General features: G+C 72.0%; 77 protein-coding genes and 2 pseudogenes. 28 read left to right on the forward strand and 51 right to left on the reverse strand.

What is annotated here, in order from left to right:
• Positions 1–179: 179 nt before the first annotated feature.
• The 3 genes from ACZ61E_RS09815 to ACZ61E_RS09825 form a co-directional block, all read right to left on the reverse strand.
• Positions 180–2,027: an outer membrane protein assembly factor BamB family protein gene (locus ACZ61E_RS09815; RefSeq protein ID WP_469699032.1), complete on the reverse strand. Its 1,848-nt coding sequence runs from the start codon at positions 2,025–2,027 to the stop codon at positions 180–182.
• A gap of 64 nt (positions 2,028–2,091) precedes the next feature.
• Positions 2,092–3,885: an outer membrane protein assembly factor BamB family protein gene (locus ACZ61E_RS09820; RefSeq protein WP_469699033.1), complete on the reverse strand. Its 1,794-nt coding sequence runs from the start codon at positions 3,883–3,885 to the stop codon at positions 2,092–2,094.
• Positions 3,886–4,141: 256 nt separating this feature from the next.
• A complete protein-coding gene (locus tag ACZ61E_RS09825; RefSeq protein WP_469699034.1) occupies positions 4,142–5,965 on the reverse strand; it encodes an ABC-F family ATP-binding cassette domain-containing protein in 1,824 nt (607 codons plus the stop codon).
• 416 nt (positions 5,966–6,381) lie between these two features.
• Here ACZ61E_RS09825 and ACZ61E_RS09830 point away from each other — a divergent pair, with 416 nt between their 5' ends.
• Complete coding sequence (locus ACZ61E_RS09830) at positions 6,382–7,530, forward strand: PQQ-dependent sugar dehydrogenase (RefSeq protein WP_469699035.1); 1,149 nt, start codon at positions 6,382–6,384, stop codon at positions 7,528–7,530.
• Positions 7,531–7,785: 255 nt separating this feature from the next.
• On the opposite strand, the gene ACZ61E_RS09835 is transcribed toward ACZ61E_RS09830, so the two are convergent.
• On the reverse strand, positions 7,786–8,232 hold the full coding sequence (locus ACZ61E_RS09835) for an ATP-binding protein (RefSeq protein WP_469699036.1): 447 nt from the start codon (positions 8,230–8,232) through the stop codon (positions 7,786–7,788).
• Between the two features lie 218 nt (positions 8,233–8,450).
• On the opposite strand from ACZ61E_RS09835, the gene ACZ61E_RS09840 reads away from it, so the two are divergent.
• The 5 genes from ACZ61E_RS09840 (at position 8,451) to ACZ61E_RS09860 (ending at position 11,163) form a co-directional block, all read left to right on the forward strand.
• A complete protein-coding gene (locus tag ACZ61E_RS09840) occupies positions 8,451–9,305 on the forward strand; it encodes a helix-turn-helix domain-containing protein (RefSeq protein WP_469699037.1) in 855 nt (284 codons plus the stop codon).
• 11 nt (positions 9,306–9,316) lie between these two features.
• Positions 9,317–9,517, forward strand: coding sequence for a DUF397 domain-containing protein (locus ACZ61E_RS09845; protein ID WP_469699038.1), 201 nt, complete (start codon positions 9,317–9,319; stop codon positions 9,515–9,517).
• A gap of 255 nt (positions 9,518–9,772) precedes the next feature.
• A complete protein-coding gene (locus ACZ61E_RS09850) occupies positions 9,773–10,153 on the forward strand; it encodes a hypothetical protein (RefSeq protein WP_469699039.1) in 381 nt (126 codons plus the stop codon).
• A 45-nt stretch (positions 10,154–10,198) separates the two neighbouring features.
• Complete coding sequence (locus tag ACZ61E_RS09855) at positions 10,199–10,399, forward strand: DUF397 domain-containing protein (RefSeq protein WP_469699040.1); 201 nt, start codon at positions 10,199–10,201, stop codon at positions 10,397–10,399.
• Between the two features lie 149 nt (positions 10,400–10,548).
• Positions 10,549–11,163 carry a DinB family protein gene (locus tag ACZ61E_RS09860; protein WP_469699041.1) on the forward strand — a complete coding sequence of 205 codons (615 nt, stop codon included), beginning with the start codon at positions 10,549–10,551 and terminating at the stop codon, positions 11,161–11,163.
• Positions 11,164–11,214: 51 nt separating this feature from the next.
• On the opposite strand, the gene ACZ61E_RS09865 is transcribed toward ACZ61E_RS09860, so the two are convergent.
• The 3 genes from ACZ61E_RS09865 to ACZ61E_RS09875 all read right to left on the reverse strand — a co-directional run bounded on the left by ACZ61E_RS09865 (position 11,215) and on the right by ACZ61E_RS09875 (position 14,576).
• The gene (locus ACZ61E_RS09865) at positions 11,215–12,723 is read right to left on the reverse strand and encodes a DUF4246 domain-containing protein (RefSeq protein ID WP_469699042.1); all 1,509 of its coding nucleotides are present in this window, start codon (positions 12,721–12,723) and stop codon (positions 11,215–11,217) included.
• Positions 12,724–12,808: 85 nt separating this feature from the next.
• Positions 12,809–13,522 (reverse strand): alpha/beta fold hydrolase, encoded by a 714-nt coding sequence (locus ACZ61E_RS09870; RefSeq protein ID WP_469699043.1) that lies wholly within the window; start codon positions 13,520–13,522, stop codon positions 12,809–12,811.
• 58 nt (positions 13,523–13,580) lie between these two features.
• Positions 13,581–14,576 carry an MBL fold metallo-hydrolase gene (locus tag ACZ61E_RS09875; RefSeq protein ID WP_469699044.1) on the reverse strand — a complete coding sequence of 332 codons (996 nt, stop codon included), beginning with the start codon at positions 14,574–14,576 and terminating at the stop codon, positions 13,581–13,583.
• Positions 14,577–14,724: 148 nt separating this feature from the next.
• Here ACZ61E_RS09875 and ACZ61E_RS09880 point away from each other — a divergent pair, with 148 nt between their 5' ends.
• Together ACZ61E_RS09880 and ACZ61E_RS09885 are read left to right on the forward strand one after the other, a co-directional pair.
• On the forward strand, positions 14,725–15,720 hold the full coding sequence (locus tag ACZ61E_RS09880) for a LysR family transcriptional regulator (RefSeq protein ID WP_469699045.1): 996 nt from the start codon (positions 14,725–14,727) through the stop codon (positions 15,718–15,720).
• Positions 15,717–16,649 carry a serine hydrolase gene (locus ACZ61E_RS09885; protein ID WP_469699046.1) on the forward strand — a complete coding sequence of 311 codons (933 nt, stop codon included), beginning with the start codon at positions 15,717–15,719 and terminating at the stop codon, positions 16,647–16,649. The genes ACZ61E_RS09880 and ACZ61E_RS09885 overlap by 4 nt, the downstream gene beginning before the upstream one ends.
• A gap of 218 nt (positions 16,650–16,867) precedes the next feature.
• Here the strand turns inward: ACZ61E_RS09885 and ACZ61E_RS09890 are convergent, their stop codons facing one another.
• The 7 genes from ACZ61E_RS09890 to rsmI all read right to left on the reverse strand — a co-directional run bounded on the left by ACZ61E_RS09890 (position 16,868) and on the right by rsmI (position 23,506).
• Positions 16,868–17,680, reverse strand: coding sequence for a hypothetical protein (locus tag ACZ61E_RS09890; protein WP_469699047.1), 813 nt, complete (start codon positions 17,678–17,680; stop codon positions 16,868–16,870).
• On the reverse strand, positions 17,680–18,666 hold the full coding sequence (locus tag ACZ61E_RS09895) for a 4-(cytidine 5'-diphospho)-2-C-methyl-D-erythritol kinase (RefSeq protein WP_469699125.1): 987 nt from the start codon (positions 18,664–18,666) through the stop codon (positions 17,680–17,682). Before ACZ61E_RS09895 ends, ACZ61E_RS09890 begins: the two co-directional genes overlap by 1 nt.
• A gap of 26 nt (positions 18,667–18,692) precedes the next feature.
• On the reverse strand, positions 18,693–19,601 hold the full coding sequence (gene rsmA, locus ACZ61E_RS09900) for a 16S rRNA (adenine(1518)-N(6)/adenine(1519)-N(6))-dimethyltransferase RsmA (protein WP_469699048.1): 909 nt from the start codon (positions 19,599–19,601) through the stop codon (positions 18,693–18,695).
• Positions 19,598–20,809, reverse strand: a complete 1,212-nt coding sequence (locus ACZ61E_RS09905; RefSeq protein ID WP_469699049.1) for a ubiquitin-like domain-containing protein — start codon at positions 20,807–20,809, stop codon at positions 19,598–19,600. The genes rsmA and ACZ61E_RS09905 overlap by 4 nt, the downstream gene beginning before the upstream one ends.
• A 214-nt stretch (positions 20,810–21,023) precedes the next feature.
• Positions 21,024–21,926 carry a TatD family hydrolase gene (locus ACZ61E_RS09910; RefSeq protein ID WP_469699050.1) on the reverse strand — a complete coding sequence of 301 codons (903 nt, stop codon included), beginning with the start codon at positions 21,924–21,926 and terminating at the stop codon, positions 21,024–21,026.
• A 53-nt stretch (positions 21,927–21,979) separates the two neighbouring features.
• Entirely contained in the window at positions 21,980–22,462 is a 483-nt protein-coding gene (locus ACZ61E_RS09915; protein WP_469699051.1) for a hypothetical protein, read from the reverse strand.
• A gap of 129 nt (positions 22,463–22,591) precedes the next feature.
• Positions 22,592–23,506: a 16S rRNA (cytidine(1402)-2'-O)-methyltransferase gene (gene rsmI, locus ACZ61E_RS09920; RefSeq protein ID WP_469699052.1), complete on the reverse strand. Its 915-nt coding sequence runs from the start codon at positions 23,504–23,506 to the stop codon at positions 22,592–22,594.
• A gap of 120 nt (positions 23,507–23,626) precedes the next feature.
• On the opposite strand from rsmI, the gene ACZ61E_RS09925 reads away from it, so the two are divergent.
• A complete protein-coding gene (locus ACZ61E_RS09925; RefSeq protein WP_469699053.1) occupies positions 23,627–25,348 on the forward strand; it encodes a dolichyl-phosphate-mannose--protein mannosyltransferase in 1,722 nt (573 codons plus the stop codon).
• Positions 25,339–25,923 carry a hypothetical protein gene (locus ACZ61E_RS09930; RefSeq protein ID WP_469699054.1) on the forward strand — a complete coding sequence of 195 codons (585 nt, stop codon included), beginning with the start codon at positions 25,339–25,341 and terminating at the stop codon, positions 25,921–25,923. The genes ACZ61E_RS09925 and ACZ61E_RS09930 overlap by 10 nt, the downstream gene beginning before the upstream one ends.
• A gap of 28 nt (positions 25,924–25,951) precedes the next feature.
• Here ACZ61E_RS09930 and ACZ61E_RS09935 read toward each other — a convergent pair whose 3' ends face one another.
• The 4 genes from ACZ61E_RS09935 to ACZ61E_RS09950 all read right to left on the reverse strand — a co-directional run bounded on the left by ACZ61E_RS09935 (position 25,952) and on the right by ACZ61E_RS09950 (position 31,188).
• Positions 25,952–28,858 (reverse strand): AfsR/SARP family transcriptional regulator, encoded by a 2,907-nt coding sequence (locus ACZ61E_RS09935; protein WP_469699055.1) that lies wholly within the window; start codon positions 28,856–28,858, stop codon positions 25,952–25,954.
• Between the two features lie 216 nt (positions 28,859–29,074).
• Positions 29,075–29,461 carry a hypothetical protein gene (locus ACZ61E_RS09940; protein ID WP_469699056.1) on the reverse strand — a complete coding sequence of 129 codons (387 nt, stop codon included), beginning with the start codon at positions 29,459–29,461 and terminating at the stop codon, positions 29,075–29,077.
• A gap of 179 nt (positions 29,462–29,640) precedes the next feature.
• Complete coding sequence (locus ACZ61E_RS09945) at positions 29,641–30,006, reverse strand: SH3 domain-containing protein (RefSeq protein ID WP_469699057.1); 366 nt, start codon at positions 30,004–30,006, stop codon at positions 29,641–29,643.
• Between the two features lie 192 nt (positions 30,007–30,198).
• Complete coding sequence (locus ACZ61E_RS09950; RefSeq protein ID WP_469699058.1) at positions 30,199–31,188, reverse strand: ArsR/SmtB family transcription factor; 990 nt, start codon at positions 31,186–31,188, stop codon at positions 30,199–30,201.
• 374 nt (positions 31,189–31,562) lie between these two features.
• Between ACZ61E_RS09950 and ACZ61E_RS09955 the strand changes: the two genes are divergently transcribed.
• Positions 31,563–32,558, forward strand: coding sequence for an aldo/keto reductase (locus ACZ61E_RS09955; RefSeq protein WP_469699059.1), 996 nt, complete (start codon positions 31,563–31,565; stop codon positions 32,556–32,558).
• Here ACZ61E_RS09955 and ACZ61E_RS09960 read toward each other — a convergent pair.
• The 7 genes from ACZ61E_RS09960 to ACZ61E_RS09990 form a co-directional block, all read right to left on the reverse strand.
• Entirely contained in the window at positions 32,548–33,984 is a 1,437-nt protein-coding gene (locus ACZ61E_RS09960) for a xylulokinase (RefSeq protein ID WP_469699060.1), read from the reverse strand. The genes ACZ61E_RS09955 and ACZ61E_RS09960 overlap by 11 nt on opposite strands.
• A complete protein-coding gene (locus ACZ61E_RS09965; protein ID WP_469699061.1) occupies positions 33,981–34,697 on the reverse strand; it encodes a GntR family transcriptional regulator in 717 nt (238 codons plus the stop codon). Before ACZ61E_RS09965 ends, ACZ61E_RS09960 begins: the two co-directional genes overlap by 4 nt.
• Before the next feature lie 2 nt (positions 34,698–34,699).
• Complete coding sequence (locus tag ACZ61E_RS09970) at positions 34,700–35,944, reverse strand: CaiB/BaiF CoA transferase family protein (RefSeq protein ID WP_469699062.1); 1,245 nt, start codon at positions 35,942–35,944, stop codon at positions 34,700–34,702.
• A gap of 37 nt (positions 35,945–35,981) precedes the next feature.
• Positions 35,982–37,673, reverse strand: a complete 1,692-nt coding sequence (locus tag ACZ61E_RS09975) for a thiamine pyrophosphate-binding protein (RefSeq protein WP_469699063.1) — start codon at positions 37,671–37,673, stop codon at positions 35,982–35,984.
• A 73-nt stretch (positions 37,674–37,746) separates the two neighbouring features.
• Positions 37,747–38,754: a hypothetical protein gene (locus ACZ61E_RS09980; RefSeq protein WP_469699064.1), complete on the reverse strand. Its 1,008-nt coding sequence runs from the start codon at positions 38,752–38,754 to the stop codon at positions 37,747–37,749.
• Positions 38,751–40,118 carry an MFS transporter gene (locus ACZ61E_RS09985; RefSeq protein ID WP_469699065.1) on the reverse strand — a complete coding sequence of 456 codons (1,368 nt, stop codon included), beginning with the start codon at positions 40,116–40,118 and terminating at the stop codon, positions 38,751–38,753. Before ACZ61E_RS09985 ends, ACZ61E_RS09980 begins: the two co-directional genes overlap by 4 nt.
• 65 nt (positions 40,119–40,183) lie before the next feature.
• A complete protein-coding gene (locus ACZ61E_RS09990) occupies positions 40,184–41,146 on the reverse strand; it encodes a MaoC/PaaZ C-terminal domain-containing protein (RefSeq protein ID WP_469699066.1) in 963 nt (320 codons plus the stop codon).
• 300 nt (positions 41,147–41,446) lie between these two features.
• Between ACZ61E_RS09990 and ACZ61E_RS09995 the strand changes: the two genes are divergently transcribed.
• Positions 41,447–43,069: a penicillin-binding transpeptidase domain-containing protein gene (locus tag ACZ61E_RS09995; protein WP_469699067.1), complete on the forward strand. Its 1,623-nt coding sequence runs from the start codon at positions 41,447–41,449 to the stop codon at positions 43,067–43,069.
• A gap of 76 nt (positions 43,070–43,145) precedes the next feature.
• On the opposite strand, the gene ACZ61E_RS10000 is transcribed toward ACZ61E_RS09995, so the two are convergent.
• On the reverse strand, positions 43,146–43,607 hold the full coding sequence (locus tag ACZ61E_RS10000; RefSeq protein WP_469699068.1) for a VOC family protein: 462 nt from the start codon (positions 43,605–43,607) through the stop codon (positions 43,146–43,148).
• A 100-nt stretch (positions 43,608–43,707) separates the two neighbouring features.
• Between ACZ61E_RS10000 and ACZ61E_RS10005 the strand changes: the two genes are divergently transcribed.
• From ACZ61E_RS10005 to ACZ61E_RS10020, 4 genes are read left to right on the forward strand one after another with little or no spacing between them, the layout of a single operon-like run.
• Positions 43,708–44,706, forward strand: a complete 999-nt coding sequence (locus tag ACZ61E_RS10005; protein ID WP_469699069.1) for a helix-turn-helix transcriptional regulator — start codon at positions 43,708–43,710, stop codon at positions 44,704–44,706.
• A gap of 58 nt (positions 44,707–44,764) precedes the next feature.
• Positions 44,765–45,280: a YbaK/EbsC family protein gene (locus ACZ61E_RS10010; RefSeq protein WP_469699070.1), complete on the forward strand. Its 516-nt coding sequence runs from the start codon at positions 44,765–44,767 to the stop codon at positions 45,278–45,280.
• Positions 45,277–46,128, forward strand: coding sequence for an EamA family transporter (locus tag ACZ61E_RS10015; protein ID WP_469699071.1), 852 nt, complete (start codon positions 45,277–45,279; stop codon positions 46,126–46,128). The genes ACZ61E_RS10010 and ACZ61E_RS10015 overlap by 4 nt, the downstream gene beginning before the upstream one ends.
• 19 nt (positions 46,129–46,147) lie before the next feature.
• The gene (locus ACZ61E_RS10020) at positions 46,148–46,558 is read left to right on the forward strand and encodes an ankyrin repeat domain-containing protein (RefSeq protein ID WP_469699072.1); all 411 of its coding nucleotides are present in this window, start codon (positions 46,148–46,150) and stop codon (positions 46,556–46,558) included.
• On the opposite strand, the gene ACZ61E_RS10025 is transcribed toward ACZ61E_RS10020, so the two are convergent.
• Together ACZ61E_RS10025 and ACZ61E_RS10030 are read right to left on the reverse strand one after the other, a co-directional pair.
• Complete coding sequence (locus tag ACZ61E_RS10025) at positions 46,487–46,834, reverse strand: hypothetical protein (protein WP_469699073.1); 348 nt, start codon at positions 46,832–46,834, stop codon at positions 46,487–46,489. The two genes, ACZ61E_RS10020 and ACZ61E_RS10025, sit on opposite strands and share 72 nt — an antisense overlap.
• Before the next feature lie 118 nt (positions 46,835–46,952).
• Positions 46,953–47,648 carry a YqeB family protein gene (locus tag ACZ61E_RS10030; protein WP_469699074.1) on the reverse strand — a complete coding sequence of 232 codons (696 nt, stop codon included), beginning with the start codon at positions 47,646–47,648 and terminating at the stop codon, positions 46,953–46,955.
• 228 nt (positions 47,649–47,876) lie between these two features.
• Between ACZ61E_RS10030 and ACZ61E_RS10035 the strand changes: the two genes are divergently transcribed.
• Entirely contained in the window at positions 47,877–48,926 is a 1,050-nt protein-coding gene (locus ACZ61E_RS10035) for an aldo/keto reductase (protein WP_469699075.1), read from the forward strand.
• Between the two features lie 124 nt (positions 48,927–49,050).
• On the opposite strand, the gene ACZ61E_RS10040 is transcribed toward ACZ61E_RS10035, so the two are convergent.
• Positions 49,051–50,421: an NAD(P)/FAD-dependent oxidoreductase gene (locus tag ACZ61E_RS10040; protein ID WP_469699076.1), complete on the reverse strand. Its 1,371-nt coding sequence runs from the start codon at positions 50,419–50,421 to the stop codon at positions 49,051–49,053.
• Positions 50,422–50,803: 382 nt separating this feature from the next.
• Here ACZ61E_RS10040 and ACZ61E_RS10045 point away from each other — a divergent pair.
• The 3 genes and pseudogenes from ACZ61E_RS10045 to ACZ61E_RS10055 all read left to right on the forward strand — a co-directional run.
• Positions 50,804–51,412 (forward strand): annotated as a pseudogene (locus tag ACZ61E_RS10045) (lyase family protein); the annotation flags it as partial.
• A 447-nt stretch (positions 51,413–51,859) separates the two neighbouring features.
• Positions 51,860–52,678, forward strand: a pseudogene (locus ACZ61E_RS10050) (lyase family protein); the annotation flags it as partial.
• Between the two features lie 71 nt (positions 52,679–52,749).
• Positions 52,750–54,309 carry an MFS transporter gene (locus tag ACZ61E_RS10055; RefSeq protein ID WP_469699077.1) on the forward strand — a complete coding sequence of 520 codons (1,560 nt, stop codon included), beginning with the start codon at positions 52,750–52,752 and terminating at the stop codon, positions 54,307–54,309.
• Positions 54,310–54,313: 4 nt separating this feature from the next.
• On the opposite strand, the gene ACZ61E_RS10060 is transcribed toward ACZ61E_RS10055, so the two are convergent.
• The 7 genes from ACZ61E_RS10060 to ACZ61E_RS10090 form a co-directional block, all read right to left on the reverse strand.
• Positions 54,314–55,282 (reverse strand): phosphotransferase family protein, encoded by a 969-nt coding sequence (locus ACZ61E_RS10060; protein ID WP_469699078.1) that lies wholly within the window; start codon positions 55,280–55,282, stop codon positions 54,314–54,316.
• A gap of 46 nt (positions 55,283–55,328) precedes the next feature.
• Positions 55,329–56,141, reverse strand: a complete 813-nt coding sequence (locus ACZ61E_RS10065; RefSeq protein WP_469699079.1) for an alpha/beta fold hydrolase — start codon at positions 56,139–56,141, stop codon at positions 55,329–55,331.
• A gap of 216 nt (positions 56,142–56,357) precedes the next feature.
• Positions 56,358–57,125: an SDR family NAD(P)-dependent oxidoreductase gene (locus tag ACZ61E_RS10070; protein WP_469699080.1), complete on the reverse strand. Its 768-nt coding sequence runs from the start codon at positions 57,123–57,125 to the stop codon at positions 56,358–56,360.
• A gap of 7 nt (positions 57,126–57,132) precedes the next feature.
• Positions 57,133–58,335: a serine hydrolase domain-containing protein gene (locus ACZ61E_RS10075; protein ID WP_469699081.1), complete on the reverse strand. Its 1,203-nt coding sequence runs from the start codon at positions 58,333–58,335 to the stop codon at positions 57,133–57,135.
• A gap of 53 nt (positions 58,336–58,388) precedes the next feature.
• A complete protein-coding gene (locus ACZ61E_RS10080; RefSeq protein ID WP_469699082.1) occupies positions 58,389–59,174 on the reverse strand; it encodes an energy-coupling factor ABC transporter ATP-binding protein in 786 nt (261 codons plus the stop codon).
• Entirely contained in the window at positions 59,171–59,932 is a 762-nt protein-coding gene (gene cbiQ / locus ACZ61E_RS10085) for a cobalt ECF transporter T component CbiQ (protein ID WP_469699083.1), read from the reverse strand. Before cbiQ ends, ACZ61E_RS10080 begins: the two co-directional genes overlap by 4 nt.
• Before the next feature lies 1 nt (position 59,933).
• Positions 59,934–61,055 (reverse strand): energy-coupling factor ABC transporter permease, encoded by a 1,122-nt coding sequence (locus ACZ61E_RS10090; protein WP_469699084.1) that lies wholly within the window; start codon positions 61,053–61,055, stop codon positions 59,934–59,936.
• Between the two features lie 239 nt (positions 61,056–61,294).
• Between ACZ61E_RS10090 and ACZ61E_RS10095 the strand changes: the two genes are divergently transcribed.
• Entirely contained in the window at positions 61,295–61,708 is a 414-nt protein-coding gene (locus ACZ61E_RS10095) for an SsgA family sporulation/cell division regulator (RefSeq protein ID WP_078076838.1), read from the forward strand.
• Positions 61,709–61,738: 30 nt separating this feature from the next.
• Here the strand turns inward: ACZ61E_RS10095 and ACZ61E_RS10100 are convergent, their stop codons facing one another.
• Together ACZ61E_RS10100 and ACZ61E_RS10105 are read right to left on the reverse strand one after the other, a co-directional pair.
• Positions 61,739–63,991, reverse strand: a complete 2,253-nt coding sequence (locus tag ACZ61E_RS10100) for an MMPL family transporter (RefSeq protein WP_469699085.1) — start codon at positions 63,989–63,991, stop codon at positions 61,739–61,741.
• Positions 63,992–64,141: 150 nt separating this feature from the next.
• Complete coding sequence (locus tag ACZ61E_RS10105; protein WP_469699086.1) at positions 64,142–64,714, reverse strand: TetR/AcrR family transcriptional regulator; 573 nt, start codon at positions 64,712–64,714, stop codon at positions 64,142–64,144.
• Positions 64,715–64,924: 210 nt separating this feature from the next.
• Here ACZ61E_RS10105 and ACZ61E_RS10110 point away from each other — a divergent pair, with 210 nt between their 5' ends.
• Positions 64,925–68,314 (forward strand): S41 family peptidase, encoded by a 3,390-nt coding sequence (locus ACZ61E_RS10110; protein ID WP_469699087.1) that lies wholly within the window; start codon positions 64,925–64,927, stop codon positions 68,312–68,314.
• Positions 68,315–68,394: 80 nt separating this feature from the next.
• Here the strand turns inward: ACZ61E_RS10110 and ACZ61E_RS10115 are convergent, their stop codons facing one another.
• The 4 genes from ACZ61E_RS10115 to ACZ61E_RS10130 all read right to left on the reverse strand — a co-directional run bounded on the left by ACZ61E_RS10115 (position 68,395) and on the right by ACZ61E_RS10130 (position 71,978).
• Positions 68,395–68,589, reverse strand: coding sequence for a hypothetical protein (locus ACZ61E_RS10115; protein WP_469699088.1), 195 nt, complete (start codon positions 68,587–68,589; stop codon positions 68,395–68,397).
• A gap of 91 nt (positions 68,590–68,680) precedes the next feature.
• Positions 68,681–69,562, reverse strand: coding sequence for an SDR family oxidoreductase (locus ACZ61E_RS10120; RefSeq protein ID WP_469699089.1), 882 nt, complete (start codon positions 69,560–69,562; stop codon positions 68,681–68,683).
• A complete protein-coding gene (locus tag ACZ61E_RS10125; protein WP_469699090.1) occupies positions 69,559–70,476 on the reverse strand; it encodes an alpha/beta fold hydrolase in 918 nt (305 codons plus the stop codon). The genes ACZ61E_RS10120 and ACZ61E_RS10125 overlap by 4 nt, the downstream gene beginning before the upstream one ends.
• On the reverse strand, positions 70,473–71,978 hold the full coding sequence (locus tag ACZ61E_RS10130; protein ID WP_469699091.1) for a flavin-containing monooxygenase: 1,506 nt from the start codon (positions 71,976–71,978) through the stop codon (positions 70,473–70,475). The genes ACZ61E_RS10125 and ACZ61E_RS10130 overlap by 4 nt, the downstream gene beginning before the upstream one ends.
• Positions 71,979–72,129: 151 nt before the next feature.
• On the opposite strand from ACZ61E_RS10130, the gene ACZ61E_RS10135 reads away from it, so the two are divergent.
• Positions 72,130–72,780 carry a MerR family transcriptional regulator gene (locus ACZ61E_RS10135; protein ID WP_469699092.1) on the forward strand — a complete coding sequence of 217 codons (651 nt, stop codon included), beginning with the start codon at positions 72,130–72,132 and terminating at the stop codon, positions 72,778–72,780.
• Positions 72,781–72,786: 6 nt separating this feature from the next.
• Here ACZ61E_RS10135 and ACZ61E_RS10140 read toward each other — a convergent pair whose 3' ends face one another.
• The gene (locus ACZ61E_RS10140) at positions 72,787–73,587 is read right to left on the reverse strand and encodes an exodeoxyribonuclease III (protein WP_469699093.1); all 801 of its coding nucleotides are present in this window, start codon (positions 73,585–73,587) and stop codon (positions 72,787–72,789) included.
• A 40-nt stretch (positions 73,588–73,627) separates the two neighbouring features.
• On the opposite strand from ACZ61E_RS10140, the gene ACZ61E_RS10145 reads away from it, so the two are divergent.
• Positions 73,628–74,107, forward strand: a complete 480-nt coding sequence (locus tag ACZ61E_RS10145) for a GNAT family N-acetyltransferase (protein ID WP_469699126.1) — start codon at positions 73,628–73,630, stop codon at positions 74,105–74,107.
• A gap of 74 nt (positions 74,108–74,181) precedes the next feature.
• On the opposite strand, the gene ACZ61E_RS10150 is transcribed toward ACZ61E_RS10145, so the two are convergent.
• Together ACZ61E_RS10150 and ACZ61E_RS10155 are read right to left on the reverse strand one after the other, a co-directional pair.
• On the reverse strand, positions 74,182–74,589 hold the full coding sequence (locus ACZ61E_RS10150; protein WP_469699094.1) for a rodlin: 408 nt from the start codon (positions 74,587–74,589) through the stop codon (positions 74,182–74,184).
• Between the two features lie 184 nt (positions 74,590–74,773).
• Positions 74,774–75,184 carry a rodlin gene (locus ACZ61E_RS10155; protein WP_469699095.1) on the reverse strand — a complete coding sequence of 137 codons (411 nt, stop codon included), beginning with the start codon at positions 75,182–75,184 and terminating at the stop codon, positions 74,774–74,776.
• Positions 75,185–75,403: 219 nt separating this feature from the next.
• Here ACZ61E_RS10155 and ACZ61E_RS10160 point away from each other — a divergent pair, with 219 nt between their 5' ends.
• The 3 genes from ACZ61E_RS10160 to ACZ61E_RS10170 all read left to right on the forward strand — a co-directional run bounded on the left by ACZ61E_RS10160 (position 75,404) and on the right by ACZ61E_RS10170 (position 77,447).
• Positions 75,404–75,817, forward strand: a complete 414-nt coding sequence (locus ACZ61E_RS10160; RefSeq protein ID WP_469699096.1) for a rodlin — start codon at positions 75,404–75,406, stop codon at positions 75,815–75,817.
• Positions 75,818–76,094: 277 nt separating this feature from the next.
• The gene (locus ACZ61E_RS10165) at positions 76,095–76,328 is read left to right on the forward strand and encodes a chaplin (RefSeq protein WP_469699097.1); all 234 of its coding nucleotides are present in this window, start codon (positions 76,095–76,097) and stop codon (positions 76,326–76,328) included.
• A gap of 198 nt (positions 76,329–76,526) precedes the next feature.
• Positions 76,527–77,447 (forward strand): chaplin, encoded by a 921-nt coding sequence (locus tag ACZ61E_RS10170; protein ID WP_469699098.1) that lies wholly within the window; start codon positions 76,527–76,529, stop codon positions 77,445–77,447.
• Positions 77,448–77,503: 56 nt separating this feature from the next.
• Here ACZ61E_RS10170 and ACZ61E_RS10175 read toward each other — a convergent pair whose 3' ends face one another.
• A complete protein-coding gene (locus ACZ61E_RS10175; protein WP_469699099.1) occupies positions 77,504–78,805 on the reverse strand; it encodes an FAD-dependent oxidoreductase in 1,302 nt (433 codons plus the stop codon).
• Positions 78,806–79,045: 240 nt separating this feature from the next.
• Here ACZ61E_RS10175 and ACZ61E_RS10180 point away from each other — a divergent pair, with 240 nt between their 5' ends.
• Positions 79,046–80,251 (forward strand): glycoside hydrolase family 26 protein, encoded by a 1,206-nt coding sequence (locus ACZ61E_RS10180; RefSeq protein ID WP_469699100.1) that lies wholly within the window; start codon positions 79,046–79,048, stop codon positions 80,249–80,251.
• Positions 80,252–80,287: 36 nt separating this feature from the next.
• Here ACZ61E_RS10180 and ACZ61E_RS10185 read toward each other — a convergent pair whose 3' ends face one another.
• From ACZ61E_RS10185 to murJ, 5 genes are all read right to left on the reverse strand, one after another.
• Entirely contained in the window at positions 80,288–81,544 is a 1,257-nt protein-coding gene (locus ACZ61E_RS10185) for a GNAT family N-acetyltransferase (RefSeq protein WP_469699101.1), read from the reverse strand.
• A complete protein-coding gene (locus tag ACZ61E_RS10190; RefSeq protein ID WP_469699102.1) occupies positions 81,544–82,209 on the reverse strand; it encodes a YveK family protein in 666 nt (221 codons plus the stop codon). Before ACZ61E_RS10190 ends, ACZ61E_RS10185 begins: the two co-directional genes overlap by 1 nt.
• A 7-nt stretch (positions 82,210–82,216) precedes the next feature.
• Positions 82,217–83,401: a glycosyltransferase gene (locus ACZ61E_RS10195; protein WP_469699103.1), complete on the reverse strand. Its 1,185-nt coding sequence runs from the start codon at positions 83,399–83,401 to the stop codon at positions 82,217–82,219.
• On the reverse strand, positions 83,398–84,198 hold the full coding sequence (locus ACZ61E_RS10200) for a polysaccharide deacetylase family protein (RefSeq protein WP_469699104.1): 801 nt from the start codon (positions 84,196–84,198) through the stop codon (positions 83,398–83,400). Before ACZ61E_RS10200 ends, ACZ61E_RS10195 begins: the two co-directional genes overlap by 4 nt.
• A partial coding sequence (gene murJ / locus ACZ61E_RS10205) for a murein biosynthesis integral membrane protein MurJ (RefSeq protein WP_469699105.1) occupies positions 84,188–86,187 on the reverse strand: 2,000 nt, incomplete at its 5' end. The genes ACZ61E_RS10200 and murJ, both read right to left, overlap by 11 nt.

An 86,187-nucleotide genomic window follows, 5' to 3' on the forward strand; every position in this document is an offset into this window, starting at 1 on the left:
CAACCCACACGTTCGGCCGGGACCCCGCGCCCCCACACGGGTAAAAAGCCTCCCACTTGTCAAGTCCGCCACGTTCAGGCACGAACGCGCCCGCCGGACGGGCCGCGGTCGCGGCCCGTCCGGCGATCGGGGACATCTGGTCCACGGGGCGCACCCGGTGAACTCGGCGGCTCGCCCCGTCAGTTCGTGGTGAACGCCACCACGAGGTACTCCTTGCGGTCCTTGCTGTACTCGCTCGGCTTGCTGATCAGCGTCTCCGAGGTGTACATCCGGCCGCCGCCGAAGCGGATCTCCGCGCCGTCGAGCGAGAAGCTGGTCTCCGCCTCACGGACGGACTCCTCGGACGGGTTCTCCATGAGAACCGTCTCCTTGAAGGTGCCGCCGTCGATGGAGACGATCTGTCCGCCCTTGTCGTACGGGGGCCACTTGTACGCGATGATGTTCGACCCGTCCATGCGCAGCGGGTACATCGCGTAGCGCTCGCCCGCGTCGGCCCGGTCGGTCGTGGCCTTGCCGGTCGCGAGGTCGAAGGAGACGATCTCGTTGGTCTGGCCGTACTCGTCGCCGGTGCCCTCGTGCTCCTCGGTCGGCACGTAGATCCTGTCGTTTCCGACGGCGAGCTTGGTGCACTGCTCGACCTCGGTGGAACCGCACCGGCCCGCGTACTTGTCCGCGTCCACGGGGATCTTGGCGCGCAGCTTGCCGGTCTTCTCGTCGATGGAGAAGAAGTCCGAGATGCCGCTGCCGTCACCGGCGGTGTCGCCCACGTCGGCCGCGACGACCAGTGGCTTGGTGGAGACGACGGAGACGTACTCGACGCCCGCGGGCATCTTGAACTTGGAGATCGGCGTGCCGTCGGTCGGCTTGACGGTCTCGATCGTCACCGTCGGGTCGTCGTACGAGCCGCACTTGCGGGCCGCGACGAGGGCGGGGCCGCCGCCGTAGCCCATGTCGTAGCAGCCCTCGGCGTTGACGTCGGGCTTCCACAGGTTGTCGCCGGTGGTGAGGTCGAAGGCGGCGCCGCCGTCGGTGCCGCCGACCGCGACGGTCTTGCCGCTGAGGGTGACCTCCCGGAAGGCGGCCTTGTCGTCACCGGAGTTGCCGCCCGTGACCGACTCGGTCCACAGCAGCGCGCCCTTGTCGAGGTCGATCGCGCCGACCTCGGTGCAGGAGACGTACTTCTCCTTGGCGGTCGGCTTGCTCGCGGCGAAGACGACGGCGGTCTTGTTGTCCTCGGTGGCGTGGCGCGAGGCCGCGCAGACCTGGCCGGGCAGCGGGATGGTCCAGAGCTGCTTGCCCGTGTCCGCCTCGTAGCCGACGATCTGGTTCACACCGGTCTTGACGTACGCCTTGTCGGTGAGCCACGAGCCGGACACGTCGGTGATGTCGCCGACCTTGGGCTGCGGAAGCTGGAAGGCGACCTTCGACTTGTTGTTCGCCGGGGGCTTCTCCGTACCGCCGCCGAGGGACTTCTCGTTCCCGCCCTCCTTGTCACCGCCCTTGGTGTCGGACGTCTTGGCCTGGTCGTCCTTGTCGTCGCCGCTGGAGGCGAAGTACACGCCACCGCCGACGATCAGGACGACGGCGACGACCGCGGCGATGATGATCTGCGCCTGTGTGCTGACCTTCTTGCCGCCGGGGGCACCCGGCCCGCCGGGGGCGCCGGGTCCGCCCGGACCCGGCTGGTTGTACGGCTGGCCCGGCTGCTGCGGGTAGCCGTACGGGGACTGCCCCTGCTGGGGGTAGCCGTACTGCGGCTGACCCATGGGCTGCGTCGGCGGCTGCTGCGGGTACTGGCCGCCCTGCTGCGGGTAGCCGTACTGCGGCTGACCGGGCTGCTGGGCCGGCTGCTGGCCCGGGGCCGTCTGCGGATAGCCGTAGCCGGGCTGCTCGGGCGGCGGCGTCGGCGCGCCGAATCCGCCGGGGGGCGGCTCGGTCGGTGCGCCGAAGCCCCCGGCCGGCGGCTCCTGCGGCTTGCCGAACCCTCCCTGCGGGGGCTCGTTGGGCGGCTGGGGTGGCTGGGTCATGGCGTGCTTACCTCGAAAGGGGTGAGTATGCGTACGGAGCGGAGTCGGAGAGACACGGAGTGTGTCACTTGCCGAAGGCCATCATGGTCTTCGTCTCCATCTCGGCCTTGTCGTCACTGGCGCTGACCCGGCCGCTGGTCACGTAGAACCGCCCGCCCACGTAGTCCAGTTGGCTGTCGTAGAACGAGCTCTCGATCTGGGCGGTGGACTGCGGGTTCTTGAGCAGCACCTTCGGGGCGCCGCCGGTGGGCGCCAGGGTCGCGACGGCGCCGCCCTTGTCGTACGACGGCTCGAAGTAGAGGAGCACGTTCGCGCCCTCCATCCGCAGCGGCGTCATGACGCGCTCGGCCGGGGCCTTGGCGCGCCACTTGGCCTTGCCGGTGTCGAGGCTGAAGGCGATGACCTCGTTGGTGCCGGACGAGCCGGTCTCGCTGGGCTGCGTCGCCATGTAGAACGTGCTCGCGTCGGCGGCGACACCGGTGCAGCCGTCCAGGTTGGCGCCGAAGACGATGAAGCCGCCGCCGCACTTGGGCTGGAACTTGTCCTTGCCGCCGTCGATCTGGGAGCGCACGGTGCCGTTGTCGTTGAGCGCGACGATGGCCCAGGACTTCTTGTCGGGCTCCGTCAGCGACAGGACGATCGGATCACTCGAATAGACCTTGTCGAGTTCCCAGTTGGTCTTGAGCTTGTAGGTCCACTTGGCCTTGCCGGTGACCGGGTCGAGCTCCTGGACCTGGTTCTGCTGCTTGCCCACGGCGCCGCCGGGGCACGACTCGGCGGCGATCATCCTGGGGCCGCTGGAGATCGCGTCGGGCTGGCACTCGCCGGCCACCTCGTCGAAGAGCACCTTGCCGTCGCTCATCCGGAAGGCGTTGGCGTGCCCGGTGCGTGCGGCGGTGACGGTGTCGCCGTTGATGGCGAGGGTGATGTCGGAGAGGAAGTCGAAGTTGCCCTGCTGCTTGAGCGTCTGCTTCCAGCCGCCCTTGCCGGTCTTGAGGTCGACCTGCTGGAGTACGGCGCAGTCGGACTTCTCCGAGACACCGTCCTTGATCCCGAGGACGATCTTGCCGTCGGCCGTGGCCACCGTGGGCGCCGCGCACATCTCGGCGGGCAGGGTGAGGCTCCACTTCTGCTTGCCGTCCGCGGCGCCGTACCCGACGACCTTCTTGTACATGGCCTTGACGACGATGTCGCCGGCGAACCACGGGCCGTACACGTCGGCGCCGTTCTTCGGCAGGTCGACGTCGTTCTTCTGGAGCCACAGGATCTTCGACTCGCCGTCCTTGCGGCCGGCGTTGAGGTCGTCCTGCGCCTCGCGTCCGCCGCCGGTGCCGTCACCGGTGTCGGGCTCGTCGTCGGAGCCCTTGCCATCGGGCTTGGTGTCGTCGTCCTTCTTGCTGACCTTGCTCTTGCCGCCGTCGTCGTCACCGCTGACGAGGAACCAGGTGCCGCCGCCGATGACGAGCAGACCCGCGACCGCCGCGGCGATCACGACGCCGGGCTTCTTCTTGAAGAAGTTGCCGCCGCCGTTCCCGCCGGGGGGCGGGGTGGGCGCGCCGGGGTACTGCTGGGGCGGGTAACCGCCGCCACCGCCGTACGGGTTGGCCTGCTGGCCGTACGGTCCCGGCTGGTTGTAGGGGCCGGGCTGGCCGTACGGACCGGGCTGGCCCGACTGCGAGCCGTACGGGCCGGGCTGGTTGTACGGTCCGGGCTGGGCCGGCGGCTGGCCGGGGACGGGCGGCGTCTGCGGATAGCCGTAGCCGGGCTGCGCCTGCGGCGGCCCCTGCGGATATCCGTATCCCGGCTGCTGGCCCGGCTGCTGGCCCGGCGGCGGTGGCTGGCTGGGCGGCTGGGTCATCAGCGCTTCCCCCTTGTCGTACGGTCCTTCGTCCGGTCGGTCTCCCCCGCTGTTCCGGCGGCGGGAGGGCCGGCTGTCGAAAGTCGGCCGTGCCGGCGGAACGGAGCGATCCGGGCTTGGGAATCCGCAGTGTCACGTCAGTCGAGCGGGCCTTCTTTGTATCACTCGCACCCTTGTACGGGACGGGCCGGTCCTCCCCTGTTCCCAAGGGAGAACCGGCCCGTGATGCGGTTGTTACGAGGCCTGTGCGGGACCTCTACGCGTCCTCGGCGAGCTCCAGCCAGCGCATCTCCAACTCATCGCGCTGCGCGGTGAGTTCACGCAACTCGCTGTCGAGTTCGGCCACCTTGTCGAAGTCTGTTGCGCTTTCGGCGATCTGTCCGTGAAGGGCGCTCTCGCGCGTGGACATCTTGTCGAGCTGCCGCTCGATCCGCTGGAGTTCCTTCTTCGCGGCGCGGTTGTCCTTCGCGGACGCGGCGGGAGCGGCCGTCGTGGCCGGCGCCCCGGACCCGGCACCGGAGCGCGCCGCGGCGGGCGCCGACTCCACTGCTTTGCGGCGCCGTTCCAGGTACTCGTCGATACCGCGCGGGAGATGGCGCAGGGCGGCGTCGCCGAGGAGCGCGTACACCTTGTCCGTCGTGCGCTCGATGAAGAACCGGTCGTGGCTGATGACGACCATCGAGCCCGGCCAGCCGTCGAGGAGGTCTTCGAGCTGGGTGAGCGTCTCGATGTCGAGGTCGTTCGTCGGCTCGTCGAGGAACAGCACGTTGGGCTCGTCCATCAGCAGCCGCAGGATCTGGAGCCGGCGCCGCTCGCCGCCGGAGAGATCGCCGACGGGCGTCCACTGCTTGTCCTTGCCGAAGCCGAACTGCTCGCAGAGCTGCCCGGCGGTCATCTCCCGCCCCTTGCCGAGATCGACCCGGTCGCGCACCTGCTGAACGGCTTCCAGCACCCGCAGGGTGGGCCGCAGTTCACCGACCTCCTGCGAGAGGTACGCCAGCTTGACGGTCCGCCCGACGATCACCTTCCCGGCCTCGGGCTGGACGTCCCCCTGGGTACGGGCCGCGTCCGCGAGCGCGCGCAGCAGCGAGGTCTTGCCCGCGCCGTTGACGCCGACGAGGCCGACCCGGTCGCCGGGGCCGAGCTGCCACGTCAGATGCCTGAGCAGCACCTTGGGCCCGGCCTGGACGGTCACGTCCTCCAAGTCGAAGACGGTCTTGCCGAGCCGGGCGTTGGCGAACTTCATCAGCGCCGAGTTGTCGCGGGGCGGCGGCACGTCCGCGATCAGCTCGTTGGCAGCCTCGATGCGGTAGCGCGGCTTCGAGGTACGGGCCGGCGGGCCGCGCCGCAGCCACGCCAGCTCCTTGCGCACCAGGTTCTGCCGCTTGGACTCCTCGGTGGCGGCGATGCGCTCGCGCTCGGCGCGGGCGAAGACGTAGTCGGAGTAGCCGCCCTCGTACTCGTGCACCGCACCGCGCTGGACGTCCCACATCCGCGTACAGACCTGGTCCAGGAACCACCGGTCGTGGGTCACGACGACGAGCGCGGAACGGCGCTCGCGCAGATGCCGGGCGAGCCAGGAGATGCCCTCGACGTCGAGGTGGTTGGTGGGCTCGTCGAGGACGATCACGTCCTGCTCGGCGATGAGCAGCTTGGCGAGCGCGATACGGCGCCGCTCGCCACCGGACAGCGGCCCGATGACCGTGTCGAGCCCCTGCGGGAACCCGGCCATGTCGAGCCCGCCGAACAGCCCGGTGAGGACGTCCCGGATCTTGGCGTTCCCGGCCCACTCGTGATCGGCGAGGTCCCCGATCACCTCGTGCCGCACGGTGGCGGCGGGGTCGAGCGAGTCGTGCTGCGTGAGCACGCCGAGCCTGAGCCCGCCGCTGTGCGTGACCCGCCCGGTGTCGGCCTCCTCCAGCTTGGCGAGCATCCGGATGAGGGTGGTCTTCCCGTCCCCGTTCCGCCCGACGACACCGATCCGGTCCCCTTCGGACACCCCGAGGGAGACCCCGTCGAGCAGCGCCCGGGTGCCGTACACCTTGGTGACTGCCTCGACATTGACCAGATTGACGGCCATTTCACTCCTGTACGGACGGCTGGATCGACGTCCCAGGGTAGTCGGAGCGAGGGGTGGGGTGCGGGGGCGGTCCGCCCCCCGCGGCAGGCGGGGCCCGGCGCCGGTAATTCGGACAGAGGCGAACAGGACGGAGCATTGGTCTAGGCCAACCACCCGTGTCTCTGTATTCTCATGCGTGCCCGGCAGCACTCGATCAACCGGGCCCCCGTTCGACCGCCCCTGCCCGCTCATGTGGCGGGGCGCGCACACCCTCCCCCGTAGCTCCCGGTGGCACGGGAGGTACCCCCGCGTCATCGGCCGGTACGACCGGTCCCACTCCCTCCGCCACCTCGCGATCGAACTCACCAGCCCCGCTCGCCGATCCGGCCCGACCGACACGGTTTCCCCGATCGACAGGACACCCCCAAGGAGTCACGGTGAAATTTCGCACCAGAAGCTCGGCGATCATCGGCACCATCTCCCTCCTCGCCTCCCTCGCACTGACCACGGCCTCCGCCGACGAGCCGCGCGGGCCGCGGCCGGCGGCCGACGTGAAGCTCACGGAAGTGGCCAAGGCCCAGAACCCCATCGCGGGCGCCGCCGGCCCCCGCGGCACGGTCTGGATCGCCGAACGCGCGGGCACCGTACGGGTCCTGACGGAGAACGGGCTCAGCAGGCCCGTCCTCGACATCTCCGCCGAGACCACCACCGACGGCGAACGCGGCCTGCTCGGCGTCGCGTTCGACAAGCGTCTCGCGCACTTCTACATCTCCTACACGGACCTCGAAGGCACCAGCACCATCGACGAGATCGCCCTGCGCAACGGCAAGCTCCAGCCGCAGACCCGGCGCACCGTCTTCACCCAGACGCAGCCGTACGAGAACCACAACGGCGGCGACATCAAGTTCGGCCCCGACGGCTACCTCTACATCGCGCTCGGCGACGGCGGCGCGGGCGGCGACCCGCACGGCAACGGGCAGAAGCTCGACACCCTGCTCGGCAAGATCCTGCGGATCGACCCGGCGGGCGGCAGGCACAGCGGCAAGCCCTACACGATCCCGCGGAACAACCCGTTCGTGAACGACCCGAACGCGAAGGACGAGATCTGGGCGTACGGGCTCCGCAACCCCTGGCGCTTCTCCTTCGACGCCGGCACGGGCGACCTGCTGATCGCCGACGTCGGCCAGAGCGACTGGGAGGAGATCGACTGGGCCCCGGCCAGGAGCAGGGGCGGCGAGAACTACGGCTGGGCCTCCATGGAGGGCACCCACCCCTTCCGGGGCGGCACCGAGCCGGCGAACCACACGCGGCCGGTCTTCGAGTACGACCGCACCGGACTCGGCTGCGCGGTCACCGGCGGCTACGTCTACCGCGGCGACGCGATCCCGGCCCTCAGAGGCCAGTACCTCTACAGCGACTACTGCGACGGCACGGTCCGCACCCTGAAGCTGAAGAACGGCAAGGTGACCGGCCAGAGCGACCTCGGCGTCACCAACGGCGAGGTCATCTCCTTCGTGCAGGACGGCGACGGCGAGCTGTACGTACTCGCCATCGGCGGCAGCGTGTCGCGTATCGACCCCGCGTAACCGGAACGGTTCCGGGCCCGGTGCGACGTCCGGCACCGGGCCCGGCCGCGTCGTATCTTCGGCGACGCCGACGAGATGCGCGCCGGAGCCGCCGTCCGCGTCCGGCCGAAGCGACGTACGGCGTACGCCCACTCCTCCGAGTCCGGTCACACGCGGTCCGCCTCGCGGTGCCGGATCCTCGCCCGGCACACACCAGCCCGGCGGCGAGGGCGCCGAGGCCGCCGGCGGCGAGGACGAAGTCCCACGCGAGGCGCGTCACGCGGCGCACCGGCGGGCGAGGGTGAACCAGACGGCCTTGTACGTGGGCGAGCAACCGCCGTAGATGGTGAGCCCCCAGGCGCGGGCAAGGCTCTCGACGAGCCGGAGCCCCTGCCCGCCCTCCTGTACGACCCCGGCCTGCGACTCCCCGCCCGGCACGGGCAGGACCCAGGGGTTGTCGTCACGGACGTACACGGTCGCCTGCCTCCGGTTGACAACGGCCTCGACCCGGATCTGCCGGGTCCGGGTGTGCCGATGGGCGTTGGTGACCAACTCGCTGACGCAGAGCCGGGCGTCGTCCACGAGGGGGGCGTACCCGCTGACATCGAGCAGCGAGGCGACGAACTCCCGCGCGAGGCGCGGCGCGTGGTCGGCGCTGGGCACGGTCAGCCGGTAGCTTTCGCCGCCGTGGTGGGGGGTGGGGGTGGGGGTCACGGGTGGCATGTCGGGGTCTCCCTGTGCCGGGCCGGGTGCGCGCAGCTCGCCATGCGTGGCAATGGCCGCCGAAACGGCTGCACTTCGGTCTTACTGACGTGCGACGCGATGCTCCGGATACCATAGGGGGCATATATGCCACTAGGCAAGTTGGCCACTGGTGCTGGAGCAAGTGGACCGGTGACAGCGATCCGCGCGAGAATGCGCAACGGACAGGAGAAGGTGACATGCCACCGAGGGACAACCCGACCGCACGACAGGCCCGCCTTGGTGGGGAGTTGCGGAAGCTTCGCGACCGTGCGGGAAGGACCGCCCGCGAGGCCGCCGGTCTCATTTCGACCGATCAGGCCAAGATCAGCCACATGGAGGCGGGTCGGATCGGGGTCAGCGAAGAACGCATTCGCAAGCTGGCCGCGTTTTACGCTTGCGACGACACACCTCTGATCGAGGCCCTGTGCGACATCGCCCGAGAGCATCGCGGCCAGTACTGGTGGGACGAGTACCGGGGCATCCTGACGCCCGGCTTTCTGGACATCGCCGAACTCGAGCACCATGCGATTCACTTGGCATGCCTGCAACCGACCACCGTCCCGGGCGTCTTGCAGACGGAGCCTTACGCGCGGACGCTGTTCGCCGGCGTTCTGCCGAAACTACCCGATGACGAGTTGCAGGCCCGGGTCGAGCACCGCATGAGACGCCAGACGATCTTCGATCGCGACAAGCCCCCGGCCTTCGAGACCCTCATTCATGAAGCCGCGCTTCGCATGCGGGTCGGCGGCCGGGCGATCGCGCGCGAACAGCTCGAACATCTCCTTGAGGCGTCCGAACGCCCGGGAGTGACACTGCGGGTGATTCCGTTCACCAGCGAAGACTTCATCGAGATGAGCCAGACCGTGCTGTACGCAGGCGGGCCGGTCGCCCAACTCGATACCGTTCACATCGACGCCCCCTTCGGTGGCCGCTTCACGGACGCCGCCGCCGATCTCAACAGATATCGGATGCTGCTCGACTCTGCCGAGCGGGCTTCCCTTGAGCCCGACGAGTCGCGCAGTTTCATCCATCACATCGCTCGAGAATTGTGAGACGCATAGGCATGAGCCCAGAGATCACGTGGCAGAAGTCGTCATTCTCGGGCGGCGGAGGTGAGCAATGCGTCGAGATCGCCGAGCACAACGGCGCCATCCTCCTTCGCGAGAGTGACGACCCGAACGTAGTTACCACCACCAGCCGGGACAAGTTCGCGGCGTTCATCGCCGGCGTCAAGGCCGGCGAGTTCGACCACTTCGCCAACTGACCCGGCTCGACCTGCGGTTGAAGCCCCTCCGTCCATGCGACGGAGGGGCTTTCGGCATCAGACTGAAAAACATGCTCCGGTGCACACTTGCCACCAGGCCGCGCGTGACGCTACGGTCACTGCGCGTCGCCTGGACACGGCCACCTCGGCAAGGCCGTGCTCAGGGGTGACGCCGCAAGGGTCGCCCCTGCCCGCCCGCTCCTCATGCCGGCGGCTGGGCAGGGGTGATCGCGCCATCCGCCGGAAGGCCCACCCATGCACCAGCCCGCAGCCTCGCCATGCCCGGAGACCGAAATCCGCTACTGGTGGGAGCACGTCGCGTACCGTTCGCTCACCGCTGCGGGCTCGGAGATCGACAAGATCGAGCGCCACTCCGCCCGCACCCCCGCCGAGGCAATCCGCCAGATCCGGCATTCCGTCCGCGCCCTCGTCGCCACGCTCTCACCCGAAGAGCGCCAACGCGCCCTCGGTTGGGCCGAGGGCGGCGGCTGTGTGGGAGCCGTCGCCGCCCTGCACCGGGGCGAACCGTGCGGGTTCTCACTCAGCCACCCCAGCGCCTGGCTGGAGTGGACGGTGCACCCGTACTACGCGTTCCACACCCCCGCGGCGCGCCGGCTCCCCCTCGTACCGCGCTGAACGCAACCGGCGCACCACAACACTCACAGAAAGCGAGCCACCGTCATGACCAGCCCCATCACCTGGCAGAAGTCCTCGTTCTCGGGCTCCGACGCCGAGATCAAGTGCGTCGAACTGGCCCACGTGGACGGCCGGATCCTCCTCCGGGAGAGCGACGCGCCGGACACGGTCGTCACCACCGACCGGGACAAGCTGCGCGCCTTCCTCCTCGGGGTGAAGGCCGGCGAGTTCGACCACCTGGTCTGACCCGCCCGGCGGAACCACATGAGCAGGGCCGGACCCGGACCACACCGCACCGCACCGCACCGCACCGCGGTAGCCGGTTCGGCCCTCCCACCTGAACCAACCCGGCCGGCCCGGCCGGGTTGTCGGTGCCGGGTGGGAGACTGCCCGGCATGATCGAACCCAACGCGACGGCAGAACCGCTGAAGGCGGACCTTCTCCAGTACCTCCAGTCCGCCCGTGACGCCCTGCTGTGGAAGCTCGACGGCCTCTCGGAGTACGACGCCCGCCGCCCCCTGACACCCACCGGGACCAATCTGCTGGGGCTGATCAAGCATGTCGCCTCGGTGGAGATCGGCTACTTCGGCGAGACGTTCGGACGGCCGTTCTTCGACGCGGGGCGGGTGCCCGTCTGGCACACGGACGACGCCGAGGCCAACGCGGACATGTGGGCCACCGCCGAGGAGTCGCGCGACGAGATCGTGGGGCTGTACCGGCGGGCGTGGGAACACACCGGGGCCACGGTCGCCGCTCTGCCGCTCGACGCGACCGGCCGGGTCGCGTGGTGGCCCGAGGACCGGAACGAGGTCACGCTGCACCGCATCCTGGTCCATGTGATCGCCGACACCACCCGGCACGCGGGGCACGCCGACATCGTGCGCGAACTCGTCGACGGGACGGTGGGGATGCGGAAGGGCAACGACAACATGCCTCCCGGCGACCGGGCCTGGTGGTCGGCCTACCGGGACCGGGTGGAGGAGACGGCCCGGAGGGCCGGGAACGGCTGAGCCCGGCCGGGGCGGCGGACGGACGTGCCGCCCACCGCCCCGCCTCAGTGCTCAGTGTTCGCAGAGGGAGAATTCCCGTTCGTAGAGCTGCTCGTTGTGCTCGTCGACGAAGAACTTGCGTTCCCGCATGAGCTGTTCGCGGTACTCCTGGGCCTGTTCGAGCGTCATGGTCGAGGTGTCGGACCAGGGCTGCTGCGGCGGCACGTCGGAGGTCGAGACGATCGTCTCCGACGGGTCGACCAGGAAGAACGCGAGGATCTTGCGATGCCCCGGGCGGGTGGGGTCCGCGAGGCGGAACGAACCGACGCGGTGCTGGAGGATGTTCGGGAACGCCAGGCAGCGGCCGGCCGGGGTCGTGGCCGATCCCAGCGTCTGGTTCAGCGCGTCCTCGTCCTCCAGGCCGTAGACGTCGCGCAGACCGTTGTCGTCGTTCTGTTCGTACTCCGGGTCGTCGAGTGCCGCGCGGAAGCTCAGCGTGCTCTCGGTGATGTTCTCGCTGTCCCAGTAGTAGATACCGGTCGAGACGATCCGCTCGTTCATCATCCCTTCGACGTGCCAGGAACCGCCGGCGTACTCGGGCTTCTCCGGCGTGAGATGAATGGTGGCGAGCTTGACGATGACCTGGAGGCGCCGGCCGCGCAGGTCGACCCGGTCGGAGTCGCCCAGTGGCTCGGGCGGGGTGAAGACCGGGGCGTCCGGGACGACCGGACGGCGGTTCTCCCACCAGTCGTCCGTGGCCACCTCCCACGCGCGGACGGCTTCCAGGTAGACCGCGTCGTCGTCGTAGGAGGACTTGTCCGGATGCCGCGGCTTCGAGTCGTACCACCCGTAGGGGTCCGCCTCGATCCGCGGGGGCCGTGGGCGGCGCAGATCGGTGAGCACGTTCTCCAGCAGCGGGCGCATGCGCGCGAACAGCTCCGGCAGGACGGCGGCCAGTTCACGGTGGGTCTCGGGGTGGACGTTGTTGACGTACGAACGGAAGGCGACGGCACCGTCGTCGCTCACGTCGACGTCCGTGGGCAGCCACTGGAACTTCTCGGAGAACTCGTGCTTCGAGTACCGGTCCGTCGGATTCCGCCAGGCCCGCTCGTGATCCCCGGATGCCTCTCTCACCAGGCAGAACAGTGAGGGATGAACCAGATCCAGCACCTGCCCGTCCGAGCCGGGGTGCCAGTCCCGCGCCGCTTCGGGGACCTCTTCCAGCACCCGGACCGCCTCGCGCAGCCGGGACCGGAGGCCGTCGTCGACCAGGGTGTCCGACTGCCACACCCCGTCGACGGCGGAGACCTCGACACCGGTTCGTCCGTCCCGCAGCCCGGCGTAGTGCCGGAGTTCGGCGAGCACGTAACGGACCTGCGCTTCCGTGAGGCCCTGGCCGGCCGCTTCCCGCGACCATCTGGCGGCGATCCCGGCATCGTTCATCTTGTCGAACCACCGCGCCTTGGCCCGGATGTGAGAGCTGCACCGCATCATCTCCAGTTCCCGCAGCGTCCGCGGTGTCGCGAACGATATGGAACGGGAGGAGTGAAAGGGCAGCGGGAAAGCAGACAGGCCGGTCAATTCTCTCGGTCCTCCGAGTCGGTGTGCGGTGGCGGGAAGACTACTTCAGCGGACTGACACTCAAGTCCCTTGCGGAGCACCGGAGTCAGAGGTCGAGCAGGATCCGGGACAGCTCGTGCGGCTGCGAGAACATCGGCCAGTGGCCCGTGTTCATCTCCACCAGGCGCCAGTGCGGGCTGCTGAGCAGTTCGGTGACCTCGGGGCTCGGCTCGGGCCAGTCCAGCAGGCATTTGATGTACGTCGCCGGGAGCCCGGCCAGTGGTCGTTCCAGCCCGGCCCGGTCGGTCAGGGTGGCGCCCGGGTGCGGAGTGGCACCGGCGACGAAGTGGGTGATCCGCTCGTCCGTCAGGCCCTGGCCCGCGCACTCGGCCGCGGTCGGCGGCGGCCAGAAGCCGCCGCTCGCGGCGATCGCCGCCTCCACCGCCGCCCGGCCGTCCGGCCAGCCGGAGACGAACGACTCGCCGTCCACCGGCACGTTCGAGTCGACGAACACCACACGGGACAGCCGGTCGCCGATGCGCTCGGCGGCCAGGCCGGCCGGAATGCCCGAGTAGCTGTGGCCGACCAGCACGACATCGCGCAGGTCCAGCCGCTCGACCGTCCCCACGATGTCCCGGACGTGGGTCTCCAGCCCGACGGGTCCTTCCGGCTCCCCGTCCCGCTTCTCCTGTGCCCGCTCGGCGAGGCCGGACAGCGTCAGCGCGTGCGCCTCGTGCCCGGCGGCGCGCAGCTCGGGCACCACCTCGTCCCACGCCCATGAACCGAGCCACGCGCCTGCCACCAGTACGAATCGAGTCATGCCCGGAATCTAACGCGGGGGTCTGACAACCGGCCCCCGGACATGACCGTCCGCGCCGTCAGAGACTCAGCGTCTCCAGGTGGTCCAATTTCACGAACCGCGCCTTCGGGCTCGCCTCGCGCACGGCGTCGCGCAGCGCGCCGAGCCCGCCCCAGTCCACCGCGGGCTCGTCCAGCGGCTCGTCGAAGTCGTCCCAGTGCGTCGGTACGACGTAGGCGGGGTGCCCCAGCAGTTCGAGCAGCCGGGGTACGTAGCCGGGCACGTTGGCCCCGCCCGGCTGGATCATCACGAGATCCGCGCGTATCCCTTCGAGGTCGTGCTCGCTGAAGTTGGACGACCCGAAGTTGACGATGTCGAAGCCGTTGACGCTGATCACGTACGACAGGCTGCCACCCTCGACCAGGTCCGCGATCGTCTCCGGGGGCTTCGGCACCTGCCCAGGCCGGGTGCCGGCGAACGCGACGCGGGGGTGCTCGCCGCCCATGGAGTGCAGCGACCGTACGACCTGCACGGAGTAGCCCTTGTACTGAAGGCGCTCGCCGCCCGACACCACCGACAGCTGCTTCTCCGGGGCGCCCATCGCGCGCATGGTGTTCACATGGCTCTCGGTGCCGAAGACCGTGGCGCCGGTGGTCCCCGCGAGGTGCGGGACGTCGGTCATGTGGTCGTAGTGCCCGTGCGTGACCAGGATCTGGTCGGCGCGCAGCCCGTACCTGTCGATCACCCCGGTGTCGACCTCGATCGGCGTCTCCGGGGCCGCGCCGGCCTCGGAGTAGGTGCCGGTCCAGAAGCGGGTGAGCCAGGGGTCGATCAGGACGGTGGCGGCCGTGTCACCGGCGCCGATCCGGATCTCCCAGCCGTTGTTGCCGAGCCAGCGCAGCCGCAGATCACCGGGCGGCGCCGCCCGGTCGGCGGAGGGGCGCGCCGACGGGCCGGCGCTCGCGCTGCCGGCGGCCGTCGCGGCCACCCCGGCACCGACCGCCGCCGAGGCGCCCAGCAGCCCCCGCCGGGTCATGAGGTTCGATCGCTTGCTCTCGGTCCTGCCCTTGTTCATCGCGCGTCAGTGCCCTTCGTCGTACGGCCGGCTCCCCCGGAGGGAGCGGCCGGTGTGGCGAACAGGACGGGATCACAGCACGCGCACGGCGGCCCGGTCCAAGACCCTGACCTCCCGCGACTCATATCGAGCCCGATATCGTCGCAGCGTGGACCTGTTGCGACAGCTGCGTCACTTCACCGTGGTGGGCGAGGAACTGCACTTCGGCCGGGCGGCCGAACGCCTCGGCATGGCGCAGCCGCCGCTGAGCCAGCGCATCCGCGAACTGGAGCGGGAGCTGGGCGCGGAACTCTTCGACCGCTCACGCCGGCAGGTGCGGCTGACCCCGGCCGGCGCGGTCCTCCTCGACGAGGCCCGTGAGCTGCTCGCCGGTGTGGCGCGGATGCGGGAGCGGGTGGGCAGGGCGGGGCGCGGCGAGTACGGCACGCTGCGGGTGGGGGTGCCGCCGGAGCTGCCGGGCAGCGTACTGGGGGCCGTACTGACCGAGTTCGCCGCGCTGGCGCCCGAAGTCCGCCTGGAGCTGCGGGAGTTCACCACGGCCGAGCAGCTGGAGCTGCTGGCCGGGCACGGTCTGGACGCGGGGCTCGTCCACCATCCGCTCGATCCGGCCGCCGGTCTGGACAGCGGCCCCGTGATCGAACCTCCGCTGGGGGTGGTGCTGCCGCGCGTCCCGCCGCTCGCCGGAGAGCCGGCCTCCGGCGGTGACATCACACTCGCAGAGCTGGCGGGCCGGGCACTGGTCACGCATCCGCGCGAGGCGGCGCCCGCGCTGTACGACGCGACGCTCGCGGCCTGCCGTGACGAGGGCTTCCATCCGGTGCGGGTGTCGGCGGCGCGCAGCCCCGAGGTGATGCTCGGTCTGGTCATCGCCGGGCACGGGGTCGCCTTCAGCCATCCGGCGATCGCGCGGAAGGAACCACGGGTTGTCTGGCGTCCGCTGGCGCTCCGCGCGCCGCTGTGGCGGCTGGTCTTCGCCTGGCCGGCGCGGGCTCCGCACCCGGCGGTGGGTCCGCTGGTACGGGCGGCGACCGGGATTCTGCGCGGGCACGAGGGCGGCGCCCTGGCTTCGTCCGGACCGGGTGCCGGGCCCGCTCCCCGGCCCTGGAACGCGGTGTACGAGCGGTCATGGGACGAGCGGTCGTGAACGGAACGGACATCACACACATCGACGCGCTCCCCCCCAGGTTCGAACTCCTCGGCGCCCGGCTGTGGTTGCACGCCCGCTGCGTCGACTGCGGGCGCGCGGCCGGCCACGCGGAGGACGAGCCCGTGGTGCTGGCCTCCGTCGTCAAGGTGCTGCTGGTGCTGGAGTTCTTCCGGCAGGCCGCCGCCGGGCAGCTCGATCCGGCCGAACGGGCCGTCGTACGCGCGGCGAACCGGCTCGGCGGTACGGGAACGGCCGGCTTCCACGACGACGTGGAGCTGAGCCTGCGCGATCTCGCGCTCATGACGATGTCCGTGAGCGACAACACCGCCGCCGATCTTCTCTTCCGCCGCGTCGGCCTCGACACGGTACAGGCCCTGGCCCGTCAACTCGGCCTGGAGCGGGCGCAGGTGACGGGCGCCCCGCGCGAGGTGCTGGAGACGATGCTGGAGGACCTGGGGGCGGCCGACGCGGACACGTTCGCGTCGGCGTTCGCCGCGCTGCCCGCCGAGGAGGTCCACCGGCTGCGCGCCCTGGACCCGGCGCGTACGACGAGCGCGACTCCGCGTGAGATGACCCGGCTGCTGAGCCTGGTGTGGAACGACCGGGCGGGGGCGGCGGCAGCCTGCGCGGGCGTCCGCGACCTCATGGCGCAGCAGGTGAACGGCGCCCGGCTGGGCGCCGCGTTCGACCGCTTCACGACGGTGGCGGCGAAGAGCGGCACGCTGCCGGGCGTACGCAACGAGATCGGCGTCGTCACCCACCCCGACGGCGCGCGCCACGCGGTCGCCGTCTTCACCCGCGCCGCCTCCCTCTCCACCCGCCGCCCGGACCTCGACACGGCGATCGGCGCGGCGGCGCGTGAGGCGGTGGAGAGGCTGCGGGGATGCTGCGAACGGGCGGACCTGCCGAGCCCGCCCGGCGACTGACGACGAACCACCTGCCGGGCGGCCCCGGCGAACCAGCCGGCGTGACATCCGCCGGGTCCACACGGAACCACCAGGAGTCCGCGTTGACCGCCGTACCGCGAGTCGATCCCACCGAACTGCGCGTCGGCCCCACCCCCGCCGGGCACCCCGGCCCCGATCTGCGTCCCTGGCGCGGCGGCGAGTGAGCGAGGTGCGGGGGGGGGGAGGTCGGGGACGGCTCAGGAGTCGTCGTCCGGGCTCGCAGGGACCGCCGTGAGTACCGTTCCGGCGTGTGCCCGGCCGAAGCGGCACAGCTCCGGGAAGTCGAAGATCACGGCCGCTCCGCCGTCCATCTCGCGAAGGTCGGCCAGAGCCCCGTCGTCGGGGAGCGCGGCGGCCGCGGACCGGATGACCGGGTCCGGGCTCGTCCGTGCCTCGACGGCGGGGATCGTGGGAACCCTGGGCGCGCTCCGGTGGGGCTCCGTCCAGGTCTCCGTGAAGGCGGAGTCGAACGCGTGCGGGTCTCCCCCGGCGTCCGCCAGGGCTTCGCGCAGGCAGCCGGCCGTGCGGTGCAGCCAGGCGTGCGGTGAACTGTCCAGCCGCGTCGTGTCGTTGTCGTCCCAGAAGATGAACACCGGCCCCCAGGCACCGGTTTCACGGTCGACGTCCACATAGGTGAAGCCGCCGCCCGAGTCGAGACGGACGAAGCGGTGGGTGCCGGGGCCGCCGGCCTGCTCCACGTACCAGCTGCCGTCCCCGCCCATGGGGTGGGTGCCTTCGTTGAGCGAGGCGTCGAAGTCGATCTCCGAGAAGAGGAAGGCGCCGTCGTCCTTCCGGCGGCCGAAGGCGATCCGGATGCCGCCAACTGCGCGCAGCAGTACGCGGATCTCTTCCGGCACCGGCGCGGCCCACGCGTCCATCCGGGCGTCGGAGAGGCCGGGGCGGAGCTGCACGAGCCCGCCGGAGCCCTCCGCGATCTCCCGGAGCAGCGCGATCAGCGGCTCGGTGGCGATGGCGGTGCCGGCGGCGGTGCCGGAGTCCGAACCGGCCATCAGGACACCACCCGCGCCCCGGCGGCCGGTGACGAGGTCAGCCGTGCCGTACGGCAGTCGCCCGACGACAGCAGGGCCTCGGCCACCGTCCGCGCCGACTCCTCGTCCTTCGTCAGGAACGCGGTCGTCGGGCCCGAGCCCGAGACCAGGGCCGCCAGCGCGCCCGCCGCCGTGCCCGTGGCGAGGGTCGTCGCGAGGGACGGGCGCAGAGAGAGGGCGGCCGGCTGGAGGTCGTTGGTCAGGGTGGCGGCCAGGGCCGTCGCGTCGCCCGTGCTCAGGGCCGCGAGCAGGGCGGGGTCGGCGGCGGGGGGCGGGACGTCGGCGCCCGCGGTGAGGCGGTCGAACTCCGCGTACACCGCCGGGGTCGACAGCCCGCCGTCGGCGACCGCGAACACCCAGTGGAACGTGCCGCCGACGTCCAGGCGCGTCAGCCGCTCCCCGCGCCCGACGCCGAGCGCCGCCCCGCCCAGCAGGCTGAACGGCACATCGCTGCCCAACTCGGCGCAGATGGCGAGCAGTTCGGCCTCGGACGAGCCCAGCGACCAGAGCGCGTCACAGGCGAGCAGTGCTCCGGCGCCGTCCGCGCTGCCGCCCGCCATGCCGCCCGCGACGGGGATGTCCTTGTCGATGTGGATATGGACGCGCGGCTCGATCCCGTGGCATTCGGCGAGCGCGATCGCCGCACGCGCCGCGAGGTTCGTGGTGTCCAGCGGGACCTGGTGGGCGTCCGGGCCGGCGCAGGTGACGCGCAGTTCGTCGGCCGGGGTCACCGTGATCTCGTCATGGAGACCGACCGCGAGGAAGACGTTGGCGAGGTCGTGGAAGCCGTCGGGGCGCGCGGCGCCCACCGCGAGCTGGACGTTGACCTTGGCCGGTACGCGTACGGTCACCGCCTTCCCGTTCCCGGCTCGCACCCCGGCAGCCGCCCCCGCACCGCTCACGTCCGTGCCCTCCACGCCCGTCCCCCCCACGTCCGCGCCCCGCATGGCCGCCCCTGTCACTTCGGCGCCGTTCACGCCCCCGCCCCCTTCGACTCCGCGATCCGTGCGAACTCCTCCACCGTCAGCGACTCGCCGCGTGCCCGCGGCGAGATCCCCGCCGCGACCAGCGCCGCCTCCGCCGCCGGCGCCGATCCGGCCCAGCCCGCGAGCGCCGCCCGCAGCGTCTTGCGGCGCTGTGCGAAGGCCGCGTCCACGACCGCGAAGACCTCGGTCCGCGACGCGGTCGTCGTGAGCGGTTCGGCGCGCCTGACGAGCGAGACGAGCCCGGAGTCGACGTTCGGCGCGGGCCAGAACACGTTACGGCCGATGGCACCGGCGCGCTTGACCCGCGCGTACCAGTTCGCCTTCACCGACGGCACGCCGTACACCTTGTTGCCCGGCGTCGCCGCGAGCCGGTCCGCGACCTCCGCCTGGACCATGATCAGGGTGCGTTCGATCGTCGGGAAGTGCTCCAGCATGTGGAGCAGGACGGGCACGGCGACGTTGTACGGAAGGTTCGCCACCAGCGCCGTGGGTGCCGGGCCCGGCAGCTCGCGCACCTGCATCGCGTCCGAGTGGACGAGGGAGAAGTCTCCGGCGCGGGCAGGCGTCCGGGCCTCGATGGTGCGCGGCAGGGCGGCGGCGAGGACGTCGTCGATCTCGACGGCCGTCACATGACCGGCCGCCTCCAGCAGCGCCAGTGTCAGCGAGCCGAGCCCGGGGCCCACCTCCACCACCACGTCGTCGGGCCGTACGTCCGCGGTGCGGACGATCCGGCGCACGGTGTTGGCGTCGATGACGAAGTTCTGGCCGCGCTGCTTCGTGGGGCGCACACCCAGGGCGGCGGCCAGCTCGCGGATGTCCGCGGGGCCGAGGAGGGCGTCGGAGACATCGGGGGCGTCAGGGACGCCCGAGGCGTCGGGGGGCTCTGTGGTGCTCACCCGTGCAGCCTACGGCCGCAGTGCGGCCACGGACTCGCCCCCCTTCGCACATAGAGCTTCTTCGCCCGGTACGTCTGCTCACCGGCCGACGCGTCCTGCGGGCGTCCGCTGCCGCCGAGGGAGCGCCAGGTGCCGGAGTCGAACTGGTAGAGCCCGCCGTACGTCCCCGAGGGGTCGACCGCGTCCGGCCGCCCGCCCGACTCGCAGGCGGCGAGGGCGGCCCAGTCGAGGCCGTCGGCGCCCGCGACGGAGGACGGGCGCCGCTTCGTACCGAACCTGACCCGCTCGGTGACGGGCGCGCGGACGATCTTCTCGGCGACTCTGCGCGGCTTCCCCTCGACGCCGTTGACGGCGCGCACCGCGTAGGTGAGGCGGCGCGTCCCCGGTTCGCCCCGGACGGTGACGATCCGGGTGCCGGTGAGGATCGAGGCGTCCGGGGTGCGTTCGACGTCGTACGGGATCGCCTCCTCGCGCACGATCTCGTCGGTGGTGATACGCATCACGGTGATGGTCTGACCGTCGCGCGGGAAGCTGTCGGGGCGCGCCGAGGTGGTGTCCTCGCCGTGCAGGGTGATCCCGGCGCCGGCCAGGGCGTCGCGTACGGTCGCGGCGGTCGTACGGACGGTGTGCTCGCGCCCGTCGGCCATGAACGTCACGGTGCGCTCCGTCAGGACGTCCAGGGCCAGACCGCCGCGGGGGATCGCGGAGGAGCGCGAGACGGAGAGGAACGCGCCCTGCGCGCGTACGCCGAGCTGACGCAGCGCGCCGTCGACCGTGTCGGCGGTCGTCCAGATCTGCCGGCGCCGGCCGTCGACGGTGAGCATGACGGGGCGGCCGTGGCGGACCACCACCGCGTCGCCGTTGGCGAGTTCGGCACCGCGGCCGGGGGCGACGAGATCGTGCGGGCCGATCTTCACGCCCTCGTCGGCGAGGAGTTCGTCCACGTCGTCGGCGAAGGTGTGGAGCGTGCGCGGGGCGCCGTCGACGCGGAGTTCGACCTCCTTGTCGTTGGCGACGAACGCCGACGTGCCGCCGGCCAGGAAGGCGACGACGAGGGCCTGCGGGACGAGACGGCGGCGGGAGGCCCGGCCGGGCCCGTACCCCGTCCCCGTCCCCTTCCCCTGCCCTTGAACCTGCCCCTGGCCGTGGCCCTGGCCGTGCTCGTGCTCGTGCCGTCCGGCACGCTGACTGCTCTGCGCATTGGTCACGACGCTCGACGCTCCACAAGTCGGTCCGGGCCCCCGATGCCCGGCGGACACTAGCGGAGCGGCGGTCACTCTCCAAAGCAGCACGACTACCAGGGGTGACTATTCGAGTCCCCGTCGTACCCGCCGGGAGACACCGGGAGACACCCAGAGACACCGGGACGCACCGAGCGCGCCGGAGCGCGCCGCCGGGCGGGAGCGAACGGGACCGGCCGCGTCAGTACCCGAAAGCGCGTGCCGTGTTGGCCGAAATCGCCGCCGCCATCTCGTCCTCACCGATTCCGCGCACCTCGGCCATCGCGCGCACCGTGACCGGAATCAGATAGGGCGCATTGGGCCGTCCACGGTACGGAACAGGCGTCAGAAATGGCGCGTCCGTCTCGACAAGAACGAGTTCGGGCGGGGCGACCGCCAGCGCCTCGCGCAGCGGACGCGCGTTCTTGAACGTCACATTTCCCGCGAAGGACATGAAGTAGCCCGCAGCGGCGCAGATTTCGGCCATTTCCGCGTCGCCCGAATAGCAGTGGAAAACGGTCCGTTCCGGAGCGCCCTCGTCGGCGAGAACGCGCAACACGTCACCGTGCGCGTCGCGGTCGTGGATGACGAGTGCCTTTCCGTGCCGTTTGGCGATCTCGATGTGCGCGCGGAACGAGCGTTCCTGCGCGGCCATGCCCTCCGGCCCCGTTCGGAAGAAGTCGAGCCCCGTCTCGCCGACGGCCTTCACCTGGGGAAGAGCGGCCAGCCGGTCGATCTCGGCGAGCGCGTCGTCGAGGGCGGCGTCCCCGCCCGCCTCGCGCGCGCCCTGGCGCGACCAGCCGTCGGGGTCCCCGTGGACGATGCGCGGCGCCTCGTTGGGATGCAGCGCGACCGCCGCGTGCACGGACTCGTGCGCGGCGGCGGTGTCGGCCGCCCAGCGGGACCCCTTCACGTCGCAACCCACCTGGACGACGACCGGCACTCCTACGGAGGCCGCCTTGGCGAGCGCGTCCTCGACGGTGCCGCTCTGCATGTCCAGGTGGGTGTGCGAATCCGCGACCGGCACCCGGAGCGGTTCCGGGGCCGGCGGCGCTTCCTCGGCGCGGGCGGCGCCTCTCGTGCTGTTGGCGCTCTTGGGGCTCATGGTCCCGATCGTACGAGGACCGCGCCCGCGGGGCGGACCCCAGGTGCGGACGCCTACTTGCGGTGGAAGGGGTGCAGAAGATCGGAGAGGTGCCAGTGGTGGTCGGCCTTCGCCCGTGCCCCCTCGGCCACCGCGCCGACGGCGGCCCCGCCCGCCTCGTCCGTCACCGGCACCGGCTTGCCGGGCCCGGACTCGGGCTCGCGCGCCGGCTTCCGGGTCCTGCGCGCCTTGGGCTCCCTCGGCGTTCTGGGCGCCTTGACGGCGTTGCGCTGCTGGTTCATCAGGGAGTACGCGTGCACCGAGGACACCTGTCCCGAGCGCATGATGCGCACGACATGGTGTCCGCAGTTGAGACAGGTGGGACTCGACAGCGGCGAAGGCACCCGCAGTCCGTCCGCCTTGTAGACGACGTATTGATGACCCGAGGCGTCCGTGTGGTGCTCTATGTCGTATGCCTGCTCCCAGCCGTGACCGCACCGCATGCAGCAGAACGCGTATGCCTCGTGGGCGACGGCGTTGCCCGTTGTCTCACTCATGCCGGCTCCTCTCCACTCGATCCAGTGGACGCCCATTCGGGCGGGAGCGCATCAGCGCTGTCGAATTAATGGCAGGCTCTTGGCCTCCTCATGCCGAAAGGGCTCGGCACGCGGTCTGCGCTTTGCCTTTCAAGATAGTCCTTTACCCTCACGGGGGCTTGTCGCGGCCGCATTCTTTGCCGCCACGACGGCATCGAACACGTCGCGTTTGGGCACCCCCGCCTCCGCGGCGACCGCGGCGATGGCCTCTTTGCGCCGCTCCCCCGCCTCCTCCCGCACCCGTACCCTGCGCACCAGTTCCCCGGGGTCCGTCACGGGCTCGCTCTCCGGGGCCCCCTCCACGACGACGGTGATCTCGCCCCGTACGCCTTCGGCCGCCCATTCGGCGAGTTCACCGAGGGGGCCGCGCTTGACCTCCTCGTACGTCTTCGTCAGCTCGCGGCAGACGGCGGCCCGGCGCCCGGGGCCGAAGACCTCGGCCATCGCCGTGAGGGTGTCGTCGAGCCGGTGCGGTGCCTCGAAGTAGACGAGGGTGCGGCGCTCGCCGGCGACCTCACGCAGCTTGCCCAGCCGCTCTCCCGTCCTGCGGGGCAGGAACCCCTCGAAGCAGAAGCGGTCGACGGGCAGCCCGGAGAGTGCCAGCGCGGTCAGCACGGCGGACGGGCCGGGCACCGCGGTCACCTTGACGCCGCGCTCGACGGCCGCCGCCACGAGCCGGTAGCCGGGGTCGGAGACGGACGGCATCCCCGCGTCGGTGACGAGCAGCACACGGGCGCCGCCGGCCAGCGCCTCGACGAGCTCCGGCGTACGGGCGCTCTCGTTGCCCTCGAAGTACGACACCACCCGGCCCGTCGTCCGCACCCCGAGCGCCTGGGTGAGCCTGCGCAGCCGCCGGGTGTCCTCGGCGGCGACGACGTCCGCGGTCGCCAGCTCGGAGGCGAGGCGCGGCGGGGCGTCGGAGGTGTCGCCGATGGGGGTCCCGGCGAGGACGAGGACGCCGGTCGGGGCTGCGGGGGCCGTTCCCCGGGAGGGCTCAGTAGTCACGTACGCCATCCTCGCAGGGCGGCGCCGGGGCCCGTCCCCGGCGCCGCCCGCACCCCGGCCGCACGCCGTGTCCGCCACCGTGTGCCCACGTCACACAGTCGCGTTCCCTACGATGGCGCGGTGACCAGTACTGCGCCAGAAGCCCTCCAGGGTCGGGACGCCGAGGACAGACCGCCGTCATGGCCCCAGCGGCTGCGGCGGTTCGGCTATGCGCCGAGACCGGTGACCGGGCTGCGCGAGCGCCTGGTGCCGCCGTACACGGAGCCGTCCGAGCGCCTGTGGATCGTGCTCGGCGTGCGGCCCCTGCTCGCCGACCGGCTGACCCGCTGGTCCGCCTGGCTCGGTCCGCTGCTGGTGGCGCTGGTCGCGGGGCTGATGCGGTTCTGGCAGCTGGGCAGCCCCAAGGCGGTGATATTCGACGAGACGTACTACGCGAAGGACTCGTGGGCGCTCGTCAAGCAGGGCTACGAGGCGAGCTGGCCCAAGGACGTCGACAAGCTGATCCTGGCCGACCCCTCGCAGGTCCCGGTGCCGGCCGACCCCGGGTACGTGGTGCACCCGCCGGTGGGCAAGTGGATCATCGGGCTCGGCGAGCTGATGTTCGGCTTCGACCCGTTCGGCTGGCGCTTCATGGTGGCCGTCCTCGGCACGCTCTCCGTACTGATGCTGTGCCGCATCGGCCGCCGGCTGTTCCGTTCGACGTTCCTGGGCTGTCTGGCGGGCGGGCTGCTCGCGGTGGACGGCCTGCACTTCGTGATGAGCCGCACGGCGCTGCTCGACCTGGTGCTGATGTTCTTCGTGCTGGCCGCGTTCGGCTGTCTGCTGCTCGACAGGGACTGGGCGCGACGGCGGTTCGCGGCGGCGCTGCCGGTGGACGCGGAGGGGGTGCTGCGGCCGGACGCGGACATCGCGGAGGGCCTGCGGCTCGGCTGGCGGCCGTGGCGCCTCACGGCCGGTCTGATGCTGGGGCTCGCCTTCGCGACGAAGTGGAACGGCCTCTACATCCTGGCCGCTTTCGGTCTGCTCACCGTGCTGTGGGACGTGGGCGCGCGGCGCACCGCGGGCGCCGTGAACCCCTGGTCGGCCGTGCTCAGGCGCGACCTGCTGCCGGCCTTCGTCTCCACCGTCCCGGTCGCGATCGGCACCTACGTGGCCTCGTGGACCGGCTGGATCGTCACCGGCAAGGGCTACTTCCGGGACTGGGCCGCCACCCAGGGCCAGGGCGGGATGTGGTCCTGGCTGCCGGACTGGCTGCGCAGCCTGTGGCACTACGAGACCGAGGTCTACAGCTTCCACGTCAATCTGACCTCCGGCCACACCTACCAGTCCAACCCCTGGAGCTGGATCGTCCTGGGCCGCCCCGTCTCGTACTTCTACGAGGACCCCAGGGGCGGCACGGAGGGCTGTACGGCGGCCCCGGCGGACAAGTGCGCCCAGGAGGTCCTGGCGATCGGCACGCCCCTGCTCTGGTGGGCGGCGTGCTTCGCGATCCTGTACGTCCTGTGGCGCTGGCTCTTCCGCCGCGACTGGCGCGCGGGCGCCGTCGCGTGCGCGATCGCGGCGGGCTGGGTGCCGTGGTTCTTCTACCAGGAACGCACGATCTTCCTCTTCTACGCGGTGGTCTTCGTGCCGTTCCTCTGTCTGGCGGTGTCGATGATGATCGGCGCGATGCTGGGCCCGGCGGGCTCGGACGAGAGACGCCGGACGATCGGCGCGGTGGGGGCGGGAGTGCTGGTGCTGCTGATCGTCTGGAACTTCATCTACTTCTGGCCGATCTTCACGGGCCAGACGATCCCCATCGGGGAGTGGCAGGACCGGATGTGGTTCGACACATGGGTGTAGCGGTGGACGGCACCGGGGCGCCGGCCGGTGCGGCTCCCGCCGACGGTCCCGGCGCCGGCGGGGAGCCGCCCGCGACCGTGCGTGTCGCCGGGACCGTGCTGAGCAGGGTGGAGAGCCCCCCGTCACTGGCCTGCTGGAGCGGCTGCTTCCGCGAGCCGGCGGACGCGGCCGAGGCCGGGCTGAGTCTGGTCGTCCAGCCGGCCGCCGCGCCGGACGAGGCCACTCTCCGGCTGGCGCACGAGGTCGTGAACGGCTTCCACGGCTTCGTCGGCCAGGCTCTGGAGTACTGCCGCACCCGATTGCGGGAACCCCACTTCGGACTCACGGCGGAGGAACTGCTCTGGCTGGACCACCCGGAGCTGACGCTGGGGGTTCCCGAGGCGATCGTGTGGGCCGACCGGACCTGGGCCATTCGCTTCGCGGAGAGCAGACTGCGGCTCGCGGACCCCTACGGAGTCCTCGTGACGTTCGACGGAACGGGGCCGGTCGAGGTCGAGGGGCTCGACGACGAGGACGACACCGAAACCGATCTCGACCGCGACCTCGACGACGGGGACCCGGCCGACCGGGGATGAGCCGGTCGGCGCGCCGGCGGGCGTGCGCTCACGCCGGGCGGGGGCGGGTGATGGCGTTCAGTTTGGAACGGAGTTCGGCGGCCTCCGGATGGTCGAGATCGCCCAGGATGTCGAGAGCCTGTCGCCAGGACTCGCGGGCCTTGCCCTCCTCGGTGTTCTCCAGGTACGCGGTGCCGAGATTGCCGAGGGTGTGGGCCTGGCCGAACCGGTTGCCGATCTCGGCATGGGTCCTGATCGCCCGGCGGTAGTTATCGACGGCGACGTCGTGCTGCCGCAGACGGCGGTACACGGTGCCGAGAACGTCGAGTGCGAAGCCCTCCCCCCACCGGTCGCCCTCGGTGCGCAGGACGGGCAGTGCCCTGCGCAGGCAGGCGACGGCGTCGTCGAATCGGTCCAGCCGCTCGTAGGAGTCACCGAGGTTGGCCCAGAGGTTTCCCTCCCGCCCCCAGTCCATGCCGTGCACGCGGTAGAGGGCCAGTGCCCGGCGGCAGTACTCGACCGACCTGTCCGGGCGGCCGTGGTGACGGTAGGCGTAGCCCAGGTTGGTCATCGCCTCGGCCAGGGAGTGCGTGTCGCCGAGTGTCCGGTTGATCGCCATCGCCTCGCGGAAGTGCTCGATCGCCTCCTCGTACCGGTGCATCTCCGCCAGCGCGCACGCCACGTCGCTGATGCTCCGCGCCTCGCCCGCGCGGTCGTGGGAGAGCCGGGCGGCGCTCAACGCGCACCGGGCGGTGTCCAGCCAGTCGTGCAGATGGCTGCGCAGATAGAAGAAGCCCCACAGGCTGGCGGCCAGCCGCCAGGCGATGGCCGTCCGGCCGGTGGCGGCGGCGTGGTGGACAGCGGCGACGAGGTTGGAGCGTTCGCTCTCGCACCAGGTGACGGCCTGTTCGCAGGAGCCGAAGTCGAGGGGCCGGCACGAGGCGGGCAGGGGGTTGAGCGGGTAGCGCTGACGGCCCGGGGTGAAGTGCGGGCATGTGGCGTCCGTGGTGTGCAGATACCACATCAGCAGCCGCCCGACGGCGTGCTCACGCTCCTGCGCGGGCTCCTCGGCCGACAGCCGTTCCGTGGCGTAGACGCGCAGCAGGTCGTGCAGACCGTAACGGCCGGGTGCGTGCTCCATGAGGAGGTGGGCCCGCGTGAGTTCGGCGAGCAGGCCGTCGGTGCGCCGGACTTCGAGTCCGGCCAGGGCTGCCGCGGCGGGCCCGGAGATGTCGGGCCCGGTGTGCGGGCCGAGCAGCCGGAACAGGCGCGCGGACTGCGCGGACAGTGATCGGTACGACCAGGAGAAGACGGCCCGCGCGTCGGTGCTGAGATCCCCGCCGTCGAAGGCGTCGAGACTTCCCTGACTGGCGCGCAGTTCCCCGGCGACGGCGCTGAGCGGGAACCCGGGGCGGGCGGCGGCGCGAGCGGTGGTGATGGCCAGGGCCAGTGGAAGCCGGGCACACCGGGTGACGATCTCCTCCACCGCTTCCGGTTCGGCGGCCACCCGGTCCTCGCCCAGCCGGTTGACCAGCAGGTCCTGGGCTTCGAGCCGGGTCAGGAGATCCAGGACATGGAGGTGGGCGCCCTCGGCCGCCACGAGCCCGGTGAGCCGGTCGCGGCTGGTGATCACCGCGAGGCAGCCGGGGGAGCCGGGCAGCAGAGGCCGGACCTGATCCGCGTCGCAGGCGTTGTCCAGCACCACCAGTACCCGCCGCCCGGCGAGCAGACTGCGGTAGAGACCCACCCGGGCCTGGAGGTCCGCCGGGACGCCCTGGGCCGGCACGCCGAGCGCTTCGAGGAAACCCCGCAGCGCCTCGTCGGGCGTCACCGCCGTACCCGAAGGACCGAAGCCCCGCAGATTCACGTGCAACTGGCCGTCCGGGAACCGGTGGGCCACGCGGTGGGCCCAGTGGACCGCCAGCGCCGTCTTGCCCACTCCCGCCGTTCCCGACACCGCCGACACCGCCGCCGGACCTTCGACAGCGGGGGCGAGGACCGCGTCCAGCCCGGCCAGTTCCCGCTGCCGACCGGTGAATCCCCGTGCTTCCAGGGGCAGTTGCGCCGGCACCGCACCGCCCGTGGCGGCCGGGGCCGCCAGGTGGGCCGCGGCCCCGGCACCGGTCGCGGCACCGGCACCGGCACCGGTCGCGGCACCGGCACCGGTCGCCGTCGCGGGGAGAACGGATTCGCCGCGCAGGATCGCCTGGTACACCCGCTGGGTCTCGGCGGCCGGATCCGTACCCAGCTCCTCGGCCAGCCGCTCTCGCAGGGCGGCGTAGCGGGTCAGCGACTCCGAGGCGCGCCCCGTGGCATGCAGTGCCCGCATCAGGGTCACCGTGAGCGGTTCCACCAGCGGGTGTTCGGCGACCAGACCGGTCAGCCGTCCGATCACGGGGGTGGCGTTTCCCGTCCGGGCCTCCGCGTCCGCCCAGGCGAGCACCGCTTCGATGTACCGCTGCTCCCAGCTCCGCCGGGTCCGCTCCGCCCAGGCACCGGGCACGCCCGCCAGCGGTTCCCCCCGCCACAGCCCGATCGCCTCGGTCAGCAGCGCCACTCGTTCGGCGTCCGACCCGCCCGTGCTCCGGGCCCGGTCGACCAGGTCCTGGAACCGGTGGACGTCCACCCGGCCGGGTGCGACGTCCAGCAGATAGCCGCCGCGCCCGCGCCGCAGCCGGGGCGCGTCGGCCGGGATGCCGTCGCCGGCGGGGAGCGGCCCGGCGGTGGCCGCCAGGATCCGACGGATCCGGGAGACGTACGTGTAGAGCGAGGCGCGCACCCGGGCCGGCACCTCCTCGCCCCAGACCCGGTCGATCAAGGTCTCCGCCGGCACCCAGCGGCCCACGTCCACCAGCAGGGCCGACAGCACCGTGCGCTGCCTGGGCGGGCCCGGGTCCACGGCGGTGCGGCCCGGCCCCCGCAACCCGACCGTTCCCAACAGCAGGAAATCCGGCATCCGCTTCCCCCGAAGTCACGGGACACCGTCCGAGGACGGAGCCCCCGCCCCACGTGCCCCCCGGCACGCGAAGTTCCAGTGAATCAGGGAATGGACGGGGCGTCGCCCGGTTTCACGGCGCCGTGCGGAGTACCGGGTTCCACGACTCGGGGCCGGTCCTCACGAGGGGCTCCCGGAACCGGTCCGGTCCCGGGAGCCCCTCGTGGGCCGGCCCGGTCAGGGCTGGAGCGTGATCGAGTTGATCGGGGTCATGTTCTTGTTGATGTAGTCGCCGGCCTGGAGATTGCCCTCGCACCGCGTGCCGTTGTACCCGAGGCAGGTCGACATGGTCGCCCTGTCGTCCTGGTTGTTGTAGATGCGCCACGTCCCGGTCACGTTGGAGAGGTTGTAGTACCCGTAGTTGTAGTAACTGAAGACGGGCTTGTCACCGTTCCAGCCCGCGCCCGGGTAGAGGCACACGTAGCCGGAGTCGCAACCGTGCGACTTGGCCGCCGCGGACTGCGTGGTGTCCCCGACCGGGGCGGCGGAGGCCGAGGTCACCAGGCCGGCACCGGCCAGGGCCAGGGACGAGAAGGTGACGAGGACCGCTTTGCGGAAGGACATGGTTCCCCCTGTGTGTTGGGTGGGGCCGCGCGGTGGACTGCGTGCTCGCCGGTGGTCGGTCTTGTCCAACCGCGCCGGCCCGTTGACCTGTTCACACGATGCGCCGGGGGTGTGGGCGGGAATCTCGCGAAAACCTTGCCTCCCCGGTCACGCGGTGGGGGCCCGGTGCGTGCCTGCCCCTACTGGGGGCAGGGGACCCGGCTGCCGTTGTCCCTCAGCAGATCGTCACGCATCCACCCCGCGAAACCGGTGCTGAGGTTGCGCGCGTAGCTCCACGTGAGACCGTCCTGGCCGACCGTGTAGCAGTGGTAGTTGATGGTGTGGCTGAGATGTGCCAGTCCCCGGCTGGCGCAGGAGGTGCTGGAGCCGGTCCGCATGTTGACCCCGTTGGCCTTTCCGGTGCCCTGGGCGGGGTCGAGGTCGGGCGGGGTGCCCCCGCACGGGTAATGGGCGGGGGCCGCCGACGCGGGGGCGGCCAGCGCGAACGGGCTCACGAACGCGGCTGCCAGGGCGAGCGGCAGGAACTTGACGGCGAGTGACCTCACGGTCTTCTTCTCCTTCGTCGGTCGGACAGGGGTGGACTGACGTGCCGCCGATACGGGCCGGCCGGGCGGATCCGTACGAACACGCCCGGCCGTCGAGGCCCTTCGGCCACCCGTACTGTGCTGAGATCCGCCGGTCGGCGACAAGCCGTTAAGCCCTGCCTTAAAGGCCGGGCCCCGCTCCCCCTCCGCGCCTCACCCGTCGGCCGCCCCGTGACCGCTCCCGGCCCTCAGCAGCGCCAGCCCCAGGGGCGTGACGACGTGCAGCACGGCCCTGCCCCGGCGACTGGTGCTGATGAGGCCGGCGTGGCGGAGCACCGTCGCGTGCTGACTGGCGGCCGCGGCCGAGACGTCGAGACGGCGGGCCAGCTCCGTCGTCGTGGCGCCCTCCGCCGTGATCCGCAGCGCCGCGGCCCGCGTACGGCCGAGCAGCGCCTCCACGTTCCGGCCCGGAGAGGTCCCCCGCCCGGCCTCCCCGGCACCGGCACCGGCACCGGCACCGGCACCGGCCAGCGGCTCGCGGAGGGCCGGCACGGTCAGCCGGGGCGGCTGGGCGGGGTCGTGCGGATCCCACAGGAAGCTCACCGCGCGCGGGGAGAAGACGGTGGGCGTGATGATCAGCCCCCGACCCTGGAGGTGCACCTCGGTCCGGCGCGGATACGGGGCCTCCAGCACCGGCGGACGCCAGCGGACCAGCGGTGGGCACAGGGAGCGCAGCAGAAGATCCACGCCGCCCTCCAGCACGAGGCCGGCGTAGCGCGAGGACAGCGCGACCAGGTCGGTCCGCCCGGTGTGCCAGTACGGCTCCACGGCGAGTCGGTGGCAGGCTCGCACGGCGTCGGCCAGTTCCCGCCGCGCCTCGCGGTCCCCCTCGGCCACCCTCCTGGCCCACGGCAGGTGTCCGGGCCGGAATTCGACGCCTTCGAACTCGCGTCGGAGCTGGGACACGGGCACGTGCAGCAGGTTGTCCACCGCGTGCTCCAGGGAGGGCACCTCACCCATCAGGGCCAGCAGGTCGAGCCCGGGGCCGCGTAACGGCAGCAGCGAGGTCAGCGGTCGGGTGTCCGCCGGCATCCGGCCGGCGACGGCCGACCGCCACGAGCCGAAGCGGGTGTCGTCCCGGGGCCCCCTCAGCAGTTCGAGGCTGTAGTAGGTCTCCGCCGCCGCTCCGATCGTCGCGGCCACGCGGGTCCGCGTGACGTCCTCCCCCGTGAAGTGGATACGTAACACACCGCTCCCCCGCAGCACCGATGAACCCTGTCCCAGCACCCCGAGCATGCCCGGACCGGCCCGCGCCACGCGCTTCGCGGCACCGCACCGTCCGCCGCGCCCGCGGGGAGGGTTCTTGACTTCGCGTGCGCTCGAAGTTCTGGCGTCCGGAGCGTCCGTACGGATGCCGGGACACCGGAACGCCGGGATGCCGGAACGCCACCGCGGCCGTCTCATGAGAGATGGCCGGTCCGCGGACCGGATCGGGGCGGCCGGGGAACGACGGGCGCCGCCCGGACCTCACGGACGCCCTCCGGGGCGGCACCGCACTCACGTCGAAGGGCCACACGATGAAACAGCGCGCACGCACACTCCGCGACCTGTCGGTCTCACCGCTCGGTCTCGGCTGCATGGGGATGTCCGCCTTCTACGGCACGGCCGACGAGGCCGAGGGCATCAGGACGATCCAGCGTGCTCGGGAACTGGGCGTGACCTTCCTGGACAGTGCCCAGATGTACGGGCCGCTCACCAACGAGTCGCTGGTCGGCCGCGCGGTGAAGGGGCATCGCGACGAGTACGTGATCGCCACGAAGTTCAACAACCGGATGGACGACGCCGTCCCCGGCGACCCGGGCACGGTCGGCCGGCAGGACGGTTCGGCGGAGCACGTCCGCAGCTCGATCGAGGGTTCCCTGAAGCGGCTGGGCACCGACCACGTGGACCTGTACTACCAGCACCGCGTCGATCCGCGGGTGCCGATCGAGGAGACGGTCGGGGCGATGGCCGGTCTGGTCGCCGAGGGAAAGGTGCGCCACATCGGCCTGAGCGAGGCGAGCGCGGAGACGATCCGGCGCGCCCACGCCGTGCACCCGGTCACGGCGGTGCAGACGGAGTACTCGCTGTGGAGCCGGGACCCGGAGGCCGAGGTCCTGCCCGTCTGCCGTGAGCTGGGCATCGGGTTCGTGCCGTACTCGCCGCTGGGCCGCGGATTCCTCGCGGGCAGGTTCTCCTCCCCGGAGGAGCTCGACGAGGACGACTTCCGGCGCGGCGGTCCGCGCTTCACCGGCGACAACCTCACCGCGAACCTGCGGCTCGCGGAGAAGGTGAAGGAGATCGCCTCCGAGAAGGGCGTCACGCCCGCTCAGTTCGCCCTCGCGTGGGTGCTGGCGCAGGGCGACGACCTGGTCCCGATTCCGGGCACCAAGCGCCGCGCCTACCTCGAACAGAACGTCGGCGCGCTGGACGTCGAGCTGACGGCCGACGATCTCGCCCGCGTCGACGCCGAAGTCCCCGAGGCCGCCGGACAGCGCTACGACGAGGCGGGCATGTCCGCCGTCAACCGGTAGCACCCGACGCGGTCGGCAGTTCGTCCGTCGCGTCGCGCAGTTCCAGCCAGCGGGTGTGCAGTCGCTCGTAGCGCGCCGCCCGCCCCGCGTCGGGGTCGACCCGGCGCGGGGTGCCGATCAGGCGGGCGCGGATCGCGTCCAGGTCGGTGTCCAGGCCGGAGCCGATGAACGCGAGCGCGGCGGCGCCGAGCAGGGTCACATCGGGCTCCGGGGAGATCAGGAGCGGCCGGGCGAGGATGTCGGCGCGCAGCCGGGCCACATGGGCGCTGCGCGACGAGCCGCCGGCCAGCGCGACCGGCAGACCGCCCGAGGGATCGAGGCGGTCCATCCCCTCGCGCACCGTGAAGGCCGCCGCCTCCTGGGCGGCCCGGAGCAGACAGGCGGCGTCGTGGTCGGGGCGCTGGCCGAGCACCGCCCCGCGGGTGCCGGAGCGCCAGGTCGGGAAGCGCGCGCCCGTCATGCCGGGCAGGACGGTGAGCCCGTTCGCGCCCGGTGGCACCGCGGCCAGTTCCTCGTCCGCGACGGTGCCGACCAGTTCGCGCCACCGGGCGACGGCGCCGCCGGTGAGCCCGGTCGCCCCGCCGGCGACGAACCGGCCGGGCAGGACGGAGGGGTTGAGCACGGCGCCCTCGGGTACGTCGTCGGGGCCCGGGAGCAGCAGCCCGATGACGTCGGTGGTGCCCGCGACGTCCGCGATCACGTCACCGGCCCCGCCCAGGAGCAGACCGATGCCGACGGATCCGTCCGGGCCGCCGGCGATCACGGGAAGTCCGGCGGGCAGGCCGGTGGCCGCCCCGGCCGCCCCGGTGAGGGCGCCGACCACGGAGGTCGGCTCCGACTGCGGTGGCAGCGGTACGGGAGCCAGACCGGCCTCCGTGAGCAGGCCGGTGTTCCAGGCGCGCCGGCGTACGTCGGAGGCCAGTGTGTAGGCGGCGCTGATGGTGTCGGCGGTGAGGCTTCCGGTGAGCCGGGCGACGAGGAAGTCCTTGGGCGACAGCACGGCGTGCGCCCGCGACGCGAGTCCGGGCTCCATGCCCAGGAGATGGGCGAGGGCGCCGCCGGTCAGTGCCGGACGGCCCGCGTCGCGCAGCAGCCGCCGCACCGTCGCGTCGCCGAGCGCCGCGAGCCGTGCCACGCCCCGGGTGTCCGCCCAGCCGCCGCCGCGTCCGAGGGGCCGGAGTGCGGAATCGACGGCGACCGTGCCGATGTGGGCGGCGATGGCGAGCGCGGCCGGCGCGCGTCCGTCCGAGACACCCGCCAGCGCGGCCCGTACGTCCCGCTCCAGTTCGTCCGCGTCGAAGGTGTCGCCGCCGAGTCCCGACGTGCGGGCGATCCGCCGCTGGGCGAGGACCTGGCCCCCGGCGCCGATCGCGGCGGCCCGCACGGCCGAGGTACCGACATCGACCGCGACGACGTGTGCGCTCATTCGGCGTCGATCCTCAGCAGGAAGGGGAATCCGGGCAGTGTCCAGCTGGTGGTGAACTCGACGATCTCGCCACGCGATCCGTAGGTGGTGCGGCGCACCACCAGCGCGGCCCCGCCGGGTTCGGTCTCCAGCAGCTCCGCCTGCTCGGCCGTCAGCAGAGTGGCCGTCATGGACTGGTCGGCGTGCCGCAGTTCGACCCCGAAGCGTGTCGTCAGGGTGCGGTAGAGGGAGTCGTCGAGCAGCGGCTCCCGGCACAGTGACGGCGCGACGGAGTAGGGGATCCAGGCGTCCTGGAGCGCGGCGGGCGACCCGTCGACGAGACGTACCCGGGTGAGCCGGTTGACCGTGTCGTCCGCCGTGCCGCCGAGGATCTCGGTCACTTCGCCGGGCGCGGCCGTGGTCTCGAAGTGGATCAGCCGGGTGGACGGCTCACCGCCCGTGCCCTCGATCTCCTCGGCGAAGGAGCGCAGCCGGTTGAGCCGCCGCCCCCGGTCGCCGTGCCCGCTGACGAACGTGCCGCTGCCCTGCCGCCGTACGACGAACCTCTCCGAGTCGAGCAGGTCGAGGGCCTGCCGCACGGTCATCCGGCTCACCCCGTACTGCCTGGCCAGGTCCGTCTCGCTGGGCAGCCGCGCCGAGGGGGCCAGGGCGCCGGACCGGATCCGGGAGACGAGGTCGTCGTAGATCACCTGATACCTGGGTGCGCGCGCCATGGTCAGATGGCTCCCGAGGCGCGCAGCCGGCCCATGTCCTGGTCGGACAGTCCGAGGATGCCCCCGTAGACGTGGCTGTTGTCCTCGCCGACCCGAGGTGGCGCCTTGCGGACCATGGGCGGAGTCTTCTCCATTTTGATCGGATTACCGGGCATCCGGATGGTACCGAGTTCGGGATGCTCCGATTCAACGATCATGTCACGGGCGGCGATCTGGGGTGACTCGGCCACTTCCGCGACCGAGGCGACCTTGGCGTAGGGCACGCCCGCCTCTTCCAGGGACCGCGCGATGACCTCCCTCGTCCGGCCCGCCGCCCACGCCCCGATCTCGCCCTCCAGGAACTCCTGGTGCGTCATCCGGCCCTCGACACGGGCGAAGCGCGGGTCGTCGGCCAGGTCCGGCCGCCCTATCACCGCGCAGAGCTTCGGGAAGAGGGAGGCGGTGCCGGCCTGGATGTAGATGGGTCCGTCCGCCGCCTCGTAGACGTTGACCGGCGCCGTCAGCAGGTCGCGTGAGCCGCTGCGGGGCATGTCCTGGCCCAGCATGAGCTGGGACATGAGCCGGATGCCGAGCGCGGAGAACATCGTGTCGAAGGACGCGATGTCCACGAGCTGGCCCTCGCCGGTGCGTTCGCGGTGCAGGATCGCCAGCAGCGCCCCGATCGCGCCCTGGTAACCGGTGGTGTAGTCGGCGATGTAGGTGCCGCTGAGGGTCGGCTTGCCGTCCGGTTCTCCGGTCATGTCCATCAGCCCCGACGACGCCTGCGAGATGGCGTCGAACAGGGCGCGGCGCGAGTCCGGACCGGTCTGTCCGAAGCCGGAGATCGACACCAGGATGATGTCGGGGTTGATCTCCTTCATCCGCTCGTAGCCGATGCCCATCTTCTCGATCGTGCCCGGCCGGTAGTTCTCCACGACGACGTCCGCCCAGGCGATCAGCCGCTCCAGGATTCCGAGCGCCTCGGGATGGCGGGTGTCCAGCGAGGCGTCGTACTTGTTCCGGTGGTAGAGGAACATGTAGACGCTCTCGTCACGGTGGTACGGCCCGTGGTGCCGGGAGTCCTCACCGCCCGGCCGCTCGATCTTGACCACCTCGGCTCCGAAGTCGGCCAGGATCTGCGCGCAGAGCGGGCCCGCGATGAAGCGCGAGAGGTCGAGGACCTTCACGCCGTCGAGGGGCGTGGGACCCGCCGCCCCGTCCGGTGCCGCGTCCGGTGCTCCGTCCGGTGCCGGATTCGCGTTCGACATTGCCGCTGTCACCTGCTTCCTGCTCCTGTCCCTGCTTCTACTTCTTCGGCGCCACGAACGACGGGAACGTCCAGGCGTTGGCAGCACGGTCGATCGGTACGTCGAGTATCACCGGCACACCGGCCTCGAACGCGTCCGCGACCCGTTGCCGCAGCGCGGCCAGGCCGGTGACGACCTCGCCGTCCACGCCCATGGCGCGCGCCACCATGCCGAAGTCGACGGTGCCGAAGTCGACGCCCGTGGTGCGCCCGTCGAAGTGCAGCTCCTGCTCCTGGCGGATGTTGCCGTAGCTGGAGTCGTTGAGCACCACGACGCAGACGTTGCCGCCGACGCGGGCGAGCGTCTCGATCTCGCCCATGCTCATGCCGAGGGAGCCGTCGCCGATCAGCGCGAGAACGGGGCGCCGCGGGTCGATCAAAGACGCCGCGATCGCCGACGGCAGCGCGAAGCCCATGTTCCCGAAGCCGACGGGCTTGATGTAGGTGCCCGGCCGCTGGATCTCCCAGAGGAAGGACCAGACGCCCGGGTTCCCGGCGTCCGGGATCAGCAGCGTCTCCTCGGGGGACACCTCGCGCAGAGTGCGGACGATGTCGGCCGGGGACAGCGGGCCCTCGGCGGCGGTGTCCGCCACCTCGGAGCCCCGCCACCAGTCGGTGCGCGCCTTGTCGAGCGAGCTGAGCCACTCGGCGCGGCCGGCCTTCGCCCCGGCCGCGTGCCCGGCGGTCGCGGTGACCAGGTCGCGGGCGAAGGCGCCGAGGTCGCCGACGACACCCTGGGTGATCTCGGAGTAGTAGCGCCCGATCATGGCCGGCTCGACGTCGACCTGGATCACCTCGGGCAGTTCGCGCCGCCAGCGGGTGGTCGACACGGCGTTGAGGCTGTTGCCGAGCGCGATGACGAGGTCGGCGTCGCCGAGGACCTCGCCGGAGAGCGTGGTGCCCATCCGGCTGACGGCCCCGAAGACCAGCGGATGGGTGGTCGGCACGGACCCGATGCCGTTGAAGGTGGTGACGACCGGGATGCCGAGCGCGTCGGCGAGCGCCAGTACGTCCTCGCTCGCCCGCGCGCGGTTGCCGCCGTTGCCGAGCCAGATGACGGGCCGTTCGGCGCGCAGCACCCGTTCGGCGACCCTGGCCAGCGCGACGGGGTTGGCGGTCGGCCGCTCGGTGACCCACGCGCGGCTGGGGTGGACGTCGGGCACCGCCGGCGGGTCGGTGACCTGCCCCTCGATGGTGTCGCGGGCGAAGTCGAGGTGGACGGGGCCGGGGTTGCCGGTGAGGGCGTTGACGTACGCCTCCTCCATCGCCTGCTTGATGGACGAGCTGTGCGCCACCAGCCGGGAGTACTTGACCAGCGGCTTGAGCAGTTCGACGTGGTCGGCGTTCTGGGCGTCGTCCTTGTGGATGTTCTCGCCGTTGTTGTTGCACGTGAGGACGAAGCCGGGGCTGGAGTCGCGGTAGGCGCCCCCGACACCGGTGAGCAGGTTGGTGGCGCCCGGTCCGGTGGTGGAGATGCAGGCGGCCGGGGTGCCGGTGAGCCTGCCGTAGGCGTCCATCATCACGGCCGCGGCGTTCTCGTGCCGGGTGTGGACGAGCTGGATGCCGGGGGTGTCGATGATCGCGTCGGTGATGGCGAGGGTCTGGCCGCCCACGACGCCGAAGACGTACTCGACGCCGAGGGAGGTCAGCATGTCTACGACGACCTGGCCGCCGGTCTTGGAAGTGCTCATCTGCGAAGATCCCGTTTTCTGTGTCGGTGCGGTGGTGCGGTCGTTGAGCGGTGGGAGAGGGCCCGGGGCCCGGTCAGGGCGCGGGGACGGTCACGGCCGCCCAGCCGGCGGTGAGGAGGCGGTTGTCGGAGTCGCGGCGTACCCAGACCTCCAGGTCGACGCGGAGCCCGTCGTCGACCGGGGTGACGGCGGTGACGACGCCGGTCGAGGTGAACGGCTCGAACACCTCCAGCGGAGCGAGGAACTTGACCCGCAGCCAGCCGCCGGTGAGGAACGTGGGACCGGCGCGGAGGGTGAGCAACTGGGCCAGTACGCCGAACTGTTGCTGTCCCTGCACGATCGGCACCCGCAGGCCGCCCGCGCGGGCGACGTCGATGTCGTTGTGGATGTTGCGCACGTACTCGCCCACCCGGCTGAAGACCGCGGCCTGTTCGGCGGTCACCGTCTTGCGCAGCGGGGCGAGTACGTCACCGGGCCGTACGTCCGGGCCGAGCGCGCCCACGGTCCGCGCGCCGTCCGGCACCTCGCCGGTGACGCGGCGTTCGGGCTCCGCCGAGCCGCGTCCGCCGATGGCGCCGGGGTCGGTCTTGAGGATCTCGACACCGCGGTGGCGGACGATGCTCCGCCCGTCCTCGCCGGTGGCGGTGGCCTCCATGACGACATAGCCCTCGCCGCGCCGCCGGTACGCCTCGGTGTACGTGCCGCTGAGGGTGACGACCTCGTCCAGGACGGCCGGGCTGTCGAACCACATCTGTTCCTCGGTGTGGTACCCGACGACCTGGCTGGCCGCGTAGACGAGGGTGAACAGCTGCACGAGGTCGTTGCCCAGCAGCGCCGCGTGCCCGACGCGCCTCCCGTCGAACGGACTCTCCGTCAGATGCCAGGGAGAGTGGTCGTCGTGGGTGAAGGCGTACCGCTTGATCTTGTGGTCGTCGACGACGACGCGCACGGTGCCGAGCGCCTCGGGAATGTCGAGGTTCTCGAACTCCGGCTCCTTGAGCCCCTCTTCGAGCCGGTCGGTCGCGCCCGCGCGGCGCGGGTCGGTCAGGTCCCGCCAGGGACGGGGGTTCGGTTCCGTCATCGTGCCTTCTCCGTCTCGTCACCGACACGTGTCATGTCGATGCGGTTGGTCTCGGGGGCCAGATACGCGCACACCAGTCCGATGAGCAGGGCCGCGACGGTGATGGCCGCGATGGGCCAGGGGTCTCCGCCGGTCGCCGCCAGCAGGGCGGTCGAGGCGAGCGGCCACAGTCCGATCAGGACGCTGGGGATCTGCGCGGCCAGGGAGAGGCCCGTGTAGCGCACCTTCGTACTGAACAGCTCGGCGAAGAAGGCGGGTTCGACGCCGTAGACGGCGCCCACGCCGATCGCGTACGCCACGGCGTAGGCCACGTACATCAGCACCAGCGCGTCGGCGTCCAGGACCCAGAAGAACGGGAACGTGACGACCACGCCCACGAGGGAGCCGATGATGAAGACCGTGCGCCGGCCGATGCGGTCGGACAGCTTCCCGAAGAAGTAGTACGTGTAGACGGCGAGCGCGGCGGCGACGCTGCTCGCGACGAGGACATGGGTGCGCGGGATGTCGGTGTAGTTCTCGGCGAACGTGAGACCGATGGTGAGGATGATGTAGCCGAAGACCGCCTCGCCGAGGCGCATGCCCATGGCCAGGAGCAGGGGCCTCCTGAACCGCTTGAACAGGTCGGTGATCGGCATGCGCTCCCGGGCCTGCTCCTCGGCCGGCTGCCTCTCCAGCTCCTCCTGCGCCGCCTGGAAGGTGGGGGTCTCGGTGAGCTTGAACCGGATGAACAGGCCGACGGCGATCAGTACGGCGCTCAGCAGGAACGGCACGCGCCAGCCCCAGCTCATCAGCGCGTCGTCGGGCAGCGTGGAGACGATCGCGAAGATGCCCGTGGAGAGCACGAGCCCGACCGCGTTGCCGATCTGGGGGAAGCTGCCGTAGGCGCCGCGTTTGTGCGCCGGGGCGTACTCGACGGCGACCAGTGAGGCGCCTCCCCACTCGCCGCCCACGCCGAATCCCTGGACGAGCCGCAGCAGGACGAGCAGGATCGGCGCCCATATCCCGATCTGGTCGGTGGTGGGCAGGAGGCCGATGAGGAAGGTGGAGACGCCCATCAGCATCAGCGTCGTGACCAGGGCCGCCTTGCGGCCGAACTTGTCACCGAAGTGTCCGAAGACCACCCCTCCGACGGGGCGGGCGAAGAAGCCGACACCGAAGACGGCGAACGCCGAGAGGGTGCCGATGATCGGGTCGTCCTCGTTGGGGAAGAACAGCTCCCCGAACACGAGGGCGGACGCGGTGCCGAAGATGAAGTAGTCGTACCACTCGACGGCGGTGCCGACGAGGCTGGCGACGGCGGCTCGTTTGGCGAGCTTGGTCCGTTCCTGCTCGGTGGTGGGCGGGGCGGTGGCTGATTGCGCCATGGATGACTCCGTTGTCGATCTCACTGACGTGTGGGGACGGGGGTGCGGGGGCGGGGATTCGCGGGTCAGACCAGGCGCGTGGGGCGCTCCGGGTCGGTGTCCACCTGGGCGGACGCCCATCCGAGCGCGGTACGGGTGCCGTCGGCCTTGTCGACCCAGACCTCCAGTTCGAGCCGGTCGCCGGTGACACCGGCGACGGCGCCGCCCGCGGTGAGTTCGTCGCCGACGAAGGCGGGGGAGACGAAGCGGAGGTCGAGTTCGCCCGAGGTGAAGAACGCCTTCCCGAACACGTCGATCAGGTTGGCGATGATGAAACCGGTCTGCTGCTGGGCCTGGACGATCGTGCGGTCCAGGCCGGAGGCGGCGGCCTTCTCGGGGGCCGTGTGCACGTTGGCGTAACCGCGCCCGGCCCAGGAGAACACCGACATCTGGTCCTGGGTGAAGACCGTCGTCCGCCGCGGCAGGGCCGCGCGAGCGGGGGCGTCGAGGCGGGCGCGGTCGAGGGCGGGGACGGTGCTGTCCACCGTGCCGAGCACGGTGCGTGACCGTACGTCGCCCGCCGTGCGGTTCTGTCCGGTGATCTCACCGGCGACCGTCCGCATGATCTCCCTGCCGGTGTGGCGCACCAGCAGCCGCCCGTCGGCGCCGCGCGCCTCGGCCTCCAGGACGACATAGCCCTGGCCCCGGCGCTCGTACTTCTGCGTGTAGCCGCCCTCGATCGTGACCGTCTCACCCACCCGTACCGGTGAGTGGAACGTCAGGTGCTCGTGTGTGTGCAGGCCCTGGGCGGTGTTGCCGTCGTACTTCTCGTAGAAGAGGAACAGCAGGTCGTTGGCGAGTACGAGGGGGTGTCCCACGGGGCCGCCGAACGGGGAGTCCTGGAAGTACCACGACCCGAAGTCGTCCTCGCTGTAGGCGTGGTCGAGGACCTTGCGCCGGTCCACGGTCACGGCGACCGGGCCCATCGGCTCGGGAATCTCGACCAGCTCGTAGCGAGCTTCTTTCAGATGCGATGTCAGCGATTCCATGGTCACCTCCGCGTCATGGCCCGGCGGGCTCAAATTAGTCTAGACGACTAGTCCTTACGCTACGTTCGCGGAATCAGGCGTGTCAACGGTCGCGCCGAGACGGTTCGGGCGGTCGCGCCGGCGGCCGTATCGGTGGTCCGGCCCGGGAGTGTGGCCGGCGGTGGGGCCGGGGGTGGGCCCTCATCGCGGTCCGATAACGGGACCTTCCGCATCCACCGGCGTCCCGTAGAGTGCGAAACAATTGCCCCTTGCACACGTTCGGACGTGCGGGGGCTCTCCTGGGGGGAGGGGTCCGCACCCATGCGCAGTGGAGCGAAGGTCGCCATCGTCGGCGGCGTGTTCGCCGTCGTGGCCGGCGGTATCGGATACGGGGCGTACGACATGCTGGCCGGTGACGGGAGCACGGAGACCCGGTCGGCGTCGGCCGAGGTCCGTACGGGGCCGCTGAGCGCGGAAGAGGTCAAGGACGCCGCCGAGCGGTTCCTGACGGCGTGGGCCGAGGGCGAGGACCCCGGGCTCGCCGCCACGTACACCAACAATCCGGCCGCCGCGAAGGAAGCCGTCGCCGGGTACGGCGAGCAGGCGCACATCACCGACGCCGTGATCACTCCGGGGAAGGCGACGGGCGCGAAGGTGCCCTTCACCGTGGCGGCGACCGTGAAGTTCGAGGGGCTGAGCAAGCCCCTGTCGTACGCCTCCGAGCTGACCGTCGTCCGTGGCCTGACCAGCGGGAAGCCGCTGGTCGACTGGGCGCCCACGGTCATCCATCCGAAGCTGACGAAGAACACCGGCCTGGTCACCGGCGAGGCCGCCAAGCCGCCGATCAAGGCCGTCGACCGCAACGGGACCGAGCTGACCGCCGAGAAGTACCCGTCACTCGCGCCGGTGCTCGACCAGCTGCGCGACAAGTACGGGGAGAAGGCGGGCGGGAAGTCCGGCGTCGAGACCTGGATCCAGAGCGAAGGGGACAGCGCCCCCCGTACGACACTGCTGACGCTCTCCAAGGGCAGGGCCGGCGAGCTGAGGACGACACTCGACGCCAAGGTGCAGGGCGCGGCGGAGCAGGCCGTGAAGAAGTACGACGAGGCGTCCGTCGCCGCCGTGAAGCCGAGCACCGGTGAGATCGTCGCCGTCGCCAACAACCGTGAGGACGGCTTCAACGCGGCGATGCTCGGCAAGCAGGCGCCGGGGTCGACGATGAAGATAGTGACCGCGGCGCTGCTGCTGGAGAAGGGGCTGGTCGGCGCGGACCGGCCGGCCGAGTGCCCCGAGACGGTGCTCTACCAGGGCACTTCGTTCCACAACCTGGACCGGTTCGACATCGAGGGCGGCACCTTCACCCAGAGCTTCGCCCGCTCCTGCAACACCGCCTTCATCAAGCTGATCGACGACACGAAGGACGACCACGCGCTGCCCGCCGAGGCCCGTGAGGTCTTCGGTCTCGGGCTGAACTGGCAGACCGGCATAGCGTCGGCGGACGGCAGTGTGCCGGAGTCCGCGGGGGGCGGCGCCGCGGCGCAGTACATCGGTCAGGGCACGGTCCAGATGAACGTGCTGAACATCGCGTCCGTCACGGCCACCACGAAGGACGGCACGTTCCGCCAGCCGATCATCGTCCCGCGCGACCTCGACGACCGCCAACTGGCGGTGGCCGAGCGTCAGTTGCCGGGCGCGGTGGGCCAGCAGCTGCGCGACATGATGCGCGCGACGGCCTCGTGGGGCACGGGCAAGGAGGCGATGTCCGCGCTCGGCGGCGACAAGGGCGCGAAGACGGGCTCCGCCGAGGTCGACGGACAGGCCACGTCGAACAGCTGGTTCACCGGCTTCCAGGACGACCTGGCGGCGGCGGCGAGCGTCGAGGCGGGCGGCCACGGCGGCGACGCGGCGGGCCCGGTGGTGGCGGCGGTCCTCGCGGCGGGGTGACGGACCGGGGGCGGACCGTCTCCGGGCGTCGCGTCAGGACGCGCCCGACACGGCGGCCCGCCTTACGCCCGCATCCTCAGTCCAGACAGAACTCGTTGCCCTCGGGGTCGGTCATCACGATGAACCCGGCGCTCAGCGGCGGGGCCGGCTCGTCGCGGCGTACGCGGGTCGCCCCCAGCGCGGTCAGCCGGGCGCACTCCGCCTCCAGCGCGGCCATCCGCGCCTCTCCCTCCAGCCCGGGGGCCGCGCGCACGTCGAGGTGGACGCGGTTCTTGGCGACCTTGTCCTCCGGTACCTGCTGGAAGAACAGCCGCGGGCCCGCGCCGTCCGGGTCCTCGACGGCCGACCGCGCGTTGCGCTGGTCCTCCGGTACGCCGATCCGCGCCAGGAAATCGTCCCACGCGGCCAGCACGTCGGCGCCCTCGGGCAGGTCGACCCCGGGCGGGGCCGGGTGGACGTAGCCGAGCGCGTCGCGCCAGAAGGACGACAGCGCCCCCGGGTCGTGTGCGTCGAAGGTGATCTGGATCCGGTGGCTCATGGGGATGGCTCCGTTCGTGGTGGGTCCCGTCCGCGTTCACGGGTCACCCTGCCACCCATGGCGGACAGGATCGGTCCGCCTTCTCTGTCAGGGTGTCGCCATGGATACGGCGGCGGGCGACGACGGGGCGGGTACGACGGAGCGGGGCACGACCGAGCGGGTGCTCACCCTGCTCGGGCTCCTGCAACAGCGGCAGGTCTGGACAGGCCCCGAGCTGGCCGGGCGGCTCGGCGTCACGACGCGCACCGTACGCCGCGACGTCGAGCGGCTGCGCGTGCTCGGCTATCCCGTACGGGCCGGCCAGGGCGTCGGCGGCGGCTACCAACTGGGCGCGGGGCAGGAGTTGCCGCCGCTGCTGCTCGACGACGAGGAGGCGATCGCCACCGCGGTCTCGCTGCTCGTCGGCGCGGGCGGCGCGGTCACCGGCGCCGGCGACGCCGCGCTCCGGGCGCTGACCAAGCTCGACCAGGTGCTGCCCGTCCGGCTGCGGCACGAGGTCCGCGCGCTCTCCGGCTCGGTGGCGTTCTTCGGCGGCGGCCGGTCGCCGGTCGACCCGGACGTGCTCATGACGCTGGCCAGGGCCTGCCGCGACGAGGTCGAGACCGGTTTCGACTACCCCTCGGGCGGTGGGACACGGCGGCGCCGGTGCGAGCCGTACCGCCTGGTCGCCTCCGACCGGCGCTGGTACCTCCTCGCCTACGACCTCGACCGCGACGACTGGCGCACCTTCCGCGTCGACCGGATGACCGGGGTGTCGCCGCGCACCTGGCGCTTCCGCCCGCGCAACGCGCCCGACGCGGCGGCGTACGTGCAGGAGGGCGTGGCGAGCCGGGTCTACGCGCACCGGGCCCGCTTCCTCGTCCACGCGCCGGCGGCCCGGGTGCGCGAGCAGATCCCGGGGGCGGCGGCCGTCGTGGAGGAACGGGCGGACGGACGCTGCGAGGTGCTCAGCGGCGGCGCCCGTCTCGACACCGTCCTGATGCATGTCCTGCTGCTGGGGCACGACTTCGAGGTGCTCGACCCGCCCGAGCTGGCGGAGCGCTGCGGCGCGCTGGCGGAGAGGCTGCGGGCGGCCGGTACGACGGGCCCACCCGCGTGACTGAACGCCGCTGAAAGACGTTCGCACCGCCGCTTCCCCGGCCGCTACCGTGCCCGTCATGACCCACCCCGACCGCGCGCCCGACGCCGCCCCCGCCGCCCATCCCCGTTTCGTCGAGGCCCTGCGCGAACTGGGCCTCGACGACCTGACCGGCCGGGTCCGCGCCTTCCCCGACGCCACCCGCACGGCGGCCGAGGCCGCCGCCGCCATCGGCTGCTCGCTCGGCGAGATCGTCAAGTCGCTGGTCTTCGAGGCCGACGGCGTCCCGGTCCTCGTACTGATGGACGGCGCCTCACGCGTCGATGTGGAGCGCGTACGGGAGGAGCTGGGCGCCGGGGCGGTGAAGCGGGCGCGTGCGGACCTCGTACGGGAGACGACCGGTTACGCGATCGGAGGCGTACCGCCCTTCGGCCACCGCACCCGCACCCGGGTGCTCGCCGACCGGGGACTGCTCGACCACGACATGGTGTGGGCGGCGGCAGGCACCCCGCACACGGTCTTCCCGATGGCCCCCGAGAGCCTGGTCGCGTACGCCGGCGGCACGCTGGTCGACGTCCGCGAGCGCGTGGGGTGACCCCGGCCGTCGCCGCCGCCGTCCTCCTGGCCGCCGTCACCCACGCCGTATGGAACGCGATCGCGCACACCATCAGGGACCAGGTGGTCGCCTTCACCCTGATCGCCGGGGGCGGGGCCCTGATCGGCGCGGTCGCCGTGTGCTTCGCCCCGTTCCCGGCGGCCGGGGCGTGGCCGTACCTGATCGTCTCGGCGGTCGTCCACGTCGGCTACCAGGCGCTGCTGATGCGGTCGTTCAGTCTCGGCGACTTCGGCCAGATGTACCCGATCGCCCGCGGTACGGCGCCACTGCTGGTGACCGTCCTGGCGGCGGTCTTCGTCGGCGAGTCCCTGGACGGCCGGCAGGCGACCGGCGTCGCCGTGGCCTCGGCGGGCCTGGTGGGCGTGGCCCTGTGGGGCGTGCGGAGCGCGGAGGCGAAGCCGCGGTGGCCCGCGCTGACCGCCGCGGTCGCGACGGGGGTCTCGATCGCCGCGTACACGGTCGTGGACGGGGTGGGCGTCCGCGAGTCGGGCACCCCGCTCGGCTACATCGGCTGGCTGATGATCCTCCAGGGCTCGCTGATCCCCCTCTACGCCCTGTTCGCACGCCGGCGCCGGCTCCTCACCCAACTCCGCCCCCACGCCCGCCTCGGACTCCTCGGCGCGGCACTGTCGGTGAGCGCGTACGCCCTGGTGCTCTGGGCCCAGACCCGCGCCCCCCTCGCCCCGGTCGCGGCGCTCCGCGAATCGTCGATCATCGTCGGCGCGGCGATAGGTGCGCTGTTCTTCAAGGAACGCTTCGGCACACACCGCGTCGCGGCGGCCGGCCTGATGGTGATCGGCATCGGGCTGATGCTGCACACGAGTTGAGGCGGGGGAAGGGACCGGGATGAACAGCAGGCGGCGCAAGAAGCTGTCGCGGCGGCTCGTGCGGGCCGCGAGGCTCGGCAGGGGCGGGGAGGTGGCCGCGCTGCTGCGGGGCGGGGCGCCGGCGCAGACGTGGGACTCCGAGGGGTCGACTCCGCTGTACGCGGCGGCCGTACACGGGGACACCGACTCCGTACGCCTCCTGCTGGCGGCCGGCGCGCTGCCCGACACCGAGAGCGGGGACGGCACGGAGGGCACGCCGCTGTGCGGGGCGGCGTGCTGGGGGCACGCGGGGGCCGTGCGCGAACTGCTCGCGTACGGCGCCGATCCGCGGCTGCGCGAGGACGGCGGCAGCGGGCGCTCACCGCTCGAATGGGCGCGGACCGGTCCGTATCCGGAGACGGTACGGCTGCTGGAGGAGGCCGGGGCCTGACGGCGGGGAGGGTCGGGCGCGGGGCGCCGACGCCAGCATGTCGAGCGAGACCTGCCACAGCCGCTCGGCCGCCACGGGGCCCAGCGCGTGCGCCGCGACCCCGCCCGAGTCGCCCTCCCGGTGGAGACGCGCCTCCTGGCAGTCCTCGAAGTACCGCCCGCCGATCCCTTCGAGCCCCGGCCACGTCGCCACGAGCACGGAGGTGGCCGCGCCCTGCTCGGGCGTCTTGAAGGCGTAGCCGGAGGCGATGGCCTTGTCCAGTTCGTCCTGGCTCATGTGGCGGGTCAGGTTCGACAGGACGGCGCCGGGGTGGACGGCGTTGGCGGTGATGCCGTCACCGGCCCAGCGCCGGCCCGGACCCGGCCCCGGGTACGGCGGTCCCGGCGGGCGCCCGCTACGCGGAGGGCCGCCGCGGCAGCCGCCAGTACTGGCGTTTCCTCTCGTCGCGGACCGCCAGCCCCAGCCGGTTCAACTCGCCCCGCAGCGCCCTGACATCCTCCTCCGTACCCGTCTTCCGCATCGCCGTCGCGCGGGCGCTCATCAGCGCGTTCGCGCCGACCGGGAGCCCCGGGGTGTCCGGCACCCAGAGCCGGAAGTCGTCCTTGTACGGGTCCTCGGCGGCCCAGGTGTAGCCGTGGGCGGTGAAGGCGGCGGCCAGCTCCCCGGCGTTCAGGTCACTGGGCTCGCGGGCCATCTCCTCGGCGTGGTGGCCGAGGAGAACGAGGAACTTGCCGTCCAGGAAGACCGGCCCGACATCGGCGCCGCGCAGCTCCTGGGACTCGTCGCGGATGGTCAGCGTCACATGGGTGTCGGTCAGCCGGACGGTCAGCGCCTCGTGCAGCGCGATGAACGCCACGAACACGCCGAGCAGCAGGCCCGCCGTCACGCCGAGGACGGTGAGCCAGGGCTCGGGAATCGAGTTCAGCAGCTCCGCCGGGCCTTTCATCGGGGCCCAGCGCAGGGTCACCAGCCAGTTGGCGAGGAGTTTGACCAGCCAGCCGACGACGGCTCCGATCGCGGCGAAGGCCGGCACGATCCAGAGCCCTGGGGCCAGTACGGTGGCGTCGCGGTCCTTGGCGGTTGGCTTCATACGCCGAGGCTAGGAAGCGGGCACCGGGGCGGGCATCGGCCGAAGGAATCCGCGGGGGTGACCAAAGTATGGGGAAGCAGCCGCGGGGACCGGGACGACCGTGCCGGCCCGGGACCTGTCGGCGCAGGCCCTCCTGACGGCCCGTCGCGTCTTGACCTCGATCGCACTCCAAGTCCTAGAGTGCCCGCGTACCCCCCAGCGGGGCCCTGACCAGCAAGGGAGCACGACATGCGATACCGCACTCTCGGCGGCACCGGAATCGAGGTGAGCGTCCACTGCCTCGGGACCATGATGTTCGGCTCCGTCGGCAACAGTGACCACGACGACTCCGTACGAATCATCCACGCCGCCCTCGACCAGGGCGTCAACTTCCTCGACACGGCGGACATGTACTCCGCCGGTGAGTCCGAACTGATCGTCGGCAAAGCCCTCAAGGGCCGCCGCGACGACGTCGTGCTCGCGACCAAGGTGCACTTCCCGATGGGCGAGGGCCGCAACCGCGGCGGCAACTCGCGGCGCTGGATCGTCAGGGAGGTGGAGGAGAGCCTGAAGCGGCTGGGCACCGACTGGATCGACCTCTACCAGATCCACCGCCCGGACCACACGACCGACATCGAGGAGACCCTCTCCGCGCTGACCGATCTCGTACGGCAGGGCAAGATCCGCGCGTTCGGCTGCTCGACGTTCCCCGCCGAGGAGATCGTCGAGTCGCATGTGGTGGCCGAGCGCCGGGCGCTCATGCGGTTCAGGACGGAGCAGCCGCCGTACTCGATCCTGGCGCGCGGCGTCGAGACGTCCGTACTGCCGGTGTGCGAGCGGTACGGGATGGGTGTGCTGACCTGGAGCCCGCTCGCCTCCGGCTTCCTCACCGGGAAGTACCGGATGGGCGGTGCGATCGACATGACCACGGGCCGCGCGGCGCTCACCCCGGCGCGGTTCGACCCGTCGCTGCCGGTGAACATCACCAAGCTGGAGATCGTGGAGCAACTCATCGGGCTGGCGCACGACATCGGCTGCTCGCTGCCCGAGCTGGCGGTGGCCTTCACCGTCGCGCACCCCGCCGTCACGTCGGTCATCACCGGACCGCGCACGATGGAGCAGTTGGACGGTCTGCTGAAGGGGGCGTCGCTCAGCCTGGACGACGAGACACTGGACCGTATCGACGAGATCGTGCCGCCGGGGACGAACATCTACCAGCCGGACGGCGCCTGGCGCCCGCCCGTGCTCGCCGACGCCTCGCTCCGCCGGCGGCCGACGGGCGACCGGGCCGCGGCGTAACCGGCTGGGCGGGCGGACCGGGGGCGGCACCGGCAGGCCGGGCGGCACCGTCCGCTGCCGCCCGGCCCCGCGCCCTGGACGCCGCCCACACACCACCACCCACGTCACGCGCCATGCTCACGCGTCACGCGGTCTGAGGAGCGGCGGAAGCCTCTTCACAGGCGGTCAAGTTCCCCGCGAGCGTGCCGACTTGGCCGCCTTCCGGCGTGAGCACCAGTGCCGCGGGCGCACGCGCCGCCACCATCCGCCGGAAGCGGATGAGCTGGGAGGGCCTGTTCACACACAGCGCCCCGGTGATGTGCTGCCCGTCGGTGTAGACGGCGACGAACCGGCGCTCGGCGAGCGTCCCGCCGACGACGTGGGGAACTCCGTTCCCGCGCCCGACGAACTGGATCGTGGTCCCGTACTGCTCCGACCGGAAGTACGGCACGGATTCGAAGAGCGCCGCGTTCCTGCCGTCCGCGAGCAGGGTGTCGGCCGCCGCCGCGGCCTGCTCCACCGTGTCGCCGCGCCGCCCGACCCGCATCACCGCGCCGAACAGCGGATTGAACCAGCGGGCCACGTCACCGGCCGCGACGACACGCGAGGCGCCCGCCGCCGCGCATGTCGCGTCCAGCAGTACCCCGCCCTCCGCGTCGAGACCGCTCCCCCGCAGCCACTCGGTGCGCGGCTCACGGCCCACCGCGACGACCACCACATCGGCCGGTACGCGGCTGCCGTCGGCCAGCTCGACCCCGTCGGGGTGGAGCGCGGCCACCGAGGCACCGGTCTTCATGACCGTGCCGTGGTCGCGGTGCAGCCCGGCCAGTTCCCGCGCCATCGCCGTACCGAGGACGCGCCCCAGCGGGCCGGAGCCCTCCTCGATGACGGTGACGTCGAGCCCGAGGGACCGGCAGTGCGAGGCGACCGCGCAGCCGACGAATCCGGCACCGATCACGGCCACCCGTGGTGCGTTGAGAAGGGCGGCGCGCAGTGCCAGGGAGTCCTCGAAGGTACGGAGGACGAACACGTCCGGGTGCCCGTTCTCCAGACCGGCGGGCAGCCGGGCCTCGGCGCCGGTCGCGATGACCAGCCCGTCGAAGTCCAGCGTCCGGCCGGCGGACAGCCTCAGCGTGCCGCCGCGGGCGGCGGGGCCGCCGGTATCGGATGCACCGGGGGCGTCGGACGTACGGGGGATGCCGGACGTACCCGGGGACGTGCTGCCGGGGGAAGTCCCGCCGAGGTCGAGCCCTTCGGCCGTCGTGTTCATCATCAGTTCGGCGTCGAGATCCGGCGCCACCGGCAGCCGGGAACCGTCCATGTACCCGCCGGTCAGTACGGCCTGGGCGGGCGAGGGACGGTCATACGGCGGAAAGTCGGCGTCCCGGCCGACCAGGGTCAGCCGGTCCTCGAAACCCAGTCGGCGCAGCGCCTCCGCAGCGCGTACACCGGCGAGCGAGGTGCCGACGACGGCGATGTGACGGAGTGTTCCGTCCGTTCCACGTGCCCCGGTCACTGCCCTTCGCCGACCCTGTGCCCCCGACCGGTCTTGGTCCTCATCACGGCTCACTTCCTGACGGTGCCGTTCCGAGCCCTGCTCGCGCGGGGTTCATTCACTCAATCAGTCCCGTACCCAGACCTTGTCAAAGGGTGTTAAACATCCATCGCCGTCGCCCGTCCGCAGCGCCCGGAACGGCTGGCCGGCGCACCGCTCGCCTCGCCCGGCGGGGGTCGGCGGGAGACCTTGGTACCAGCAGGGCCGGGCCCGTGCCCGGCACGTACCGAGGAGGCGGTCTTCCTTGACCCACGAGACTTCCGACGACCGCACAGACACCGACACCGAGGGCGCCGGGTCAGGCGACCGCACCGAGCCGGCCGGGCACACCGACGACGCCGGTCTGCTCTCGCCCGGCCGCGCGGGGTCCGAGGCCGAGGCGGCGACCGGCGACACCGCGTTCCTCCGGGCGATGCTCGACGCCGAGGCGGCGCTGGTCCAGGCGCAGGCCGCGGTCGGTCTCGCCCCGGAGGCGGCGGCCGACGCGGTCTCGGCGGTGGTGGCGGCGACGGCCGAGGGGTTGGACGTACGGGACGTGGCGCTGCGGGCGCGCTCGGCGGGCGATCCGGTGCCCCCTCTGGTGGCGGATCTGACGGCGGCGGTGGCCGACGCGGACACGAGGGCGGGGCCGGACGCGGACACGGTGCGGTACGTGCACCGGGGCGCGACCAGCCAGGACATCGTGGACACGGCGATGATGCTGGTCGCCGCCCGTACGGTGCCCGGGATCCTGGCGGACCTGGACCGTACGGCGGAGGCGCTCGCCGCTCTGGCCGAGGCGCACCGTACGACCCCGGCAGTGGGGCGCGCGCTCACACAGCACGCGGCCCCGACGACGTTCGGTCTGCGGGCGGCGGGCTGGCTCTCCTCGGTACGGGCCGCCCGCGCCCGGTTGGCCGCCGTCCGGCTCCCGGCCCAACTGGGCGGTGAGGCGGGTACGTTGGCGGCCTTCGCGCCGGACGACATCACGGTGGACGGGGCGCCGGGCAGGACCTCCACCGCCGCGTCGTGCGAGCCCGTCTACGATCTGACGGGCCCGCTCGACACCACGCTGGACAGCCCTCCCGAACCGCTGCCCGACTATCCGCCCGCCACCGGCCCCGTCCCGGACGCGGACGCCGAGCCCGGCCCGGGGATCGGCCCGGCGCCGGACGAACCGATCTACGATCTGCCGGGCGCGGCCCCCAACCACTCGGCCGGGGCCACGACGGAGAGCCGCGGCGCGCCCGGGCCCGGACCGGCCACCGGCCCCGGGACAGGCACAGGAACCGGCACACGAACCGCCACCGACGCCGACGCGGACGCGGACGCCGACACAGGCACCGGCACCGGCACCGGCACCGGCACCGACGCCGACGCGGACGCCGGGGATTCCGACAGCCCCGCCACCACCCCCGAGGCCGACACCGGCGTGCGTCTGCTCGCCGCGTACGCCGACCGGCTGATGCTCGCCGAACCGGCGCTGCCGTGGCACACCCTCCGTACCCCGGTCGCCGATCTCGGCTCGGCCCTCGCCTTCACCGCGGGCGCGCTCGGCAAGGTGGCCGCCGATGTACTCGTGCTGTCCCGGACGGAGATCGGCGAGGTCGCGGAGGCGCGCGGCGCCGGTCCGGGCGCCCGGCCGCACCGGCGGAACCCGGTGCGGGCCGCCCTGATCGCCGCCGCCGCACGACAGGCTCCCGCGCTCGCCTCCGTACTGCTGGGCGCGCTCGTCGCCGAGGACGAACGCCCGGCCGGTCCCTGGCACGCCGAGTGGCAGCCGTTGCGCGAGCTGTTGCGGCTGACCGGCGGAGCCGCCCGCGACGCCGCCGAACTCGTCCACGGCCTGCGCGTCTTCCCCGACCGGATGCGGGACAACCTCGCCCTCACCCACGGGGTGCTCGCCGCCGAACGGCTCGCCACGGCCCTGGCCCCCGCCGTCGGGCGGGCCCGTGCGGGAGAACTGCTCGGCGCCGCCGAACGGCTCGCGGCGGGCGCGGGCATCCCCCTCGCGCAGGCACTGACGGAGACCGACCCGGCGGTCGCGGAGCTGATCGGGGACGAGCGGCTGCGCGCCCTCACCGACCCGGCGGGCTACACGGGTTCCGCCCCGGCCTTCGTGGACCGCGCCCTCGCCGACCACGAAGCCGGGGCGGGCGCGGCGGCGGAGGCGGGCGCGGCGGTGGAGGCGGGCGCGCCCGGTCGCAGCCGAGTCGCGGGTCCGGTTCGCCCCACTTAGAGTCAAATCCGGTGAACGACGGCGCTCCCTGTCCGAGGGCGCGCTCCACCCCGTTCCACCACCCCACACCTATGACTGATTCACAGGGCACGCCGCCACCGACCACCACGAAGAGTGCCGCCGCCCCCGACGGGGACCGCGGCAACGGAATCGCACTGGCCATCATCGCCTCGTGCCAGCTGATGGTGGTTCTGGACATCACCATCGTGAACATCGCGCTCCCGCACATCCAGAGCGCGCTCGACTTCTCGACCCAGAACCTGTCCTGGGTGGTGAACGCCTACACGCTCACCTTCGGCGGGCTGCTGCTGCTCGGCGGGCGCCTCGGCGACATCCTGGGACGGCGCCGGGTCTTCATGTCCGGTGTGGCGCTCTTCGCGCTGGCTTCCCTGCTCTGCGGCTTCGCCCAGGAGTCGTGGCAACTGCTGGCCGCCCGCGCCCTCCAGGGCGTCGGCGGCGCGATCGCCTCCCCCACGTCGCTGTCGCTGATCACCACCACGTTCCGTGAAGGGCCCGCGCGCAACAGGGCGTTCGGTGTATTCGCGGCGGTCTCGGCGGGCGGCAGCGCGATCGGGCTGCTGGCCGGCGGCATCCTGGTGGAGTGGCTGGACTGGCGGTGGATCTTCTTCGTCAACGCGCCGATCGGGCTGCTGATCATCGCCCTGACGCCCCGCTTCATCAAGGAGTCCGAGCCGCGCCCCGGCCACTTCGACGTCATCGGCGCGCTCACCGCGACGCTGGGGATGGTGTGTCTGGTCTACGGCTTCATCCGGGCCTCCGAGGAGGGCTGGACCAACGGACTGACCCTCGGGTCCTTCGCCGCCGCCGTGGTGCTCCTGGCTCTCTTCATCGTCATCGAGCGGCGTTCGCGGCAGCCGATCACCCCGCTGTGGATGTTCCGCGACCGCAACCGCGCGGGTGTCTACGGGATGATGCTGAGCCTGGCCGCGGCGCTGTTCGGCATGTTCTTCTTCCTGACGCTGTTCGTGCAGGAGGTCCTCGACTTCAGCCCGCTCCGGGCCGGTCTCGCCTTTCTCCCGGTGAGTGTGATCATCGCCATCGGTTCGGGCCTCGCCTCACAACTGCTGCCGCGCTGGGGCCCGAAACCGTTCATGGTGTCCGGCGCGCTCCTGGCCACCGGGGGTCTCTCGTGGCTGACGCTGACGAACGTCAACAGCACCTATCTCGGCAGCCTGCTGGGGCCGGTGCTGGTCTTCGGTCTCGGTATGGGCTTCCAGTTCGTGTCGCTGACCCTGATGGCCCTCTCGGGCGTCGAGCAGTCCGAGGCAGGCGCGGCCTCCGGCGTCTTCAACGCCACACAGCAGGTGGGCGGTTCGCTGGGACTGTCCATCCTGGTGACGGTGTTCGGCACCGCCAGCAGGGACGAGGCGAAGAGCCAAGTACCGGACTTCCTGGCGCACGCGACCCCGGCGCAGAAGATGACGTTCCAGAAGACGGGTTCGCTGCCGAAACCGTGGAGCGACGAGGTGCTGGCCCACGGTGTGTCGAACGCGTTCGTCGTGGCGGCGGTGTTCGCCGCCGTGTCGGCCGTGATCGCGCTGTTCGTGATCCAGGTACGGGAATCGGACCGCGAACGCCTCCAGGGCGGCATGCCCACGCCCGGCGGCTGATCTCCTACGCGGCGGTGGAGATCAGCCCGAGGGCGAGGATCAGCGCGGTCCCGGCGGTCCTGCGGGTCACCGCGGTCCGCGCGGGCGGGTATCCGCGCGGTACGCCCTCGACGAGCATGATCAGGTACAGATAGCAGCGGTAGAGCGCCATGCGCAGCCGCGCGGACCGGTCGAAGTCCGCGGCGCCGCCACCCGCCCGGTAGCCGGCCAGCAGCGCCGGGTCGTCCTCGGGCTCGCCGAACAGATTGAGCGACGCGAACTCCGCCAGCGGATCGCCCCAGAACATCCGCTCGCCGTCGACGAGCCCACCGATCCGCCGCTCCCCCGCCTCACCCGTCAGCAGGATGTTGCCCTGCCACAGATCGAAGTGCACGAGCGCGGGCACGGTGACCTCGTCCAGCGCCGGTACGGCGTCGCGTACCAACTCCCGCACGCGCTCACCCGACACCGGCAGCCTCGCCCCGAACCGCCCGGCGTCCGCGAGGACCGTCTCCAGCATCGCGGTGAACGCCTCCCGCCAGCTCCCGGCCGTGGCAACGGCCCCGGACGGATACCCGAAGCGCGTACCGGTGACGGTGTGCAACCGGGCCACGTACGAGCCGAGTTCACCCCGCAGCCGGTCGTACTCCGCGTCCCCGGTCCCGTTCGCCAGGGCGGACCACGGGTCCCCCGGCACCTCCGTCATCAGCAGCGAGTCCGCCGCGAGCCGCACCACCTCGGGCACGGGCACCGCCACACCCCCGGCGGCCCGGTAGAACTCGCCCTCGTTGACGAGCAGTTCACCCTCGTACGTCAGCCGCGGCGCCCCGTCCTCCGGCGGCAGCTTCAGCACCAGCCGCCCGCCGTCGTCCAGCCGGACCCGGTAGAGGGAGTTGTACGTGCCGCCACTCAGCGCCTCGTATCCGTCGACGCCCGCCCGCACTCCGGCGGTTCGAAGGATCGCGGCAAGCCGGGACGCGGTCGGCGTGGACATGTACGGGCCCTCTCGACGGCGGACGCACCCGGTGCGGGCGGCTGCCTCAGCCTACGAGCACCTTCCGCAGCACCTCCGCGAAGTCCCCCGGTGCCTCCATGAACCCGCCGTGGCCGCCCGGGAATTCGGCCGGGGCCGAGGCGAGGCGGTCGGCCAGTACCACCGAGGTGCGGTACGTGACCAGGGGGCCGGACGTCGCGCCGACGCCGATCACGACGCGGGCGGGGCCGGCCTTCAGCGCCTCGATGTCGGGCAGGTAGCGGGCGGTGCCCCGCAGCTCGTGGCCGAGGAAGCGCGCCCCGTCCGCCATGTCCTGGGCGGAGGGCTCGGCGGGCGGCTCGGCCGGGGCGCCGGATTCGGCGCCGGTGTCCAGTCCGGCGAAGGCCATGAACTTCGCGAACGCCGGCCCGGGACCCTCCCGGTGGAACGTCCCGACGATGTCGTCCGTCTCCGCGAGCCGCTCGTCCGCGTCGGGCAGCAGCCCCAGCACGGGCGGTTCGTGCGCGACGAGGGTCCGCACCCGCGCCGGGTGCCGTACGGCCAGCGCGAGGCCGGTCACGGCGCCGCCGCTGCTGCCGAAGACATCGGCCGTCCCGGCCCCGAGGTCGTCCAGGATCGCCGCGAGGTCGTCGGCCCGCAGTTCGGGGGTGGAGTCCTGCTCGGGGTCGTCCAGCGTGCTGCCGGAGATGCCGCGGGGGTCGTGGGTGACGACGGTGTACCCGTCGGCGAGCGCGTCGGCCAGCGGCGCGAAGTGCGTGGCGCCCATGGGCGCGCCGGTGACGACCAGTACGGGGCCGGAGCCCCGTACCTCGTAGCGCAGGTGCGCGCCGGGGACGTCGAGTGTGCGGGTGGTGACCATGATGGTGCCGTCCTTGCGTAGAACTCGCGGGGTCACTTTCGGTCGGTGACGTAGGTATGACGCCCGGACGGGCCGAAACGCATCGGTCGGACCCCGGGGAATGGCCGGGGCCGCCCGGTGGTCGGTTCGTGACCGGGCCCCGGCCGGCGGGCGGAACTCATCGCTTTCCCGGACGCTCCGGCGCGCGCCGGGCCCGGCCGCCGGTCCGCGAGGGCGCTACTCCCCCCTGAGCGCCCGCCGCAGCCCCAGGTTCGACGTCAGGATCCCGCCGTCCACCGGCAGCGTCACACCGGTGATCCAGCCGGCGTCCGAGGACGCCAGGAACGCCACCGCCGACGCGATGTCGTCCGGCAGCCCCACCCGGCCCGCCGGGTAGTGGGGCACCGCGCGTTCCAGGTTGGCCTCGCGGCCCCGCCAGCCCTCCGTGTGGATCGTGCCGGGCGCGACGAGGTTGACGCGGACCCCGCGCGGTGCCGCGTGGCCCGCCAGGGTGCGGGTCAGGCTCGCGAGGCCCGCCTTGGCCGCGCTGTAGGCGTGGTTGCCGAAGTCCTGCTCGCCGTTGACCGAGCCGATGTTCACGATCGCGCCGCGCCCCGAGGCCACCAGGTGCGGCAGCGCGGCCCGCGCGCAGCGGAAAGCGCCGGTGAGGGTGAGATCGAGGTCGCGGGCCCAGTGCTCGTCCGGTTCGTCCTCGAAGAGCGGCGCGTCCACCGTGCACGCGTAAGCGTTGTTGACCAGGACGTCGAGCGAGCCGAAGCGTTCCACGGCGTATGCCACGGCCGCCTCGACCGACGCGCGGTCGCCCACGTCGCAGACGTACGGCTCCGCCCCGTCGACCGGCTCGGCCGCCCGCGAAGCCCGTTCACCGTCCACGTCCGTGATCAGCACCCGAGCGCCCTCGGCGGCCAGCCGCCGGGATATCGCCTCGCCGATGCCGCGCCCGGCCGCGGTGACCAGCACACCGTGATTCTCGAATCGCCTCATGCGACGATCATGCGACCGATCTGACGGCGCGCACCAGGGCCTGGGCCCGGGGGTCCGCCGTCACTCCCTTCCGCATCCCGTTGGTGACGTAGCCGAAGGCGATGCCCGACTCGGGGTCGGCGAAGCCGAGTGAGCCGCCGCTCCCGGGGTGCCCGAAGGAGCCGGGGCCCAGCAGCGGCGCGCCCGCGCCGTGCAGCATGAAGCCGAGGCCGAAGCGGGTGCCGACGACCAGCACCCGGTCGGGGCCGGCGGATTCCTCGGTACGGGCGAGGGTCAGTGTCGCCGGGGCGAACAGCCGTTGGCCGCCCCGGTAGCCGCGCCCCGGCCCGTCGACCGGGCCGATCATCGCCGCGTAACAGCGCGCCAGCGCACGCGCGGTGGAGATGCCGCCGCTCGCGGGCATCTCGGCGGCGCGGTAGGCGGCGCTGTTGAGGTCCGGCAGCGGATCGACCGCGCCGAACGCCCGCCGGGTGAGCGACTCCGGGTCCTTGTACGCCTCGGCGACCGAGCGCTTCACCCGCAGCCGCAGCTCGCCACCGCCACCGGCGGGCTCCTCGATCCGGCCGATCCGGCCCACCCGGTGCGCCTCTTCGGGGGGCAGTCCGATCCAGAAGTCCAGGCCGAGCGGGCGGGCGATCTCGTCCGCGATCCACCGGCCGACCGAGCGGCCCGTGACGCGTCTCACCAGCTCGGCGACGAGCCAGCCGTAGGTGTACGCGTGGTAGCCGTGGTCGGTGCCCGGCTCCCAGACGGGCCGCTGCGCGGCGAGGGCGTGGGCGCCCGACTCGCCGTCGAGCGCCTCGGCGGGGCCGAGCGGCCGGTCGAGCACGGGGACGCCCGCGCGGTGCGACAACAGGTGCCGTACGAGCACCCGTTCCTTGCCCGCCGCCTTGAACTCGGGCCAGTACGTGCCCACCGGAGCGTCCAGGTCGATGCGCCCGCGCTGGTGCAGCAGCAGCGGTACGGCGGCGGCGACGCCCTTCGTGGCGGAGTGGACGATCTGCGCGGTGTCCACGGCCCACGGCTCCGCGCCGTCGACGTCGCGCGTGCCGGCCCACAGGTCGACGACCTTGTGCCCGTCGCGGTACACGGCGACGGCGGCGCCCCGTTCACCGCGTTCCCGGAAGTTCCGTACGAAGGCGTCCTTGACGGGTTCGAAGCCCGCGGCCACCGTGCCCTGGACGTCAGCGACGCCTACGATCCCGCTCATACCCCCATGGTGCACGGTTGGCACGGCGGACGGACGCCGGGGGCCGCCGGGGTTCAGCGGGCGGGGACCGACGCGGGGTCGAAACCGAACGGCAGCTCCAGCCGGTGCGCGGCCATCAGCGCGCTGTCGCCCAGCAGTTCACGGGTCGGGCCGTCCGCCGCGATGACGCCCTCGCTGAGGATCACGGCGCGCGGGCAGAGTTCCAGCGCGTACGGCAGGTCGTGGGTGACCATCAGGACGGTGACGTCCAACGCCCGCAGGATGTCGGCGAGTTCACGCCGCGCCGCCGGATCGAGGTTGGACGAGGGCTCGTCGAGTACGAGGATCTCGGGCTCCATCGCCAGGACCGTCGCGACGGCGACCCGGCGGCGCTGGCCGAAGGAGAGGTGGTGCGGCGGCCGGTCCGCGTACTCGGCCATACCGACCCGGGTGAGCGCGGCGGCGACCCTGGACTCCAGCTCCGCGCCGCGCAGTCCGGAGGTCGCGGGGCCGAAGGCCACGTCCTCGCGCACCGTGGGCATGAACAGCTGGTCATCGGGGTCCTGGAAGACGATGCCGACGCGGCGGCGTACCTCGGCCAGGTGCTGTTTCGCGACGGGCAGCCCGGCGACGGTGACGGACCCGGCGCCCGCCGTGTGGATGCCGTTGAGGTGCAGGACGAGGGTGGTCTTCCCGGCGCCGTTGGGTCCCAGCAGGGCGACGCGCTCGCCGCGGGCGACGGTCAGGTCGACGCCGAAGAGGGCCTGGTGGCCGTCGGGGTAGGCGTAGGCGAGCCCGCGCACCTCCAGGGAGGGCGGCGGGGACGGCGGCTGCGGCTGTTCCGGGGACTGCGTGCTCACAGCGTCCAGCCAAGCAGACAGACCGCGAGCGCCGAAAGCGGGAGTGCGGCGGCGGACGTCCACTGCGCGCGGGAGGCCGTCAGCTCGTCGATGACCGGCATGGTGCCCGTGTAGCCGCGGCTCGTCATCGCCAGATGCACCCGCTCGCCGCGCTCGTAGGAGCGGATGAACAGCGCGCCGGCGGATTTGCCGAGCACCCCCCAGTGCCGTACGCCGCGTGCCTCGAATCCGCGCGAGCGGCGGGCGATCGACATCCGGCGCAGCTCGTCGGTGATCACGTCGCCGTAGCGGATCATGAACGACGCGATCTGGACCAGCATCGGCGGCAGCCTCAGCCGTTGCAGCCCGAGCAGCAGCGCGCGCAGTTCGGTGGTGGAGGCGAGCAGGACGGAGGCGGCGACGCCCAGCGTGCCCTTGGCCAGCACGTTCCAGGCGCCCCAGAGGCCGGGGACGCTCAACGAGAGCCCGAGGAAGGTGACTTGCTCGCCGGGCACCACGAACGGCATGAGGACGGCGAAGGCCACGAACGGGACCTCGATCAGCATCCGGCGCAGCAGGAAACCGGCGGGGACGCGGGCGATCGCGGCGACGGCGGCGAGCAGTACCGCGTACAGGCCGAAGGCCCACACCGCCTCGCGCGGGGTGGAGACCACGACGAGCACGAAGCACAGGACGGCGGCGAGCTTGCAGTGCGGCGGCAGCGCGTGGACCGGCGAGTTCCCCTGCCGGTAGAGCCTGTGGGCGTGGCCCGCTCCCATGTCAGGCCCGCTCGGTGGAGGACGGGGCGGACGGGGCGGACGCGTCGCGCGCCGTACGGCGGCGGTGGACTGCGTAGAAGATCCCGCTGCCGGCGACGACCGTCGCGCCGACGCCGATGACGCCCGCGAGGCCGCCGGAGAGCCGGGAGTCGGAGATGTCCGCGACGCCGTAGTCGGCGAGGGGCGAGTCGGCGGCGGCGTGCTCCTCGACCCGCTTGTCGAAGCCCTTGTCGGCGGCGACCCTCTCCAGGCCGTCGGGGTCGGCGGAGGCGTAGAAGGAGACGACGCCGGCCAGCAGGAGGGCGGTGCCGAGGCCGGCGGCCAGCAGCCCGCGCGGCGAGCGGGACGCGACCGGTGCGGCGGGGGCGTCGGGCGGGGCGGGGGCGTCGGGCGGGGCGGGGGCGTCGACCAGTTCACCGTTCACCCGCAGCTTGAGCGGTACGGCGAGGCCGCGCGCCCCGTGGACCAGGTCCGGGCGTACGGCGACGACCGCCCCCACGGTCAGTGCGGTGATCACCGCCTCGCCGACGCCGATCAGGACGTGCACGCCGACCATCGCGGTGAGCACCTTGCCGATCGGTACGTCCGTGGTCCCGCCGATCGCGTAGAGCAGGGTGAAGGCCGCGGCGGAGGCCGGCACGGAGACCAGGGCGGCGGCGAACGCGGACCCGGTCACCGAGCGGCGCCCCCTGGGCAGGACCCGGAGCAGGGCCCGGAAGATCCCGTACGAGACGAGCACCGTCACGACGCCCATGACCGTGATGTTCACGCCGAGCGCGGTGAGTCCGCCGTCGGCGAAGAGGATGCCCTGCATCAGCAGGACGACGGCGATACAGAGCACTCCGGTGAAGGGGCCGACGAGTATCGCCGCCAGCGCCCCGCCGAGCAGATGCCCGCTGGTGCCGGCCGCGACGGGGAAGTTCAGCATCTGTACGGCGAAGACGAAGGCCGCGACGAGTCCGGCGAGGGGAGCGGTGCGCTCCGCGCCGTGGCCCTCGGCGAGTAGTGGTCCGTCGCCCAGTTCGCGGCGGGCTCCGCGCAGGCTGACCGCCACGGCCCCGGCCGCCACGACGCCGGCGGCGGCCGACACCGGCAGGTTGATCATTCCGTCGGGGACATGCATGGGCGGGCTCCGCTTCCGGCTGGCGTGGTGAACCGCTCGAAGTGAACCGTTCGACTAGATAGTCCTCTCTTGCGAACGAGTTGCAAGAGCGCGAGCCATGCGAACTGGTGTACGGGCACCGAACGGCACGGAAAGTTTGTGGATTCCGGGGTGCCCGGCGTTAAATATCTGACAAAAGGTATGTTTTCCTTTAAAGAACCTCATACCGCGCAGAAGAACCGCCGCAGAGGAGCGAAGCGATGCCGGCCGTCGTCGAGCAGCCCGCCAAGGTCCGCCTCATCACGGACGCCCCCCACCACCGGTGCCTCTCGGTCACCCTCCGCTACGACAGCGCGGATCCGCTGGCCGTCCGCGTCGCCTTTCCCGCCGAGGTGTCGCGCGACGACGGCGAGGTGGTGTGGGCCTTCGCCCGTGAGCTGCTCGAAGCGGGACTGCGCACGCCGTCCGGCGAGGGCGACGTACGCGTCTGGCCCTGCGGCCGGGCACAGACGATGCTCGAATTCCACTCACCGGACGGCGTCGCCCTGATCCAGTTCGACACGGCCGCCCTGCGCCGCTTCCTGCGGCTGACACACCAGACGGTCCCGGCCGGCGAGGAGCGCTACCCACTGCGCGCCAAGCGCGGCCTGGACCGTCTGCTGCACAACTCCTAGGGGCGTCCGCAAGGACCCCCAGGCGTCACCTCAGACCCGCACCAGCTCCTTCTCCGGGCCTGGCCCGGCGTCCGGGCCCGCGCCGTCGGACTCCTTCTCCAGCATCTTCCGGAGCTGCTCGCCCTCCACGTCCACGTTCGGCAGCAGCCGGTCCAGCCAGCGCGGCAGCCACCACGCCCTGTCGCCGAGCAGGGTGAGCACCGCGGGGACGATCGCCATCCGGACCACGAACGCGTCGAAGAAGACCGCGATGGCGAGCGAGAAGCCGATCATCTTGATCATGGACTCGCCGGAGCCGATGAAGCCCGCGAAGACCGCCATCATGATCACCGCGGCGGCGGTGACGACCCGCGCCCCGTGCCGGAAGCCGGTGACGATCGCCTGGCCGGGCCGCTCCCCGTGGACGTACGCCTCCCGCATCCGCGTGACCAGGAAGACCTCGTAGTCCATGGCGAGACCGAAGACCACGCCCACCATGAAGATCGGCATCATCGACATGACGGGACCGGTCTGCTCGACGCCGAACAGACCCGAGAGCCAGCCCCACTGGAAGACGGCGACCACCGCGCCGAGCGCGGCGACGACCGACAGCAGGAACCCGAGTGCGGCCTTGAGCGGGACCAGGACCGACCGGAAGACGAGCATCAGCAGCAGGAACGCCAGACCCACGACGAGCGCGAGGTAGGGCAGCAGCGCGTCGTTCATCTTCTCGGAGAAGTCGGTGTTCATCGCGGTGGCACCGGTCACCAGGACCTTCGCCTCGCTGTCCGACGCGATCTCACCGCCCGCGTCCCGGATGGCGTGGACCAGGTTCTCCGTCTCCACCGACGAGGGGCGGTCCTTCGGGACGACCGTGATCGTGGCCGTGTCGCCGGCCTTGTTGTACGTCGCCGGGGTGACGGCCGCGACGCCCTTCAGATCCTTCACGGCGTCGGTGACCCGCCCCGCGGTCCGCTTGGCGTTGTCGTCGCCCTTGCCGTCCACGACGACCATCAGCGGGCCGTTGAAGCCGGGGCCGAAGCCGTCGGACAGCATGTCGTACGCCTTGCGCTGCGTCGTGCTCGTCGGCTGCGAACCGTCGTCGGGCAGACCCATCTCCAGCGACGACGCCGGTACGGCGACGAGACCGAGGCCCACGACTCCGGCGAGGAGTACGGCGACGGGCCGGCGCAGTACGAAGCGGGCCCAGCGGGTGCCCATGTTCGGCCTGCCCTCGGCCACCTTGCCGTCGGCCGACGCCGCACGCTCCCGTTCGTGCCGCTCGCGCGTCTTCCTGCCCTGCACCCGCCTGCCCGCGTAGCCGAGCACGGCCGGGACGAGCGTGAGCGCGACGAGGACGGCGATGACGACCGTGCCGGCGGCGGCGACACCCATCTTGGTGAGCATCGGGATGTTGACGACGGAGAGCCCGACGAGCGCGATGACGACGGTGAGCCCCGCGAAGACGACCGCGGATCCCGCCGTCCCGGCCGCCCGCCCGGCGGCTTCCTCGGGTTCCCGCCCCTCCGTCAGCTCCGCCCGGTAGCGGGAGACGATGAACAGGGCGTAGTCGATGCCGACGGCGAGGCCGATCATCATCGCGAGAATGCTGGTGGTGGAGCCGAGGTCCATCACACTGGCGAGCGCGGTGATGGTCGAGACACCGATCCCGACGCCGATGAGCGCGGTGAGCAGGGGCAGCCCCGCCGCGATCAGCGAGCCGAAGGTGATGACGAGCACGACGGCGGCGACGGAGACGCCGATGACCTCGGTGGCCCCGGTCTCCGGTACGGCCTGGAGCGCGTCACCGCCGATCTCGACGGTGAGGCCCGCGTCCCGCGCGCCGGCCCCGGTCTCCTCCAGCGCGGTGCGGGTCTCCTCGGTCAGCTCCATGGAGCTGACCTTGTAGGTGACGGAGACGTAGGCCGTCGAGCCGTCCTGCGAGACGGCCTTGGCGGTGTACGGGTCGGTGACCCGCGCGATCTGGTCCGAGCCGGCCGGCAGCTCGTCGACGATCTTCTCGACCTCGGCCTTGTTGGCGGCGGAGGTCATCTTCTCGCCGTCCGGCGCCTTGAAGACGACACGGGCCGTCGCGCCGTCGGCGCTGCCGCCGGGGAAGCGCTCCTCCAGCAGGTCGAAGGCCCTCTGGGCCTCCGTCCCCGGAATGGAGAAGGAGCTGGAGGTCGCGGTGGACGCGGATGCGGCGCCGACGCCGGCCAGGGCCAGCAGCGCCACCCATACGAGGGCGACGAGATTTCGGCGTCGGAAGGCGAACCGTCCGAGTCTGTACAGGAACGTGGCCACGAGGCGTACTCCCGGTCTGGGGGTGGGTCAGGGCATGGGGAGCCGACCGACGGCGCGAGAGCGACACGCGTGCGGTGCTGGGTACTGCTGGGGAACCCCGGAGATGGGCGAGCGGCCCAGGGAGGCGGAGCTGCGGTACTGCGGGGAGGGTCAGACGCCGAGGGCGGGGAGAACCACGGCGTCGAGGTAATCGCGGAGGAACGCCTGGTCGACAGAGCGGTCCTCGACGAGCTGCCGGGCGACGAAGGCGCCGACCAGCATGTGTGTGACGTACTTCAGCGCGGGCTGGTCCGCGCTGATCTCACCCCGGTCCACGGCACGGCGCAGGAACACACTGAGCCCGTTCAGCTCGGGCTCGATGAGGAGTTCCCGCAGGGCCTGGTGGAGATCGGGGTTGGTGTGGACGGCATGGACCAGACCCCGCATCAGCGCGGCGTCCCGTTCCATCTGGCAGTCGTCGGCCATCGCGACCATGGCGTGGAAGTCCCCGCGCAGCGAGCCGGTGTCGATCTGTGCGACGTCGGCCGGCTTGTTGTGCCGCAGGGCTCGTGCGACGAGCTCCGGCTTGCTCCCCCACTGGCGGTAGAGGGTGGCCTTGCTGGAGTGGGTGCGGCCGGCGACGGCGTCCATGGTGAGGGCGTCGTAGCCGACCTCGCGCAGCAGGTCGAGCACGGCGCCGTACAACTCGCTCTCGCGCTCCGGCGTGAGTCTGGTGCGTGCCATGGCCGACCTCCTCCCAAGGAATCGAGGAACCGAACGAAACGGTTTCGTACAGTACGAAGATAACCCCGCACTCATCGAAACGGCAACGTTTCGCTTGTGGGCTCCGCCACACCGCTCCACACACACGACCGAGCGCCCGCCGAACACATCCGGCCAACTGACCTGTGCCCACGAGTTGCCCCACCCCTCCCGCACGGAAAGCATTGGGGGGTGAGTGACGACGTCGCGTATCTCCGCTATCCGCACCTGCACGACGACTTGCTGTGTTTCGCCGCCGAGGACGACCTCTGGGTCGCCCCCCTCTCGCCGGCCGAGCACCGCCCGGACCGCGCGTGGCGGGTGACCGTCGACCGCACCAGAGTGGGACACCCCCGGTTCTCGCCCGACGGCAGCCAGATCGCGTACACGACCTGGCGCAGCCTCGACCCCGAGATCCATCTGGCACCGGTGGCCGGCGGCCCGGCCCGCCGGCTCAGCTACTGGGGCTCCACCGACACCCGTGTCTGCGGCTGGACACCGCCGGACAAGGACGGCTCGGCGCAGATCCTCGCCGTCTCCTCGCACGGACAGCCGTTCTCGTACTACTCCTGGGCCTACAGCGTCCCCACCGACGGCTCCCCCGGCGGCAAGCTCCCCTGGGGCCCGGTCGCCGACATAGCCGTCGCCGACACCGGGGGCGAGCGGCGCACCCTGCTGCTCACCGGAAAGCCGCCGCACGAGCCGGCCGCCTGGAAGCGGTACCGGGGCGGGGCCACGGGCCGGCTCTGGCTGCACGGCGAGCGGCTGCTGGAGGAGCTGCCCGGCCATCTCGACTGCCCGATGTTCGTCGACGGGCGCATCGCCTTCCTCTCCGACCACGAGGGCGTCGGCAATCTCTACTCGGTGCTCCCCGACGGCACCGACCTGCGCCGGCACACCGACCACGACGCCTTCTACGCCCGCCACGCCTCGTCCGACGGGCGCCGGGTCGTCTACCAGTGCGCCGGAGACCTCTGGCTGGTCGACTCACTGGCACCCGACTCGGTGCCGCGCAAGCTGTCGGTACGGCTCGGCGGCCCGCGCGCCGGGCGGCGCACCTACCAGGTCCCGGCCGCCCACCACGTCGACTCGATCTCCGTGGACACCACGGGCCGGGCGAGCGCCGTCTCCGTACGCGGCAGCCTGTACTGGCTCACCCACCGCGACGGCCCGGCCCGCACGATCACCGACACCCCGGGCGTCCGGGTCCGGCTCCCCGAGATGCTGGGCAGCGGCGGAAAGGTCGCCTACGTCACCGACGCGGACGGCGACGACGCGATCGAGATCGCCCATCTGCCCCGCGCGAGCGGCGACCTGCCGCCGGTGCGGCTCGCCTCCGGGCGGCTGGGGCGGGTACACGAACTGATCGCCGACCCGGACGGCGAACGGCTGGCACTGACCACGCACGACGGACGGCTGCTGATACTGACGGTCCCCGCCGACGAGCCGGACGACGCGGCGTCCGGGACCACCGGTCAGGAGCCGGCCGGGCCCGTCGCGGCGGACGTGACCGAGGACGTCACCGAACTCATCCGCTCCGTCAACGGACCCGTCACGGACCTGGCGTTCTCCCCCGACGGCGACTGGATCGCCTGGTCCCACCCCGGAGTCGGCCGCTCGCTGCGCCAGATCAAGATGGCGCGGATCGCCGACCGTACGATCGTCGACGTCACCAACGGCCGCTTCGAGGACGAGAATCCGGTTTTCACCCGGGACGGCCGATATCTCGCCTTTCTCTCCTGGCGCGGATTCGACCCCGTGTACGACGTGCACACCGGCGACCTCTCCTTCCCGCTGGGCTGCCGCCCCTATCTCGTACCGCTGTCGTCGGCGACACCCTCGCCGTTCGCGCTGTCCCCGGACGGCCGGCCGGCCGCGGGCGGACTCGACCCGGTGGCGGCCGTCGTCTCCGACGGCGCCGCTGCCGCCGAGGGGACGGTGACGGTCGAGGTCGAAGGGCTCGCCAGCCGTGTCACGCCGTTCCCCGTCTCCGCGTCCAAGTACTCGGCCCTGCGGCCCGTCAGCGGCGGCGGTCTGGTCTGGCTGCGCTGGCCGATCTCCGGCGCGCTCGGCGAGACCTTCGCCAACCCCGCCGACACCTCGGGCCGGCCGACGCTCGAACACTTCGACATCACCAAGGCGCGCAGGAGCGAACTCGTCGACCATCTCGACTGGTTCGCGATCAGCCGGGACGGCTCGCGGCTGGTGGTCGTGGACGACGACGACCTGCGCGCCGTGCCCGCCAACGAACCCGGAGACGGCGACTCGACCGTCCATCTCGACCTGCGCCGGATCCTGCACGAGGTCGACCCCGCCGCCGAGTGGCGCCAGGCGTACGAGGAGGCGGGCCGCATCATCCGCGCGTACTTCTGGGAGCCGGAGATGTGCGGCATCGACTGGGCCGCGGTCCTCGACCAGTACCGCCCGCTGGTCGAACGCGTCGCGACACCGGACGAGTTCGCCGATCTGCTGCGCGAGGCGCTCGGCGAACTGGGCACCTCGCACGCCTACGTCACCCCCGCCCGCCGCAACGAGGGACCGCCCCACTACCAGCGCGCCATGGGACTGCTCGGCGCCAACCTCGTCTGCCGGGACGGCGAATGGCTCGTCAAACGGATCCTGCCCGGTGAGTCCTCGGACTCCAAGGCCCGCTCCCCGCTGGCCGGTACGGGCATCCGCGAGGGCGCGGTCCTCACCCATGTCGACGGCCGGCCCGTCGACCCGGTGACCGGTCCCTTCCCGCTGCTGTCGGCCGCCGGCGGTACGACGGTCGAACTGACCTTCCGCCCCGCCGAGGACCTGTCGACGGCCAACGGCGCTGCGGGCGGCGGCGGTTCACGGCGCGTCGCGATCGTCCCGCTCATCGACGAACGGCCCCTGCGCTACCAGGACTGGGTGGCCAAGCGCCGCGAGGTCGTCCGCGAGATGAGCGGCGGCAAGTGCGGCTACCTCCACATCCCCGACATGGGCGGCTCCGGCTGGGCACAGTTCAACCGGGACCTGCGGCTGGAGGTGTCCAGGCCCGGACTGATCGTGGACGTACGCGGCAACGCCGGCGGCCACATCAGCGAACTCGTGGTGGAGAAGCTGACCCGGCGCATCCTCGGCTGGGACCTCACGCGCAACGCCCAGGCGGTCAGCTACGCCTCCAACGCCCCGCGTGGCCCGGTGGTCGCGATCGCGGACGAGGCCACCTCCTCCGACGGCGACATGATCACCGCCGCGTTCCGGCTGCTGAAACTGGGCCCGGTCGTCGGACAGCGCACCTGGGGCGGGGTGGTCGGCATGACCGGCAGGCACCGGCTGGGCGACGGCACGGTGATCACGGTGCCGATGAACGCCGCCTGGTTCGACACCTACGGCTGGTCGGTCGAGAACCACGGTGTGGAACCGGACATCGAGGCGCTGCGCACACCGCTGGACTGGGCGGAGGGGCGGCACGCGCAGCTGGACGACGCGGTGTGGGTGGCGCTGGAGTTGCTGGCGAAACAGCCGGCGGCGACACCCCCGGACTACACGGACGTCCCGGACCGCCGCCGCCCCGCGCTGCCGCCGCGCCGTTCGGGCCCGTCCGGCGACTGAGGACAGCCGCCCGCGGCCCGCACACGGGAGCGCACCTGGTGCACTGGTCACCAGGTGCGCTCGCGCCCGCGAGTACCCGCTCAGGCGTCGTAGTTGTCGTCGAACCGGTCCCGCGCGTCCTGCGCCCGCTGCCGCGCCCGCGCCCGCTCGTCCGGCGTGCCGTCCTCGTCCTTCGAGGACCGCTCCGACGCCTCGTCCTGCTTCTCGTCCATCTTCTTCTTCGCCTGGTCGGCGAGCGCCCGCGACTTGTCCTTGAACTGGTCGGCGATGCCCATGGAAGCTCACTCCTGGAGGTCCGGTGAGGCCCGTGGATGAGTCCCTGGGCCCCGACCAGAGTGACACGCGCCGACAAAGCTCGCATTTCGATCAATTACGCTGCGTACGCGCCTGCTCGTCGGCCGCCCCGCCCGCCCCCACGAGCCCCTTGCCCACCCCGCCGAGCCGCCCGTCGAGGCTCCGCATGTGCCGGCTCCCGACGGTCGCGATCACCCCGGGCAGATATCCGCGCACCGACTGCATGCCCCGCAGCCACCACTGCGCGTACACATGCGCCGAACGCCGTTCGATCCCCGCCACCAGGCGCTCCACGGCGGGCCCGAGCGGATACGTCCTGTTGGCCGGCCACGGCAGCCGCCGCCGCATCTCGCGCATCACCTCGTCCTGGTCGGCGCCGCGCACCATGTCGGTGTCGGTCCAGGAGAGATAGCCGACGCCGACGCGCACACCCCTGTGGCCGACCTCGGCGCGCAGACTGTGCGCGAACGCCTCGACGCCCGACTTCGAGGCGCAGTACGCGCTCATCATGGGCGCAGGTGTGATCGCGGCGAGCGAGGCGATCTGGAGGAAGTAGCCCCGGCTCTCCATCAGTACGGGCAGGAAGGCGCGCGCCGTCACGGCGCCGCCGACGAGGTTCACCTCGATGACCCGCCGCCAGGCGTCGGGGTCGGAGTCGAGGAACGGGCCGCCCGCCGCGACGCCCGCGTTGGCCACGACGATGTCGACCTTCCCGAAGCGCTGTTTGACCTCGTCGGCGACCCGGGTCATCGCCTGGTGGTCCGTGACATCGGCGTACCAGTGCTCGCACTCGGTGTGGAGCCTGCTCGCCACGTCCTTGAGTTCGTCCGCCTCCAGGCCCACCAGCGCCACCCTGGCGCCGCGCGCCGAGAGCTTGCGGGCCAGCAGTTCGCCCACACCGCGTGCCGCGCCGGTGACGACGGCGACCTGCCCCTCCAGGCTGACCCTGCTCATACGGCACTCTCCTCGGTCGCGTGGTCCGCCGCCCGTCCGGTCGTGAGGTGATCCTCCACCAGCCCCCGGAGTACGGCGGTCACCGCCTCGGGCGCCTCCACGGGCGTCATGTGTCCCATACCCGTCAGCTCGGTGAGGCCGGCACAGTCTGGCAGCGCCTGCGCGAGTCTGCGTGCCAGCACCGGCGGCGTGAGCCGGTCGGCGGTGCCCGCGAGGACAGCCGTGGGGATCCTCAACTCGCCCACCTGCGCGTCGAGATCGAGTTCACCGAGGACATGCGACCAGGCCACCCGTACCGGGCGCGGACACGCGTGGACTATTCGGGCGCAGGCGGCGACCCGGTCGGGCGCCGTACCCGGCCCCATGGTCCCGTACCGCAGTATCCGCTTCGAGACCGGTGTGACCGGCCCCAGCGGGGCCCGCGCGCCGAGTATCAGGCGGGTCAGCCGGGTCCGCACCCGTCCGGGGCGCATCGGCACCACGCGCGACTCGGCCACCAGCTTCGAGCTGCCGGTGCTGCACAGCAGCGCTGCGGCGGCGTGCGCGCGGAAGGCGGGCCGCGCCGACGCGGCCATCAGCGTCATACCGCCCATCGAGTGCCCGGCCAGCACGGCCTTCTCGCCCGGCGCCAGGGTGGCGCCCAGCACCGCTTCCAGGTCGTCGGCGAGCGCGTCGGTGGTGTAGCCGTTCGGGCCGACGGCGGGTGAACGGCCGTGCCCGCGCTGGTCGTAGACGATCACCCGGTGGTCGGCGCGGAGTGCGGCCGTCTGCGCGGCCCAGAAGAGGGTCGAGCAGGTCCATCCGTGGGCGAGCACGATCGCGGGCGCCCCCTCGGGGCCGTACACCTCTATGTGCAGGCGCGAGCCGTCGGCGGAACGGGCGGTCAGTTCACGGGGGTCGGGTGTCGTCGTCATCGAAGTGCCTCCCTGTCGCGCGGCGTTCCGGTCCGGGCCCGTACGACCTCGTACTCCCGTGGGTCGACGGCGCGGGTCGCCCGCCGGAACTCGGTCGTGGTCCCCGGCCAGATGGTGGTGTTGCGGCCGTTGGCGTCCAGGTACCAGCTGGTGCAGCCGCCGGTGTTCCAGACGGTGCGCTTCATCCGCTCCTGTACGCGGCGGTTCCAGGCGTCGACGGCCGACGGCCGTGGCGTGAGCGCGGCGCCCGCGCCCAGCGAGCCGAGGAGGCGCAGATAGTCGCCGAGATAGCTGAGCTGGGCCTCGATCATCAGGATCATCGAGGAGTTGCCGAGCCCGGTGTTGGGGCCGATGACGGTCATCCAGTTGGGGAACCCCGCGGCGGTCGCGCCGCGCAGCGACTCCATGCCGTCCTTCCACGCCTCGGCGAGCGTGATCCCGTCGGCGCCCACCACCCGCTCGGCGATGGGCATGTCGGTGACACGGAAGCCGGTGCCGAAGATGATCGCGTCGACCTCGGTCTCCGCGCCGCCGGCGCTCACGACCGTCGACCCGCGCACCTCGGCGAGCCCGGAGGGCACGACGTCCACGTTGGGCCGCGCGAGCGCCGGATAGTAGGTGCTGGAGAGCAGGATCCGTTTGCAGCCGATCCGGTACGAGGGGGTCAGCCTGGCCCGCAGCGCCGGGTCCTTGACCGCCCGCGCGATGTTGGCCTTCGCGACGCGCTCGACGAGCCCCAGCTCGTCGGGGCGCTTGGTGAACGCCTGGACCTGCAACTCCCTGATGCCCCACAGCAGTCCGCGCCGCGCGACGGCGGTGGCGGGCACCTTGCGGTGCAGCCACCGCTCGGCCCCGGAGATGGCCCGGTCGGCGCGCGGCAGCACCCACGGCGGCGTGCGCTGGAAGAGCGTCAGCCTGGCCACGTCGGGCTGGATGGCCGGCACGATCTGGATCGCCGAGGCACCGGTGCCGACCACGGCGACGCGCTTGCCCCGCAAGTCGTAACCGTGGTCCCAGCGCGCGGAGTGGAAGACCTTGCCGGGGAAGGAGTCGAGGCCGGGCACGTCCGGCACCTTGGGGTCCGACAGCGGACCGGTGGCGGAGACCACGACGTCCGCCGTGACGGTGCCGCGCGAGGTCTCGATCTCCCAGTGGGCCGCGTCGGCGATCCAGCGCATCAGCAGCACCTCGTGGTTCAGCCGGATGTGCGGCCGCAGACCGAAGGTGTCGGTGAGGTGCTCCAGGTAGGCGCGGATGTGGGACTGGCCGGAGAAGACGCGCGGCCAGTCGGGGTTGGGCGCGAAGGAGAACGAGTACAGGTGCGAGGGCACGTCGCAGGCGCAGCCCGGATAGCTGTTGTCGCGCCAGGTGCCGCCGACCGAGTCGGCCCGTTCCAGGACGACGAAGTCGGTGATCCCCTCGCGCCGCAGCCGGACGGCGGCGCCCAGGCCACCGAATCCGGATCCGATCACCGCCACCCGTACGTGCTCGTGCTTGGCCATGCCGCCGCCTCCCGCCGGAGTTCCGCACCGGACCGCGCCAGTAATCACTGGCACTGTTGGGAGAGTAGGGCAGCTCCTTACTCATGGGTAGGGGTCGGACGAGAAAAAGTTACCGACGGTACGGGAAGTGGCGGGACATAGGCTGGACGCCATGTCCGACCAGGAGGAAGTCCGCGAGTACCGGGTGAGGGAGCTGGCCGACGCGGCCGGCATCACGGTGCGCACGGTGCGCTTCTACCGCGAACGCGGCCTCATCCCGCCACCCCGCAGGGAGGGCCGGATCGCCTGGTACGACACCCACCACCTGGCCAGACTGCGCACGATCGCCGCCCTGCTGGAGCGCGGCCACACCCTCAACGGCATCGCCGACCTCGCCACCGCCTTCGAGAGCGGACGCGACGTGGGCGAGGTGCTGGGCCTCGGCGAACCGACCGAGGAGACACCCGTCCGCCTCACCCCCGAGGCCCTGGCCGACCACTTCGCGGGCGAGGTCACGGCGGAGAACCTGGCCACCGCGCTGGAACTCGGCTACCTCGCCACCGACGGCGACGACCTCGTCCACATCAGCCGCCGGCTGCTGGACGTCTCCGCCGCCCTGGTCCGCGAGGGCGTCCCCCTGGCCGCGGTCTTCGAGGCGGCCCGCCAGGTCCGCGCCCACGCCGACGCGCTGGCCGAACTCTTCGCGACCACGCTCCACACCCACGCGGGCGCGACGGACCCGCGGACACTGCGGCCCCTCGCCAAGAGCGTGGTGGAGGCGGAACTCTCCATGGCCCTGGACCGCCGACTGCGGAAGGGCTGACGCCCGTTACCCCTGCTCGTAGGCGACGCTGACCGGCGCGTGGTCGCTCCAGCGCTCCGCGTGGGTCGCCGCCCGCTCCACCCACGCCTTCACCGCGCGCCCCGCCAGCCCCGCCGTCGCCACGTGGTAGTCGATGCGCCAGCCGGTGTCGTTGTCGAAGGCGCGCCCCCGGTAGGACCACCAGGTGTACGGCCCGGTCTCGTCCGGGTGCAGGGCGCGGACCACGTCCACGTACGCCGCCTCGCCGAAGACCCGCGTGAGCCACGCGCGCTCCTCGGGCAGGAAACCGGACTCCTTGCGGTTGCCCTTCCAGTTCTTGAGGTCGGCCTCGTGGTGCGCGATGTTCCAGTCGCCGCAGACCAGCACCTCGCGGCCGTCGGCAGCCGCGCGCCGCCGGAGACCGACGAGGTACGGGAGGAACTCGTCCATGAACCGGACCTTCTGCTCCTGGCGCTCCGTGCCCACGTCACCCGACGGCAGATAGAGGCTGGCCACCGTCACACCGGGCAGATCGATCTCGGCGTACCGCCCGCCGGTGTCGAACTCCGCGCTCCCGAAGCCGATCCGCACCCGCTCCGGCTCCCGCCGCGAGTAGAGCGCGACGCCCGCCCGGCCCTTGTCGGCCGCCGGCGCGAACACCGTGTGCCACCCCTCGGGCTTCCGGACCTCCTCGGCGAGCTGGTCCTCCTCGGCGCGCACCTCCTGGAGGCAGACCACATCGGCACCGGTCCCGGCCAGCCACTCCACGAAGCCCTTCTTCGCCGCGGCCCGGAGCCCGTTCACATTCACGGATGTCACAGTGAGCATTCCGGCACCCTACCCAGGCTCTACGATCGGTGCTGTGGCCATCCAGATACGTCAGGTCCCCGCCGACCACCCCGACGCAGTGAAGCTCGACGCCGAGGTCCAGCTCGAATACGCGGCGCGGTACGAGAGCGAGGGGGACGCCACCGTGCTGCACCCCCGGATGTTCGACCCGCCCCACGGGCTCTACCTGCTGGCCTACGACGCCGACGACCGCCCGGTCGCCACCGGCGGCTGGCGGTCGCAGGAGGCCAACGACGAGGGCTACTCGGACGGCGACGCCGAGATCAAGCGGATGTACGTGACGGTGGGGGCGCGCGGGCTCGGGCTGGCCCGCCGTATCCTCGCGCGGCTGGAGGAGGACGCCCGCGCGGCGGGCCGGACCCGCATGGTGCTGGAGACGGGCACCAAGCAGCCGGAGGCCATCGCCCTCTACCGGTCCAGCGGCTACACGGACTGCTCGAAGTTCGGCCACTACCGGCACGACCCGCTCAGCATCTGCCTGGCGAAGCCGCTGGGCTGAGGGCGGTCCCGCCGCACACACGACGGAGCCCGGTCCGGCAGCCGAGCTGCCGGACCGGGCTCCGAGGCGGAAGGTCAGCCGTTGCCGACGCCGTTCGCCGAGAGGACCGGGATGTCCTCCAGGATGTGCGAGAGGGGCTCGTCGCCCTTCGCCTGCGTGGAGTTCTCGGTGCACTGCTGGTTCTGGGGGGAGGACAGGACGTTGATGTCCTGGACCGCGATCGGCACGACACCCACGAGCGAGCCGACGTTCGCCTTGACGGGCAGGCCGACACAGGGCTTGTTGAGCGAGCCCTGCACGAGGCTGAGCTGCGGGCTCATGTCCCCGTGGGTCTCCGCGTTGCCGAACTCCTGCTCGGCGCCGTTGCCGCTGAGCGACGTGGTGCCGGTGTCGTTGCCGAGCGCCAGCGCCGGCGACGCGGTGGCGGCGAGACCGCCGACCATCGTGGCGGCTACAGCGGTGGTTGCCCACAGCTTCTTCATTTTGTTGCCTTTCCAGAAAGTCGGCACCGATGGAGTGCCGGTTCGTTCAACTCGCCACGCGACGTTTGGTTGTGCCCATTCCCTCGAACGGCCCATAAGGCATATCGACGGGTCGCACGGCTTGAACACGACCGGGTCACCGCGCGTTCAGCGATGACCCGGCAGTGGCGATCCAGCCGCGATATCAGCGGTTGCCCGCACCGTTGGCGGACAGGATCGGGATGTCGTTCAGGAGGTGCGACAGCGGCTCGTCGCCCTTCGCCTGCGTCGAGTTCTCGACACACTGCTGGTTCTGCGGGGAGGACAGGACGTTGACGTCCTGGACCGCGATCGGCACGACGCCCAGCAGGGAACCGGCGTTGACCTTGGCCGGCAGACCGATGCAGGGCTTGTTGAGCGAGCCCTGGATGAGCGCCATCTGCGGGCTCATGTTCCCGTACGTCGCGGAGTTGCCGTAAGACTGCATGGCACCGTTGCCGCTGAGCGAGGTGGTGCCGGTGTCGTTGCCGACGGCGAGGGCGGACGGAGCGGCCATGGCCGACACGCCGACCACGGAAGCAGCGATGGCCGCGGAGGCCATAACCTTCTTGATCACGATGAGTCCCCTTCTGAAGAATGCCCCAAAATCCCCGGGGCGCCATGAGCAACTAAATTCCGAAGGTTTGGTTATCGTGATTCACCCGGATGGCCCATTAGGCACTCAATCGGTCCGCCGACCGCCCACAATCCGAACGAGTGAAGCAGCGGAACCAAACCGGGGGCTTTCGGTTGGGCAGGCCGCATCACCTGCATTTCTTGAGAAAAGGAACCAACCGTGATCAAGAAGATCCTGGCGACCGCGGCGGTCAGTGCCTCCGTGGTCGGCGTCTCCGCCGCGGCGGCGGCGCCCGCCCTCGCCGTCGGCAACGACACCGGCACCACGTCGCTCAGCGGCAACGGCGCCAAGCAGGCGTTCGGCAACGCCGTCACCAAGGGCGACATGAGCCCGCAGCTGAGCCTGGTTCAGGGCACGCTGAACAAGCTCTGTGTCGGCCTGCCCGCCAAGGCGAACGTCGGCTCCCTCGTCGGCATCCTCGTTCCGGTCGCGGTCCAGGACGTCAACGTCCTGTCCTCCCCGCAGAACCAGCAGTGCACCGAGAACTCCACGCAGGCGAAGGGCGACGAGCCGCTCTCGCACATCCTGGAGGACATCCCGGTCCTCTCGGCGAACGGCGTCGGCAACGGCTGACAGCCATAACCGTTCCGGTGTCATTGCCGGATCGGCGGAGGCCGGCCGGGGCGAATACGCCCGGGCCGGCCTTTGTGTCATATAAGCGCCTCCCGCCCGCGCAGAAACGTCATTTCGCGCGGCGATCGGGTGAACCAATACGGGCCATAAATCAGGGCAGTTTCCTCATAAGCGCGTACTCGTTGGAGTTCCAGCAACGACGGTGCGGGCCGATACGGCTGTGTTCGCGTGGCAATCGGAGTCACGCGCGCGACCCCGTTGCGGAAAGGGCTCAACCATGAATGCCAAGAGGGCAGCCACGATCATCGCGGGCGTTCTCCTGTCGGTCGGCGCCGCGGCGCCGGCCATGGCCGACGCGGGCGCGGAAGGTGCGGCCGTGGGCTCCCCGGGCGTCCTGTCCGGCAACGTCGTCCAGATCCCCGTGCACATCCCCGTCAACGTGTGCGGAAACAGCATCAACGTGATCGGTCTGCTGAACCCCACCCTCGGCAACACCTGCGTCAACGCCTGACGTTCCGACGTACGGCCTCCGATGTCAGACGCCTGACGTCTGACCTCTGATGTCCGACAGGCGCTGAATCGCCCTCAGGGGCATCGGCCGGTCCCGGGGCGTACGGCAGAAGCAGACGCTTCGGGATTGGCCTCAGTCGACACCGATACACAGATACACCGACGCACCGGCGAGACACCGGCGATATCAGGAGAACAGATGCGAGAACTCATCGGCAAGGGACTGCTCACCGCTGCGGCGGCGTCGAGCGTGCTGACCATGAGTGGTGGGTACGCCCAGGCCACCGACAGCGGCGCGACCGCCGCCGGGTCCCCGGGGCTGCTGTCGGGCAACAGCGTCCAGGCGCCCGTCGAGATCCCGGTCAACGTGTGCGGCAACACGGTGAACCCCGTCGGTGTGGGCAACCCCGCCTTCGGCAACGGCTGCGGCAACTCCTCCGGTGCGCACGCGGCGCCCAAGTCCGACCACCAGGCTCCCCCCGCCGAGCACCAGGCGCCGCGCGCCGAGCCCGCGGGCCACTCGGCGCCGCCCCGCGCCGCGCACGCCGACCCGGACCGCGGCGACCACGACAGCCAGGCCGGCTCGACGCACGGTGCCGCCCCCCAGGGATACGGCGGCGGTTCCGGACCCGAGGAGCACGGCCACCACGCGAGCCCCGCCTCCCACGGCGGCCACACCGGGTCCTCGGCATCCGGCGCGGCGGTCAACTCCCCGGGCCTGCTGTCCGGCAACCTCGTCCAGGCCCCGCTCGACATCCCGCTGAACCTCTGCGGCAACAGCGTGGACCTGATCGGCGTACTGAACCCGGCCTTCGGCAACTCCTGCGCCAACGGCGTCGACGAGAAGACCCCGGAGACCCCGGTGCACCCGCCGCGCCCGGTCGACCCGCACCACCCGCAGGACCCGACCCCGCCCGAGCACAACGTCGAGCCGCCGAACGCGCCGGGCCCCCACGGAATCCCGGAGCAGCCGCGTCCCGTCCAGGAGGCGGGTGCCTTCGACCAGCTGGCCCAGACCGGCGCGGACATGAACCTGTACGCCGGAGCCGCGCTCAGCGCCGGGCTGCTGATCGGTGGCGGCATCCTCTACCGCCGCAACCGCTCCGGCGCGCGCGTCTAGTTCTGTCGGGCCGGTCACCGGCCCCGACGAGGGACGGGCTCCGAGCGGCCCGTCCGTCAGAACCTCTCCATCCAGTTCATCGGCGCCGCTCCGGCCGGGAGAGTCTCCCGCAGTTCTCCCGGCCGCGTATCCCGGGGCCCCGTGCCCAGTCGGCGCCGCACCCCGCGTACCACCCGGCCCGCCGTGTACGACGCGCCGAACACGAAGCGCATCGACGGCCCGAACGACGGCGCGCTCAGCAGACCCGTCACGAACAGACCCGGGTGCGAGGTCTCGAAGACCGTGTCCGTTTCGGGGGCGGCGCTCGCTCCCACGGTGCGCAGTACCCGGCGCAGCCGCTCGTCGAGCAGCCCGAGCCGGTCGAGGCGCGGGGTGAAGCCGGTGGCCGCGATGACATGGTCCGTCGTGACCGTGTCCACGGATCCGCGGGTGGAGACCAGGTCGAGCCGGAGCCGTCCGCCGGCCGGGGCCGCGGCGGCCACGCTCTCGCCGAGCCGGACCTCGACGGCGGGTTCGAACCGTCCGCGCAGCCACCAGGCGCCGGCCGGGCCGAGCGCCGAGGTGGAGACGCGGGCCCGCGTCGAGGGCGGCAGCCGGTGGAAGAGGCCGGGGGTCCGCGCGTAGAGCCAGTTCCGCCAGCCGCAGCCCAGTCCCGTGTGCGGGGCACGGGCGGCCTCGCCGAGAGGGCGGCGCAGGGGCGGCGGGAGGGTGTTCCAGTTCAGGTCGGGGGCGCGGGCGACCACCCGTACGGACGTCCCCTGTTCCGCGAGGAGTGTCGCGGTCTCCAGCGCGGACTGGCCCGCCCCGACGACGGTCACGTCCATGCCCTGGAAGCGCGTCAGGTCCCCGTGGTCGACGCTGTGCGAAACCCTCCCGGACGGCAGGGCGCGCAGCGGGCCGGGGACATCGGCGAAGGGCCGGACGCCGACGGCGAGCACCACCGTGCGGGCGAGGAAGGTCTCTCCGCCGCCGGCATCGCCGTCGCCGTCGTCGACCGTGATCTCGAAGCCGCCGCCGGCCCGGGGCCGTACGGCGGTGACGGTCCGCTCCTCCACCGGGGGCGCCGCGTTGGCGGCGAACCAGAGGCCGTACGAGGCGAAGAAGCCGACCGGGAGCGGGACTCCGTGCCGGACCTGGACCCCCTTGGTGGTCGCGTAGGCGGCCAGCCCGAAGGCGCGCTTCGGGTCGGAGAGGTCCGACGCCCACGGCTCCGACTTCAGGAGCATGCCCGGCGGCATCCCGTCCCGCCAGGCGGCCATCGGCCTGCCGAACACACGCGGGCTGAGACCGGCCGCCGCCGCGTGCGAGGCGATGGAGAGCCCATAGGGGCCCGCGCCCACAACTACCAAGTCATGCACTGGAGTTCACCGCTCTCTCGGTTCGTTCTCTGACGTCTCTGGCTTCGCCGGCTTCTCAGGAGGGCTGCCGGGGCGCCGGCCGCGCGGCGCGGCCGGGTGATCTGCGTTGTCGATGGCCCATGCGGGGGATGGAAATCACGAACGGTCTAGGGGAACGGCCGACCGGATTCCCGATCGTCTTATGACAAATAGCTTTGGATGAGTGCGACCACGGAACGCGTCCCCTCATGAGGAGCACACATGTCCCATCGGCACCGACGGCTGATCACCACCTTTCTGGGTGTCGTGACGGCCGGTCTCCTTGTCTCAGGTTCCGTGCTGCCGGTGGCGACCGACGCCACCGGCCCCGACCCTTCGGCCGGTTCCGCCAGTTCCGCCGGTTCCGCCAGTTCCGCACCACCGGAAGTCGCCTCCACCGCGGTCGGCGCGTACCTCCATTACGGTCCCGAGGGAATCCGCCGTATTCCCGAGATGCAGAAGTGGCTCGGCGGTACGGAATTAAGGGTCGGGCACACCTATCTCCCGGGCGACGTGTGGTCGAACATCGAAGGCGCCCCGAGCTTCCTGCGTGACTGGGCCGACTGGAAGAAGGCCGACGCCGACCGCATGTTCGTGCTCAACGTCCCCATGCTCGAACGGAACGAGGGCCGGGTCCCCGACGTGCTCGTCCGCAATGAGCTGCGCCGGGGCGCGCGGGGCGACTACGACCGGCACTTCGAGGTGCTCGCCCAGCGCCTCGTCTCGCTCGGCGTACCGGACACCGTCCTCGTACTCGGCTGGGAGATGAACGGCACGACGTACACGCACCGCTGCGGGCCCGACCCGACGGCGTGGAAGGCGTACTGGAAGCGGATCGTCGGCGCCATGCGCGCGGTGCCCGGGCAGGAATTCCGTTTCGATTTCGCTCCGAACCGCGGCAGGGACGCGATCGCCTGGACCGAGTGCTATCCGGGCGACGACGTCGTGGACATCATCGGAATGGACGCCTACGACCAGCCGCCAGGGGTGACTTTCGACGAACAGGTGAATGAGCCCTACGGGCTCCGCAAGCATGTGGAGTTCGCCGCTGAACATGGAAAGGTTATCTCCTATCCGGAGTGGGGCCTCTTCCGTAACGGCGACAATCCGACGTACATGCGGGGGATGCTCGCATGGTTCGAACAGCACCGGCCGCTTTACCAGACGATCACGGACTACTGCCCGCACGGCGTCTGGCAGTGCGCTTCGAATCCGCAGGCGTCGAAGGTGTTCCGTACGACGCTTTACGGACTGAAGCCGGAGCCCGGACCGAGCACTCCCGCGGTGCCCCGGCCCGAGCCCAGCACTCCGGCGAATCCCGGAGTGCCCTCGAACTGCAAGCAGCTCACGCTCAGTTCGTGGATCGAGGCGCTGCTCGGCGAGAAGATCTGTCTGCGGGTCGGCAACTGGGAGCGCTGGCTGTCCTGACCGCTCCGTCGCGGCGGCGGCCGGGACCCCTCCGGGTCAGTTCCGGCCGTCGGCGCGGCGTGTCCGCTTCGCCAGGCCCGCCTTCATCGCCGGCAGCCGCTCGTTGAGCAGGACGGACGCCCGGTCGCGCGCGGCTGCCTGGGCGGCGACCAGTCGCAGTGAGGGGGCGAGCAGACCGCGCGCCATCAGCAGTCGCTGGTTGCGGACGGTCTCCGGGCGCCAGTGGTGCTTGTACGGCTCGTTGCCGCGCAGCATGCTCAGCGTCACGCGTCCGTCGGCGCTGATCCGCCGGGCGCTCTCGCGCAGCAGCATCGTCGCGACGTCCACCTTCCGGTCGCGCAGCGCCGGGTCGGCGCCGTACAGATAGCCGCCGCCGAGCCGCGGTGACAGCAGGGTGAGGTCGGCGGCCACCACGTCGCCCGCGAGCAGGAACTCGGTGACCGTCGCGTCGCCCTGTTCGGCCATGGACCGCACCGAGCGGGTCAGATGCGCCGCGAAGCGGGCGCTGAGGTGTTCGGTGGTGACGCCGCGGCCCTGCCACTGGAGCCGGTGCAGCCGCAGGAGGCGTTCGACGGCGGCCGGGACCTGGTCCACGGGCACCACGCGCGCCTCGATGCCGAGCGAGTCGATCTTGCGGATCTTGGCCCTGGCGCGCTGGGCGCGCGACGACGTGAGACGGCCGAGCAGTTCGTCCATGGGGACGGCGGGCAGCTCCAGACAGGACGAGTCCGGCAGCCGGTCGCGCGGACCGTCCCAGCACTCGTGGACACGTTCGGCGGCGGCTCCGGGCCGTACCTCGCGCAGGTCGATGACGGCGCCGCGCGCGGCGACGGCGAGGGCCTTCGCCAGCGCCGGGGCGGCGCCGGCGACGTGCTCGTCGTCCAGCAGGACGTCGGAGAAGTCGGAGATGGGGCCACCGAGTTGGACCAGGACGGGGACCGGCCGGTGGATCAGCATCAGGGGGGCGGCGGCGACGAGGGTGCCGCCACGGCGTACGAGGACGACGCGGAGCCGGCCGGGGGTTCCGTACGAACGCCACCAGGAGTGCAGCCAGGCGTGGCTCTGGAACGGGGTGGCCGGGGTTGAGCGGCGGTGCAGGGCCGTCCATTCGGCCGCGAGCGCCCCGAACCGGCCGGGGTCCCGGCAGATCTCCGAGGTCAGCGGGGTGAGGGTGCCTCGGCCGGCGGGTGTGACCGGGCCCGTGCGGGCGCGTACGAGGATCCGCCGGGCGGGTCCTTGGTTCCGGGCGGTCGGCGCGGTCGGGGTGTTACGGGTGGTCTGTTCGGTCGCCATCACACGCTCTCCGTCTGCGGCAGGGGCGCGGTCGATGGGCCAGGGACCGTCGCGTGCACCTCTTCGTGCCGGCGCCTGGGGCGGACCAGCACCCCGAGTCCGCCGACCAGTCCGCCCGCGGCGGCGCCGACGAGCGCGGCCAGCGGCACCGACGGCGACACGGGGCTGGTGGGCTCGACCGCGCGGGAGAACTGGACCACGCGTACGTTCGTACTGCCCTGCATCTGCGTGCCGTTGAGCACCAGCGAGCGCGCGACGCCGTCGGCCATACTGACGGCCGTCCGCGCGCCGCTCGACGTGGCGGTCACCGAGATCATGGGGGCGTCGGGCGAGGTGACGGTGGTGACGTTCTCCTTCAGGACCTTGGCGGAGACCCCGGCCCACACCTGGGCGTCGCCGAGGGCGGCGACCTGCGGGGCGACCCGCCCGTACGCCTGCGCGAAGCCGAGCGCGGCGGCCGGGTCGGTCTTGTCGGACGGTACGACGAGCACGTAGCTGGTGGCGGAGTACTGCGGGGTGCGCAGCATGCCGTAGCCGCCGCCCGCGAGCGCCCCGATCAGGACGCCGACCGGCACGATCCACCAGACGGGCAGTGCCCTGATCCTCGCCAGGACGCGGCCGGGCCAACTGCCCGCGCGGCGTCGGCCGTTCTCGTTGTCGGTCATCGGTAACTCACTCCTCGGGGGTGGCCGGGCGCCGGACAGCGGGCTCGGACGAGCCGGTGCGGCGCAGGGCGCGGTCGTAGACGGACATCAGCTGTTCGGCACTGCGGGAGATGTCGTAGTGGCGGGCGGCGGGTGGTACGGGCAGCCGGGGCGGGCCCTGCCCGGCCGCCAACCGCCGCTGCGCCGAGCCCAGTTCGGCGACGAGACCGTCGACGGAACCGGTGATCCGGCGGGCGGCGGGTGCCGCGTCGGCGGGCAGGTCCGTCAGGGCGGGGCAGGTGACGTACAGGACGGGGAGCCCGGCGGCCAGGCTCTCGATCACCGCGAGCCCGAACGCCTCGTCCGCCGAGGTGGAGACGGAGACGTCCATGGCGGCGAGCAGTGACGGCAGGTCAGGTCCCGTGCTCTCGGCGGGGTTCGGCGGCGGGTCCTCGCACGCGCCGTGCAGCAGGACCCGGTCGGCGGCGCCCAACTCGGCGGCCAGATCGAGCAGTCGGTCGCGCTCGGGACCTTCGCCGACGAGCAGGAGACGGGCGCCGGGCAGTGCGGCGACGGCTCTGACGAGCGTGTCGAAGCGCTTGCCCTCACTGAGCCTGCCGATGCCGCCGATCACGAACGCGTCTGCGGGCAGACCGAGTTCGGCCCGCGCCTTGTGCCGGGCGGTCTCGTCGTAGGAGAAGCGCGGCACGTCGATGCCGTTGGGCACGACATGGATGCGGTCGCGGCGCACGCCCCAGCGGCGCAGCCGGTTGGCGACGGTGGTCGAGACGGCGACGGTCTCCGTGCCGAGGCGTTCGCTGCCGAGGTAGAGGACACGCGCCCCGACGGTGAGTGAGCGGCCCTCGATCCGGGTGGCGCCCAGCGAGTGCTCGGTGGCGACGACGGTCCGTACGCCGGCGAGGCGGGCGGCGAGGCGTCCGTACACACAGGCGCGGTAGAGGTGCGTGTGGACCAGGTCGTACTTGCCGTCCTTGATCAGCCCCGTCAGCCGGGGCAGCGCGCCGAGGTCGCGGTTGCCTCTCATGTCGAGGTCCGTGACGGGGAAGCCGTCGGCGACGATGCCGCGTGCGACGGCGCCCGGGTTGGTGAGCGTGACGACGGAGCTTTCCGTGGGCAACCGGCTGAGCAGCAGGCGCAGTTGCTGTTCGGCACCACCGATACCGAGGCCGGTGATGACATGCAGTACCTTCATGCGCCGCCGCCCTCGGGTACGGTCGCGGTCCCCCGCCGCCCGGCGCCCGGCGTGACGGGCGGATACGGGCCGTACGGGACCGGCTCGCGGCGCCGGCCGTGCAATGCGCGCTTGAGGAACAGCCGGGGCCCGGTGTCCTCCTGGCCGATGTGCAGGCGCGGCAGGGCGAACAGACCGGTGAGCGGGCCGGGGTCGATGGCGACGGCGTACCGGTAACCGGCGTCGCGTACGGCGGCCATGGCGCGCTCGTCGACCGTGCCGTACGGGTAGCAGAACCCGGTCACCTCGGTGCCGGTGATCGCGCTCAGCGCCTCCCGGCTGCCGCGCGTCTCCTCGGCGAGCAGCGCGTCGTCGGCCTTGGTCAGATCGGTGTGGCGCAGTCCGTGCGAGCCGATCTCCATGCCCGCCGCAGCCGCCTCGCGGATGCCGTCCGCCGTGAGGAGGGGTTTGCGCGGTCCGAGGCGGTCCCATTCGTTGGTGCCGCCGAGGCGGCCGGGGAGCACGTAGACGGTGGCGGTGAACTCGTACCGGTGCAGCAGGGGCAGGGCGCCGGTCAGGAAGTCGGCGTAACCGTCGTCGAACGTGAGGCCGACGAGTCCGGCGTGGCTGCCCCGCGCGCGGGCGAGCAGCAGGTATTCCATGCTCACGCCGGTCAGCCGGCGGCGGCGCAGCCAGCGCAGCTGCCGGTCGAGCCGGCCGGGCGAGACGGTGACGCGGTAGGGGTCGTCGGTCGGGTCGGTGATCGAGTGGTACATGGCTGCCCACAAGGGGCCTGCGGGCACCGTGTCAGCGGACATCGATGAACTTTCGTGTGACGGAGCGGATGAGGGAGTCGATCTCGGGTGCCTGGACGGCTCGGGCGATGACGAGGAACACGGCGGCGACCACCCCGCAGGCGACGGCGGCGGCCGGCACCGGAGAGGTGATGAGGGCGCCGCAGAGCCATCCGGCGCCGGTCGCGGAAGCCGCGGCGGCGCTGAGTTTGACGAGCCCTGCGGTCATGTGGCGGACTCGCACGGGAACGCTGTGCCGGGCGACGCCGTGCAGCAGCAGTACGGCGGTGACGGTGATGCCCAGCGCGTTGCCCGCCGCGATCCCGAGGACTCCCCAGGCGCCGACGAGCAGCGCGCCGGACGCGGTGGTGAGCAGGAGGCCGAGGAACATGGCGAGAGCCGGGAACCACAGGGGACGCGCGGCGGAGAAGTAGCAGCGGACGAGGGCCCCGACGAGGGTGTGGCCGAGCAGCCCCAGTGCGTACACACGCATCACGGTGGCGGTGGCCGCCGTGTCCGCACCGTCGAAGGCGCCGCGCTGGAAGAGGATTTGGATGATCTGCGGCGCGCAGGCGACGACGGTCGCGGCGCCCACCAGCACGATGACACCGGCGAGTGCGAGGTCCCGCTCGACGCGGCGTCTGGCCCGGTCGGTCTCCCCGGCCGCCATGGCGCGGGCGACCACCGGGAAGGTGACCGTGCAGAGCATCAGGGACAGGACCATCGGCATCTGCGCGACCTTCTGCGCGTAGTTGAGGTGCGAGATGGCGCCGGCGGGCAGGGGTGCGGCGAGGAAGCGTTCGATGAGGACCTGGGACTGGCGGGTGAGGGCGAAGACGATGACGGGGGCCAGCAGTCCGAGGGCGACGAGCGGGCGGGCGCCGCCGGGCTGTCCGTCGGCGGGGCGGGGCGGCTCCGCCGGTACGGGCACCGGTGGCTGCTCCGGCGTTTGCTCAGCCGTCTGCTCAGCCGCCGTACGGCGCCCGCGCAGCCGCCGCCAGACGACCGGTGCCTGCACGAGGACCATCAGGACCCCGCCGACGGCGACCCCGGCCGCCGCCGCCCGCACCCCGAGCCGGTCGCTGAGGACCAGCATCGTGACGATGATGCCGACGTTGTACGCGACGTAGATCATCGCGGGCGGTACGAAGCTGCCGTGCGCCCGCAGCGCGGCGCTGCAATAGCCGGCGATGCCGAAGCTGAAGGCGCAGGTCGCCGTCAACCGGGTGCAGTCGACCGCCAGTCGCGTGTCCGGCAGGCCGGGCGCGAGCACGGCGACGACCCACGGGGCGGCGAACATCAGCAGGACGGCGCCCGCGCTGAGGGCGAGCAGCAGTCCCGGCAGGGTCGTACGCAGCAGGGCGTGCACGGGGTCGCGGTCGAGGAGTGGCCGGTCGGTGGCCCGGCGCGCGAGCGCGAGGCTGAACGCGGGCACCAGGATGAGGGCCATCGCGTCCTCGATGAGCAGCGTCGAGGCGACTTCGGGGACGGTCCACGCGACGAGGAACGCGTCGGTGTCGGGACCCGCGCCGTAGAGGTGGGCGATGGTCTGGTCGCGTACGAGACCGAGCAGCGCGCCGGCGGCGGTGAGGACCGCGGTCAGCAGGGCGGCGCGGGCGAGGAACCGGTTGGAAAGGTGACCGCCCCGCCCCCCGGACCCCTCGGCCTCCTGCCGGGCCTTCTGCTGCCCGCCGCCTTCTTGCCCGGCGGTCTCCCGACCGGCCGTCCCTGGACCGGCCGTCTCCTGCCCGACGGCCTTGTGCCTGGCCTGCCCTCGACCGACGTTCTCCCAACCGGCCGTCTCCTGCCCGGCCGTCCCTGGACCGGCCTGCCCTCGACCAACCGTCTCCTGCACGACCGTCTCCCGAGCGGCGGTCTCCTGGCCCGCGCTCCCCCGACCCGCCGTCTCCTGCCTGACCGTCTCCTGCCCGGCCGTCCCTGGACCGGCCTGCCCTCGACCAACCGTCTCCTGCACGACCGTCTCCCGAGCGGCGGTCTCCTGGCCCGCGCTCC

It is taken from the genome of Streptomyces sp. NPDC104581 (genome assembly GCF_055583685.1).

Excerpts from the sequence above, each read along its gene's own strand:
- ACZ61E_RS09815 (WP_469699032.1), bottom strand. The coding sequence starts at position 2,027 with ATGACCCAGCCACCCCAGCCGCCCAACGAGCCCCCGCAGGGAGGGTTC.
- ACZ61E_RS09840 (WP_469699037.1), top strand. The coding sequence starts at position 8,451 with ATGCCACCGAGGGACAACCCGACCGCACGACAGGCCCGCCTTGGTGGG.
- ACZ61E_RS09975 (WP_469699063.1), bottom strand. The coding sequence starts at position 37,673 with ATGAGCACTTCCAAGACCGGCGGCCAGGTCGTCGTAGACATGCTGACC.
- ACZ61E_RS09870 (WP_469699043.1), bottom strand. The coding sequence starts at position 13,522 with ATGACTCGATTCGTACTGGTGGCAGGCGCGTGGCTCGGTTCATGGGCG.
- ACZ61E_RS09930 (WP_469699054.1), top strand. The coding sequence starts at position 25,339 with ATGGGTGTAGCGGTGGACGGCACCGGGGCGCCGGCCGGTGCGGCTCCC.
- ACZ61E_RS09940 (WP_469699056.1), bottom strand. The coding sequence starts at position 29,461 with ATGTCCTTCCGCAAAGCGGTCCTCGTCACCTTCTCGTCCCTGGCCCTG.
- ACZ61E_RS10035 (WP_469699075.1), top strand. The coding sequence starts at position 47,877 with ATGCGATACCGCACTCTCGGCGGCACCGGAATCGAGGTGAGCGTCCAC.
- ACZ61E_RS09970 (WP_469699062.1), bottom strand. The coding sequence starts at position 35,944 with ATGTCGAACGCGAATCCGGCACCGGACGGAGCACCGGACGCGGCACCG.
- ACZ61E_RS09960 (WP_469699060.1), bottom strand. The coding sequence starts at position 33,984 with ATGAGCGCACACGTCGTCGCGGTCGATGTCGGTACCTCGGCCGTGCGG.
- ACZ61E_RS10060 (WP_469699078.1), bottom strand. The coding sequence starts at position 55,282 with ATGTCCACGCCGACCGCGTCCCGGCTTGCCGCGATCCTTCGAACCGCC.
- ACZ61E_RS09895 (WP_469699125.1), bottom strand. The coding sequence starts at position 18,666 with ATGCGGGGCGCGGACGTGGGGGGGACGGGCGTGGAGGGCACGGACGTG.
- ACZ61E_RS09965 (WP_469699061.1), bottom strand. The coding sequence starts at position 34,697 with ATGGCGCGCGCACCCAGGTATCAGGTGATCTACGACGACCTCGTCTCC.
- ACZ61E_RS10165 (WP_469699097.1), top strand. The coding sequence starts at position 76,095 with ATGAATGCCAAGAGGGCAGCCACGATCATCGCGGGCGTTCTCCTGTCG.
- cbiQ (WP_469699083.1), bottom strand. The coding sequence starts at position 59,932 with ATGGGAGCGGGCCACGCCCACAGGCTCTACCGGCAGGGGAACTCGCCG.
- ACZ61E_RS10125 (WP_469699090.1), bottom strand. The coding sequence starts at position 70,476 with ATGACGACGACACCCGACCCCCGTGAACTGACCGCCCGTTCCGCCGAC.
- ACZ61E_RS09855 (WP_469699040.1), top strand. The coding sequence starts at position 10,199 with ATGACCAGCCCCATCACCTGGCAGAAGTCCTCGTTCTCGGGCTCCGAC.
- ACZ61E_RS10065 (WP_469699079.1), bottom strand. The coding sequence starts at position 56,141 with ATGGTCACCACCCGCACACTCGACGTCCCCGGCGCGCACCTGCGCTAC.
- ACZ61E_RS10070 (WP_469699080.1), bottom strand. The coding sequence starts at position 57,125 with ATGAGGCGATTCGAGAATCACGGTGTGCTGGTCACCGCGGCCGGGCGC.
- ACZ61E_RS09820 (WP_469699033.1), bottom strand. The coding sequence starts at position 3,885 with ATGACCCAGCCGCCCAGCCAGCCACCGCCGCCGGGCCAGCAGCCGGGC.
- ACZ61E_RS09890 (WP_469699047.1), bottom strand. The coding sequence starts at position 17,680 with ATGGCCGGTTCGGACTCCGGCACCGCCGCCGGCACCGCCATCGCCACC.
- ACZ61E_RS09910 (WP_469699050.1), bottom strand. The coding sequence starts at position 21,926 with ATGAGCCCCAAGAGCGCCAACAGCACGAGAGGCGCCGCCCGCGCCGAG.
- ACZ61E_RS10140 (WP_469699093.1), bottom strand. The coding sequence starts at position 73,587 with ATGCTCACTGTGACATCCGTGAATGTGAACGGGCTCCGGGCCGCGGCG.
- ACZ61E_RS09845 (WP_469699038.1), top strand. The coding sequence starts at position 9,317 with ATGAGCCCAGAGATCACGTGGCAGAAGTCGTCATTCTCGGGCGGCGGA.
- ACZ61E_RS10135 (WP_469699092.1), top strand. The coding sequence starts at position 72,130 with ATGTCCGACCAGGAGGAAGTCCGCGAGTACCGGGTGAGGGAGCTGGCC.
- ACZ61E_RS09935 (WP_469699055.1), bottom strand. The coding sequence starts at position 28,858 with ATGCCGGATTTCCTGCTGTTGGGAACGGTCGGGTTGCGGGGGCCGGGC.
- ACZ61E_RS10095 (WP_078076838.1), top strand. The coding sequence starts at position 61,295 with ATGCCGGCCGTCGTCGAGCAGCCCGCCAAGGTCCGCCTCATCACGGAC.
- ACZ61E_RS10130 (WP_469699091.1), bottom strand. The coding sequence starts at position 71,978 with ATGGCCAAGCACGAGCACGTACGGGTGGCGGTGATCGGATCCGGATTC.
- ACZ61E_RS10150 (WP_469699094.1), bottom strand. The coding sequence starts at position 74,589 with ATGAAGAAGCTGTGGGCAACCACCGCTGTAGCCGCCACGATGGTCGGC.
- ACZ61E_RS10195 (WP_469699103.1), bottom strand. The coding sequence starts at position 83,401 with ATGAAGGTACTGCATGTCATCACCGGCCTCGGTATCGGTGGTGCCGAA.
- ACZ61E_RS09825 (WP_469699034.1), bottom strand. The coding sequence starts at position 5,965 with ATGGCCGTCAATCTGGTCAATGTCGAGGCAGTCACCAAGGTGTACGGC.
- ACZ61E_RS10170 (WP_469699098.1), top strand. The coding sequence starts at position 76,527 with ATGCGAGAACTCATCGGCAAGGGACTGCTCACCGCTGCGGCGGCGTCG.
- ACZ61E_RS09980 (WP_469699064.1), bottom strand. The coding sequence starts at position 38,754 with ATGACGGAACCGAACCCCCGTCCCTGGCGGGACCTGACCGACCCGCGC.
- ACZ61E_RS10185 (WP_469699101.1), bottom strand. The coding sequence starts at position 81,544 with ATGGCGACCGAACAGACCACCCGTAACACCCCGACCGCGCCGACCGCC.
- ACZ61E_RS10075 (WP_469699081.1), bottom strand. The coding sequence starts at position 58,335 with ATGAGCGGGATCGTAGGCGTCGCTGACGTCCAGGGCACGGTGGCCGCG.
- ACZ61E_RS09875 (WP_469699044.1), bottom strand. The coding sequence starts at position 14,576 with ATGAACAAGGGCAGGACCGAGAGCAAGCGATCGAACCTCATGACCCGG.
- ACZ61E_RS10005 (WP_469699069.1), top strand. The coding sequence starts at position 43,708 with ATGGATACGGCGGCGGGCGACGACGGGGCGGGTACGACGGAGCGGGGC.
- ACZ61E_RS09995 (WP_469699067.1), top strand. The coding sequence starts at position 41,447 with ATGCGCAGTGGAGCGAAGGTCGCCATCGTCGGCGGCGTGTTCGCCGTC.
- ACZ61E_RS10030 (WP_469699074.1), bottom strand. The coding sequence starts at position 47,648 with ATGAAGCCAACCGCCAAGGACCGCGACGCCACCGTACTGGCCCCAGGG.
- ACZ61E_RS10010 (WP_469699070.1), top strand. The coding sequence starts at position 44,765 with ATGACCCACCCCGACCGCGCGCCCGACGCCGCCCCCGCCGCCCATCCC.
- ACZ61E_RS10200 (WP_469699104.1), bottom strand. The coding sequence starts at position 84,198 with ATGTCCGCTGACACGGTGCCCGCAGGCCCCTTGTGGGCAGCCATGTAC.
- ACZ61E_RS10090 (WP_469699084.1), bottom strand. The coding sequence starts at position 61,055 with ATGCATGTCCCCGACGGAATGATCAACCTGCCGGTGTCGGCCGCCGCC.
- ACZ61E_RS10120 (WP_469699089.1), bottom strand. The coding sequence starts at position 69,562 with ATGAGCAGGGTCAGCCTGGAGGGGCAGGTCGCCGTCGTCACCGGCGCG.
- ACZ61E_RS09985 (WP_469699065.1), bottom strand. The coding sequence starts at position 40,118 with ATGGCGCAATCAGCCACCGCCCCGCCCACCACCGAGCAGGAACGGACC.
- ACZ61E_RS09860 (WP_469699041.1), top strand. The coding sequence starts at position 10,549 with ATGATCGAACCCAACGCGACGGCAGAACCGCTGAAGGCGGACCTTCTC.
- ACZ61E_RS10055 (WP_469699077.1), top strand. The coding sequence starts at position 52,750 with ATGACTGATTCACAGGGCACGCCGCCACCGACCACCACGAAGAGTGCC.
- ACZ61E_RS10020 (WP_469699072.1), top strand. The coding sequence starts at position 46,148 with ATGAACAGCAGGCGGCGCAAGAAGCTGTCGCGGCGGCTCGTGCGGGCC.
- ACZ61E_RS09835 (WP_469699036.1), bottom strand. The coding sequence starts at position 8,232 with ATGCCACCCGTGACCCCCACCCCCACCCCCCACCACGGCGGCGAAAGC.
- ACZ61E_RS09915 (WP_469699051.1), bottom strand. The coding sequence starts at position 22,462 with ATGAGTGAGACAACGGGCAACGCCGTCGCCCACGAGGCATACGCGTTC.
- ACZ61E_RS10190 (WP_469699102.1), bottom strand. The coding sequence starts at position 82,209 with ATGACCGACAACGAGAACGGCCGACGCCGCGCGGGCAGTTGGCCCGGC.
- ACZ61E_RS10115 (WP_469699088.1), bottom strand. The coding sequence starts at position 68,589 with ATGGGCATCGCCGACCAGTTCAAGGACAAGTCGCGGGCGCTCGCCGAC.
- ACZ61E_RS10180 (WP_469699100.1), top strand. The coding sequence starts at position 79,046 with ATGTCCCATCGGCACCGACGGCTGATCACCACCTTTCTGGGTGTCGTG.
- ACZ61E_RS10105 (WP_469699086.1), bottom strand. The coding sequence starts at position 64,714 with ATGGCACGCACCAGACTCACGCCGGAGCGCGAGAGCGAGTTGTACGGC.
- ACZ61E_RS10025 (WP_469699073.1), bottom strand. The coding sequence starts at position 46,834 with ATGAGCCAGGACGAACTGGACAAGGCCATCGCCTCCGGCTACGCCTTC.
- ACZ61E_RS10000 (WP_469699068.1), bottom strand. The coding sequence starts at position 43,607 with ATGAGCCACCGGATCCAGATCACCTTCGACGCACACGACCCGGGGGCG.
- ACZ61E_RS09850 (WP_469699039.1), top strand. The coding sequence starts at position 9,773 with ATGCACCAGCCCGCAGCCTCGCCATGCCCGGAGACCGAAATCCGCTAC.
- ACZ61E_RS09955 (WP_469699059.1), top strand. The coding sequence starts at position 31,563 with ATGAAACAGCGCGCACGCACACTCCGCGACCTGTCGGTCTCACCGCTC.
- ACZ61E_RS09990 (WP_469699066.1), bottom strand. The coding sequence starts at position 41,146 with ATGGAATCGCTGACATCGCATCTGAAAGAAGCTCGCTACGAGCTGGTC.